The organism is Canibacter zhoujuaniae, from assembly GCF_011752005.1.
Classification (GTDB): domain Bacteria; phylum Actinomycetota; class Actinomycetes; order Actinomycetales; family Microbacteriaceae; genus Canibacter; species Canibacter zhoujuaniae.
This window is the reverse complement of record NZ_JAAIJZ010000002.1, coordinates 57,317-169,711: the sequence shown is the minus strand read 5'-3', so window position 1 is coordinate 169,711 and position 112,395 is coordinate 57,317. Positions and strand designations below refer to the sequence as shown.

Annotated in this window: 120 protein-coding genes, 3 tRNA genes and 1 pseudogene (2 of these 124 only partly in view); 30 read left to right on the top strand and 94 right to left on the bottom strand. The window is 56.1% G+C overall.

Annotated features, from left to right (window positions below; all coding sequences use genetic code 11):
• Window positions 1–1,670: the 3' portion of an acyltransferase family protein gene (locus tag HCR00_RS04765; protein WP_167143206.1), read on the top strand. Its footprint begins 238 nt before the window's first position; 1,670 of the gene's 1,908 nt are visible here — the last part of the coding sequence; its start codon lies beyond the left edge, outside the window; it ends in the stop codon at window positions 1,668–1,670.
• A 107-nt stretch (window positions 1,671–1,777) separates the two neighbouring features.
• Here the strand turns inward: HCR00_RS04765 and rplQ are convergent, their stop codons facing one another.
• The 32 genes from rplQ to HCR00_RS04605 form a co-directional block, all read right to left on the bottom strand.
• Window positions 1,778–2,266: a 50S ribosomal protein L17 gene (gene rplQ, locus HCR00_RS04760; protein ID WP_167143203.1), complete on the bottom strand. Its 489-nt coding sequence runs from the start codon at window positions 2,264–2,266 to the stop codon at window positions 1,778–1,780.
• A gap of 40 nt (window positions 2,267–2,306) precedes the next feature.
• Entirely contained in the window at window positions 2,307–3,290 is a 984-nt protein-coding gene (locus HCR00_RS04755; protein ID WP_166985870.1) for a DNA-directed RNA polymerase subunit alpha, read from the bottom strand.
• A gap of 108 nt (window positions 3,291–3,398) precedes the next feature.
• Entirely contained in the window at window positions 3,399–3,797 is a 399-nt protein-coding gene (gene rpsK, locus HCR00_RS04750; protein WP_166985872.1) for a 30S ribosomal protein S11, read from the bottom strand.
• 35 nt (window positions 3,798–3,832) lie between these two features.
• Window positions 3,833–4,201, bottom strand: coding sequence for a 30S ribosomal protein S13 (gene rpsM, locus HCR00_RS04745; protein WP_166985874.1), 369 nt, complete (start codon window positions 4,199–4,201; stop codon window positions 3,833–3,835).
• A 156-nt stretch (window positions 4,202–4,357) separates the two neighbouring features.
• A complete protein-coding gene (rpmJ, locus tag HCR00_RS04740) occupies window positions 4,358–4,471 on the bottom strand; it encodes a 50S ribosomal protein L36 (RefSeq protein ID WP_108715249.1) in 114 nt (37 codons plus the stop codon).
• 65 nt (window positions 4,472–4,536) lie between these two features.
• Complete coding sequence (gene infA / locus HCR00_RS04735) at window positions 4,537–4,758, bottom strand: translation initiation factor IF-1 (protein ID WP_166985876.1); 222 nt, start codon at window positions 4,756–4,758, stop codon at window positions 4,537–4,539.
• Window positions 4,759–4,948: 190 nt separating this feature from the next.
• Window positions 4,949–5,764 (bottom strand): PP2C family protein-serine/threonine phosphatase, encoded by an 816-nt coding sequence (locus tag HCR00_RS04730; RefSeq protein ID WP_167143201.1) that lies wholly within the window; start codon window positions 5,762–5,764, stop codon window positions 4,949–4,951.
• 7 nt (window positions 5,765–5,771) lie between these two features.
• On the bottom strand, window positions 5,772–6,611 hold the full coding sequence (gene map / locus HCR00_RS04725; RefSeq protein ID WP_166985881.1) for a type I methionyl aminopeptidase: 840 nt from the start codon (window positions 6,609–6,611) through the stop codon (window positions 5,772–5,774).
• Window positions 6,612–6,619: 8 nt separating this feature from the next.
• The gene (locus HCR00_RS04720) at window positions 6,620–7,207 is read right to left on the bottom strand and encodes an adenylate kinase (RefSeq protein WP_167143198.1); all 588 of its coding nucleotides are present in this window, start codon (window positions 7,205–7,207) and stop codon (window positions 6,620–6,622) included.
• A gap of 3 nt (window positions 7,208–7,210) precedes the next feature.
• Window positions 7,211–8,530, bottom strand: coding sequence for a preprotein translocase subunit SecY (gene secY, locus HCR00_RS04715; protein WP_167143195.1), 1,320 nt, complete (start codon window positions 8,528–8,530; stop codon window positions 7,211–7,213).
• 136 nt (window positions 8,531–8,666) lie between these two features.
• Window positions 8,667–9,122 (bottom strand): 50S ribosomal protein L15, encoded by a 456-nt coding sequence (rplO, locus tag HCR00_RS04710; RefSeq protein WP_166985887.1) that lies wholly within the window; start codon window positions 9,120–9,122, stop codon window positions 8,667–8,669.
• Window positions 9,122–9,310 carry a 50S ribosomal protein L30 gene (rpmD, locus tag HCR00_RS04705; RefSeq protein WP_166985889.1) on the bottom strand — a complete coding sequence of 63 codons (189 nt, stop codon included), beginning with the start codon at window positions 9,308–9,310 and terminating at the stop codon, window positions 9,122–9,124. The genes rplO and rpmD overlap by 1 nt, the downstream gene beginning before the upstream one ends.
• A gap of 2 nt (window positions 9,311–9,312) precedes the next feature.
• Window positions 9,313–10,014, bottom strand: coding sequence for a 30S ribosomal protein S5 (gene rpsE, locus HCR00_RS04700; protein WP_166985891.1), 702 nt, complete (start codon window positions 10,012–10,014; stop codon window positions 9,313–9,315).
• On the bottom strand, window positions 10,011–10,385 hold the full coding sequence (gene rplR / locus HCR00_RS04695; RefSeq protein WP_166985893.1) for a 50S ribosomal protein L18: 375 nt from the start codon (window positions 10,383–10,385) through the stop codon (window positions 10,011–10,013). The genes rpsE and rplR overlap by 4 nt, the downstream gene beginning before the upstream one ends.
• A gap of 3 nt (window positions 10,386–10,388) precedes the next feature.
• Window positions 10,389–10,925, bottom strand: coding sequence for a 50S ribosomal protein L6 (gene rplF, locus HCR00_RS04690; RefSeq protein ID WP_166985895.1), 537 nt, complete (start codon window positions 10,923–10,925; stop codon window positions 10,389–10,391).
• Between the two features lie 6 nt (window positions 10,926–10,931).
• Entirely contained in the window at window positions 10,932–11,330 is a 399-nt protein-coding gene (gene rpsH / locus HCR00_RS04685; RefSeq protein WP_166985897.1) for a 30S ribosomal protein S8, read from the bottom strand.
• Window positions 11,331–11,501: 171 nt separating this feature from the next.
• Window positions 11,502–12,062: a 50S ribosomal protein L5 gene (gene rplE / locus HCR00_RS04680; protein ID WP_166985899.1), complete on the bottom strand. Its 561-nt coding sequence runs from the start codon at window positions 12,060–12,062 to the stop codon at window positions 11,502–11,504.
• On the bottom strand, window positions 12,052–12,426 hold the full coding sequence (rplX, locus tag HCR00_RS04675; protein ID WP_166985901.1) for a 50S ribosomal protein L24: 375 nt from the start codon (window positions 12,424–12,426) through the stop codon (window positions 12,052–12,054). Before rplX ends, rplE begins: the two co-directional genes overlap by 11 nt.
• A gap of 3 nt (window positions 12,427–12,429) precedes the next feature.
• On the bottom strand, window positions 12,430–12,798 hold the full coding sequence (gene rplN, locus HCR00_RS04670) for a 50S ribosomal protein L14 (protein ID WP_166985903.1): 369 nt from the start codon (window positions 12,796–12,798) through the stop codon (window positions 12,430–12,432).
• A 35-nt stretch (window positions 12,799–12,833) separates the two neighbouring features.
• Window positions 12,834–13,109, bottom strand: coding sequence for a 30S ribosomal protein S17 (gene rpsQ / locus HCR00_RS04665; protein ID WP_166985905.1), 276 nt, complete (start codon window positions 13,107–13,109; stop codon window positions 12,834–12,836).
• A 2-nt stretch (window positions 13,110–13,111) separates the two neighbouring features.
• On the bottom strand, window positions 13,112–13,417 hold the full coding sequence (gene rpmC / locus HCR00_RS04660) for a 50S ribosomal protein L29 (protein WP_166985908.1): 306 nt from the start codon (window positions 13,415–13,417) through the stop codon (window positions 13,112–13,114).
• Window positions 13,417–13,836 carry a 50S ribosomal protein L16 gene (gene rplP / locus HCR00_RS04655; RefSeq protein ID WP_166985910.1) on the bottom strand — a complete coding sequence of 140 codons (420 nt, stop codon included), beginning with the start codon at window positions 13,834–13,836 and terminating at the stop codon, window positions 13,417–13,419. Before rplP ends, rpmC begins: the two co-directional genes overlap by 1 nt.
• 2 nt (window positions 13,837–13,838) lie before the next feature.
• On the bottom strand, window positions 13,839–14,606 hold the full coding sequence (gene rpsC / locus HCR00_RS04650; RefSeq protein WP_166985913.1) for a 30S ribosomal protein S3: 768 nt from the start codon (window positions 14,604–14,606) through the stop codon (window positions 13,839–13,841).
• Window positions 14,607–14,981 (bottom strand): 50S ribosomal protein L22, encoded by a 375-nt coding sequence (gene rplV, locus HCR00_RS04645; RefSeq protein ID WP_166985915.1) that lies wholly within the window; start codon window positions 14,979–14,981, stop codon window positions 14,607–14,609.
• 26 nt (window positions 14,982–15,007) lie between these two features.
• Window positions 15,008–15,289: a 30S ribosomal protein S19 gene (rpsS, locus tag HCR00_RS04640; protein ID WP_166985918.1), complete on the bottom strand. Its 282-nt coding sequence runs from the start codon at window positions 15,287–15,289 to the stop codon at window positions 15,008–15,010.
• Window positions 15,290–15,310: 21 nt separating this feature from the next.
• The gene (rplB, locus tag HCR00_RS04635; protein ID WP_166985920.1) at window positions 15,311–16,147 is read right to left on the bottom strand and encodes a 50S ribosomal protein L2; all 837 of its coding nucleotides are present in this window, start codon (window positions 16,145–16,147) and stop codon (window positions 15,311–15,313) included.
• A gap of 25 nt (window positions 16,148–16,172) precedes the next feature.
• The gene (rplW, locus tag HCR00_RS04630; protein WP_166985923.1) at window positions 16,173–16,472 is read right to left on the bottom strand and encodes a 50S ribosomal protein L23; all 300 of its coding nucleotides are present in this window, start codon (window positions 16,470–16,472) and stop codon (window positions 16,173–16,175) included.
• A 3-nt stretch (window positions 16,473–16,475) separates the two neighbouring features.
• Entirely contained in the window at window positions 16,476–17,117 is a 642-nt protein-coding gene (gene rplD, locus HCR00_RS04625; protein ID WP_166985925.1) for a 50S ribosomal protein L4, read from the bottom strand.
• A 3-nt stretch (window positions 17,118–17,120) separates the two neighbouring features.
• Window positions 17,121–17,777 carry a 50S ribosomal protein L3 gene (rplC, locus tag HCR00_RS04620; protein WP_166985928.1) on the bottom strand — a complete coding sequence of 219 codons (657 nt, stop codon included), beginning with the start codon at window positions 17,775–17,777 and terminating at the stop codon, window positions 17,121–17,123.
• A gap of 8 nt (window positions 17,778–17,785) precedes the next feature.
• The gene (gene rpsJ, locus HCR00_RS04615) at window positions 17,786–18,094 is read right to left on the bottom strand and encodes a 30S ribosomal protein S10 (RefSeq protein ID WP_166985930.1); all 309 of its coding nucleotides are present in this window, start codon (window positions 18,092–18,094) and stop codon (window positions 17,786–17,788) included.
• Between the two features lie 262 nt (window positions 18,095–18,356).
• Window positions 18,357–19,400, bottom strand: a complete 1,044-nt coding sequence (locus HCR00_RS04610) for an MraY family glycosyltransferase (RefSeq protein ID WP_243854551.1) — start codon at window positions 19,398–19,400, stop codon at window positions 18,357–18,359.
• 23 nt (window positions 19,401–19,423) lie between these two features.
• Window positions 19,424–21,277, bottom strand: coding sequence for a polysaccharide biosynthesis protein (locus HCR00_RS04605; RefSeq protein ID WP_243854550.1), 1,854 nt, complete (start codon window positions 21,275–21,277; stop codon window positions 19,424–19,426).
• Window positions 21,278–21,417: 140 nt separating this feature from the next.
• On the opposite strand from HCR00_RS04605, the gene HCR00_RS04600 reads away from it, so the two are divergent.
• Complete coding sequence (locus HCR00_RS04600; protein ID WP_208317299.1) at window positions 21,418–21,669, top strand: antitoxin; 252 nt, start codon at window positions 21,418–21,420, stop codon at window positions 21,667–21,669.
• Between the two features lie 175 nt (window positions 21,670–21,844).
• Here HCR00_RS04600 and tuf read toward each other — a convergent pair whose 3' ends face one another.
• The 8 genes from tuf to radA form a co-directional block, all read right to left on the bottom strand.
• Window positions 21,845–23,038: an elongation factor Tu gene (gene tuf / locus HCR00_RS04595; protein WP_166985935.1), complete on the bottom strand. Its 1,194-nt coding sequence runs from the start codon at window positions 23,036–23,038 to the stop codon at window positions 21,845–21,847.
• A 168-nt stretch (window positions 23,039–23,206) separates the two neighbouring features.
• Complete coding sequence (fusA, locus tag HCR00_RS04590; protein WP_166985938.1) at window positions 23,207–25,321, bottom strand: elongation factor G; 2,115 nt, start codon at window positions 25,319–25,321, stop codon at window positions 23,207–23,209.
• Between the two features lie 93 nt (window positions 25,322–25,414).
• Entirely contained in the window at window positions 25,415–25,885 is a 471-nt protein-coding gene (gene rpsG / locus HCR00_RS04585) for a 30S ribosomal protein S7 (protein WP_166985941.1), read from the bottom strand.
• Complete coding sequence (rpsL, locus tag HCR00_RS04580; RefSeq protein WP_166985944.1) at window positions 25,885–26,259, bottom strand: 30S ribosomal protein S12; 375 nt, start codon at window positions 26,257–26,259, stop codon at window positions 25,885–25,887. Before rpsL ends, rpsG begins: the two co-directional genes overlap by 1 nt.
• Window positions 26,260–26,600: 341 nt before the next feature.
• Window positions 26,601–28,607 (bottom strand): HtaA domain-containing protein, encoded by a 2,007-nt coding sequence (locus HCR00_RS04575; RefSeq protein ID WP_167143189.1) that lies wholly within the window; start codon window positions 28,605–28,607, stop codon window positions 26,601–26,603.
• A gap of 145 nt (window positions 28,608–28,752) precedes the next feature.
• Window positions 28,753–29,853, bottom strand: coding sequence for a lytic transglycosylase domain-containing protein (locus HCR00_RS04570; RefSeq protein WP_167143186.1), 1,101 nt, complete (start codon window positions 29,851–29,853; stop codon window positions 28,753–28,755).
• Window positions 29,854–29,874: 21 nt separating this feature from the next.
• Window positions 29,875–31,359, bottom strand: coding sequence for a malate dehydrogenase (quinone) (mqo, locus tag HCR00_RS04565; RefSeq protein ID WP_208317298.1), 1,485 nt, complete (start codon window positions 31,357–31,359; stop codon window positions 29,875–29,877).
• Between the two features lie 52 nt (window positions 31,360–31,411).
• A complete protein-coding gene (gene radA, locus HCR00_RS04560) occupies window positions 31,412–32,731 on the bottom strand; it encodes a DNA repair protein RadA (RefSeq protein WP_167143181.1) in 1,320 nt (439 codons plus the stop codon).
• Between the two features lie 88 nt (window positions 32,732–32,819).
• On the opposite strand from radA, the gene HCR00_RS04555 reads away from it, so the two are divergent.
• Window positions 32,820–32,910: transfer RNA gene (locus tag HCR00_RS04555), tRNA-Ser, on the top strand.
• Window positions 32,911–32,938: 28 nt separating this feature from the next.
• Here the strand turns inward: HCR00_RS04555 and nagA are convergent.
• The 8 genes from nagA to HCR00_RS04515 all read right to left on the bottom strand — a co-directional run bounded on the left by nagA (window position 32,939) and on the right by HCR00_RS04515 (window position 40,407).
• On the bottom strand, window positions 32,939–34,192 hold the full coding sequence (gene nagA, locus HCR00_RS04550; RefSeq protein ID WP_243854549.1) for an N-acetylglucosamine-6-phosphate deacetylase: 1,254 nt from the start codon (window positions 34,190–34,192) through the stop codon (window positions 32,939–32,941).
• A 9-nt stretch (window positions 34,193–34,201) separates the two neighbouring features.
• Window positions 34,202–35,308 (bottom strand): ABC transporter ATP-binding protein, encoded by a 1,107-nt coding sequence (locus tag HCR00_RS04545; RefSeq protein ID WP_166985965.1) that lies wholly within the window; start codon window positions 35,306–35,308, stop codon window positions 34,202–34,204.
• Between the two features lie 101 nt (window positions 35,309–35,409).
• Complete coding sequence (locus tag HCR00_RS04540; protein ID WP_166985968.1) at window positions 35,410–36,189, bottom strand: DeoR/GlpR family DNA-binding transcription regulator; 780 nt, start codon at window positions 36,187–36,189, stop codon at window positions 35,410–35,412.
• Window positions 36,189–37,022, bottom strand: coding sequence for a class II fructose-bisphosphate aldolase (locus tag HCR00_RS04535; protein ID WP_167143178.1), 834 nt, complete (start codon window positions 37,020–37,022; stop codon window positions 36,189–36,191). Before HCR00_RS04535 ends, HCR00_RS04540 begins: the two co-directional genes overlap by 1 nt.
• A 2-nt stretch (window positions 37,023–37,024) precedes the next feature.
• Window positions 37,025–37,945, bottom strand: coding sequence for a 1-phosphofructokinase family hexose kinase (locus tag HCR00_RS04530; RefSeq protein ID WP_167143175.1), 921 nt, complete (start codon window positions 37,943–37,945; stop codon window positions 37,025–37,027).
• Window positions 37,942–38,856 carry an ROK family protein gene (locus HCR00_RS04525; protein WP_167143172.1) on the bottom strand — a complete coding sequence of 305 codons (915 nt, stop codon included), beginning with the start codon at window positions 38,854–38,856 and terminating at the stop codon, window positions 37,942–37,944. Before HCR00_RS04525 ends, HCR00_RS04530 begins: the two co-directional genes overlap by 4 nt.
• Window positions 38,857–38,865: 9 nt before the next feature.
• Window positions 38,866–39,768: an SIS domain-containing protein gene (locus tag HCR00_RS04520; RefSeq protein WP_166985980.1), complete on the bottom strand. Its 903-nt coding sequence runs from the start codon at window positions 39,766–39,768 to the stop codon at window positions 38,866–38,868.
• A gap of 60 nt (window positions 39,769–39,828) precedes the next feature.
• The gene (locus tag HCR00_RS04515; RefSeq protein ID WP_167143169.1) at window positions 39,829–40,407 is read right to left on the bottom strand and encodes a phosphorylase family protein; all 579 of its coding nucleotides are present in this window, start codon (window positions 40,405–40,407) and stop codon (window positions 39,829–39,831) included.
• Window positions 40,408–40,548: 141 nt separating this feature from the next.
• Here HCR00_RS04515 and HCR00_RS04510 point away from each other — a divergent pair, with 141 nt between their 5' ends.
• Complete coding sequence (locus HCR00_RS04510; protein ID WP_167143166.1) at window positions 40,549–41,049, top strand: S-ribosylhomocysteine lyase; 501 nt, start codon at window positions 40,549–40,551, stop codon at window positions 41,047–41,049.
• Between the two features lie 7 nt (window positions 41,050–41,056).
• Here HCR00_RS04510 and HCR00_RS04505 read toward each other — a convergent pair whose 3' ends face one another.
• From HCR00_RS04505 to HCR00_RS04470, 8 genes are all read right to left on the bottom strand, one after another.
• Window positions 41,057–42,049: a malate dehydrogenase gene (locus tag HCR00_RS04505; RefSeq protein WP_167143163.1), complete on the bottom strand. Its 993-nt coding sequence runs from the start codon at window positions 42,047–42,049 to the stop codon at window positions 41,057–41,059.
• Between the two features lie 96 nt (window positions 42,050–42,145).
• Window positions 42,146–43,306, bottom strand: a complete 1,161-nt coding sequence (locus HCR00_RS04500) for an acyl-CoA dehydrogenase family protein (RefSeq protein WP_167143160.1) — start codon at window positions 43,304–43,306, stop codon at window positions 42,146–42,148.
• Window positions 43,307–43,343: 37 nt separating this feature from the next.
• Window positions 43,344–44,540: a CaiB/BaiF CoA transferase family protein gene (locus HCR00_RS04495; protein ID WP_166985994.1), complete on the bottom strand. Its 1,197-nt coding sequence runs from the start codon at window positions 44,538–44,540 to the stop codon at window positions 43,344–43,346.
• 68 nt (window positions 44,541–44,608) lie between these two features.
• On the bottom strand, window positions 44,609–45,166 hold the full coding sequence (locus HCR00_RS04490; RefSeq protein WP_166985997.1) for a hypothetical protein: 558 nt from the start codon (window positions 45,164–45,166) through the stop codon (window positions 44,609–44,611).
• A gap of 53 nt (window positions 45,167–45,219) precedes the next feature.
• Complete coding sequence (locus HCR00_RS04485) at window positions 45,220–45,741, bottom strand: amino-acid N-acetyltransferase (protein WP_166986000.1); 522 nt, start codon at window positions 45,739–45,741, stop codon at window positions 45,220–45,222.
• Window positions 45,741–46,928: a UDP-N-acetylmuramate dehydrogenase gene (locus tag HCR00_RS04480; protein ID WP_167143452.1), complete on the bottom strand. Its 1,188-nt coding sequence runs from the start codon at window positions 46,926–46,928 to the stop codon at window positions 45,741–45,743. Before HCR00_RS04480 ends, HCR00_RS04485 begins: the two co-directional genes overlap by 1 nt.
• Before the next feature lie 129 nt (window positions 46,929–47,057).
• Window positions 47,058–47,516 (bottom strand): MaoC/PaaZ C-terminal domain-containing protein, encoded by a 459-nt coding sequence (locus HCR00_RS04475; RefSeq protein WP_167143157.1) that lies wholly within the window; start codon window positions 47,514–47,516, stop codon window positions 47,058–47,060.
• A gap of 2 nt (window positions 47,517–47,518) precedes the next feature.
• Window positions 47,519–47,962, bottom strand: a complete 444-nt coding sequence (locus tag HCR00_RS04470) for an FAS1-like dehydratase domain-containing protein (protein WP_166986006.1) — start codon at window positions 47,960–47,962, stop codon at window positions 47,519–47,521.
• A 151-nt stretch (window positions 47,963–48,113) separates the two neighbouring features.
• Here HCR00_RS04470 and HCR00_RS04465 point away from each other — a divergent pair, with 151 nt between their 5' ends.
• Window positions 48,114–49,880, top strand: coding sequence for an acetyl/propionyl/methylcrotonyl-CoA carboxylase subunit alpha (locus tag HCR00_RS04465; RefSeq protein WP_166986008.1), 1,767 nt, complete (start codon window positions 48,114–48,116; stop codon window positions 49,878–49,880).
• A 77-nt stretch (window positions 49,881–49,957) separates the two neighbouring features.
• Here HCR00_RS04465 and groL read toward each other — a convergent pair whose 3' ends face one another.
• The 3 genes from groL to HCR00_RS04450 all read right to left on the bottom strand — a co-directional run bounded on the left by groL (window position 49,958) and on the right by HCR00_RS04450 (window position 53,513).
• Complete coding sequence (gene groL, locus HCR00_RS04460; RefSeq protein ID WP_166986011.1) at window positions 49,958–51,577, bottom strand: chaperonin GroEL; 1,620 nt, start codon at window positions 51,575–51,577, stop codon at window positions 49,958–49,960.
• 229 nt (window positions 51,578–51,806) lie between these two features.
• Window positions 51,807–52,385: a LytR C-terminal domain-containing protein gene (locus HCR00_RS04455; RefSeq protein WP_167143154.1), complete on the bottom strand. Its 579-nt coding sequence runs from the start codon at window positions 52,383–52,385 to the stop codon at window positions 51,807–51,809.
• A gap of 9 nt (window positions 52,386–52,394) precedes the next feature.
• Window positions 52,395–53,513 (bottom strand): heme/hemin ABC transporter substrate-binding protein, encoded by a 1,119-nt coding sequence (locus tag HCR00_RS04450; protein WP_166986017.1) that lies wholly within the window; start codon window positions 53,511–53,513, stop codon window positions 52,395–52,397.
• 90 nt (window positions 53,514–53,603) lie between these two features.
• Between HCR00_RS04450 and HCR00_RS04445 the strand changes: the two genes are divergently transcribed.
• Window positions 53,604–54,674 carry a FecCD family ABC transporter permease gene (locus HCR00_RS04445; protein WP_167143151.1) on the top strand — a complete coding sequence of 357 codons (1,071 nt, stop codon included), beginning with the start codon at window positions 53,604–53,606 and terminating at the stop codon, window positions 54,672–54,674.
• 2 nt (window positions 54,675–54,676) lie between these two features.
• Window positions 54,677–55,516 (top strand): heme ABC transporter ATP-binding protein, encoded by an 840-nt coding sequence (locus tag HCR00_RS04440; protein ID WP_167143148.1) that lies wholly within the window; start codon window positions 54,677–54,679, stop codon window positions 55,514–55,516.
• Between the two features lie 7 nt (window positions 55,517–55,523).
• Here the strand turns inward: HCR00_RS04440 and HCR00_RS04435 are convergent, their stop codons facing one another.
• Complete coding sequence (locus HCR00_RS04435; protein WP_167143145.1) at window positions 55,524–56,378, bottom strand: HtaA domain-containing protein; 855 nt, start codon at window positions 56,376–56,378, stop codon at window positions 55,524–55,526.
• Between the two features lie 13 nt (window positions 56,379–56,391).
• A complete protein-coding gene (locus HCR00_RS04430) occupies window positions 56,392–58,395 on the bottom strand; it encodes an HtaA domain-containing protein (protein WP_167143142.1) in 2,004 nt (667 codons plus the stop codon).
• 200 nt (window positions 58,396–58,595) lie between these two features.
• Here HCR00_RS04430 and msrB point away from each other — a divergent pair.
• Window positions 58,596–58,994: pseudogene (gene msrB / locus HCR00_RS04425) on the top strand (peptide-methionine (R)-S-oxide reductase MsrB); the annotation flags it as partial.
• A gap of 124 nt (window positions 58,995–59,118) precedes the next feature.
• Here msrB and resB read toward each other — a convergent pair.
• Genes resB through HCR00_RS04400 form a run of 5 tightly spaced genes read right to left on the bottom strand, consistent with a single transcriptional unit; the run spans window position 59,119 to window position 63,433 of the window.
• On the bottom strand, window positions 59,119–60,777 hold the full coding sequence (gene resB / locus HCR00_RS04420) for a cytochrome c biogenesis protein ResB (RefSeq protein ID WP_166986033.1): 1,659 nt from the start codon (window positions 60,775–60,777) through the stop codon (window positions 59,119–59,121).
• Between the two features lie 18 nt (window positions 60,778–60,795).
• Window positions 60,796–61,572, bottom strand: coding sequence for a cytochrome c biogenesis CcdA family protein (locus HCR00_RS04415; protein WP_167143139.1), 777 nt, complete (start codon window positions 61,570–61,572; stop codon window positions 60,796–60,798).
• Between the two features lie 3 nt (window positions 61,573–61,575).
• Window positions 61,576–62,205, bottom strand: a complete 630-nt coding sequence (locus tag HCR00_RS04410; RefSeq protein WP_167143136.1) for a TlpA family protein disulfide reductase — start codon at window positions 62,203–62,205, stop codon at window positions 61,576–61,578.
• The gene (locus tag HCR00_RS04405; protein ID WP_166986042.1) at window positions 62,206–62,862 is read right to left on the bottom strand and encodes a histidine phosphatase family protein; all 657 of its coding nucleotides are present in this window, start codon (window positions 62,860–62,862) and stop codon (window positions 62,206–62,208) included.
• 49 nt (window positions 62,863–62,911) lie between these two features.
• On the bottom strand, window positions 62,912–63,433 hold the full coding sequence (locus HCR00_RS04400) for a GNAT family N-acetyltransferase (protein ID WP_167143133.1): 522 nt from the start codon (window positions 63,431–63,433) through the stop codon (window positions 62,912–62,914).
• 58 nt (window positions 63,434–63,491) lie between these two features.
• Here HCR00_RS04400 and aspS point away from each other — a divergent pair, with 58 nt between their 5' ends.
• On the top strand, window positions 63,492–64,844 hold the full coding sequence (aspS, locus tag HCR00_RS04395) for an aspartate--tRNA(Asn) ligase (protein ID WP_167143130.1): 1,353 nt from the start codon (window positions 63,492–63,494) through the stop codon (window positions 64,842–64,844).
• A gap of 58 nt (window positions 64,845–64,902) precedes the next feature.
• On the opposite strand, the gene HCR00_RS04390 is transcribed toward aspS, so the two are convergent.
• Complete coding sequence (locus tag HCR00_RS04390; protein ID WP_167143126.1) at window positions 64,903–66,267, bottom strand: purine-cytosine permease family protein; 1,365 nt, start codon at window positions 66,265–66,267, stop codon at window positions 64,903–64,905.
• A gap of 142 nt (window positions 66,268–66,409) precedes the next feature.
• On the opposite strand from HCR00_RS04390, the gene HCR00_RS04385 reads away from it, so the two are divergent.
• Together HCR00_RS04385 and speB are read left to right on the top strand one after the other, a co-directional pair.
• Entirely contained in the window at window positions 66,410–67,003 is a 594-nt protein-coding gene (locus tag HCR00_RS04385; RefSeq protein ID WP_166986054.1) for a helix-turn-helix domain-containing protein, read from the top strand.
• A gap of 119 nt (window positions 67,004–67,122) precedes the next feature.
• Complete coding sequence (speB, locus tag HCR00_RS04380) at window positions 67,123–68,118, top strand: agmatinase (RefSeq protein ID WP_166986057.1); 996 nt, start codon at window positions 67,123–67,125, stop codon at window positions 68,116–68,118.
• A 36-nt stretch (window positions 68,119–68,154) separates the two neighbouring features.
• Here the strand turns inward: speB and HCR00_RS04375 are convergent, their stop codons facing one another.
• The 3 genes from HCR00_RS04375 to HCR00_RS04365 all read right to left on the bottom strand — a co-directional run bounded on the left by HCR00_RS04375 (window position 68,155) and on the right by HCR00_RS04365 (window position 69,338).
• Window positions 68,155–68,469, bottom strand: a complete 315-nt coding sequence (locus HCR00_RS04375) for a glutaredoxin family protein (protein ID WP_167143124.1) — start codon at window positions 68,467–68,469, stop codon at window positions 68,155–68,157.
• 157 nt (window positions 68,470–68,626) lie between these two features.
• Window positions 68,627–68,725 (bottom strand): 30S ribosomal protein bS22, encoded by a 99-nt coding sequence (locus HCR00_RS04370; RefSeq protein ID WP_005504750.1) that lies wholly within the window; start codon window positions 68,723–68,725, stop codon window positions 68,627–68,629.
• Between the two features lie 121 nt (window positions 68,726–68,846).
• Entirely contained in the window at window positions 68,847–69,338 is a 492-nt protein-coding gene (locus HCR00_RS04365; RefSeq protein WP_166986063.1) for an ArsR/SmtB family transcription factor, read from the bottom strand.
• A 119-nt stretch (window positions 69,339–69,457) separates the two neighbouring features.
• On the opposite strand from HCR00_RS04365, the gene HCR00_RS04360 reads away from it, so the two are divergent.
• Together HCR00_RS04360 and HCR00_RS04355 are read left to right on the top strand one after the other, a co-directional pair.
• Entirely contained in the window at window positions 69,458–70,888 is a 1,431-nt protein-coding gene (locus HCR00_RS04360) for a TrkH family potassium uptake protein (RefSeq protein ID WP_167143121.1), read from the top strand.
• 10 nt (window positions 70,889–70,898) lie between these two features.
• Window positions 70,899–71,555, top strand: a complete 657-nt coding sequence (locus tag HCR00_RS04355; RefSeq protein WP_243854562.1) for a potassium channel family protein — start codon at window positions 70,899–70,901, stop codon at window positions 71,553–71,555.
• Window positions 71,556–71,561: 6 nt separating this feature from the next.
• Here the strand turns inward: HCR00_RS04355 and proC are convergent, their stop codons facing one another.
• A complete protein-coding gene (gene proC, locus HCR00_RS04350) occupies window positions 71,562–72,425 on the bottom strand; it encodes a pyrroline-5-carboxylate reductase (protein WP_167143118.1) in 864 nt (287 codons plus the stop codon).
• A 64-nt stretch (window positions 72,426–72,489) separates the two neighbouring features.
• Between proC and HCR00_RS04345 the strand changes: the two genes are divergently transcribed.
• On the top strand, window positions 72,490–72,795 hold the full coding sequence (locus HCR00_RS04345; RefSeq protein WP_167143115.1) for a hypothetical protein: 306 nt from the start codon (window positions 72,490–72,492) through the stop codon (window positions 72,793–72,795).
• Here HCR00_RS04345 and HCR00_RS04340 read toward each other — a convergent pair.
• Window positions 72,782–73,255 (bottom strand): nucleoside deaminase, encoded by a 474-nt coding sequence (locus tag HCR00_RS04340; protein ID WP_167143446.1) that lies wholly within the window; start codon window positions 73,253–73,255, stop codon window positions 72,782–72,784. The two genes, HCR00_RS04345 and HCR00_RS04340, sit on opposite strands and share 14 nt — an antisense overlap.
• Window positions 73,256–73,337: 82 nt before the next feature.
• Here HCR00_RS04340 and upp point away from each other — a divergent pair, with 82 nt between their 5' ends.
• Window positions 73,338–73,973, top strand: coding sequence for a uracil phosphoribosyltransferase (upp, locus tag HCR00_RS04335; protein ID WP_166986074.1), 636 nt, complete (start codon window positions 73,338–73,340; stop codon window positions 73,971–73,973).
• Between the two features lie 279 nt (window positions 73,974–74,252).
• Window positions 74,253–74,918: a winged helix-turn-helix domain-containing protein gene (locus HCR00_RS04330; protein ID WP_167143112.1), complete on the top strand. Its 666-nt coding sequence runs from the start codon at window positions 74,253–74,255 to the stop codon at window positions 74,916–74,918.
• 27 nt (window positions 74,919–74,945) lie between these two features.
• Here HCR00_RS04330 and HCR00_RS04325 read toward each other — a convergent pair whose 3' ends face one another.
• Window positions 74,946–75,293, bottom strand: coding sequence for a TIGR02611 family protein (locus HCR00_RS04325; RefSeq protein WP_167143109.1), 348 nt, complete (start codon window positions 75,291–75,293; stop codon window positions 74,946–74,948).
• Between the two features lie 25 nt (window positions 75,294–75,318).
• On the opposite strand from HCR00_RS04325, the gene HCR00_RS04320 reads away from it, so the two are divergent.
• From HCR00_RS04320 to HCR00_RS04310, 3 genes are read left to right on the top strand one after another with little or no spacing between them, the layout of a single operon-like run.
• On the top strand, window positions 75,319–76,737 hold the full coding sequence (locus HCR00_RS04320) for an aldehyde dehydrogenase family protein (RefSeq protein WP_167143107.1): 1,419 nt from the start codon (window positions 75,319–75,321) through the stop codon (window positions 76,735–76,737).
• Entirely contained in the window at window positions 76,734–78,050 is a 1,317-nt protein-coding gene (locus tag HCR00_RS04315; protein ID WP_243854548.1) for an alanine racemase, read from the top strand. The genes HCR00_RS04320 and HCR00_RS04315 overlap by 4 nt, the downstream gene beginning before the upstream one ends.
• Complete coding sequence (locus HCR00_RS04310) at window positions 78,047–79,357, top strand: D-arabinono-1,4-lactone oxidase (RefSeq protein ID WP_167143104.1); 1,311 nt, start codon at window positions 78,047–78,049, stop codon at window positions 79,355–79,357. The genes HCR00_RS04315 and HCR00_RS04310 overlap by 4 nt, the downstream gene beginning before the upstream one ends.
• Window positions 79,358–79,418: 61 nt before the next feature.
• Here the strand turns inward: HCR00_RS04310 and HCR00_RS04305 are convergent, their stop codons facing one another.
• The 6 genes from HCR00_RS04305 to HCR00_RS04280 are packed head-to-tail and all read right to left on the bottom strand — an operon-like array spanning window position 79,419 to window position 85,713.
• Window positions 79,419–79,889 carry a DUF3817 domain-containing protein gene (locus HCR00_RS04305; protein ID WP_167143101.1) on the bottom strand — a complete coding sequence of 157 codons (471 nt, stop codon included), beginning with the start codon at window positions 79,887–79,889 and terminating at the stop codon, window positions 79,419–79,421.
• Window positions 79,890–79,925: 36 nt separating this feature from the next.
• Window positions 79,926–80,759 carry an HAD family hydrolase gene (locus tag HCR00_RS04300; protein ID WP_167143098.1) on the bottom strand — a complete coding sequence of 278 codons (834 nt, stop codon included), beginning with the start codon at window positions 80,757–80,759 and terminating at the stop codon, window positions 79,926–79,928.
• Window positions 80,756–82,015 carry a serine--tRNA ligase gene (gene serS / locus HCR00_RS04295; protein WP_167143095.1) on the bottom strand — a complete coding sequence of 420 codons (1,260 nt, stop codon included), beginning with the start codon at window positions 82,013–82,015 and terminating at the stop codon, window positions 80,756–80,758. The genes HCR00_RS04300 and serS overlap by 4 nt, the downstream gene beginning before the upstream one ends.
• Window positions 82,016–82,053: 38 nt before the next feature.
• Window positions 82,054–83,052, bottom strand: a complete 999-nt coding sequence (locus HCR00_RS04290; RefSeq protein WP_167143092.1) for a diacylglycerol/lipid kinase family protein — start codon at window positions 83,050–83,052, stop codon at window positions 82,054–82,056.
• 2 nt (window positions 83,053–83,054) lie between these two features.
• Window positions 83,055–84,017, bottom strand: a complete 963-nt coding sequence (gene pheA, locus HCR00_RS04285; RefSeq protein ID WP_167143089.1) for a prephenate dehydratase — start codon at window positions 84,015–84,017, stop codon at window positions 83,055–83,057.
• Between the two features lie 31 nt (window positions 84,018–84,048).
• Window positions 84,049–85,713, bottom strand: a complete 1,665-nt coding sequence (locus HCR00_RS04280; protein WP_167143086.1) for a phosphoglucomutase — start codon at window positions 85,711–85,713, stop codon at window positions 84,049–84,051.
• Between the two features lie 66 nt (window positions 85,714–85,779).
• Between HCR00_RS04280 and HCR00_RS04275 the strand changes: the two genes are divergently transcribed.
• Both HCR00_RS04275 and HCR00_RS04270 read left to right on the top strand, forming a co-directional pair.
• Window positions 85,780–86,604, top strand: coding sequence for an HAD-IIA family hydrolase (locus HCR00_RS04275; RefSeq protein ID WP_166986108.1), 825 nt, complete (start codon window positions 85,780–85,782; stop codon window positions 86,602–86,604).
• A gap of 55 nt (window positions 86,605–86,659) precedes the next feature.
• Window positions 86,660–87,625 carry a dihydrodipicolinate synthase family protein gene (locus HCR00_RS04270; RefSeq protein ID WP_167143084.1) on the top strand — a complete coding sequence of 322 codons (966 nt, stop codon included), beginning with the start codon at window positions 86,660–86,662 and terminating at the stop codon, window positions 87,623–87,625.
• Here the strand turns inward: HCR00_RS04270 and HCR00_RS04265 are convergent.
• From HCR00_RS04265 to HCR00_RS04255, 3 genes are all read right to left on the bottom strand, one after another.
• On the bottom strand, window positions 87,611–91,012 hold the full coding sequence (locus HCR00_RS04265; protein WP_167143081.1) for a pyruvate carboxylase: 3,402 nt from the start codon (window positions 91,010–91,012) through the stop codon (window positions 87,611–87,613). The two genes, HCR00_RS04270 and HCR00_RS04265, sit on opposite strands and share 15 nt — an antisense overlap.
• 102 nt (window positions 91,013–91,114) lie before the next feature.
• Window positions 91,115–91,206 (bottom strand) — tRNA-Ser (locus tag HCR00_RS04260).
• A 70-nt stretch (window positions 91,207–91,276) separates the two neighbouring features.
• Window positions 91,277–92,584: an LCP family protein gene (locus tag HCR00_RS04255; protein ID WP_243854547.1), complete on the bottom strand. Its 1,308-nt coding sequence runs from the start codon at window positions 92,582–92,584 to the stop codon at window positions 91,277–91,279.
• 104 nt (window positions 92,585–92,688) lie between these two features.
• Between HCR00_RS04255 and mvk the strand changes: the two genes are divergently transcribed.
• The 6 genes from mvk to HCR00_RS04225 are packed head-to-tail and all read left to right on the top strand — an operon-like array spanning window position 92,689 to window position 99,147.
• Window positions 92,689–93,660 carry a mevalonate kinase gene (gene mvk / locus HCR00_RS04250; RefSeq protein ID WP_166986117.1) on the top strand — a complete coding sequence of 324 codons (972 nt, stop codon included), beginning with the start codon at window positions 92,689–92,691 and terminating at the stop codon, window positions 93,658–93,660.
• A 14-nt stretch (window positions 93,661–93,674) separates the two neighbouring features.
• Window positions 93,675–94,631, top strand: a complete 957-nt coding sequence (mvaD, locus tag HCR00_RS04245; RefSeq protein ID WP_166986120.1) for a diphosphomevalonate decarboxylase — start codon at window positions 93,675–93,677, stop codon at window positions 94,629–94,631.
• Window positions 94,628–95,776, top strand: coding sequence for a phosphomevalonate kinase (locus HCR00_RS04240; RefSeq protein ID WP_166986123.1), 1,149 nt, complete (start codon window positions 94,628–94,630; stop codon window positions 95,774–95,776). Before mvaD ends, HCR00_RS04240 begins: the two co-directional genes overlap by 4 nt.
• Window positions 95,766–96,860, top strand: coding sequence for a type 2 isopentenyl-diphosphate Delta-isomerase (fni, locus tag HCR00_RS04235; protein ID WP_166986126.1), 1,095 nt, complete (start codon window positions 95,766–95,768; stop codon window positions 96,858–96,860). The genes HCR00_RS04240 and fni overlap by 11 nt, the downstream gene beginning before the upstream one ends.
• On the top strand, window positions 96,857–97,948 hold the full coding sequence (locus HCR00_RS04230) for a hydroxymethylglutaryl-CoA reductase (protein WP_166986129.1): 1,092 nt from the start codon (window positions 96,857–96,859) through the stop codon (window positions 97,946–97,948). The genes fni and HCR00_RS04230 overlap by 4 nt, the downstream gene beginning before the upstream one ends.
• A gap of 2 nt (window positions 97,949–97,950) precedes the next feature.
• Window positions 97,951–99,147 (top strand): hydroxymethylglutaryl-CoA synthase, encoded by a 1,197-nt coding sequence (locus tag HCR00_RS04225; protein WP_167143079.1) that lies wholly within the window; start codon window positions 97,951–97,953, stop codon window positions 99,145–99,147.
• Between the two features lie 208 nt (window positions 99,148–99,355).
• On the opposite strand, the gene HCR00_RS04220 is transcribed toward HCR00_RS04225, so the two are convergent.
• The 7 genes from HCR00_RS04220 to ubiE form a co-directional block, all read right to left on the bottom strand.
• Window positions 99,356–99,441: transfer RNA gene (locus tag HCR00_RS04220), tRNA-Ser, on the bottom strand.
• A 76-nt stretch (window positions 99,442–99,517) separates the two neighbouring features.
• Window positions 99,518–100,378 (bottom strand): tRNA pseudouridine(38-40) synthase TruA, encoded by an 861-nt coding sequence (truA, locus tag HCR00_RS04215; protein ID WP_167143075.1) that lies wholly within the window; start codon window positions 100,376–100,378, stop codon window positions 99,518–99,520.
• Window positions 100,379–100,383: 5 nt separating this feature from the next.
• Entirely contained in the window at window positions 100,384–101,250 is an 867-nt protein-coding gene (locus tag HCR00_RS04210; RefSeq protein WP_167143072.1) for a sulfite exporter TauE/SafE family protein, read from the bottom strand.
• A gap of 47 nt (window positions 101,251–101,297) precedes the next feature.
• Window positions 101,298–101,852 (bottom strand): orotate phosphoribosyltransferase, encoded by a 555-nt coding sequence (gene pyrE / locus HCR00_RS04205; RefSeq protein WP_167143069.1) that lies wholly within the window; start codon window positions 101,850–101,852, stop codon window positions 101,298–101,300.
• 9 nt (window positions 101,853–101,861) lie between these two features.
• On the bottom strand, window positions 101,862–103,256 hold the full coding sequence (locus HCR00_RS04200; RefSeq protein WP_243854546.1) for an FAD-dependent oxidoreductase: 1,395 nt from the start codon (window positions 103,254–103,256) through the stop codon (window positions 101,862–101,864).
• Between the two features lie 5 nt (window positions 103,257–103,261).
• Window positions 103,262–104,332: a polyprenyl synthetase family protein gene (locus tag HCR00_RS04195; protein WP_167143067.1), complete on the bottom strand. Its 1,071-nt coding sequence runs from the start codon at window positions 104,330–104,332 to the stop codon at window positions 103,262–103,264.
• Entirely contained in the window at window positions 104,332–105,051 is a 720-nt protein-coding gene (ubiE, locus tag HCR00_RS04190; protein ID WP_166986163.1) for a bifunctional demethylmenaquinone methyltransferase/2-methoxy-6-polyprenyl-1,4-benzoquinol methylase UbiE, read from the bottom strand. The genes HCR00_RS04195 and ubiE overlap by 1 nt, the downstream gene beginning before the upstream one ends.
• A 58-nt stretch (window positions 105,052–105,109) precedes the next feature.
• On the opposite strand from ubiE, the gene HCR00_RS04185 reads away from it, so the two are divergent.
• Complete coding sequence (locus HCR00_RS04185) at window positions 105,110–106,357, top strand: isochorismate synthase (protein ID WP_243854545.1); 1,248 nt, start codon at window positions 105,110–105,112, stop codon at window positions 106,355–106,357.
• Here HCR00_RS04185 and menD read toward each other — a convergent pair.
• Window positions 106,350–108,137, bottom strand: coding sequence for a 2-succinyl-5-enolpyruvyl-6-hydroxy-3-cyclohexene-1-carboxylic-acid synthase (gene menD, locus HCR00_RS04180; RefSeq protein ID WP_166986166.1), 1,788 nt, complete (start codon window positions 108,135–108,137; stop codon window positions 106,350–106,352). The genes HCR00_RS04185 and menD overlap by 8 nt on opposite strands.
• Window positions 108,137–108,547, bottom strand: a complete 411-nt coding sequence (locus HCR00_RS04175; protein ID WP_166986169.1) for a PLD nuclease N-terminal domain-containing protein — start codon at window positions 108,545–108,547, stop codon at window positions 108,137–108,139. Before HCR00_RS04175 ends, menD begins: the two co-directional genes overlap by 1 nt.
• 64 nt (window positions 108,548–108,611) lie before the next feature.
• Here HCR00_RS04175 and HCR00_RS04170 point away from each other — a divergent pair, with 64 nt between their 5' ends.
• Entirely contained in the window at window positions 108,612–108,914 is a 303-nt protein-coding gene (locus HCR00_RS04170; protein WP_166986172.1) for a DUF4229 domain-containing protein, read from the top strand.
• Here HCR00_RS04170 and HCR00_RS04165 read toward each other — a convergent pair.
• The 3 genes from HCR00_RS04165 to HCR00_RS04155 are packed head-to-tail and all read right to left on the bottom strand — an operon-like array spanning window position 108,888 to window position 111,967.
• The gene (locus tag HCR00_RS04165; RefSeq protein ID WP_166986175.1) at window positions 108,888–109,853 is read right to left on the bottom strand and encodes a 1,4-dihydroxy-2-naphthoate polyprenyltransferase; all 966 of its coding nucleotides are present in this window, start codon (window positions 109,851–109,853) and stop codon (window positions 108,888–108,890) included. The two genes, HCR00_RS04170 and HCR00_RS04165, sit on opposite strands and share 27 nt — an antisense overlap.
• 21 nt (window positions 109,854–109,874) lie before the next feature.
• Window positions 109,875–111,047: an AMP-binding protein gene (locus tag HCR00_RS04160; RefSeq protein ID WP_166986178.1), complete on the bottom strand. Its 1,173-nt coding sequence runs from the start codon at window positions 111,045–111,047 to the stop codon at window positions 109,875–109,877.
• Window positions 111,048–111,055: 8 nt separating this feature from the next.
• Complete coding sequence (locus tag HCR00_RS04155) at window positions 111,056–111,967, bottom strand: 1,4-dihydroxy-2-naphthoyl-CoA synthase (RefSeq protein WP_166986181.1); 912 nt, start codon at window positions 111,965–111,967, stop codon at window positions 111,056–111,058.
• Between the two features lie 58 nt (window positions 111,968–112,025).
• Here HCR00_RS04155 and HCR00_RS04150 point away from each other — a divergent pair, with 58 nt between their 5' ends.
• Window positions 112,026–112,395, top strand: partial view of an o-succinylbenzoate synthase gene (locus HCR00_RS04150; protein ID WP_166986184.1) — the start only. 698 nt of this gene lie beyond the right edge of the window; 370 of the gene's 1,068 nt are visible here — the first part of the coding sequence; its start codon is at window positions 112,026–112,028; its stop codon lies off the right edge, out of view.

Below are 112,395 nucleotides of genomic sequence, written 5' to 3'. Positions count from 1 at the left end.
GCGCGCGGCGACTTTTGCCCGCCCTATTCCTAACACTGCTTGTTTGCTCCGCAGTAGCAAGCATCTTCGGCGGCGATCTGCTCTACGCTTTGGGTGGGCAGCTTTTTTCTACAGTCTTTTTTGTTAGCAATTGGTTTTTTGTTGCCAGCGGTGCCGATTATTTCACGAAAGACACGCCTGAGCTCTTTCGCAATACTTGGTCTCTGGGTGTTGAAGAACAGTTCTATTTACTGCTTCCGCTCGTGCTGCTCTTTCTGCTCAGGCGGCCAAGTCGCCGCAAGCTGATTGCTGTGCTCGGCTCCTTAGGTCTGCTTTCGGCTACCGCTATGCACCTACTGTCTTTGGGCGGATCGGCGGCGAGCCGCATCTATTTCGGCAGCGACACCCACAGCTTCGGTCTTATCTTTGGTGCGGTGCTCGCAATCATCCTGCACACAGCGCCCCACCCCTACCGTAAGCCTGGGTTTCTGAAACAAACCCTGTATCTGGCCGGAACAGTCATCGGCATAGGCGGGCTGCTTACTCTTGCTTTCACCCTGCACGAAGATTCATCATTCATATTTCAAGGTGGAATTCTAAGCGCCACACTCTTAAGTCTGCTGACAGTCGCTGTCATTACGCGGGATGGGAGCCTCCCAGGCAGGCTCTTCGACAACCCGGTTATGCGCTATATCGGGATGCGCTCATACGGCATCTATCTCTGGCACTGGCCGATCCTTGTTATTACTGATGCAGCCTTTGGCCCAGGCGAGGGCACTCTGCGGCAGCTGACCGTCGCTGTCATAGTGGCTGCGAGCACTTTTGCGATTGCACACCTCTCTTTCCGCTTCGTTGAGCAGCCTATTCGTCGCCACGGCATTCGTGGCGTGGTAAAACTTGCGATCAGTCCACGCGCGCACAATTCAAGAGCCAGACTAATTCTGGCCTGTCTTGTAGCGGTGACTCTCGTTTGCGTCCCCGCGACCGGCTGGGCACTAGCAAATCAGCCGGCTAAAACTTCCACGCAGATTGCGATAGAGCGGGGCGAAAAGGCGGCGGCTGAGGCAAAACGAAAGGCTCAGGAGGCCGCTCAGCAGGCTGCCAAACAAGAGGCAGCTAAAGCGCAGGCAGCCGCCCAGGCGGCCGCTGATTTTGATCCAACTGCTCCGGTGCTCCCAAGCGGCACACAAATTAGCGCAATCGGCGACTCAGTGATGCTCGCTGCAGCGGGAGAGCTATACGATGAGTTCCCAGGGATCGAGCTTGACGCCGCTGTTTCTCGTTCCATGACTGCGGGCTTAGAGCTTGCAAAAGAGCAGTCTGCGGCAGGCACCCTCCGCGAAACAGTCGTGTTCGGGCTCGGCACTAACGGCGCCATTACGGATGCAGATCTCGCATATATTTGTGAGCTGGCTAAAACACATCGGATCGTGCTGATCAACGCGCACGCTGAGCGCGATTGGATTCCGGGAGTAAACGAGGCTCTAGCAAGAGTGAGCACTGAAAATAGAGGGATTGCACTAGCTGACTGGACGGGTAGCGTCTCACCGCACCCTGAACTCTTAGCGGGCGACGGGATCCATCCGCACCCTGCCGGTGGCACAGTTTATGCGGAATCAATCCGTGCGGCTTTAGGCAAGCTAGTAACAGATCCTGCGGAGATGCGCCGGGTTGCAATTCCCCGTTTTTAAGTCGCGCGGTTAAAGCTTCTTTCCGCGTTCGTAAGTTGGTTTTGCTATACAAAAAAGAACCCGCCACACGATCGTGACGGGTTCTTCTTAGAAAGATAGAGCGCAGATTACTCTGATTTCTCCTCTTCAGTTGCTTCTTCAGCAGGAGCCTCAACGGTCTCTTCTGCGGCAGCTTCCTCAGCGACCTCTTCTGCAACAGGCTCCTCAGCTGGCTTTGCAGCGCGCTGTTTCTTTACTACTGGCTCAAGCACAAGCTCGATAACCGCCATTGGCGCGTTGTCACCCTTGCGGAATCCAGTCTTAACAACGCGAGTGTAGCCACCATCACGCTCAGCAAGCTGTGGTGCGATCTCGGTGAAGAGCTCGTGCACAACAGACTTGTCAAGAATCTGACGCATAACACGACGACGTGCGTGCAGGTCACCACGCTTCGCGAAAGTCACCAGACGCTCTGCCACCGGCTGCAGACGCTTTGCTTTGGTTTCAGTGGTTTGGATGCGCTTGTGCTCGAAAAGCTGCGCAGCCAATTGATTGAGGATCATGCGCTCGTGGGTTGGACCGCCACCGAGGCGTGCACCCTTAGTTGGCTTAGGCATAATTCATTACTCCTAGGAATGAGTCGTTAAACGAGCTCTATTAGTTGTCTTCTTCGTAGCTGTACAAATTCGAACCGTCAAAACCAGGCACGGCATCCTTGAGTGAGAGACCCATTTCAGTGAGTTTCTCGCGGATCTCCACAACTGACTTCTGACCAAAGTTGCGAATGTTCATTAGCTGGGCTTCTGAGAGCGCTACGAGCTCACTCACGGTGTTGATGCCCTCACGCTTAAGGCAGTTGTAGCTGCGCACTGAAAGCTCGAGATTCTCAATTGGAATTGCAAGCTCACTGTCTGTTGCAACTTCTACAACCGGCTGACCGATTTCAACACCCTCAGCAGCGGTGTTCAGCTCACGCGCAAGACCGAAGAGCTCAACAAGCGTTGAACCGGCAGATGCCACTGCGTCACGTGGGCTAATAGCTGGCTTGGTCTCAACATCGACAACGAGGCGGTCGAAGTCGGTGCGCTCACCGGCACGTGTAGCTTCCACACGGTAGCTAACCTTTAGCACTGGTGAGTAGATTGAGTCGACAGGGATCCGGCCGACCTCTGCATCATCATTGCGGTTCTGGCTGTTTGAAACGTAGCCACGACCGCGCTCAATCGTCAGATCGAGCTCGAACTGAGCATCTTCACCCAGGGTTGCAATAACCAAGTCTGGGTTGTGAATTTCAACACCGGCAGGAGCTGAAATATCAGCCGCGGTAACAACGCCCTCACCCGACTTGCGCAGGTAGGCGCTTACCGGCTCATCATGCTCGCTTGAAACAACAAGTCCCTTGATGTTGAGGATGATTTCGGTTACATCCTCAGTCACGTGCGGGATGGTGGTGAACTCATGTGCAACACCCTCAAAACGAACGCTGGTTACAGCAGCGCCCGGGATCGATGACAGCAGGGTGCGGCGCAGTGAATTACCGAGGGTGTAACCGAAGCCGGGCTCGAGCGGTTCGATAACAAAACGTGAGCGGAATTCTGATACTGATTCTTCTGTAAGAGTTGGTCGCTGTGCGATGAGCACTATAAAATCCTTTCGCTGATGAGTCCGCTATATGACTCAAATGCGGGCTAAAAGGTTGATAATTTTGGTGATTTATAACGGTTAACCGCTAGAAATCGGGTGCTCACCTTATACGCGACGGCGCTTCGGTGGACGGCAGCCGTTGTGTGTCTGCGGGGTAACGTCGGTGATAGAACCAACCTCAAGACCCGCAGCCTGCAGTGAACGGATAGCGGTCTCGCGGCCTGAGCCTGGACCCTTTACGAAAATATCTACCTTCTTCATTCCGTGCTCCTGCGCCTTCTTTGCAGCAGACTCAGCAGCCAACTGCGCAGCGAATGGAGTAGATTTACGTGAACCTTTAAAGCCCACACCACCTGAAGACTGCCAGCTGATAACAGCGCCAGTGGTGTCGGTGATAGAAACGATGGTGTTGTTGAAGGTTGACTTGATGTGAGCCTGACCCACTACAACGTTCTTTTTGTCTTTGCGGCGAGGCTTACGCGCCGCGGCTTTTGGTGCAGCCATTGAAAGTTTCTCCTGAAAGCTTAAAAACGGGTGGGTTACTTCTTCTTACCAGCAACGGTCTTCTTTGGACCCTTGCGAGTGCGAGCGTTAGTCTTGGTGCGCTGACCGTGCACTGGTAGCCCTCTGCGGTGACGCAGACCCTGGTAGCTTCCAATTTCAACCTTGCGACGGATGTCTGCTGCAACCTCACGGCGCAAGTCACCCTCCACCTTGAAGTTACCTTCAATGTAGTCGCGCAGCGCAACGAGCTGATCGTCGGTCAGATCTTTCACGCGGGTGTTACCGTCGATGCCGGTTTCTGCAAGGGTCTTCAGCGCGCGAGTGCGCCCGACGCCGTAAATGTAAGTAAGAGCAACTTCAACGCGTTTTTCACGTGGAATGTCAACTCCGGCGAGACGTGCCATGGTGGCTTCTCCTTGTTGTTATGTCAGAGGTGTGGAGCGCACCGGGTGCCTGAGCCCCTGTCTCAAGGTGTCACCCACGGTTTTTATCCGTGGGGTCTTCGATGCACTTGGTAATTATTTAGTTTTGATTTTCGCGAGCCGTCACGCTGCAGGGAATTAGCCCTGACGCTGTTTGTGACGTGGGTTCTCGCAGATAACCATGACGCGTCCGTGACGGCGGATCACCTTGCACTTATCGCAGATCCGCTTAACACTTGGCTTTACTTTCATGATGTTTCCTTAGATTCGCTGTCTTCGTACCCGCGGGGTGCCGCAGGCCGTTACTTCGTGAAGACTTACTTGTAGCGATAGCTAATGCGGCCGCGGGTGAGGTCGTACGGGGTGAGCTCTACGATCACGCGATCTTCGGGAAGAATACGGATGTAGTGCTTGCGCATCTTTCCGGCAATGTGGGCGGTCACAATGTGCCCGTTATCAAGCTCAACGCGGAAATTTGCATTACGCAGGGCCTCGAGTACGCGACCCTCCATCTCAATTACGCCTTCTTTTGCGGCCATATACTCACAATCGTTTAAAGTAATTAATCACTCTGCGAATGCTTCGTGTAGACACAAAGCACCAAAGATCAATTGAACCACGCAAAAGGAAATTTGTCTAATTGAAGCGCATTTTCCTCGGCGTTTCTAAATTTTTCTGCCGCAGCCTAGAGCACAGGTAACATAGCTCGCGCGCAGCGATCCGCAAAAATTATGGAGTTACATCTTTGGCGAGGTGTTCTCTGCGGCGACGCTCAAAATCGAGCGGCAGCGCTGCCTGCAGCTGCGCCAGCTCCCCTTCTGAAAACTCACCCTCAGTGGCAACTTCGAGCACAATAACACTGACGTTATCAGGCGCCTCACCCTCAAGCACTGTCTCCATCAGCAGGTCAGCGGCAAGCTCAACCGATCCCCTGCGCAACCACTCCAGCAGAGTGCTTTCATCTAATTGCCCGGACAGCCCGTCAGTGCAGATCAGCAGCCGGTCACCGAGTTCCATCTCAAGCCGCCAGAGATCCGCCTGCGAGGCGTCTGAGCCCAGCGCGCGGGTGATTATATTTGCTTTAGGCAGCCGCGGATCCGAAATATCGTAACCTGCCTGCAGCATTTCATTCAGAAGTGAATGATCGTTGGTGATCAGCGACAGCTTATTGTCTCGCAGCAGGTAGACCCTGGAGTCTCCAATGTTCGCAACCAACCACTCATAACCGCTCTCCCCAGCAATTACCGCAACCCCGGAGAGTGTGCAGCCGGCGATCCCCTCCACCGAGGCTGAGATTTTAGCAACCCGCTGGCGCGCGTAGGCCAGCGCCTGTTCAAACACCCTCTGAGTAAGAGCCGGAAACCCTGCAACTGTTTCGCGAAACGAGGCAACAGCAGTTTGTGCTGCGAGCGCACCCGCTTGATGCCCACCCATACCGTCAGCAACCAGAAAAACAGGCGCTGCAGTAAGCACCGCATCCTCGTTTATGGCGCGGTAGTTTCCCACATGGCTGCGCTCTGCAACAGCAATGTTTGGAGTTTTCATAGCTTACTTACGGAATGGGAACCGGGGTGACACCAAATGGCGCAAGCCCCTCTTTGCCACCGTCGAGTGCGGTGAGCACCCAAATTCCCTCTTTGTGCACTGCGACAGAGTGCTCCCACTGGCAAGAATCTTTGCCGTCGGCCATGCGCACAGTCCAGCCGTCATTCTTATCGGTGACGGTTTCAGGCCTACCGGCAGCGATGATTGGCTCAATTGCGACACACAGACCGGGTTTTACCTCTGCGGTGCGACCGTTCACCCAGTATGTGTAGACCGGCGGCGCCTCGTGCATCGAGCGACCAATGCCGTGGCCAATGTACTCTTCAACGATTGAATAATCGGTGTTTTCAGAAATATAATCTTCCACCGCTCCGCCGACTGAGTTTAGCTCTTTAGCGGTTGCGAGGGCGGCTATCGCTCGCCACATAGCTTCTTTGGTGTGATCGCTCAATGCCTGACGGCGGGCAACAGTTTCTGGATTATCAGGATCTGGAACAACCACGGTGAGTGCGCTGTCACCGTGCCATCCGTTAAAAACAGCACCGCAATCGATCGACACAATATCGCCCGGCTGGATCACGTAATCATCCGGCACAGCGTGCACAACCCGGTCGTTTACGTTTGCGCAGATCGTGTGCTTGTAGCCCGGCTCCAGCATGAAATTTGGCTCTGCTCCAAGCTCGCGGATCTTCGCCTCTGCTGCGCGATCAACATCCAGCAGGGTTGCGCCAGCCACACAGGCCTCTTTCGCTGCTTGCAGCGCCAAGGCCGTAATGCGGTTGGGCTCCTGCATCAGTCGCAGCTGAGCGGGAGATTTATAAATAGATTTGCGGAGTGAGCGAACCATAATGAAACTTAGCGACCCAATTTTTCTTTCAGAGCAGCAGCGATACGCTCTGCTACTTCGTCTATCGTCCCAAGCCCGTCTACTGTAACCAAAATGCCGCGCTCTTTAAAGAGTTCAATAAGCGGCGCGGTCTCGGCAGCATACACATTTTGACGGTGGCGAATAACCTCTTCGGTATCGTCTGCACGACCCTGCTCAACTGCTCGTTTCAGGAGGCGCTGCACAACCTCTTCGGTGTCAGCCTCAAGCAGCACTACAGCGTCAAGCTGCCCGCCGGCCGGCTCAAGTGTTTTATCCAGCGCGTGCACCTGATCTACTGTGCGAGGGTAGCCGTCGAGCAGAAATCCCTGCTGCGCATCATCAAGCGCGATACGGTCGGCAACAATCGCGTTTGTGATCTCATCTGGAACCAGCTCGCCACGCTCAATGATCGCAGCAACCTCTTTGCCAAGCGGAGTTTGGTTTTTTATATTCGCGCGAAAAATATCACCGGTTGAAATGGCGGGAACACCGTAACGTTCCGCAATTTTTCCCGCCTGCGTACCTTTGCCGGCACCCGGTGGCCCAACGATTAAAAGATGAGTTGCTTGAGTCATAAGTTACTTTAAAAGCCCTTCGTAGTGGCGCTGCTGCAACTGCGCATCGATCTGTTTCACCGTTTCAAGGCCGACACCCACGATAATCAAAATCGAAGCACCGCCGAACGGGAAGTTCTGGTTGGCGTTGAAGAAGCTCAACGCGAACAGCGGCAGCAGCGCAATAATACCGAGGTACAGTGCGCCAGCGCTGGTAATCCGGTTGATCACGTATGCTAGATATTCTGCTGTCGGACGACCCGCGCGAATGCCTGGAATAAAGCCGCCGTAGCGCTTCATGTTGTCAGCAACCTCTTCAGGGTTGAAGGTGATGCTGATGTAGAAGAAGGCGAAAGCGATTACCAAGACAAAGAACAGCGCCATGTAGAGCGGCTGATCACCGTAAACAAGGTTGTTTTGAATCCATACAACCCACGCAGCTGGCTCCTGCCCCGGTGCGGGCTGGTTGAACTGGGTGATCAACATAGGCATAAAGAGAATTGATGACGCGAAAATTACTGGAATCACGCCGGCCATATTCACTTTGATCGGAATGTATGTAGAGGTGCCACCGTAAGTGCGGCGGCCCACAACGCGTTTCGCGTACTGCACCGGAATGCGACGCTGCGACTGTTCAACGAACACAACCGCAATCATCACAAGGAGGCCGAGCACCATCACAACCGCAAAAACTTCCCAACCGCGTGCCTGCTGGATCGCCCACAACGCACCCGGGAAACCCGCCGCAATCGAAGTGAAAATGAGCAGGGACATGCCGTTACCGATGCCGCGCTCGGTGATCATCTCACCGAACCACATCACCAGTCCGGTGCCGGCTGTCATGGTGAGGATCTGAATAATCATCGCCCACCACTCAGGTGAGATCAGATTTTCACACGCCGCAGAGCCCACAGCTCCAAAAAGCAAGCCCGAGCGTGCAGTCACCAACAGTGTTGTTGCCTGGAGAATGCCGAGGCCGATCGTTAGATAGCGGGTGTACTGGGTGAGTTTAGACTGACCAGCCTGCCCCTCTTTGTGCAGCGCTTCAAAGTGCGGGATCACCACGCGCAACAGCTGCGTAATAATCGAGGCCGTAATGTATGGCATGATACCCAGCGCAAAAATCGAGAGCTGCAGCAGAGCACCCCCCGAAAAGAGGTTAATCATCTGATACAAACCAGAAGCGTCTTGCGTTGAGACAAGACAGGCTTTCAGATTTGAATAGTTCACAAAGGGAGCTGGGACAAATGAACCTAAACGGAACAAAGCCATAATTGCCAGGGTAAACAGAATCTTACGACGCAGGTCCTGTGCCTTAAAGACTCGAGCAATTGCGCTGAACAATATGTGTCCTTACGGTTTTTGGGCGCACTGATGCGCGCATAACATAACTCATCTAGCTTACACGCTAGGGCGGAAAACCTAAAGCGGGCCGAACTAGGTTGCTAGCTCGACCCGCTTTCAGTTAGTGCTTAGTTAACTATTTAACTTCGCCACCTGCTGCGGTGATCTTCTCTGCAGCAGACGCTGAAACCTTGTCAACATCCACCACGAGCTTGACCTTAAGGTCACCATCACCGAGCACCTTAACTGGCTGGTTCTTACGCACAGCACCCTTTGCCACGAGGTCAGCAACAGTAACGTCGCCACCATTCGGGTAAAGAGCTTCGAGCGCAGATACGTTAACTACCTGATACTCAGTGCGGAATGGGTTCTTAAAACCGCGCAGCTTCGGGGTGCGCATGTGCAGTGGCATCTGACCACCCTCGAAACCGGCCTTCACCTGGTAACGAGCTTTGGTGCCCTTGGTACCACGGCCTGCGGTTTTACCCTTAGAGGCCTCACCACGGCCAACGCGGGTTTTTGCCTTTTTAGCACCCGGTGCTGGACGGAGATGGTGTGCCTTGAGAATCTGCTGTTCCTGGGTCTCGCTCATTATGCGTCGACCTCCTCTACCTCAACAAGGTGACGAACAGCGAGAATGTAGCCACGGGTCTGTTTGTTGTCTTCACGAACAACAGACTGACCGATTTTACGCAGCCCGAGTGAGCGCAGAGTATCGCGCATGTTCTGCTTCTCGCTGATCTTTGACTTTACCTGCGTAATCTTTAGAGCTTTAGCCATTGTTACGCACCTGCCTTCTTTGCAGCAGCCGCAGCAGCAGCCGCCTCTGCCTCTGCACGTACGATACGAGCTGGCGCAACGCGGTCGAAGTCAAGGCCACGACGCGCAGCAACCGCGCGTGGCTCTTCGAGCTGACGCAGCGCCGCAACAGTAGCGTGCACGATGTTCAGGGTGTTTGATGAGCCGAGAGACTTGCTCAGCACATCGTGGATGCCCGCACACTCAAGTACGGCACGCACTGGACCACCGGCGATAACACCGGTACCCGCAGCAGCAGGGCGCAGCAGAACTACGCCAGCAGCAGCTTCACCCTGGACTGGGTGGGGGATCGATGAGCCCACACGTGGGACGCGGAAGAAGTTCTTCTTAGCTTCTTCTACACCCTTTGAGATTGCGAGCGGAACTTCCTTCGCCTTGCCGTAGCCAACACCTACGGTACCGTTACCGTCGCCAACTACAACAAGCGCGGTGAAGCTGAAACGGCGACCACCCTTAACCACCTTTGAAACGCGGTTGATGGTTACAACACGCTCAAGGAATGGGTTTTCTGCGCGGTCGCGGCCGCCACGCTGGTTATCGCGGTCACCGCGGCCACGGCCACGGCCACGACCTTCGCGTGACTCGTTACGGGTCTCCTGCTGGGAACCAGCCTCAGCGTTCTTGACCTCTTCAGACACTGTCTGCTCCTTCGTTTCGTTGCTCACAGGCTCAGCCCTGCCTCACGAGCGCCTTCTGCAATAGCAGCAACACGACCTACGTACTTGCTGCCACCGCGGTCGAAAACAACCGCGTCAATGCCTGCGCTCTTTGCGCGTTCAGCTACGAGCTCGCCAACTTTGCGAGCCTGGGCGGTTTTGTCACCCTCGAATGAGCGCAACTCCGCTTCCATGGTTGATGCGTATGCAAGGGTGTGACCCTTCGCATCATCAATAACCTGGACGAAAACGTGACGATTTGAACGGGTCACTGACAGGCGTGGACGCTCTGCAGTGCCGACAATCTTCTTACGCAGACGAGTGTGACGGCGGACACGTGCCGCTGAGCGACCCGCAGCGCGTTTAACTGATGCAGCCATGGGTTACTTACCAGCCTTTCCTGCCTTGCGACGCACAACCTCGCCCGCATAACGAATACCCTTGCCCTTGTATGGCTCTGGTTTCTTCAGCTTGCGAATGTTTGCCGCTACCTCGCCAACAGCCTGCTTATCAATGCCGCTGACGTGAATCTTATTGTTGCCCTCAACCTGGAGAGTTACGCCCTCTGGTGCGTTGAACTCAACAGGGTGTGAGAAGCCAAGCGCAAGCTCAAGGTTGTTACCCTTCTGCTGCACACGGTAACCGGTGCCGACTACCTCAAGAGACTTTGAGTATCCTTCGGTTACACCGATAATGTTGTTCGCGATCAAAGAACGGGTGAGACCGTGCAGCGCACGGCTTTCGCGCTCATCGTTCGGGCGGGTTACGAGAACCTGTCCGTCTTCGAGAGCTACAGAAATTGGCTCTGCAACTTCCAGCGTAAGCTCACCCTTCGGGCCTTTAACCGCAACCTGCTGACCGTCGATGGTGACTGTTACGCCACCAGGAACGGTGATAGGAAGCTTTCCAATACGTGACATGACGAACTACCACACATAGGCGAGAACTTCTCCGCCTACGCCCTTCTGCTCAGCCTCACGGTCGGTCAACAGACCTGAGGAAGTGGACAGGATAGCTACACCGAGGCCACCAAGAACCCTTGGCAACTCGGTTGAGCGCGCGTATACGCGAAGGCCTGGCTTAGAAACGCGCTTGATGCCCTCGATTGAACGCTCACGGTTTGGACCGTATTTCAAGGTCATTGTGATGGTGGTTCCGACGCGTGCGTCTGCAACCTTCCAATCAGCAATGTAACCTTCACGCTTCAGGATCTCTGCAATGCCCTCTTTAAGCTTAGAGCCTGGCAGAGACACTTCGTCATGATGCGCCGCGTTGGCGTTACGCAGTCTGGTCAGCATATCTGCGACCGGATCTGTCATTGTCATTTGTGTCTTCTTTCTCGCCTGGTTTCGCCTGGCCTTACAGGGCCGACGACCTGGGTGGTTGCACCGGGCTGGGAACGTTTAAGAGTTAACCCCGTAAACGCGCTGACGCTGGCGTCGGCAGAGAACTAATTTAGAATCTCTGCCGACCCCAGCCCAATGTTGATTATTAAATTATGCGTCAGCCTTGAATGGGAAGCCGAACTGGCGGAGCAGCTCGCGACCCTCTTCATCGGTCTTTGCGGTGGTCACGACTGTGATGTCGAAACCGCGCGTACGATCAATCTTATCCTGATCAATCTCATGGAACACAACCTGCTCGGTCAGACCGAAGGTGTAGTTACCGTTTCCGTCGAACTGCTTCGGGCTTAGGCCACGGAAGTCGCGGATACGTGGCAGAGCCAAGTTGATCAAACGATCAAGGAACTCCCACGCCCGATCCCCGCGCAGGGTTACGTGTGCGCCGATTGGCTGCCCAGCACGCAGTTTAAACTGCGCAATAGACTTACGCGCTTTTGTAACCATTGGCTTCTGGCCGGTGATTGCGGTGAGATCAGCGATCGCACCCTCAATAACCTTACCGTCGCGAGCTGCTTCACCGACGCCGGTGTTTACAACAACCTTAACCAGGCCAGGAACCTGCATTGGGTTCTCGTAACCGAACTTTTCGGTCAGCGCAGCTACAATCTCTGCACGATACTTCTCTTTTAGACGCGGCTGGATTTTAGTGCTCATTAGGGATGTCCTTTCCAGACGCCTTTGCGTAACGAACACGCACGGTCTTTTTCACGCCGTTCTTCTCGATCTCTTCCTCGCGGAAACCAACACGGGTTGGCTTCTTGGTCTCAGGATCAACAATCGCAACGTTTGAGACGTGAATAGGAGCCTCGTGGTGCTCCACACCGCCCTCTTTGCTGCCGCGCTCTGACTGACCAACACGTACGTGCTTGGTCACGATGTTAACACCTTCAACGATAACGCGATCGCTGTCAGTGAGCACCTCAAGAACACGACCCTGCTTGCCGCGGTCGCCACCGTTTTCTTTGGTAGCGCCGCTGATAACCTCTACGAGGTCACCCTTGCGAATCTTGTTAGCCATAGACTAAATCACCTCCGGTGCCAGCGACACGATCTTCATGAACTTCTTGTCGCGAAGCTCACGCGCTACAGGGCCGAAGATACGGGTGCCGCGTGGCTCCCCGTCGTTCTTCAGGATCACTGCAGCGTTCTCGTCGAAGCTGATGTATGAACCGTCTGCGCGGCGCGTTGCCTTCTTAGCACGCACCACAACAGCCTTTACAACCTCACCCTTTTTGACATTGCCACCTGGGATTGCATCCTTTACGGTTGCAACGATGGTGTCGCCAAGGCCTGCGTAACGGCGGCTAGATCCTCCGAGTACGCGAATGGTGAGCAACTCTTTGGCGCCGGTGTTGTCGGCAACCCTAAGTCGGGATTCCTGTTGAATCACTTTGCTACTCCTTTATTGAGCAAACCTTAAAAGGTTTACTTCGCCTTCTCGAGAATCTCAACCAAACGCCAGTTCTTTGTAGCGCTCAGCGGGCGGGTTTCTGCGATGAGAACGTAGTCGCCAATACCAGCGGTGTTCTCTGCATCATGCGCCTTGTACTTCTTGGTGGTACGCATAACCTTGCCGTAGAGCGGGTGCTTTTTGCGATCCTCAACCTCTACAACGATGGTTTTTTCCATCTTGTCGCTAACCACGTAACCGCGAAGTGACTTACGGTACGGGCGCTGTTCCTGTGCGACAACCTCAGCCATGCTTAGGCCTCCTTCGTCTCAGCGGCGGCGTCCGCCTGCTTAGTCTTTTTAGCGGTTTTCTTAGCAGCCTTTGTTTCGGCTGCTGGGGTTTCGCGGATTCCGAGCTTACGCTCATTCAACACGGTGTAAATACGCGCAATGTCGCGCTTTACGTGGCGTACACGGCCGTTGTGCTCAAGCTGGCCAGTCGCAGACTGGAAACGCAGATTAAAGAGCTCAGCCTTAGCCTTCTTTAGTTCTTCGATGAGGCGCTCGTTATCGAACTTATCGAGCTCGCTGATTGCGAGATCCTTGCTTCCGATTGCCATTACGCGTCACCCTCCTCACGCTTGATAATGCGAGCCTTCAGAGGAAGCTTGTGAATAGCGCGGGTCAGTGCCTCACGCGCAAGCTCCTCATCAACACCGGCTACCTCGAAGAGGACACGGCCTGGCTTAACGTTGGCTACCCACCACTCTGGTGAACCCTTACCGGAACCCATACGAGTTTCGGCAGGCTTCTTGGTGAGTGGAAGGTCTGGATAAATGTTGATCCATACCTTACCGCCACGCTTAATGTGACGGGTCATGGCGATACGAGCAGACTCGATCTGGCGGTTGGTCACGTAGGCCGGTGTCAGTGCCTGGATGCCCAGTTCACCGAAATTAACCGTTGTGCCACCCTTCGCAGCACCCGAACGCTTCGGGTGGTGCTGCTTGCGGTACTTTACTCGACGGGGAATCAGCATGCTTAGTTCTCCGCTCCTGCTGCGGCAGGCGCAGCTTCCTTCGCAGCCTCACGACGTGGGCCACGACGGCGGTCACCACCACGGCCACCGCGAGCAGGCTTCTTAGCAGCCTCTTCGCGTGCGAGCTCCTTGTTGGTGATATCGCCCTTGTAGATCCAAACCTTCACGCCAATGCGACCGAAGGTAGTTTTTGCTTCATAGAAACCGTAGTCAATGTTCGCGCGCAGGGTGTGCAGTGGCACACGGCCTTCACGGTAGAACTCTGAACGGCTCATTTCAGCGCCGCCAAGACGGCCTGAAACCTGGATACGAATACCCTTAGCGCCAGCACGCAAAGCTCCCTGCAGACCCTTGCGCATTGCACGACGGAAAGCCACACGTGCAGCAAGCTGCTCGGCAATCCCCTGAGCTACCAGCTGCGCATCAGCCTCTGGGTTCTTTACCTCAAGGATGTTCAGCTGAATCTGCTTGCCGGTGAGCTTCTCAAGCTGACCGCGCACACGCTCAGCCTCAGCACCGCCGCGGCCAATAACAATGCCCGGACGTGCAGAGAAAATATCTACACGCACACGGTCGCGAGTGCGCTCGATCTGGATGCGGCTGACACCAGCACGATCAAGGGTCTCACCCAAGAACTTGCGGATTTTTGCATCCTCAGCGAGATAGTCGGCGTAGCGCTGACCTGGCTTAGTTGAGTCTGAGAACCAGCGTGACACATGGTCAGTGGTTACGCCCAGACGGAAGCCATATGGATGAATTTTCTGGCCCATTTACTTGGCTCCCTTCTTTACAGCCTCAGGAGTAGCAACTACTACTGTGATGTGGCTGGTGCGTTTGTTGATACGGAACGCACGGCCCTGTGCACGTGGGCGGAAACGCTTGAGGGTTGCACCCTCATCCACGAAAGCACGAGCGACAACAAGCTCATCCTCGTTGAGAGGAAGATTTTCGTTGTCAGCCTTTACACGAGCATTAGCAATCGCTGAGGCAACGAGTTTGTACACCGGCTCAGAAGCTGCCTGCGGGGCGAACTTCAAGATGGCAAGAGCTTCCTGAGCGTTCTTGCCACGCACGAGGTTCACGACGCGACGGGCCTTCTGAGGTGTTACGCGGATATGACGCACGCGTGCGATCGACTCCACCATTCTTTTCCTCCTTTACGTCACCGCGCTTAGCGGCGACGACCCTTCTTGTCGTCTTTCACGTGACCGCGGAAGGTGCGAGTCGGTGCAAACTCACCGAGCTTGTGACCAACCATGGTTTCGGTAACAAACACAGGAATGTGCTTGCGCCCGTCGTGAACAGCGATCGTGTGACCGAGCATTGCCGGGATGATCATTGAACGACGTGACCAGGTCTTAATTACTTTGTTTGTGCCAGCTTCGTTCTGAGCAATCACCTTGTCGAGCAGGTGGTTGTCAACGAAAGGGCCTTTCTTTAGACTACGAGGCATCTTTGTTCTCCTACCTACTACCTATCGCTTCTTGCCCGTTGGACGGCGGCGGACGATGTACTTATCGCTTTCCTTATTCGGGCGACGAGTGCGTCCTTCCTTCTGACCCCATGGGCTGACTGGGTGACGACCACCTGAAGTGCGGCCTTCACCACCACCGTGTGGGTGATCAACAGGGTTCATTACAACACCGCGGACGGTTGGGCGGATGCCCTTCCAACGCATACGGCCAGCTTTACCCCAGTTGATGTTTGACTGCTCTGCGTTGCCAACCTCACCTACGGTTGCACGGCAGCGCGCATCAACGTTGCGGATTTCCCCTGATGGCAGACGAAGCTGCGCATAAGGGCCGTCCTTAGCAACGAGGCGCACAGATGAGCCTGCTGAACGAGCCAGCTTTGCACCGCCACCCGGACGCAGCTCAATCGCGTGCACAACGGTACCGGTTGGGATGTTACGCAGTGGCAGGTTGTTACCCGGCTTGATGTCTGCGTTTGGCCCGGCCTCTACAATATCGCCCTGCTTCAGCTTGTTAGGAGCAATGATGTAGCGCTTGGTGCCGTCAACGTAGTGCAGGAGTGCAATACGCGCGGTACGGTTTGGGTCGTACTCAATATGCGCAACTTTAGCGTTGATACCGTCTTTGTCGTGACGACGGAAGTCAATCACACGGTACTGGCGCTTGTGGCCGCCACCGATGTGACGGGTTGTGATGCGACCCTGATTGTTGCGGCCACCGGTCTTTGGCAGCGGACGCAAGAGTGACTTTTCTGGGGTTGAGCGGGTGATCTCAGCGAAATCGGCAACGCTCGAACCGCGACGACCTGGGGTCGTGGGCTTGTACTTACGAATAGCCATTATCTATTTCCTTTTCGCTTCCGACCTATACCGCAGCCGAGAAGATGTCGATTGAACCACTCTTCAGCGTGACGATAGCGCGCTTAGTGTTCTTGCGCTTGCCAAGGCCGAAACGAGTGCGGCGGGTCTTGCCCTGACGGTTCAGAGTGTTGACGCTTGCAACCTTGACATTAAAAATGTGCTCAATAGCAAGCTTGATTTCGGTCTTATTTGAGCCTGGCTGCACCTCGAAGGTGTAAGCACCGTTGGCATCGATAAGGCCGTAGCTCTTCTCTGACACGATTGGGCGAATGATCACGTCATGCGGATTCTTGTTAAGGCTCATTGTTTATGCCTCCTTTTCGGTACGCGCAGCAACAAAGCCGTCAAACGCAGCCTTGGTGAACACGAGATCGTCGCTAACAACGATGTCGTACGCGTTTACCTGATCTGCCACGATTACGTGTACATTCGGCAGGTTACGCACTGACAGGATGGTTGTGTCTTCGTCGCGGTCAGCCACAACTAGCACGCGGCGACCAACGGTAATAGCGTCAAGCACCTGGCGTGCAGCCTTGGTGCTCGGCTTATCAGCAACACCAAAACTTTCAACCACGTGCAAACGACCACCGCGCGCACGATCTGATAGCAGCCCCTTAACAGCGGCAGCAATCATTTTCTTTGGGGTGCGCTGTGCATAGTCGCGAGGCACAGGACCGTGAACGGTACCACCACCGCGATGCTCTGGCTGACGGATAGAGCCCTGACGCGCACGGCCGGTGCCCTTCTGCTTAAACGGCTTAATGCCTGAACCAGAAACTTCTCCGCGGTTCTTAGCTTTGTGTGTGCCCTGGCGCGCAGCTGCGAGCTGAGCGGTCACTACCTGGTGAATCAGCGGAACGTTGGTCTCAACGTTGAACAGACCCTCTGGCAGCTCAACCGAGCCCGCCTTCTTGCCTGCTGCGTCGATTACGTCAAGCTTGGTTGCCATGTGCTAGGCCCCCTTAACTGCGTTGCGAACGAATACAAGACGGCCCTTAGCGCCAGGAACAGCGCCCTTCACCAGAATCAGACCCTTTTCTGCGTCTACTGCATGAACGGTGAGGTTCTGCACGGTAACGCGCTCCCCACCCATGCGACCAGCCATACGCTGACCCTTGAATACGCGACCTGGGAATGATGCACCGCCGATAGAACCTGGCTTGCGGTGATTACGGTGTTGACCGTGTGATGCGCCCACACCCTTGAAGTTGTGGCGCTTCATGGTGCCTGCGAAGCCCTTACCCTTTGAGGTGCCGACAACGTCGATCTTCTCACCGGCTTCGAAGGTTTCACCAGCGGTCAGTTCCTGACCGAGTGAGTAGTCAGCTGCGTTCTCGGTGCGCACCTCGGTGAGGTGACGACGTGGAGTAACACCAGCCTTCTCAAAGTGACCAGCCAGTGGCTTAGTCACCTTGCGTGGGTCGATTGCACCAGCAGCGATCTGTACCGCTGCGTAGCCATCAACCTCTGGGGTGCGAATCTGGGTAACAACGTTAGGTGCTACCTCAATTACGGTTACCGGCACAACTGCGCCGTTCTCATCCCATACCTGAGTCATGCCAAGCTTCGTGCCCAGCAGACCCTTAACAGTCTTATTTGCTGCAGACATGATTCCTCTTAAAGCTTGATCTCGATGTTGACGTCAGCCGGCAGGTCGATACGCATTAGCGACTCAACTGCCTTCGGGGTTGGATCGACAATGTCGATGAGGCGCTTGTGGGTGCGCTTCTCGAAGTGCTCGCGGCTGTCCTTGTACTTGTGTGGTGAACGGATCACTGCGATCACGTTCTTCTCAGTTGGGAGTGGCACTGGGCCAATCACTGTTGCACCAGCGCGGGTGACTGTATCAACAATCTTGCGCGCCGAGCTGTCGATGATCTCGTGATCATACGACTTCAGTCGAATGCGGATTTTTTGTCCCGCCATATGACTTTCTCCTTGCTATCGCGTCTTACTCACACTTTTGGCATGAGCATTGGACGTCTTCCTTAACAACACTCTCCTGTTTTCCTTGCGGATCGCAGGATCACCGTTGTCTTCTGTCAACGCCGCCCTGAGCGGCACCAGCTAAGGAACTAACCTGCTGGCATCGTTCGCTGCGAGTGGCCTAGTTTCTTAATGACTATGCACTATCTCTGCAGTGATTCAAGCAGACGGCACAATGCCGCCGCAGAAATGCTGAACTTATCTATCTTTGCACAGATTTTGTAACCGATGCAACCCGGGCGTGTCGCGGCAAATTGACGTAGCACACAACTATTAAGAAGCCCAGAATAAGGAGACAAACAAAGGCGACGGAGCCGGTAAACCACATTGTCAAAATACCTAAGATGCTCGCTGCTGCAGTGCACCCGGCGACGATCAGAGAGGCTTTGAGGTGGCTCATGCCCGACTGCTGCAGACGCTGATAGACGTGCTCTTTATGCGCCTCCCCCAGCTTCTCGCCACGCCGGTAGCGTCGAATGAGCGTCCACCCAACGTCACCAAAGTACACAACGGTGGGTCCGATAGCTGCCAGCAGCGGCACACCGGACAGGAGCGAGAGCCAGCTGATGGTTATGATGCCAGCGCCAAGCAGATAGCTGCCTACATCTCCCAAAAAGCCGTAGCCTTTCAAGTTCCACGGCAGAAAGCCCGCAAAGCTCGCCGCCAGAATGAGACCAGCAGCCATCAACCACAGAGTTGAGCTAATCGCGCCGATAATAAAAAATGCGGCGCCTGCAATAAGACCGTGCAGCGAAGAAATGCCGTTCAAACCGTCCATAAAGTTCGCAACGTTAATGAACGAGGAAACGAACAGTATCCCGAAAACGAACAACAAAAGGCGAGCGATTACGGGCAGATCCGCAAGAAAAAAAGCTGGCACTGCAACTGCGACTGCAATTAACAGTTGCGCGACTGACCGCGCACCAATTGACAGGCCACGCAAATCTTCAAGCAAGCCGAGTGCCGGGCTGAGCAGCAGCATGGCCAGGGCCGGCAATAGCACCAAGCCCGGCACACTGAGCCACGCAGCCACCTGCGCCGACGTGAAGAAGCCGAGCAGCCATGCGGCGGCGGCACCCGCAAGAGATGCAACCCACACCCCCAGCCCCAGGCCGCGCAAAACCGTGCCAGAGTGGGAGGATCGCGCATTAGCTACGTCGAGCACTCCCCATTTGCGCAGCAGGGGGCGCAGCGGAATCTGCACAAGCAGACTAATCACTAGCGTCAGCGCTGTAATCAGAAGCAAATTGGGAAGTGCACTTAGAAACATTAGGAGTCAATCACCGGGATAGAGGTTGTTATCGGAGTAATTCTCGCGTCCCCTGCACCGAGCGAGACATCGCTCTCCCGCTCAGAGAGGCGCGCAAACCAACCGTCGCGTGACAGTCTGTCGCGTGACAGTGTGTCAACTCGAGCGTGTGAAATCTTCGGGTGGAAGGGTCGATCGTCTTGCTCGTTCGACCCGATTAAATCCTCGTGCAGTTTTTCACCCGGGCGCAAACCGGTGTAGATAATCTTTATATCCTGACCCGATTCTGCGATCATGCGGCGGGCAATGTCGATGATTTTCACCGGCTCACCCATGTCCAGAATTAACACTTCACCCGGCCTGCCGTGCGCACCGGCCTGCATAACAAGTTGGCAAGCTTCGGGAATGGTCATAAAAAACCGCGTCACCTCTGGGTGTGTGATGGTGATAGGGCCGCCCGCTTTAATGAGTTTGCGGAACGTTGGCAGCATCGAGCCACGTGAGCCGATGACATTACCGAATCGCACCGAGAGATAGCGGTGACCGGTTTCCTCAGCCATCCAAGCGGTCAGTTTTTCAGCAACTCGTTTTGAGTGGCCGAGCACGCTTGTCGGGTTTGCTGCTTTATCGGTTGAAATATTAATAAAAGTTTCAACATCCACCTTTTGTGCTGCGGTAAGCACATTCAGGGTGCCAATAACGTTCGTCTTCCAAGCTTCGTCTGGATACTGTTCAAGCATCGGCAGGTGCTTGAGCGCTGCCGCGTGGAAAACCACCTGCGGTCTGCGATCCTCAAAAATGCGTATTAGCGTTTCCTCATCGCGAATGTCTGCGAGCACAACCTCACGCGTGCTTAACAAGCCGTTTCCTCGAATCGATATCTGCGTTTGCTGCAGCGCGGTCTCATCTCGGTCAAGCAGAATTAGCTCTTTGGGCCCGAACTCGGTTAGCTGACGGCAGAGCTCGGATCCAATAGAGCCACCGGCGCCGGTCACCAAGACTCGCTTTCCATCAATATATGTGGCTATCGAATCCTGGTTCAAGCGCACCGGATAACGACCGATCAGATCTTCAATTGAGATTTCACGAATATCTGACAGTGCATGCTTACCTGAGAAGATTTGCTCAAGCGGTGGCATTACCGACACTTTCATGCCGATTGCTGCAGCTTTATCATTGACCCGTCGCAGTAAAGCCGAGTCAGCGTCACCGATACAAACAATCAGATGGGTCGCACCGGTGCGTTCAGAAACCTGCTCCAAATCTTTCAGGCCACCCAGCACGCGCACACCGCGCACCTCGCGGTTGCGCTGGCTCGGTGAGTCATCGAGAAAACCGACGGGCAAATATGCAGCAACCGGATCGGTGAGCAAGCGTCGCACAGTTGTCGATCCCGCATATCCCGCACCATAGATGAGCGTGCGCGGAGCCTCTTTGCCGGGCCGCAGTTGGTGTTCTTCACGCAACCGTAGAATGTAGCGACCCAGCCCCATAGCAACGAAAGCGAGGGGCGCCGCAATAAACATTGTGGAGCGCGGGATCGCCTGCCCCTTTGTGACGTATATCGTAAATAGCAGTGTTGGGAGCACAGCGAGTGTAACGCAGATCACAAGAGCTTTTGCCTCATCAAAACTGCCAACAGCAAAACGCTTGCGATACAGCCAAGTGACCCAGCCGGCAATAAACTGCAGCCCGATCGTGGCGGCAATCAGGACGAAAGCCCAATTGAACTGAATTAGATTGAGATTAAAGTCGAAACGCAGCGCAAGAGCTGCGAGGATTGCAAGTGTCCAGGCGATGACGTCGACAGCAATCAACATCCAAGAGCTGGTTTTCTTGGCGGGCACGCGCTGCTCTTTCACTGCACCTGTCACAGACACACCCTCCTGCACTATAACTATCGCTACAAGATGCTACCGCGATTTTTAAGTTTTTAGTAGTTTACACATCTTCATAGTTCATAATTTCAGTAACCGGCCTCTTTCCCCACGGTCGGAATTGCGAAAGGAAAATTATGGGTCTCGAAGATTTGAAGAATAAGGCAGCGAACCTTATTAACGAGAACAAAGAGAAAATTGATGCGGCTCTAAACAGCGAGCAGGCTGAGGCGGCGACCGACAAAGTTTTGGACGGTGCCGCAAATATCGCCAACAAGGTTACCGGTGGCAAGTTTGCCGATAAGATCGCTGAGGCACGCGATGCCGCTGATGAGAAGCTCGGTCGCAACGACAGCGACAGCAGTGGCAACAACGACAACGCTAGCTAAGACTAAACTAGCTGCGTAATAAATATGGCCGGTAACCGCAAACTGGGGTTACCGGCCATATTTGGTTCTTTGCGCAAATTTCTACGGCTTACCAAACTGGTCAAAATATTAGACCCCCGAGGAATTCCCCGGGGGTCTAAATTATTGCTTAGCTATTGCTACCTGAATGAGGTAATTACTTGATTACCTTGGTAACGGTGCCAGCACCAACGGTGCGGCCACCCTCACGGATAGCGAAGCCGAGGCCCTCTTCCATAGCGATTGGCTGGATCAGCTCAACGGTCATGTCGGTGGTGTCACCAGGCATAACCATTTCGGTGCCCTCTGGGAGGCTGATAACGCCAGTCACGTCAGTGGTACGGAAGTAGAACTGTGGACGGTAGTTGGTGAAGAATGGGTTGTGGCGGCCGCCCTCTTCCTTCTTGAGGATGTAAGCGGTGCCCTCGAAGTTGGTGTGTGGGGTGATTGAGCCTGGAGCTACAACAACCTGACCGCGCTCTACGTCTTCACGCTTGGTACCGCGAAGCAGCAGACCACAGTTCTCACCAGCCCATGCCTCGTCGAGCTGCTTGTGGAACATCTCGATACCGGTCACGGTGGTCTTCTGGGTGTCGCGCAGACCAACGATCTCAACCTCAGAGTTGATCGCGAGGGTACCACGCTCAGCACGGCCGGTCACAACGGTGCCACGACCGGTGATGGTGAACACATCCTCAATAGGCATGAGGAATGGCTTGTCCTTGTCGCGGACTGGGTCTGGGATTGACTCGTCAACTGCGGTCATGAGGTCGAGAATAGACTGGGTCCACTTCTCGTCACCCTCGAGAGCCTGGAAGCCAGAAACGCGTACAACTGGAGCGTTGTCACCGTCGTAGCCGTTCTTTGAAAGCTCTTCACGAACCTCCATCTCAACCAGCTCAAGCATCTCTTCGTCGTCAACCATGTCGCACTTGTTGAGCGCAACGAGGAGGTAAGGAACACCAACCTGCTTAGCGAGGAGGATGTGCTCCTTTGACTGAGCCATAAGACCGTCAGTTGCAGCTACAACGAGGATCGCGCCGTCCATCTGGGCAGCACCGGTGATCATGTTCTTGATGTAGTCAGCGTGGCCTGGAGCGTCAACGTGTGCGTAGTGACGCTTTTCGGTCTCGTACTCAACGTGTGAGATGTTGATGGTAATACCGCGCTGGCGCTCTTCTGGAGCTGAGTCAATGGTGTTGAAGTCACGCTGCACGTTGGTGTCTGATGGGAACTTGTCAGCAAGAACCTTTGAGATAGCAGCGGTCAGAGTGGTCTTACCGTGGTCAACGTGACCAATGGTACCGATGTTTACGTGCGGCTTAGTGCGCTCGAACTTGGCCTTTGCCATTAAATGTCCTCCTCAGGACGTCTTGTGTAGATGATCTATCGTGGGTTTACGACAGACCAGATTACAACTTTGTTTGCCTAACTATATTACTAACTCATTCTGCGTTTGGCCTAATGAGTTTGCCAGCTGGCGGCGGGTGTGTCGCCGCCAGCTGGTTTCGGGCACTATTTATGCGCCCTGAGATTTCTGGATGATCTCGTCAGCTACTGCCTTCGGAACCTCAGCGTATGAGTCGAATACCATTGAGAACACTGCACGACCGGAGGTCTTTGAACGCAGGTCACCAATGTAGCCAAACATTTCTGAAAGCGGCACCAGTGCACGCACCACCTTCACACCTGAGGCGTCTTCCATTGACTGCACCTGACCACGACGTGAGTTCAGGTCACCAATAACATCGCCCATGTATTCTTCAGGGGTGCGCACCTCAACAGCCATAACTGGCTCAAGGAGCACTGGGTTTGCCAGACGCGCAGCCTCTTTGAACGCCATTGAGCCGGCGATCTTGAAGGCCATTTCAGATGAGTCAACATCGTGGTACTGGCCGTCAAGCAGAGTAGCCTTCACGCCAACAACCGGGAAGCCTGCGAGGATACCGTACTGCATTGAGTCCTGAATACCAGCATCAACTGATGGGATGTACTCGCGTGGCACGCGACCACCGGTCACCTTATCTTCGAAGCTGTAGATGTTGTCACCCTCAACCTCGAGTGGCTCGAGAGCGATCTGCACCTTCGCGAACTGACCGGAACCACCGGTCTGCTTCTTGTGGGTGTATTCGTGCTTCTCAACCGCCTTGCGAATGGTCTCACGGTAGGCAACCTGCGGCTTACCGACGTTTGCCTCAACCTTGAATTCGCGCTTCATGCGGTCAACGATAATGTCGAGGTGCAGCTCACCCATACCCGCGATCACGGTCTGGCCGGTCTCGGCGTTCAGGCTGACGCGGAAGGTTGGATCCTCTTCCGCAAGCTTCTGAATAGCGGTTGACATCTTCTCCTGGTCGCCCTTGGTCTTTGGCTCCACAGCAACCTCAATAACTGGCTCTGGGAAGGTCATTGACTCAAGCACTACAGGGTTGCTTGGATCGCAAAGGGTGTCACCGGTGGTGGTGTCTTTCAGACCGATAACAGCGTAGATGTTACCCGCACGCAACTCGTCAACAGGGTTTTCCTTGTTCGCGTGCATCTGGAACACCTTACCGATGCGTTCCTTCTTGCTCTTGGTTGAGTTCACAACCTGTGCGCCGGAAGGTGCAACACCTGAGTAAACGCGCACATAGGTCAGGCGGCCAAAGAATGGGTGCACAGCAACCTTGAATGCCAGCGCAGAGAATGGCTCGTCAGCGGTTGGCTTCCGCTCGATGGTCTTCTCTTCGTCACGCACGTCGTGTGCCTGGATCGCACCAATGTCGAGTGGGTTAGGTAGGAAGTCAACAACTGCGTCGAGCATTGGCTGCACACCGCGGTTCTTGAAAGCAGAGCCGCAGTAAACAGGGAAGATTTCGTTCTTCACAACGAGCTTACGGATCGCACCCTTGAGCTCTTCGATGGTGAGTTCTTCACCCTCGAAGTACTTCTCGAGCAGCGCATCGTCGCTCTCTGCAACAGTCTCAACAAGCTGTGCGCGGTACTCTTCAGCTTTTGCCTTTAGATCTTCAGGAATCTCCTGGATCTCATACTCAGCACCGAGCGCAACGTCACCCTTTGCGTCACCCGGCCATACAAACGCCTGCATTGAGAGCAGGTCGACAACACCAACGAAGTCTGACTCGGCTCCGATTGGCAGCTGCATAACCAGTGGCTTTGCACCGAGGCGGCTCACGATTGTGTCTACGGTGAAGTAGAAATCAGCGCCCATCTTGTCCATCTTGTTGACGAAGCAGATGCGTGGAACTTCGTACTTATCGGCCTGGCGCCAAACAGTCTCAGACTGTGGCTCAACGCCTTCCTTACCGTCGAACACAGCAACCGCACCATCGAGAACGCGCAGTGAACGCTCTACCTCAACGGTAAAGTCAACGTGACCTGGGGTGTCAATGATATTGATCTGGTTGTTGTTCCAGAAACAGGTAACCGCAGCACTGGTAATGGTGATACCGCGCTCTTTCTCCTGCTCCATCCAGTCGGTGGTTGAAGCACCGTCGTGGGTTTCACCGAGCTTGTGGTTAACGCCGGTGTAGAAGAGGATACGTTCGGTTGTGGTGGTCTTGCCAGCATCAATGTGCGCCATGATGCCGATATTGCGGACCTTATTCAGGTCGGTGAGCACGTCTTGTGCCACGAGATCTCCTCAGATGTGAAGTTAAAAGTTTGGGGGCGGATCAGATGAGAGGTGTGGGCGCCGATTGTACCTGCGCCCACACCGAGTCTCTTCCTACCAGCGGTAGTGAGCGAACGCGCGGTTCGACTCAGCCATCTTGTGAGTGTCTTCACGACGCTTCACAGCGGCACCAAGACCGTTTGCGGCGTCGAGGATTTCGTTTGTCAAACGCTCAGTCATGGTGTGCTCGCGACGAGCCTTTGCATAACTCGTCAGCCAGCGCAGTGCCAGGGTGTTTGCGCGGTGAGGCTTGACCTCAACAGGCACCTGATAGGTGCTACCGCCAACACGGCGTGAACGAACCTCGAGAGTTGGGCGGATGTTATCCAGAGCCTTCTTCAGGACGGTAACTGCGTCCTGGTTGGTCTTTTCTGCGACAGACTCAAGCGCACCGTATACGATACGCTCTGCGAGTCCCTTTTTACCGTCGAGCAGAATCTTGTTAACCAGCTGGCTAACTACTGGTGAACCGTAAACCGGATCGGCTACTACCGGACGCTTTGGAGCAGGGCCTTTACGTGGCATTACTTCTTCTCCTTCTTTGCGCCGTAGTGGCTGCGGGCCTGCTGACGACCCTTAACTGCCTGGGTGTCAAGGGCGCCGCGCACGATACGGTAACGAACACCTGGAAGATCCTTCACACGGCCGCCGCGCACGAGCACCATTGAGTGCTCCTGCAGGTTGTGGCCTTCGCCCGGAATGTAGGCGGTGACCTCAGTGCCGTTTGAAAGCTTTACACGAGCTACTTTACGCATAGCTGAGTTTGGCTTCTTTGGTGTGGTGGTGTAAACACGGGTGCATACGCCACGCTGCTGAGGGTTCGCTTTCAGCGCAGGAGCCTTGGTCTTAGCGACCTTCGGCTTGCGACCTTTGCGAACCAGCTGCTGAATAGTAGGCAACTTGTTCTCCTAATTAGTGCTGCACGGTGACAGCGATGCTGTAAATGGTTTCAGCGGTGTTATGTCTTGCATAACGACCTGCCGCACCCACGGGGTGCTGGTGCAGGTATGCCGTGGGGGTGTGTGGCTTTTGCCGCAGTGACCCTGATGACCCTTTTTATAGGCGCTGCAAGCAACGCATATAAGGTGGGGCACACCAATAAACAATATTACGCGGAAACTTATATATTTAGCAAACGTGCGACACTTCTTGTGGGGCGCAGCTCGTGTCTGCGATCCGCCGGTAAAAAGAAAACAGCCCCGCGGTAAAACCCGCAGGGCTGTTTACCCTTTAGTGCGTGTTAGGCGTTGCGTCGCGACCGTAGCGCTGCAGCACCGGTAAGCACAGCTGCAAGACCGATTCCTGCAAGCAACAACGGAGCTTCAGCACCGGTTTTTGCAAGCACCTTCTTAGCCTGTACTGCTGCGCCAGAGTTGGCGTTAACTGCAGCTAGCACATCAGCGCTTGTTGACGGTGTGATTGGAACAAAAACTGTGAAGGGCAGGTCTACCGCTGTGTCCCCCTGCAGCACACGAACATTGTGGGCACCCGCTGTCGCATTTGCAGGAACCGCTGCGGTGAATGAGAAGGCACCAGCAGCATCCGTGATCACTGTGCCGAGCTGCACAGGATCTGAGTGGAACTCAAAAGCTACCTCTGCGTTAGGCGCAAAGTTGCTGCCGGTAACGATGAAGCTCTCACCAGCCTTGCCAGCCTGCTTGTTCAGCGCTGCGGCAGGTGCCACCGGTGCTGGATCAGTCTCCCCAGCAGGGTCGGTCTCCGGCGCAGGAACAGTACCTTCAGCAGGATCAGTGCCTTGCGCAGGATCAGTATCTCCAGCAGGATCCGCACCTTGCGCAGGATCAGTCTCTGTTGCAGGGTCAGTCTCCGGCGCTGGAGCAGGCTCCGGCGCGGCCTTTGCGGTCACGTTGACAGTAGCGGTTGCTGACTTTGCTGCGCTAGCCTGTGCCGCAGTCAGTGTCTGGGCACCTGCAGCAGCATCTTCAGGCAGAGCCACGTTGAAGGTTGTGTTTCCGGTAGCGTCTGCGACTGCGGTGCCGAGGGTCTTATCGCCGAGCTTCAGCACAGCCTCTTCACCCGCTTTAAAGAACTGACCCTTTACCACTACGCTGTCGCCAGCTTTAGCAGCGGCAGGTTCAACAGCGAGGGTTGGGGCAGCAAAACTTACAGGGGTGAAGGTTTCAAATGCAGGGTAGCTAGCCCCGCCGCCAGGGTAGGTTACGATGCCCCAGTGCTTACCCTCAGCAAGGGCACCCTCTTTGAGAGTAAGGGTTGCTGAAAAAGTGCCGTCTGGGTTGAGGGTGTGAGCGCCGCTTGCCACACCACCAACCATCGGGTGCGATTCTTCAGGCAGCAGCCACTTCAGGGCGTTGCGATCGTTCACGCGTGCGCTAGCTGGAGCACCTTCTGACGGCTTCCAGGTGTCTGCATACTGGCCAAAAGCAAGGTAAGCGCCAGTGAACTTACCCGCGAGCGGCGGGCGGCCGCCGGTAGTTGCAGGGTCGTTTGGCAGGAAGCCGGTGCCGGTAATAGTAACCTCAGCACCGTTTGGGTTGAGGTTTGTAAGATCCGCCGGTGAAACGCTCACGGTTGGAGCAGGGAGCTCCGCTGCTGGGCATGTGACAGCCGCAACGGTTTTACCGGCGCTGAAATTAAGGTCGGCAGCTGGTTGCCCACTGTAGCCAGCAAGGGCGTCTGGGCCAGCTTCCTGAGTGAAGATGCCCTTAACATTCTTAAAGTTGGTGAAGTTATCAGTGTTTTCGGCGGTAACCCCGGTCAGGTTTACAAACGCACGGCGCACTACGGTGAACGCTGAGGTGCCGGTTTCACTGGTTTCAAGGGTCAAAACGCCAGTGCCGTCGCCGTTAACGGTGATCTGAGGGTTCTGGATCACAACATCTGCCGCGCCGTGGTGCCCGGTGTAGCGTGCGCCACCGGTGAACGCGATAATTCCTTTACCGGTGTTCGCATCAAAGGTTGAGGCAGCCTTGTCTTGCTTGTAGGTGATAACACCATCAGCAGCCCTAGTAGCACCACCGTGCGGGGTCACAACCCACCCAGCGAATGGCATGGCAAGGTATCGGTTCCAACTGTCACGGAATGCCCACTGCAGATCACCGACAGTGTTTACCTCCTCAACAGGGGTGCAAGCCTCCGCTGCTTGCGCAGGGCTTGGGGCGGCAATCGCAGGGGCGACTGCAAGACCACCGAAGGCGAGGGTTGCAGCAGCAGCGTATGCTAAGCCCCCAAGAAAGCCGCCGTTACGGCGCTTATCGCTTGAGTTCATGTTTCATCCTTCAAGGTTTACGGGGCAACGCCCCTCGACTGCACTGGTCTACGTGCAATGTTCATCATACCTTTTTCATCTGATGATTTAAAGCTGAACTGTCACAATGTTAAAAACGCGTTAACATTGCGGCTCAGGGCTAGCGCTAATATCCGCTCAACTCCAGGTAACGGGTAGCTTCAGCAACAACCGCATTGTTGTATTGCACATTCGGGTTGTATGCACGAATTGCAGCAATATACCCCGCCTCAGTAGAGAGATCGCCGCCCTCGGTGCACAGCAGTGTTGCCGCGCTTAAGGCAGCGTCATGCACGTTATCTATGTCGGCTTTACCGTCACCGTTTGCATCACGCTTGTAGTGCTCCCAAGTGCTCGGGATAAACTGCATCGGCCCGACAGCGTGATCCCATACGGTGTCATTGTCATAGAGGCCGTGATCAGTGTCCGGAGTTGCGAGATAGTGCTTTCCGTCTAGCGGTTGCCCGATAATACGCGGTCTAACACGCCCATCCTCGTCTAAGCTTGCGCCGTTTATTGTGCCGTGATTTGATTCAACAGATCCGATAGCGGCGATAGTGTTCCAGCCGATATTGCAGCTCGGAAACTCCTGTTTGACAGTCAATTCTGCCGCGGCATAAGCGGCAAGAGCCTGCCGTGGGATGCCAACTTTTTCTGCGGTAGCGGTCAGCCATGTCTCATCTGCGACAAGCGCCGTAAACGGCTCGACATCGCTAACAGAGGCGGCATCCTGCGCATCCTTGTCTGCATCAGCGGTCAAAGGCACCGCGTTTTCGCTCAGCTCCGCGGAGTCTTCACCCTCTGCGGCTTCGTCTGCAACTGCAGCAGCACCAGAGTCTGCTTCTTCACTACCGTCTTCGTTTAAGAGACCGACTACAGCGATGCCGTTTGCGATCAGCAGGGTAAAGGCAATAACCAGCACAACCGCCGTAAAAATACGACGCATACCCGCGGTTGCAAAATCTCTTGGCGGGCGCGCATAGTAATTCAGCGTCTCAATTGGTGCGGTCTGCTCAGTAAAGAGTTTTTCGCCACCGGTGAGCTCAGCAAAAACATCTTCGGTCGCCCGAGTGTCTTCAGCTGCACGCTCTTGACGGCGCTGCTCGTTATGTGCGGTGTCTGACTCTTCCCAATCTTTGCGACTCAACCGCAGATCACGAAAACGATTCTCGAGCCACGACTGCTTACCTCGATCAGGCGCGCCTGATTCTGAGTCTAATTCAGACATTATTTGGGGGAACTTCCTAGATTAAACTTCGAGCTTCAGAGTTTTCGCGGTGCTGTCGAGAGTGGCCTGCGCAAGATCCGCATCTGAATTAATGTTTTTACCGTATGACGGCACAGATTCAGCGATCTTAGCAGCCCACTTTCCGTGAAACTCCTCAGGGAAGCAGCGCTCAAGCAAATTCAGCATCGCATACACGGCTGTTGAAGCGCCCGGTGAAGCTCCCAGCAGACCAGCGATCGAGCCCTCAGCGTTAGCTACTATCTCTGTGCCGAACTGCAGAACACCACCCTTTTCAGGATCCTTCTTCATAATTTGGACACGCTGACCGGCGGTAACCATTTCCCAATCATCAGCGTCGGCGGCGGGGAAATACTCGCGCAGTGTTTCAATTTGCGCTTGCTTGGTGGCGCTGAGCTCTTTTAACAAATACTTTTCAAGCGACCACTGCGTGAGACCAACTTTCATCATTGGCCCGAGGTTGTGCGGGCGGATAGATTGGAATAGCGCACCGTAACCTCCGTGTTTTAGGAAGTTGGTGCTAAAGCCGGCATAGGGGCCAAACAAAAGCTCTTCTTTACCGTCAATGATACGGGTGTCAAGGTGTGGCACAGACATTGGAGGCGCACCAACTTTTGCCTTACCGTAGACCTTCGCATGATGCTGCTTGATCACTTCTTGGTTTTTGCACCGCAAGAACTTACCACTGATCGGGAAACCACCGTAGCCCTTGATCTCAGGGATTTTTGCTGACTGCAACAGCAGCAGCGCACTGCCGCCAGCGCCGACAAAAACGAATTTAGCGTTTACGGTTTTTGACTGTGAACGCTGCTGATCTGTAATCTGCAACTTCCACGTGCCGTCGTCGTTCTGCGAAATCTTAGTTACAACGTTATTGGTAAAAACAGCCGCATTTTCTTTTTCAAGATTGCCAACGAGCTGCCTGGTCACTTCACCGAAGTTAACGTCGGTTCCAGTGCGTGAGCGAGTGGCCGCAACTTTTTGTGACTTATCGCGACGGTCAATGAGCAGCGGTGCCCATTCTGCAATAACTGCCGGGTCTTCGGTGTACTCCATATCGGAGAAGAGCGGCTCATTTTTCAGTGTTTCATAGCGGCGACGCAGATAGTCGACGTCTTTTTCACCTTCTACAAAGGTGAGGTGCGGAACGGCTGTAATAAACTCTTCCGGCGCGCTCAGCACGCCCCGCTCAACCAGCTGAGACCACCACTCGCGCGACATCACAAACTGCTGATTAATGTCGATCGCTTTCGCCGATGACAGTGAGCCGTCAGCACCTTCGGGCATGTAATTAAGCTCGCAGAGGGCCGCGTGACCTGTGCCGGCATTGTTCCACGCATTTGAGCTTTCTGTTGCAACCTCTGATTGTGATTCAAAGAGGGCAATAGACCAAGATGGCTCAAGATCGTTAATAAAGGTGCCCAATGTGGCGCTCATAATGCCGCCACCAACAAGTGCTACGTCAAGTATCTCTTTAGTCACGGTCATAATTCTACTCTGCTCATAAAACCTAAATTAACCCACACAGCTACAACGATATCTAAGCGTTAAATGCTATTTCGCTAGCCCGCTTAAGCGACTTCACAGAATCATTTAAATATCGCTCATAACCCAAGCGTTTGGCTTCCTTCTGGCGTTGCGCACCCGCGACGACGGATCGCACCTCACCCGCGAGCGTGAGCTCACCGGCCACCGCTAAAGCTCTTGGCAGGGGTTTATTTTTTGCGGCACTAATAATCGCTAGCGCAATAGCGAGATCTGCGCCCGGCTCAACCAAACGCACACCACCGACGGTGGAGACGTACACATCTGCGTCGTGCAAACGCACACCCGCTCGTCTTTCGAGGACCGCAAGGATCATCGCCACCCGTGCCGCATCAACACCGCTTGTAACACGCCGTGGGTTCGGGGTTGAAGTTGGAGCAACCAAGGCCTGCACTTCAACCGGGAGCACTCTGCGCCCCTCTACCGCCATCACAACACAGGTGCCGCTCACCGGCTCATCCCCTGAGCTTAAGAACAGTCTTGAGGGGTCTGCGACTTCGGCGATGCCCTCTTGCACCATTTCGAAGCACCCAACCTCGTCGGTCGGCCCGAAACGGTTTTTCAGTGTGCGCAAAAAACGCAATGCGCTCTGCCGGTCACCCTCAAAATGACACACAACATCTACCAGATGCTCAAGGGTGCGCGGCCCTGCAACGTTGCCCTCCTTGGTGACATGCCCAACGAGCATGAGCGGCATGTTGCGGGATTTTGCCGCGCGCACAAGGGTTGACGCAACCTCACGCACCTGCGCCGGGCCACCAACTATGCCGTCAATTTCTGGTGCTGCGATAGTCTGCACTGAATCAACAATCAGAAAATCTGGGTCAACCGCTTCAATATGCCCAAGCACCGCACCCAGGTCAGTGTCGGAGGCCAGGTACAGTGTTTCTTCCACAGCCCCTGTGCGCTCAGCCCGCATTTTAATCTGCCCTGTTGATTCTTCACCGGACACATAAAGCACCCGCGCCCCCTGCGCCGCAACTTTTGCCGCTGCCTGTAGCAGCAGGGTCGATTTGCCAACACCCGGCTCACCAGAGAAGAGGATCGCAACACCCGGCACACACCCGCCGCCGAGCACGCGGTCGAGCTCTGCGATACCCGTCGGTAAATATGCGGTTAGAGCCGCCTTTAGCTCAGTCACTGGCAGTGCCGGAGTCGTCGGGGTCGTCGCCCCGCCTGAGCGCAAACCCGCTGATTTCACAACAGCAACCTGCTCAAGAGTGCTCCACTGGCCGCACCCACCGCAGCGACCCACCCATTTCAAGGATCGCCACCCACACTCTGCACAGCGATAGTCACCAGTATTTTTCACCATACGACAACCCTACGTGGTGGGACTATGATTTTATATCGCTGTTAACTCGTTTCAGTCTGATATTTGATCCTGCTAGAATCAAAGTTCTGGTGACGTGTCCGAGCGGCCGAAGGTGCGACTCTCGAAAAGTCGTGTGCGGTAACCCCGCACCGTGGGTTCAAATCCCACCGTCACCGCCATTTACTGTGACCGGTTAAGGCAGCGGCGTTAGCTCGTCAGTTGGGTGCCTGAGACCCACGTCTCAAGCACCTCTAAGCTGTCATTCAAAACGACAAAATCTGCCACGTAGCCGGACTGTAAAGAGCCGTGCGTTGCCGCCGCGCCAATTGCACGCGCTGGGATCGCAGTTGCCGCAGCTATCGCTTCAGCAAGCGGCCAACCCGAGGCAACAGCAACCTGCACCGCACGCTCCATCGTCAGTGTTGAGCCGGCGATTGATCCGAGCGTGCCATCTTCACGCACCAGACGCGGCAGACCGTCAACAACCGCAACCGCCAGCTCGCCGATTTGTGCAGGGCCGTCCGGCATGCCAGCAGCTGACATCGCATCAGTAATCAACGCCACCCTGCCGGCAGCCTGTTCGTGCAGCAGCTGTATCATCCTGGGGTGCACGTGATGCCCGTCTGCAATCACTTCGAGCACCACCTCGTGAGCATCAAAGGCAGCCGCGACAGGGCCCGGAGCACGGTGCTGCAGCCCGTTCATCCCGTTAAAGGCGTGGGTTAGAATGCTAGCTCCGGCAGCAAAAGCACCCGCAGCAGTGGCAAAATCGCAGTCAGTATGGCCGACCGCAACACGAACACCCGCTTCTTGCAACACTGCAATAGCCTGCTCACTGTGCGCTAGCTCAGGCGCTAATGTCACCTGCCGCAGCCAACCACCAGCTGCTTTCAGCAAGCGCTCCACATGCTCAGGATTCGGCGCTATCAAAAGGTTCGGATCGTGCGCGCCGCACTTTTGCACAGCTAAGAAGGGCCCCTCAAGATGGATTCCCAAAAAATGCGGATCGGTTTCACAAAGCTCTGCAGCAGCCATACAGCGCGCCTCAAGGGAGGCAACATCGGCGGTCACCAAAGACAAAATCTGCCTGGTTGTGCCGTGCTGCTGGTGCACTCGCTTAGCCGCAGCCACAGCCGCAAAACCGTCAGCTTCGCTGATCTGATCAAAAGCATACCCGCCAGCGCCGTGGCAGTGAATATCAATATACCCGGGCGCAATGATGCGATCCGAATAGTCGAGCACAGGCAGGTCTGCCGCGGCCCCACCGTCGGGCAGCTCAGCCGGTAGCGGGCCCGATCCGCAAGCAAGCACCCGCCCGTCTGCAACAGCAAACCAGCCATCTGTGAGCGGAGCAACACCAGCCACACCGTAGAGAGACTGCGCTCGCACTATGAACTTTGAGTATCCACTCTTATGCGCCACTGTTACACGATCCTGTTCCTGCCACGACAGCCTCTCCACGGTTGCACCTTAGACGATACGTGTTTCAGTTTCCTTATCAAAAAGATGCACGTGCGCAGGGTTGGGAAGCACGTAGACAACATCGCCGGTCTTTGGGTGGGTGCGACCGTCAACACGGGCCACCACTTGCTTATGCTTGTCAGAGGCACCGATGCCGTCAGCGTATGCATCAGATTCAGCTTCGATTGAGCCGTAAAGATAACCGTCAGCGCCGAGCTCTTCAACGAGATTTACGCGCACACGCAAACCCGGTTTTTCGGTGCTCACAATGAGATCCTCCGGGCGCACACCAACAAATACGCTGTCACGGTTGCCAATTTGCTCAGCCGCGACCGGGTGCACATGATCGCCGAAAGCAACTCCCCCGTTTGTGAACGGCAGATCAAGCAGGTTCATCGCTGGGCTGCCGATGAAACCAGCAACAAACATGTTTACTGGGTTTTCGTAGAGATCACGCGGTGTGCCCACCTGCTGCAGCACGCCATCTTTCAAAACCGCAATACGGTCACCCATCGTCAAGGCCTCAGTTTGATCGTGCGTGACATACACAGTGGTCACGCCGAGACGCCGCTGGAGCGACGCAATCTGTGTGCGGGTCTGCACACGCAGCTTCGCATCCAGGTTTGAAAGCGGTTCGTCCATCAGGAACACCTGTGGCTCACGCACGATTGCGCGCCCCATCGCGACACGCTGACGCTGACCGCCAGAGAGCGCCTTTGGTTTGCGGTCAAGATACGGAGTGAGATCGAGCAGCTCAGCCGCCTCCCGCACACGGCGATCACGCTCTTCTTTTGAAACTCCAGCAATCTTCAGCGCGAAAGCCATATTTTCAGCCACGCTCATGTGCGGATAGAGCGCATAGTTCTGAAACACCATCGCAATATCACGGTCTTTTGGTGAGAGCTCGGTGACATCTTTATCACCTATCAGAATGCGACCCTGTGACACCTCTTCCAGACCGGCGAGCATGCGCAGCGTGGTTGACTTACCGCAGCCCGATGGCCCAACCAAAACCAGGAATTCACCATCTGCGATCTCTAAATTAAAGTTATCTACCGCAGGATGCTCGCCACCGGGGTAAATCCGTGTAGCGCCATCGAAGGTTACTGTTGCCATTTTTACTCCTAAAACACCGGCAGGTACGTGCCGGACGATCCGTTGTGTTTCGTGATTACCATATTCAATTGGAAGTTTAGAGGTTGCTTAACTATATCCAACTATGCGACCTGCACGATAAAATCCTCCACGCCAAGATCCTGCAGGATCTTGGCATCGCCGTTGCCATCTGTCACAACACCGGTGAACTGCTTCAGCTCCCCGATTACAGCAAATGAGCGCTGCCCGAGTTTAGAACTGTCACAAACGACCCAACTCTCGCTAGCGCGCTCCGCCATTAACCGGTTAATCGGCGCCTCGGGTGCCGCGCTCACCGTTGCACCAAGCAGAGGATCCAGACCGTTCACTCCAATAAACGCCTGATCAAGCGTGATCTGCCGCAAAATTAATTCTGAAAACGGGCCAGACAGCTCATAGGATCCCTGCCGCACCATCCCGCCAGACACCACAACCCGAATATAGGGTCTAATGACAAGCGCCTGCGCAATATTTATTGCGTTTGTAACAACTGTCAAACCTGCGTCGGTGAACCGTTCATCTGCTCCCAACAAGCGCGCCATCGCACTGGTTGTGCGCCCACCGGAAAGCCCAATACTGGTGCCGGGCTGCACTAGTTTTACCGCCGCTGCGGCAACAGCTTCGATATTTGCGGCCTGGCCGCCTTCCGGAGTGCGGCTCGAGAGTCGGTAGTCTACCGCCCCTAATTTTGTTGCCCCGCCGTGCGTGCGGGCAAGCAACCGGCGCTCCTGCAGTGAGTCAAGATCACGCCGCACGGTGGCGGGTGACACACCCAGCGCCGCAACAATTTCTTCAACTGTGACGTTGCCGTGCTGCGAGAGTAATTTTAGGATCCCATTTAGGCGATCTTCACGGCTAGTCATCAGCCCGCAATTATCTGCGCCAGACGCGCCGCCTCTGCTGTTAACGCTTTGCGGCCTGCATCGATATATTTCCTTGAATCAACCACCGTCGGGTTATCCTGCAGAAACTCACGCACACCGGCGGTAAAGAGTTTTACCAGCTGCGTTGAAACATTGATTTTCGTCATCCCTGACCTAACACCCGCAGCAATTTCGCTGTCCGGCAGACCGCTGGAGCCGTGCAAAACAAGCGGTACGGGCACCGCCTGCCGCAGCCTCACGATTAACTCATGGTCGAGAGCCGCAGTGCGATCAACCATTGCGTGTGAGCTTCCCACGGCAACAGCGAGCGCGTCAACGCCTGTTGCGGTAGCAAATTCACGTGCTTCTTGCGGATCAGTGCGCACACCCGGAGCATGAGCACCGTCTTTTCCGCCAATCTCACCGAGTTCTGCCTCAACCGCCACGCCACGCTCGTGCGCATATGCCACAACCGCTTGGGTTTGGGCGACATTTTCAGCGTAAGGGAGGTGAGCGCCGTCATACATCACCGATCCGAACCCAAGATCGATCGCCGCCTTGCACAGTTCAGTGTTTGTTGCGTGATCCAAATGCACCGCCAAATTGCCGGATGAGCGTCTAGCGATCTCTAAAGTTGCGAGCGCGATAGGCGAAAACTCGCCGTGGTATTTTGCGCAGTTTTCACTTATCTGCAGGATCAGAGGAATTCCGGTATCTGCAGCCACTGTGGCAAGCGCTTCAGCTGTTTCAATGTGAATCACATTAAAAGCTGGCAGTCCCTTATTAGCGGCGGTTGCTTCTGCGAGCAGATCAAAGGTAGAGCGCAGAGTCATATTTAATGGCTTTCTAGCTGATTGAGAATAATTTTTTCGGTCAGTTGTGCATCGTGAACAATTTCACCGGCGACTTCAGCCAGCACAGCTCCCGCCGACCAGGCAACTGCGTCTTTGAGCATTGCAACGGCGTCCGGTGAGTCGGATTCAGCAAAGTGTTTGGCGATTGCGGCAACCGCAGCATCCCCTGCCCCGGTTGTGTTTCCAACCAGTGGTTCTGGCAGGCGGCCAGCCAGCGGCGAGTGGCCCGCGGTGAAGAGCACCATTCCTTTTTCGCCGAGTGATGCAACCACGCATTTCGCGCCGAGGTTGAGCAGATGCTCTGCTGCTTCGCGCGGATCCGCAATATTTGTTGCATTAAGCAGCTCACTGAGATTTGGTTTGACAACATCGGCTCCGGCCGCGCAGGCTGCCAGCAGTGCCTCCCCCGCAGCATCTACGATGGTGCGCACACCAACTGCTTTGCAGGCGCTGATGAGTTTTGGAATGAAATCACCCGGGGTGCCCTGCGGCAGGGATCCGCTGCACACAAGCACTCGAGCGCCGGGCAGGGCTCCGGTTATAACAGATTCGAGCGCACCCCATTCTGAACTAGAGAGCGCAGGGCCTTCCTCATTAATGTTTGTTGTATCGTCATCGGTCACAATTGCGATTGTGCGACGGGTTTCTGCAGCAATCGGAACAACGTCGGTGTCGATACCTGCGGCAGAGAGTAGGTCGTAGATCGCTAGGCCACGCCGGCCACCAAGGGGAGCTATCGCCCGCACCGGCTGCCCCTCACCGTGCAGAATACGGGCAACGTTTAGACCCTTACCGCCGGCGCGTTCTAAAGCTGGGGCTGCGCGATGACTTTCGCCAAACTGTAGTGCATCGAGGCGGTAGGTGAGATCGAGCGCCGGATTTGGTGTCAGTGTGATAATCATTGTTTTGTAATCTCTCTGGCTCGCAACAGTGAGCCGATAATTCCAGCTTTTGCACCTAGGCTAGCGAGAATTATCTCAGGAAGCTTGGTAACGGTGGTGCGCTGTCGCACTTTTTCCTGCAGCGGAACTATGAGATTGTCACCGGCCTGCGCTAAGCCGCCACCGATAACCACCCGTTCAACTCCAAGCAGCCCTGCTGTGATTTGGATCCCCTGGGAGAGTGCGTCTAACGCGCTCTCCCAAACCTCAGCGGCTTGCGGATCCCCCTGTTGCATGCGCTCTAACACCTCACGGGCACCGGGCACTGTGTTACCCGAGAGCTCGCTGTAGCGGCGGGCAATTGCGGCTGCGCTTGCAATTGTTTCTAGACAGCCCAGAGCGCCGCACCCGCAGGCGGGGCCGTCAGCTATTTGCACATGCCCCAACTCGCCCGCCCAACCGCGGCTGGTGACCGGCTCTCCTGCGATTATGAGCGCAGCGGCAATACCTGTGCCAACGGTTATCACCGCGCTGCTGTCAACTCCTTTGGCAGCGCCGAAAACGTGCTCGGCATAACCGGCGGTAGCGACGTCGTGCCCGAAAAACACAGGCAGCTGCAGGCGTGTCTGAAGCAGCTGGCGAAAGGGCACATCACGGTAGCCGAGGTTAACCGAACTGTGAGCGATACCGCTTGCAGAGTCTACGATGCCCGGCACAACCATTGAAAATCCGCGTGCCTCAGGCACCTGCTGCAGGGTTTCGGCGGCAAGTTCAATGATCGCCTCAGCACCGCCTGCAACAGGTGTTGGGACGGTTTGCAGCTCGTGCAGACTGCCCTCAGCATCGACCCAGCCACGCTTCACATCGGTGCCACCCACATCAAATGCGAGCACAACCGGGCCTTGGCCGAAGAGCCTCTCACGAGCTGCCACCGCTACCACCTATGGTTCGAGAATGATTGAACGGGTCAGACCGCGCGGTTTATCAGCGTCAAGCCCGCGGTGGCGAGCACGTTCAACTGCAACCATGTGTGTAGCTACAAGACTCGCCATCGGGTCAAGCTCTGGGCGCTCAATGAATTTTGCATCAAGCGCCTCAACCTGTGCGCGCAGACCCTCCGGCGCAACACCGAGCATCCAGGTGGCGCGGTTCTTGTTTGCGATTGAGATTGGGCCGTGGCGGTAATCCATTGCTGAATAAGACTCGCACCACGATTGCGACGCTTCACGGTTCTTTAGCGCGGCTTCGTGCGCGAGACCGATAGTCCAGTCGCGGCCGAGGAACGCGATTTGCTCTGCTGTCACTAAGTCTTGATCTACTTCTTCGCTCAGCACCTGCGCACAGTCAGCGATCGCTTTATCAAGGTTTTCACCGGTGTGTGCACGCAGCAGCGCGAGCGCTGTGGTGGCAAATCTGGTCTGCACAACCGACTGCTCATCCGCGAACGGCAGCGGAATCAGCTCATCAACTATGTCAACAATAGGGGTGTTTGGATCCCCCACAATTGCGGTAACCGGAATTCGCCCGCGCACACGCTCGATGGCTTCTAGCACCTCTGTTGTGGTTCCCGAGCGTGTGATAGCGAGCACACGGTCGTAAGGACGATCAAGCTTTGCTTCGGTTGCGAGGAAGCTGTCGGTCTCACCGAAACCAGCGGCCTCACGAATCTTCGCATAGCTTTCGCCAATAAAGCTTGGTGTGCCGCACGCAATAATTGCGAGACGTTCGCCCTTTTTCGGGAGGTTGACCTTGCTAACAAGATCAACAGCGGTTTGCCAGTTGTCTGGCTGGGTACGCAGTTCTGCGTCCATCCATGCGCCGAGCGCCTTTGCTTGTTCATTCATAGTAAAAATGATAGTTCATGATTACTTGAAACTCCAAATAATCATTAACGATCATTTTGGCTATTTTTCTGAGGCAGCAGCGCTGAGCTTCTCATCGTAAAATTTGCGCAGCTGCTGACTCTTTAAGAAAACCACTTCATCCCACTCAGCAACTGCAGCCTCGTCAGCAAAGTCGCTGGGCACCTTATACACCTCAAGAGGCACCCCAAACCTGTCGGCGATGCGGGCATAGGCGTAAATCTCCATGTCGCACAGCGAAGCACCGAGCGAGACTATTTCGCGGCGCTTCTCGTCAGTGCTGACAAACTCATCACCGGTCGCGATAGCCGCTGTCGCCTCCCATTTCGGGCTGTTGGTAATTGCAACCTCCGGGCTCGGCAGTGGAAAGTCGTGCTGCACAGCCCGCGTTATCTGCACCACCGTGTCGAGGTCGTGCTCACGCCCTACAATGCCGGCGGTGCCAAGCACAATAACTCGCTGATATGGGTTACCGCTAACTGCCGCCTGATGCAGCGCAAATGCCAGCTCTACAGCAGCGTTTACCTTTCCCACACCCGTTACTAGGTGTGGCAGATCTGTAAACGCAGACGCCTCATCTTGGTGCGCGAAAACGAGCAGCGTAGAAAGTGCGGAAGCCAAAATAAATCCAATCTAGTTATGCGCCGACAGCATATTTCAGCGACCATTCCAGCCTAGCTTGGCATGCTATGAGTTTCTACCGGCCTGCAATTTGCCGTAATCTCTCCGCAGATACGCACCAATAGCGCATACAATATTCGCATGTCTGAAAACAAGGAACTGCAACTTGCACAGGTAGAGAGCTTCGAGTTGGATCACACCGCTGTTAAAGCTCCGTATATTCGCTTGATCGGCGTAGAGCACGGCCCGAAAGGTGATGCAATCAGCAACTTCGATGTGCGCCTAGTGCAACCAAATGAGCAGGAAATTCCAACCGCAGGTTTGCACACAATCGAGCACACAATCGCAGGTCTGCTGCGCACACGTCTTGCCGGCGTAATAGACATCTCTCCGTTTGGGTGCCGCACCGGTTTCCACCTCATGGTTTGGGGAGAGCCAACAGTGCGCGAAGTTGCTGAGGCAATTCGCTACTCACTAGCAACTATTGCAGAGCGGATCGAATGGGCAGATGTGCCAGGAACAACAGCTGAGTCGTGCGGCAACTACCGGGATCATTCTCTCCACTCAGCAAAAGAGTGGGCAGCACAGATTGTGGCGCAGGGGTTCAGCCTTAACGCTTTCGACCGCAGCGAAGTTGTCTAGGTCTCAACTAGTCGATAAGACCCAGTTCGCGCACAGCTTGACGCTCTGCGTCAAGCTCTCTGGCTGAGGCCGCTATCAAGTTGAGTGTTTCCTCTGACACGTCAAGATCCTTAACGATCTGCCACTCACCATTAGCGGTAGTGACCGGGAAGGAGCTCACGAGCCCTTCTGGCACACCGTAAGAGCCGTCAGAGACAACGCTCATAGAAACCCAATCGTCAGCAGCCGTGCCCAGCACCCAGTCACGCACATGTGCGATGGTTGCATTTGCAGCTGAGGCGGCAGATGAGGCTCCACGCGCCGCAATTATGGCGGCACCGCGCTTGGCCACAGTCGGGCGAAACTCGTCTGCCACCCAGTTCGCATCTACCTGCTCGAGCGCTGCACGATCGTTCACAAGTGTGTGCGCCAAATCCGGCACCTGGGTGTCTGAATGGTTGCCCCAGATTGTCATGCGCTTAACCGCCCCAGGTGAAACTTTGAGTTTCGCGGCAAGCTGCGCAATAGCACGGTCGTGATCGAGACGGGTCAGCGCTGTGACGTTCTTTGGGTCAAGACCCGCCCCGGTCGCAAGCACTGTCAGCGCATTTGTGTTTGCCGGGTTACCCGTTACTGTCACCTTCACATCTTTTGCGGCTGCTGCCGCCAGCGCCCGCCCCTGGCTCGCAAAAATCTTTGCGTTCGCAGCCAACAGATCAGCTCGCGTCTCACCCGGCCCGCGCGGCTTAGCCCCAACCAGCAGGGCATGGTTCACTCCGTCAAACGCTGCTTCGGCATCTGCGCTCCACCGCACATCAGCTAACAGCGGAAAGGCGCAATCAGCAAGCTCCATTGCCACGCCCGCAACTTTTTCGACAGCCGCAGGCACCTCCAGCACCGAAATCTCTACCGGCTGGTCGGGGCCAAACATTTCACCTGCTGCGATCCGAAAAAGCAGCGCGTAACCAATTTGACCCGCACCGCCGGTAACCGCAACCTTGATTGGAGTTTTTGCAACCATTTTGACTCTTTCTAGTTTTTAGATTCGCAAAATTGGCGGAGCTGTTCAGCACAGATCCGCGCTCGAGAGCCCCACCAATTTTGCGCTGTGCCAGGATTAAAACGCTGCGAGGCCGGTGAGCGCACGACCCAAAATGAGCTGATGCACCTCATCGGTGCCTTCGTAGGTGCGCACCGACTCGAGGTTTGCCATATGGCGCATAACCGGAAAATCGCTGGTGATACCGTCACCGCCGAGCAGTGCGCGACAGGTTGAAGCGATCTTGATCGCCTCACGCACGTTATTAAGCTTGCCCACTGAAATCTGGTTGTGGTGCAGCTTGCCCGCATCCTTCAAACTGCCGAGGTAGTGCGCAAGCAAAAGACCCTTCTCATACTCAACAAAACAATCAGCGAGCTTGCCCTGCACAAGCTGCTTCGCGCCAATTGGCTCCCCAAAGGTCTCACGTGTTTGAACGCGCTCAACCACAACCTCAAGGCAGTTGCGGGCAGCACCCATAACACCCCAAGCGATGCCGTAACGGGCCTCATTCAGACACTTAAACGGCGCCGACAGACCCTGCCCATTAGGCATCACAGCGTCAGCTGGTAGACGCAGATCGGTGAGGGTAATTTCAGTCTGTAGTGAAGCGCGCATCGAAAGTTTATTTTCGATTGCCTGCGCCGCATATCCCGGAGTGTCGGTCGGCACAACAAAACCGCGCACAACACCTTCTTCATCTTTCGCCCAGATGACGGCAACATCAGCGATTGTGCCCAGCCCGATCCAGCGCTTCTTACCGTTGAGCACCCACTCGTCACCGTCCCTGCGAGCGGTTGTAATCATAGTGTTCGGATCGCTGCCCCCCTGTGGTTCGGTGAGCCCGAAGCAGCCAACAGTCTGCCCCTTACCCATCTTTGGCAGCCAAGTCTGTTTCTGCTCTTCTGATCCGAACTTGTAGATTGCGCCCATTGCGAGAGAGCCCTGCACACTAAGCATGGTGCGGAAGCCGGAGTCAACAGCCTCAAACTCCATCGCCACCAGGCCGTAAGCAACTGACGAAGCACCGGCCAGACCGTAGCCGTTCATATACATTCCGAAGAAGCCCTGCTCGCCCACCTCCGAGACAAGCTCAACCGGGAGGCGGCGATCCTCAAAATCGCGATCGATAATCGGAGCGATCTTGGTCTGCGCAAATTCGCGTGCTTTTAACTGCCACTCGCGCTCTTCTGCCGTGACAAGATTTGAGACGTCGAATAGATCGTCAATGGTGCTCATTAGTGCCTCCTATTTTGGTGCAGGTGTGTGCTTGGTTCTACTCAACGTCGAGCCAGGTGCAACCTTGGTGTTCAGCTAGTTTTGGTGGAGCCAGATGGTAGCTGGCAGGTGTTTTAGAAAGGTGGATCGGGTTGGCAACCGTTGGCACCTCAACTGCGGTGCCGTCTGGTGCGATTCCTGTCAAAGACGCAATTGGATTCAGGCCGAGCGCTGTGGCGTAATCAAACGCCTGCCCAACAGTGTTGACGCGACCTGCTGGCACCTGCTGTTTTTCAAGCTCACTCACCCAATGCTCTGCGGTGTTCGCCAGCAGAGCGCCCTCAAGTAAGAGGCGCAGCTCTGCGCGGTGCGCAACGCGAGAAGCATTGGTCTTAAACCTCTCGTCAGATGCGAGCTCCGGTTTGCCAAGCACCTCAACAAGTCGGTTAAATTGCGCGTCTGTGCCCACTGCGAGCGCGATGGTCTGGTCTGCTGCCGCAAACGTTTCGTAGGGGGCGATTGACGGGTGAGCATTACCCATGCGTCGCGGCGAAGTGCCTGTTTCAAGGGTTGAGGATGCCTGGTTGCTCAGCGCTGACAGCAGGGAGGTGAGCAGTGACAGTTTCACGTGCTGCCCCTGACCGTAAACCTCGCTGCCAGCAGTGTCACGCGCCCGGAGGGCGGCTTGTATGCCGATAACTGCATTTAAACCGGTGATGATGTCAACCATCGCGACACCAACCTTATTTGGTTCACTCTCTGGGCTGCCGGTGATGCTCATCAGGCCACCAACGGCCTGCACGAGCAGATCGTAACCGGGCAGGCCCGCGCCTTTGCCGTCGCCAAAGCCGGAAATTGATGCATACACAAGCCGTGGATTTTTTGCGGCGAGCGTCTTGTAGTCAAGGCCAAATTTTGCCATTGTGCCGGGCTTAAAGTTTTCAATAACAACGTCTGCGGTTTCTGCAAGTTCGCGCGCAATTTTTAGGTCTGCAGCATTGCTCAGGTCGAGCGCGATCGAACGCTTACCACGGTTGGCGCTCACAAAGTAGGTTGCCTGCCCAGCTTTGTTAACCGGCGGCGTCCACTGTCTGGTGCCGTCACCTGCGGGGCTTTCAATTTTTATAACGTCCGCGCCCAGATCCGCAAGCATCATAGTTGCATAGGGGCCTGCGAGCACCCGTGAGAAATCTGCAACGCGCACACCAGCGAGCGCACCTTTGCCGTGTGAACTTGGCTTAGATTGGCTGTTCATTCAGATCCTCTCAGGCTCACCCCTATCCTACTCTGGGTTAACTAAAGAGGCTAATTTACGGGTAACGGTTAATACAGCAGAAACTGTACTGAGCTTTTCCCGGGCAGCTCCCCCAAGCCCACCCGCAAATGGTAGGCCGCTCCACCGGCAATCGCATCCGGCCGATCATCGTTACAGGTGTCTTCGGTCGAGCGCTGGCGCTGCCACTCAAGTGGCGCGCTTTCAACCTTCTGCCCTGGTTTTAAAAGCACGAGTCGATGATCCGCCTCAGTTTGGCAGTGTGTCGAAAGCCACACCATTTCTGCGCCTGACGAGATCTCAAATATCATCTGACTGGTGCCAACGTCGTAGTAGCATGTCGCTTTTCCGGTGTTTTCTAGCGTCAGCGACAGCTTCGGCAGCTCGCCCGGGCCGTAACTATTTTTATCGGTCACAGGTAGCAGCTCGAGATCGCCTGCTCCGCACTCGGTTGCTTCCGCGTTGGCAGCGGAATTGCGCGGCGCAGATGTGTCAACCAAGCCGTCTAACAGCGTTACTTCATTGCGTGCTGTCGGCCCGAGTGAAAAACGGCCGGTGATTAGGAAAACAGCAAGCGCCGCAAGCGAAACAACAATAGCGGCCACCATTAATCGCCGTCTTCGAAAGGTTTTGCGAGTGGGTTTACTGTCTATGATGTCGGTCACTGCGCCACCGTCTTCACCATGCGTGTGTTGCCGAGTGTGTTGGGGCGCACCCGCGCAAGATCCAAGAATTCGGCGACGCCCTCATCTCGCGAGCTTAAAAGCACCTCATAGGCTTCAGCAACAAACTCTCCCGGTTCTGCGGGCAGCACTTGAAAACCGTGCCGGGCAAAAAACTCCACCTCAAATGTTAGACACACAAGCTGTTTGAGACCCAGCTCGATAGCATCAGCTTCGATCCGCTCAACCAAAGCGTGCCCAACACCTTTGCCCAACGCCTCTGGCACAACTGCAAGCGTGCGCACCTCACCAAGGTGCTCCCACATGACGTGCAGCGCACCGAAACCTAGCAGCTCTCCGCTGGCATCTTCTGCAACATAGAACTGCTGAATTGTCTCATATACGGTCACCGGATCCTTACCCAACAGAATCCTGTTTTCAACCAGCGGCTGCATTACCTCGAGAATTCTCGGCACATCTCCTGTGCGAGCCTTGCGCACACTAACGTCTTTGAGCGTCATCAGATTTCGATCCCGTAAATATTTGGTTCAGGGGCAAGCACGACACCAAATTCGGCCTGCACCATGCTCACAACATAGCGGGCAAGCTCACCGATTTCAGCGGCGGTCGCACCGCCACGGTTTGTAATTGCGAGGGTGTGCTTATCAGATATTGCAGCTTTTGAGCCGGGCAGGCGGAAACCCTTTTTAATGCCAGCATTCTCGATTAACCAAGCGGCCGACAGCTTCACCCGTCGCTCACCCGATTCGTAGTCTGGCAGCGGTGGCAACTGGCCGTCGCGGATTGCATCAAAGGTGGTGACAGTATCGCTGGCTTCCTCAGCATCAACCGGGAATCGCGGCGCGTGCGATGGCAGGGTGCGCGCAAACTGCTCGCTCACGATCGGGTTCATAAAGAACGATCCTGCCGATACACTGTTCGGATCTTGCGGATCAAGCACCATGCCTTTTTCAGCCCGCACACGCAGCACAGTGTCACGCACCTCTCGCAGCGGCACCTGGGCACCGAGCTTCACACCGAGTGCCTTTGCAAGCTGCGGGAAGATAATTGGTGCGCTCAGCGGCTGCCCTTCCGCGGTGGTGTTCTCCCGGCTCGCATCGAGCACCAGATCAATCGACAGCACAACTGCTTCGTATCCCTGTTTCAGAATAGAATCACGGTATGCAAGCCGCAGCTCCGCTGCCGGTAAACGACGCACAGCTGCGAGATCACGCTCATAAAGTTCAACAGAGTGCAGTGTGTTTGCTAGCTCGCCGCCGTATGCGCCAATATTTTGCACGGGAGCGGCGCCGGCAAGACCCGGGATCCCAGAGAGCATTTCAATACCCGCATAGCCCTGCGCAACAGACCAGGCTACAAGCTCATCCCAATCCTGACCGGCCTGCACACGCACTCTGACTTTGTTTTCTGGCAGATTGTCGTCTGCCACAACTGCAATACCGGTGTTACGCACCAACAGCACCGAGCCTGGATAGCCCGAGTCCGCAACAATAGTGTTCGAACCGCCACCCAAGAGCAGCCACGGATCTTCCGACTCCCAGAGCCCAGCCGCGTGCGCAGCCAGTTCGAAAGCGGTGCGCGCCACCAGAAGCTGCGCAAATTTACCGCCGACCTGCATTGTTGTGAGGCTTGCAAAGTCGGTCGGCGTCTGCCCGTCGGGGGTATCTTGTGCCGCGGGCTGCGGCATGCTGACATGCTCTCGCTCGTCAGCAGTAGCCGCAGGCTCTGGCGCTGCTGACGGAAGGTCATCGGAGTAGCGCTCAGGCTCACCCCGGCTCGCAACTATTGCAGCAATTTCTTCTGTTGGATCAGGCATTTAATTGGCGACCTGACGCGGCGAATCTGTCTCAAAGAATTGCACCAGCACGAGAGCCTTCACAAGCACTGTTTTACCCTCGAAATAGGTGTCAATTTTAAACTGTGCTGTGCGTGCATCAGGATCGAGTGCGTTCACAGCTATCTTCACCTCAACGGTTGCGCCAGATTCAGCGTCAACCCACACAGGGCGTGTGAATCGTGCTTGGGCGTCAAGAATTACGCCGGCGTCACCCAGCCACTCAGCGACCGGCGTGGTGGCAACACCCATCGTGAGCATACCGTGGGCGAGCACACCCTGAAGCCCAACCTCTTGTGCAACATCATCGCGATAGTGGATCGGGTTAAAGTCACCTGAAGCTCCTGCATAGCGCACCAGAGAGTCGCGTGTCAGATGGTAGCTTCGTTCCGCGATAACAGAGCCAACTGTAAGCTCTGCAAACTTTGGTGAGTCGGTCATAATTATTCAGCTCCCCTCACTACGAGAGTAGAAATCGCAGTCACGACATGGTCACCATTGGCATCGGCGATCTCACTGGTTGCGGTGATCATAGAGTTACCGCCGAGTGATTTCACATCAGTTATCGTCATCTGCGCAGTTAGCTCATCACCCGCAACGATCGGACGGGTGTAGGTAAAACGCTGGTCACCGTGCACAACATGTGAAAAATCAACGCCAGCTTCTTCGTCTGCGAGCAGCTGTTGCAGAGTGAAGTCTTGAATCACCACCGCAAAAGTTGGTGGCGCCACCACATCTTGAAAACCGGCTGCCTGTGCTGTCGCGACATCAAAGTGCACGCGCGCCTCGGATTTTACAGCTCGCGCAAACTCGCGCACTTTTTCGCGCCCAACAAGATACGGAGCCGTTGCTGGATACCTGCGCCCCACAACTTCTGCATTAATCATGCTGTCAATCCTACTCTTGGGGGCGGTTTAGCAGCAGAATAACGCGCAGCAATACCGCAGCTACCGCTGACAGAAACACAAACTATTTTGTAGGTTTTCGCCAGGGAAACCACGCTATTGATTGGAGTAATCAGAGTATAAACTGTAAGGCATGTCTCGAATTCACAAAGTGTTAGTAGCCAACCGCGGTGAAATCGCAGTCCGTATTATTCGCGCCGCACACGATAGCGGCATTTCCTCTGTCGCGGTTTATGCCGATCAGGATCGCGATGCGCTGCACGCGAAGCTGGCAGATGAGGCTTACGCGCTAAACGGGACGACAAGCGCTGAGACCTACCTAGTGGTTGAGAAGATTCTTGATGTTGCTCGCCGCTCTGGCGCGGATGCGGTGCACCCGGGCTACGGATTCTTAGCGGAAAACGCTGACTTTGCGCAGGCCGTCATTGATGCCGGCCTAACCTGGATAGGCCCTGCACCGGAGGCAATCAATATGCTCGGCGACAAAGTGTCGGCCAGACACGTTGCCGAAAAGGTGGGTGCCCCGCTAGCTGCTGGCACCAGCGATCCGGTCGCAAATGCGGAGGAAGTGCTCGCTTTTGCTGATGAGGTTGGGCTTCCCATTGCGATTAAAGCCGCCTACGGTGGCGGTGGGCGCGGCCTGAAGGTCGCCTATAAACGGGAAGAGGTTGCTGAACTGTTTGAGTCGGCAACCCGCGAAGCCGTAGCCGCATTCGGACGCGGCGAGTGCTTTGTTGAAAAATACCTTGAGAAGCCCCGCCACGTCGAGACGCAGTGCCTGGCCGACCAGCACGGCAATGTGGTTGTAATCTCAACTCGCGACTGCTCACTGCAGCGCCGCCACCAAAAGTTGGTTGAAGAAGCTCCCGCTCCTTTCCTCACTGATGAGCAAATTAAGCGCCTGTATGACTCTTCAAAAGCCATCCTGCGTGAGGTTGGCTATGTGGGTGCCGGCACATGTGAATTCTTGGTTGCGAAAGACGGCACTGTGTCTTTCCTCGAGGTGAACACCCGACTGCAGGTGGAGCACCCCGTCTCTGAAGAGGTCACAGGCATCGATTTGGTGCGTGAACAGTTCCGCATCGCCGAGGGCGGGGTTATCGACTACAGCGATCCGAAAACGAGTGGTCACTCCTTTGAGTTCCGTCTGAACGGCGAAGATGCCGGGCGAGGCTTCCTGCCCACACCGGGTGTTATCACGCACTTCACTCCTGCATCAGGCCCGGGCGTGCGTGTAGATACGGGTGTGACCGCCGGCGATGAAATTAGCGGCGCCTTTGACTCCATGCTCGGCAAACTAATCGTGACCGGCGCAACTCGAGCAGAAGCTCTTGAGCGCGCCCGCCGGGCCCTTGCAGAATTTGAAGTGGCGGGTCTCCCAACAGTGCTGCCTTTCCATCGCAGGGTTGTGAACGAGCCGGCATTCACCGCTGAAAACGGTGAGTTCGGTGTTTACACTCTATGGATCGAGAATGAATTCAATAACGACATCGATCCTTGGGAGGGTGAGTCGCAGCCGAATATGATTGCGCAGAAACGGCAAAACGTGGTTGTTGAGGTTGACGGGCGACGCGTTGAAGTGATGATGCCGACGACGCTGCTGCCGCTTGCCGACCAGTTGGTCACCCGCGGCCCCGCCCCAAAGCGAAAATCTTCGGGCGCGGTTGGGGGTGCTTCAAGCGACGCCGTTACCGCACCGATGCAGGCAACCATTGTGAAGGTTCCTGTCGAAGATGGGCAGCGTGTTACCAAGGGTGAGCTTGTCGCTGTGCTTGAGGCGATGAAAATGGAGCAGTCTATTTTTGCGCCGCACGACGGCGTTGTGCACTCGGTTGATGCACCGATCGGGCAAACTGTGCCCAACGGTCATGTGCTGCTTGTAGTTGAGCCAGCCGAATAGCCACTCGGTTAAAGCTTCTAAATAATATTTGGGGCGGCAACCAGTTTGGTTGCCGCCCCAAAATTTGCTTTAAGAGACTAGAAGTCCATACCCGCAGCTGGGTCAGCCGCAGCAGGAGCTGCTGGCTCTGGTTTCTCAGCCACAACAGCCTCGGTTGTCAGGAACAGACCTGCAATAGATGCAGCGTTCTGCAGTGCTGAACGGGTCACCTTAGCTGGGTCGAGGATGCCCTGCTCAACCAGGTTGCCGTACTCACCTGTTGCAGCGTTCAGACCGAAACCTGATTCGAGCTGTGACACGCGATCAACAACAACGCCCGGCTCAAGACCCGCGTTGGTTGCAATCTGACGCAGTGGCGCCTCGATAGCAGCCTTCACGATACGCACTCCAACGCCCTCGTCACCATCAAGCTTGAGTGAGTCGAACACAGCGGTGCCAGCCTGGATTAGAGCAACGCCACCACCGGGGAGCACACCCTCTTCAACAGCTGCCTTAGCGTTGCGGATGGCGTCTTCAATGCGGTGCTTGCGCTCCTTCAGCTCAACCTCGGTCGCTGCACCAGCCTTAATAACGGCCACACCACCAGCAAGCTTGGCAAGACGCTCCTGCAGCTTCTCACGATCGTAGTCGCTGTCGGTGTTCTCAAGCTCACGGCGGATCTGCGCAACACGACCGGCGATAGCATCTTCTTCGCCGCCACCCTGCACGATGGTGGTCTCATCCTTGGTGATAATCACCTTGCGTGCGGTGCCGAGCATATCGATGGTTGCGCTCTCAAGCTTCAGGCCAACCTCTTCAGAAATTACCTGGCCGCCGGTGAGGATCGCAATATCCTGCAGCATTGCCTTACGGCGATCGCCAAACCCTGGTGCCTTCACTGCGACAGACTTGAAAACGCCGCGAATCTTGTTCAGTACGAGAGTTGCGAGAGCCTCTCCCTCAACGTCTTCAGCGATGATCACAAGCTGCTTACCAGACTGCATAACCTGCTCAAGAACAGGCACCAGATCCTTAATGTTTGACACCTTGCTGTTCACGATGAGGATGTATGGATCCTCGAAAACAACTTCCTGACGATCTGCATCGGTGACGAAGTATGCAGAGAGGAAGCCCTTGTCAAAGCGCATACCTTCGGTCAGCTCCAGCTCGGTGCCGAAGGTGTTTGACTCTTCAACGGTGACAACGCCCTCTTTACCGACCTTGTCAATCGCCTGCGCAATGAGCTCACCGATCTCAGGATCCGCCGCTGAAATAGATGCGGTAGCTGCGATCTGCTCTGTGGTCTCAACCTCGGTTGCGTTCTCAAGCAGCTTCGCGTTAACAGCGTTAACAGCCTTCTCAATACCGCGCTTGATAGCGATTGGATCGCTACCGGCAGCGACATTTCGTAGGCCCTCACGCACAAGCGCCTGCGCAAGAACGGTAGCTGTTGTGGTGCCGTCACCGGCAACGTCATCGGTCTTCTTCGCTACCTCTTTAACGAGCTCAGCGCCGATCTTCTCATACGGATCGTCAAGCTCAATCTCCTTAGCGATTGAAACACCGTCGTTAGTGATGATTGGTGCGCCCCACTTTTTCTCAAGCACAACGTTGCGACCGCGTGGGCCGAGGGTCACTTTAACCGCGTCAGCGAGGGTGTTCAGCCCACGCTCAAGACCGCGGCGTGCTTCTTCGTCAAAAGCAATAATTTTTGCCAATTCTTTGCCCCTTCTCGGCAGGTTTGTTTTGGTTACAGCACCAACAAAACCAGTTACGAGGAGCGCAGAAATTAGCACTCCTCGCCATTGAGTGCTAACTCAATTTTGGCACTCGCACCCTGAGAGTGCAAACGGCATTCTCGGTTTCTCAGCGAATTCCTATAGTTAAACGCTGTCGGCAGACAAGCCTGTCTAGCTCACAGAGTCTCAACACTAAAAAGTCAGCAAGTTAGCGACCGGGGCCCTGATAATCACTCCCTAAGAGCACAACCAGGTCAGCTGGCTGCTCCGCATAGGTCTCGCTCTTATAGTGGCTAACTCCGCCAAGCTCACGCGCCAGCGCGATAGCGGCACCCTCATAGGCGTCATCGGCATAGAACACAGCGGAGATCTTGACATCACTGTCGGCAGCAATATCTGTGAACTGAACCTGCCCTAAATCACGGTTAGAAATCTCACCCGCCACACTGTCAGCGAGCTCAGAGACCGTAGTTCCGTTCACAACAATGACACGAGCTTCCGGGTCGAGCTCAGCCACAACTTTTTCGTTTTTAGTAGCTGCTGTAACGCGGTCAGCAACAGCAGCGCCCCCGCTCCACTGCGTGATCCATAAGATGCCTAAAGCAGAAACAATTATGGTGAGCACTAAAACCGTGAGCACCCATTTTCCAAAGAATGCGGGGCGTGGCACAGCGCGATGCGCACCGATCTTGGCGTCACGACCGCCGCCGATCGGAATATCATCAAAGCGATCCTGTGGAAACTTCAGTTTCTGCGCTCCACGGGTCTCACTCTTTTGCTCTGTCACGCTGCAATTCTATCCCTTCAGGCTGTCGGGTGCGTAGAATGCTCGCGCCAAACCATCGAGCGTATCAGCGGCCCGGGTCACACCTGAGAAAATTCTGGTGTCAGGCGCATCTACAATGCGACGCCGCTCACCCGCATCGGTTAGAGCAACCGCCTGATGCGTCTCGAGCATACCGTCAACTCCCCCAACGCTTTCAAGCCCCTTAGTCATCACAAGAATTAGATTTGGGTCTGCCGCAACGAGCGCCTCGTCGTTCATTGGCTTATGGCCCTCCCAGCCAATTTCCTCAGCAACATCAACCGCTCCAAGCGCATCCAGGATGGTATCAATTCCGGTGCCCTTCCCAAACAGGAAGAAAACGCCAGGCCCGCGCATGTAAAGGAAAGCTACCCGCGGCAGTTTCTCAGGGTCTGCGGGCACAAGCGCCTTTATCTCAGCAATTTTTGCCTCGATTTTTGCCTCATAGAACTCTCGCAACTCAGCACCCATCGCGCTCACGCCGAGCACATCTGCAACCTGCTGCCCCTGCTCAAACGATTCTTCATAAGTGCTCGCAGAGCGCACAAAAGCGACTGCAACCCCCGCATCACGAAGCTGTTCGATGACGTCAATAGGGCCGACTGTGCCGTCAGAAATCACCAGGTCAGGGTTCAGCTCAAGAATAGATTCAGCGTCCACATTGTGCCCGCCCTGTGTCACAACAGGAATATCCAGACCGGGCAGATCCGTTGAAATATCGGCTCCAACGATTTTGTCGCCAAAGCCGTATGCGTAGATAAAGTCTGACAGCGCCCCGGTTAGTGACAGCGAAACTATCCGCTCAGTAGATTTTACAGTCACTTCGCTCTCACCCGACGGAGGTCGTGAGGTCACCGTCACGGGGAGCTTTTGCTCAACTTTGCTGTCGAGCGGCTGCAGATCATTCTCCGGCAGCAAAACGGTAGACGGGCCTTCGTATGTTGCAGGATTATCTACCGGTGTCAGCTCACTCAAAGGCGCTAATTTTGGCGCTGAGTTTGCGTCAGCCGTATCAGATGCGGATCCGCTAGCGCATCCGGATAAACCAAGAGTTACGGCAGCCATTAACGCCGTTATTTTCGCTGCCAAAGACACTTTTTTACGCCCCATTTTGGCGACCCCTTCACAGGTTCCAGAAAATTATTATCTGCGGTTAGTAAGACTACCCTAAGATTGAACTGAATAACAGAGTAAATTTTTATGCCAAAACCATCAATCGCACCAAACCCAGCAGCCCGATCTGCGCGCGCCGCAGTGCTCAATTTTGGGCTCCTCATTTTATTGCTTGCAACCGTTGTTGTCTCGATGATGCTCGGTCAAGTGAGCGCCTCACCCGCTGAGGTCATGGGCGCAATCCTTAATAAAGTTGGCATCGACTGGCTGCCGCTGCCCGAGCATCCAAAAGCATTAGACACGCTCTGGTCGATTCGCTTTCCGCGCATTGCGGTTGCCGCGCTCGTCGGCGCAGCGCTGGCGCTTGCAGGTCTTCTAATGCAGGCAATTTTTGGCAACCCACTGGCAGAGCCGGGCGTTGTTGGGGTGAGCTCCGGAGCCGCACTCGGCGCCGGCATCGCCATTGTTTTTGGCATCACCTTTTGGGGCGGCTGGACAACCGCTTTAATGGCTTTTGCCGGCGGCCTAATAGCGACACTAACCGTCTATTTCCTCAGCCGCGGCGGCGGTAAAACTGAGGTTGTTACGCTCGTGCTCACCGGTATCGCAGTGAACGCTATCTGCGGCGCAGGTATCGCCCTCATGATGTTTATTGGAGACACAAGCAGCCGCGAACAAATAGTCTTTTGGCAGCTGGGCTCAATGGCCGGCAGCGGTTGGGCTGAGGTTTGGGTGATCCTTCCAGTTCTTATGGTTGGCGCTCTTTGCAGCCTGCTGGTTGCACGCAAACTCGACCTGCTATCGCTCGGTGAGCGAAACGCCAGACACCTCGGTGTGAACGTCGAGCTGCTGCGTCTGAGTGTCATCATTGTGGTCGCGCTAGTTGTTGGCGTGTCGGTCGCCTTCACAGGGATTATCGCGTTCGTCGGTCTTGTGATCCCTCACATTATGCGCGGCATTTTGGGCCCTGCGCACGGCCCGCTGCTGCTCTCCAGTATGCTCGGCGGCGCACTGCTTTTAACGCTTGCTGATGTTGCTGCGCGCACCCTGGTTCCGATGGCGGATCTCCCAATTGGCATGATCACCTCTCTTATCGGCGGCCCGTTCTTCTTCTGGCTGCTGCGTCGCACACGTCAATCTGCAGGAGGGTGGGGTTAAATATGGCTGCAACCATTCCAATTCCATTACCGGGCGGCACCGCAATCTGCGCCGCACGCAATCTGCGCGTGACACGAAGCGACTGCAACCTTCTCGAAGACATAAATCTCGAGGCGCACGCCGGCGAGGTGCTAACACTGCTCGGCCCCAACGGCGCTGGAAAATCAACTCTGCTAGCCGCACTATCTGGTGAGCTGACGCCCTCAGCCGGTGAGGTTGACTTCTGCGGCTACCCGATAGCTGATTGGTCTTTGAAGGATCTCGCCAGGCGGCGCTCTGTGCTGCTGCAGGAGCACAAGCTGATGTTCCCGTTCAGCGCGGGTGAGGTTGTAGAAATGGGGCGCGCACCCTGGCAGCGCACACCGCTCGATCACGATGATGAAGCAGCAATCGCGGAGGCGATGGAGGTTGCAGAGGTCACGCATCTTGCGGATCGTCGCGTTCCAAGCCTGTCTGGCGGTGAGCGGGCCCGCGTTAGTTTCGCGCGTGTGCTTGCCACTCGTGCGCAGGTAGTTATGCTCGATGAGCCCACGGCGGCGCTCGATCTGAAGCATCAGGAAGCTGTGCTGCAAACCGCCCGCGCTTTAGCAGCGCAGGGTAGCGCTGTGATTACGGTGCTGCACGATCTGAATTTGGCGGCTGCTTATTCAGACCGGATTGCGCTCTTAAAGAAGGGTCGCCTACAAGCTATCGGCACCCCGCGCACAGTGCTAACCTCACAGACGGTCTCAGAGGTTTATGACACTCCTGTTGAGGTTATCGCGCACCCACGCACGGGCGAGCCGCTAGTGCTGCCACTGCGGTCTCTCGCGCCCGTGTGTGAGTTTCACGAAGTAGTGTAGCTTGTAGCTACTGCTCAGTGCGTTTCTTCCCGCCGCGCAGGAGGGCGATACCGGCGCCGACCACAGCCACGCCAGCGACCGCACTAATTGCGATTGGCACCCAGTTGGTTCCACTGTTTGCCGGTTTCTGTTCATCAACAACCGGAGCAGCCTGCGACTCTTCCATTGCAGTCTTGCTGTCAGCGCTGTCACTCTCTTCAGCGGCTTCACCGCCACTCAAAGCGTTTTTCACACAGGTTGAATTACCCGCTGTCAGCGTTATCGGATCGAGCTCTTCACCCGCGACATAGTATCCGCCGAAAGCTTCTGCGCCCGCCTCGGTGAGGGTTGCCGGCGCGCCATTAATTGACCAGGTTTCGCTGTTCAGTTCGAGCGCTTTGCTGGTATCGATGTGCGCCATCTCAACCTGTTTTGCGTTCACCTTCTCTTTGCCGGAGGTGTCGTTTGAGTAGACGTCAAGCAGCAGAGTTGCGCTCTCGGCGCCATCAAGGCGCACAGTCGGGTTTGAGATTATGAGGTTGAGCACACCGTTGTGCCCCGTAAACTGCACTTTACCGGGCATTGAAACGCCCACAGTCAGATCACTGGGGTTACCCTCACCTGATCCGCCCCCGAAAATAAAATCTGGGGTTTCATAGGCCGCGCCCTCAGAAACCTCCCAAGCGCCGTTAGCGATTGAGCCTGAGATATACGAGCGGAAGCTCGTCTTTACACCCCAGGTCAGCGTGCCATCGGTCACCTGGCAGTGCTCAGCCTCGTCATGAGCCGCAGCGATGGTTGCCGGAACCAGCACCAGCGATGATGCAACAGCTCCTGCGGCAACGACGGTTGCAAACGTACGTTTAATTGATGTTTTCTGCATTATTTAAAGTTTCCTAAGCCTGTTGATTGCGAGCACGAACTAGGAGTAAGAGCATGATGGCTGCAAGAACTGTGAGCGCAGCAGCAACCCACCACCAGATATCAGCGCCGGCGTTTGCAATAACTCCCGCCTGCACAGCCTGTGGTTTATCTTCTGCAGCTGACTCAGACGCAGCGGATAGCTTCTCAGTTTTTGCAACTTTAAGCTTTTGCTTATCTTTTGCTTTCGCCGCTGCCTGCTTCGCCGCAAGTTCGGTGCCGGAATTGTTTGCCTGCTGGTTACCTGCGGCAACAACCACAGCGCCTGATGCTGCGGCGGCACCAGCGCTAGCGCCAGAACCGCAGACGCTGCCTGAGCTGCCCGCGATGAACGAAACAGCCGGATCCCAACCAATCTGACCGCGGTTAAAGCCGCTGCCTAGGAATGCGTTAGCACCAGCACCGGGGATAAAGCTTGCGCCGTTAAAAACTGATGCGCCACGCTCTGTGACTGTGCGGCCCTTGAGCGCCAGAGAGCCCCAGTGCACTCCGTTTGCATACAGTTCGGCACGGTTTGCGCTCACAACACGCACATAAGGGTTGGCGAAGGTCTGGTTCAGCAACCCGTGGTGGGCGTAGTAGTTGATGCTGCCGGAGTAGTAGATAGTGCCAGTCCCGTTTTTCGCATTCCACTCACTGCCGACCTGCGGGAACACAAACCCGCCCGGGCCGCCGCCAACTCCGTTAGCGGTAACGGTGCCGTTGGTCTTCACAAGCGTTGCACGCCCTGCCACATAGCCCTCGCCAACGTAGCGGCCGAAGGAGGTTGAAACTCCCCAGGTGAAGCATCCAACTTCCGCCCCGAGCACAGCTGGTGCGTCATTTTTCACAGCCGGCTGTGGCGCAGGCTGCGGTGCCGGTTGCGGGGCGGGAGCCGGAGCTAGCACCGGCGGATTCGGGGCCTCGGCCTCACTAGAGTCCTCAGTTTTTAGATTGGCACCAACAGTGAAGGTGATGTCTTCCAGCTGTTTGCCGTCTTCATAAAACTCTTCAAAGTATGCGAGGTTTGCGCCCTTCGCAATGTAGGTCTTGGCGCCCTCCCAAGTAATAGCGCCGTCATCTGCAACGGACTTCTTAGCCTTGGAAAGATCAATCTCGGTTAGCGCAAAACGCTCGCCGTTGTGCTGCACGTAAAGCCGACCCTTATTGGCATCGATCACTTCGATTTCAGGGTTTGCGAGCACACGCTGCAAAGCACCATTGTGTCCGTAAAAAACGATCACGCCGCTGTAGCGCACAGACCCGGTCTGTTTCTCAGCGTCCCATGCTGCATCGCTCAGCTGCGGGTATTCAAAAAGGCCGTCTTTATTAACCACCGCTGGTTCGGTTGGGGTGATCGTGCCGTGTGCAATTGGGCCAACCACGTACCTACGGAATGATTCGAGCAGACCCCACACGAGCTTCCCCTCAGCCCGGGTAGTCTCGCTCGGTGCGGCCGGATCAGCCGGGGCTGCTGGGGTGGCAGGCTGTTCAGCCTCACCAGTCTCGCTAGTCTCGTCAGGCTCTGCAGGCGGGAAGACAGCATTCCAATGTTCTGGGGTTACAGTGAGTGGCACGGTCGCATATTTGGTGTCAGCGTTGTATTTAGTGCCCGACTGCCAAAACACAAGCTCGTACTGTTTGGTGCGATCAAGCTTTTCTGCAACCGCTAAACCGGTCGCCGTTAGCGCACCATCTTCGGCGCTCAGCTCCGCAGTATAGGGCAGCGTGCTTATGCCATCTTCACTGTCGAGCGCTGCGTAATCTTCGGCCGGCACCAGCGCCACAGCAGCGCTGGCAACCTCAGGCGCCAGCCCTTGCAGAACAGCCTTAATCTGCAAGCCTTCTTCGCTCGCATTCAGCACTTCGCCAGCGGCTTCAGCTTCTGCTGCATGCGCAGCAGTTGCCAGCAGGCTCGAAGAGGTAAATACAAAACCTAGCGCAATCACTAAAGCAACAAGTGCCGCGAGTGCGCGTCGCAAAGAGTACGAAGCAGTCATAGCGCCTTCCATCAGATCTACTTAGGTTAAACTTACCACCCGCAGAGGAATAAGTCACCTAAAATTCAAAAGTTCATCTGTTGAACTTATTTTTATAGTTCTGATCAGGGATTTAGAAAATTTATTACAGATAATTTTTATGTCCAGCCAGCTCCCTTTATGCTTGTTAGCACAGTATTAACAACAACCTGAGGAGTCTCGTGAGCATCGATCCGAACGCCGCAAACCGTACCGACGCTGAATGGCGTGAGATTCTCAGCCCGGAAGAGTATCGCGTTCTGCGACAGGCCGGCACTGAGAGACCGGGCACCGGCGAGCTCCTGCACGAAAACCGCGACGGCCTCTACCGCTGCGCCGCCTGTAAAGCAGAGCTGTTTCTTGCAGGCACCAAATTTGATTCCGGCTGCGGGTGGCCGAGTTTCTATGAGGTTGTGCGCCCAGATGCCGTAAAACTCCTCGAAGACAACAGCCTGGCACGCACTCGGGTTGAGGTGCGTTGCGCGAACTGCGACTCACACCTCGGCCACGTTTTCCCTGACGGCTTTGGCACTCCAACCGGCGATCGCTACTGCATGAACTCAGTTGCTCTAAACTTTGAGGCTGGCGCCAGCGCCGAGGGGCCGGTTGAACAGACTGGCGAGTCTGTGTTTTCCGCTCACAACCGTGACTGCACCTGCGAAAATCACGCACCGGGCGCCGAAAAAGCTTACTAAATTTTCAGCGCTAGAGTTTCGCAAGATGCTGGCTGCGAATGTGCGCCACAGCGGCTTCGAGGCTCGGATCATCACCGCGCGCTAATCCCGCATACTGCAGAGTAAAACCATTATCGGTGAGCTGCGCTTTTACCCACATTCGACGACGCGGCACAAACAGTGACGCCAACAGGCCGACAATTGAAGCTAGGGCAGAAACCAGCACACCACGCGCTGAGGGATCCTGCTTTAGCTCCACAGCCGCATAACGCGGCACTGCCTCAAGCGTGATTGTGCCCATCCCCTCTGGCAGATCGACAGTTTCTCCCACCGCTAGCGCGAGTGACTGTTTCTCAACCTGACGCCCGGTTAGCTGCTGCAGTTTATCGGTGTTCAAGCTATATACCGATTGCGGAATACCGCTGTTGATGCCCAAATCACCAACAAAAACATCAAGCGTTAAAAGCGGCTTATTCAAGTCTGGATAGGAAGATGCAAACGCCCCAGACTCAAGCTCAGCCACGGTTGGATAAAAGAAACCGCGCAGCCCGACCTGCGTTGCCTCGCCGTTGTGTTGCAGTCCGTATGGGATTTTGATCACGCCGACAGAGGTCAGGTTGAGATCCTGCGGAATAAACAGCGTGCTTTCACTGAACACCACTTCGCCCGTGCTGTTGCGCACGGTCAACTTTGGGGCATACCCATTTTGCACAAGAAAAATAGGGGCACCGGTTGACCGCATCGGATGGTTAACTCGAATACTGTCTGCATACTCGGTGCCATCGGCGCGCGTCACACTGACGGTCGCACGAAAATCTTTCGCGATCCCCACACCCGATGCAAAGCCGTCTTCCGGCTCCACATAATCAACCGACAGATCATCAAGTTTCACACGAAACGGCTCTAAGTGTGCCGGATCAAAAAAGCGCCCTGCTGTAAAAGAGTCATAGTCGATTAGTGAGTTCACCAGCGACTCACCCTCAACAACGGCTTTTTGCGCATTGAAGCTAAAACCCGCACCAATTGCAACGGAAACCAAAACTCCCACCAGCCCCACGTGAAACACCAGGTTACCGGTTTCACGCAGATAACCACGCTCAGCTGACACGCTGAACTCTTTCGCTCCCGCACGCGACACAGTCTCCTGCACACTCGTGCGATACCGCATACCAGACAGCAGCTCTGCCGCCTTTGCGATAACACGCTGCGCGGTCTCCTCGCGCTCGGTCACGCTGGCTTCGGGGTTTTGCACCTGAAATTCTGTGTATCCGACCATGCGGCGCAGCTGCGCAGGGGTCTTTGCGGGATCGGCCCGCAGCGCTTTGATGTGGTGTGTGATGCGCGGAATAATACAACCGATTAGTGAGATAAACAGCAGCAGATAGATGGCGGTGAACCACACCGAAGAGTAAACATCAAATGCCTGGATCGGAAACGCATCAAGCACTTTAAACAGTTCAGGGTTGTCAACTTTGAACTGCTCGACACCGTTTGGGTCGGCGCCGCGCTGCGGCACTAAAGACCCCGGCACCGCCGCAACAGCAAGCATCAAAAGCAGCAGCAGCGCAACACGCATTGAGCTCAGTTGACGCCAGAACCAACGCACCCAAGACAGAATTCCCTGCCCCTGTTTTTCGATCTCAGGCCTAACCCGGCCGGAGCCATCATCGTAGTCATCTGGTCGCAGCATCTGTCACCCTTCGCGCACCTACAGCGGCAGCACAAACCCGCCGATCCAAGCCTGCAAAACATACATCATGCGGGTCCACAGACCGGTCAACATCAGAATTCCAATCAAAATCAAAATCACGCCGCCGGCAATATTCACAGCCCGCATATTCTTGCGGATCCAGCCGATTGCGCGGGCCATCCAACCAAAGCCTGCGGCAACCAGGAGGAACGGAATGCCAAGCCCAAGGCAGTAAGCGATGCCGAGAATTGCGCCGCGGCCGGCGGTGCCCTGCGTCAGGCTGAGCGACATGATAACTCCGAGAGTTGGCCCCATGCACGGTGTCCACCCAATCGCAAACACCGCGCCCAATAGCGGCGCACCGGCAAGCCCAACAGCAGGTTTAGAGTTGGTTTTGTGGGTGCGCTGCAGCGGTTTAAAAACACCGATAAACGCCAAACCAAGCACAATCACAAGCGCACCGAAAATCTGCGTGATCAGCATCTCCCACCGCAATAACCAGGCTCCGACAACACCCGAGAGCGTTATCAGCGCAATAAACACGGCCGAGAATCCGAGCACAAACAGTGCAGCACCAGCTAACATTCGCCGCTGCCCCCCAAGGGCGCGCAGGCGTTTACGGCCGGCACCGGTCGTTGCTGCTGCTGCCAGCTCGGCAGATCCGCCAACATAAGCAAGATACCCCGGCACGAGAGGCAGCACGCACGGAGAAAAGAACGATAGTGCGCCAGCGAGCACCGCAACCAGTGCAGCAGCGAGCACCGAACCTTCATAAATGAGCGATTCCACAGGCACTCACTAACTGCCGGCAGTCTCAGCTGCTGTTTCTTTGATCATTGTCGACAGCTGTGATGCTCCCGCGATCTGCCCTAAAATACGGTGGGCAACGCGCCCCTCCCGATCAAGCACGAGCGTTGTAGGAACAGCGTTCAAGGGAATGGCACCCGCAAATGCGCTCTGCACAGCACGGCCATCTGCAACATCCATAATGGAGGCATAAGGCACATCAAACTCGGCGGCAAACTGTTTTGCTTGTGCGGCCTGATCACGTGTGTTTACACCCAAGAATCGCACTCCCTCACCATGCCACTGGGCATAGGCCTCATTCAGGTCAGCCGCTTCAGCGCGACACGGAGCACAGCCGGCGTACCAAAAATTTACGACGGTAATGTTTCCAAGAAACTCAGCGTTTGTTATCGTGTTGCCATTTTCGTCGGTGCCGGAGAATTCAACCGGCGCGCTGCGCTCGCTTGCAGGGATCGAAATACTCGAGCCGTCACCGGCCACAAAACCTGTGTCGGCGGCAGCAACCAACGCTTCGTTCGAGCTGGAACAAGCAGCAAGACCGAGGGGTAGCAGCAGCACTGCCCCGATACCGACAAGCTGCTGTAAGCGCCACTTTTTAGCGACCGCACGCCCTCTGCTCATTTATACCGCCCCCACATCGTTAGCTTGATTGATCAGTTCCGCAGCCGGGCTCACATAAGCAATTTCACGCCACACATCATCAATCTTTTCGAAGGTTGTGATGCTCGAAAGATCGCACCGTCTGCTTGCCGGGTTATGCATTAAAGGTTTGCCATTGATACGCCTGTGCGCAGCCCAAATTACCGCCTGGTGACTGACCATCACAATATCGCCTGCGACGTCAGAAGCCTGCGCCAGCGTCCAGGCATCATCCATTGCGGCGAGCACGCGGCGCGCAATTCGGGCGTAAGGCTCGCCCCAGCTCGGCAGCACCGGATTCCACAGCTTCGGAAGGTGCCGCAACTGCTTGAACGCAGAGTCTGGGCCGTGATTCTTCAGACCCTCGAATTTATTCGTCGGTTCAATAATGCGTTGCTCAGTCTTAATTTCGCGCTCGAACACCTCGGCTATCGGTCTTGCAGACTGCTGTGCCCGAAGCAGCGGCGACGCATAAAGGTGGCCGACTGCAACACCTGAATCAAGCAGTGCCTGCGTCGCCAGTTCTGCCATCTTGCGGCCGTTCTCGCTGAGCGCATAACCCGGCAGACGACCATAGAGAATGCCCTCTGGATTATCTACCTCGCCGTGCCGAATGAGATGAATTTTGTGCGAACTCACTCTATGAGTTTACGGCGGCTAGCTGAGAGTGTGTAAGAAAAGCGAACTGCTACTCCCACTCGTGAGTGAATACGAGCAGAGTTGGCACCTCGGGGTTGTCGGCTGGCGGCTCGATTGTGGCAATTTCCCGCCATCCGAGCTTGCGGTAGAGCGCCTGCGGGCCGGGCCACTCTTTAAGTGTTTCTAGCAGGAGGCCTTTAAACCCGGTTTGCCGCGCCACAGTTTCAGCGTGCGCCATCATGCGAGCGGCCACGCCCTCGCCCTGCGCGCTCGGGTCAACCGCAAGCAACCGTAAGTCCATCAAGTGGTCGGGAGTCTGCACGTCTTCATCAACAACAGAACGCTCTCCGAAAATGCGGCCTGACAGTGTTGCAATGATTTCTCCTGTGGGCCGTTGCGCCACCCAGATATGCTGCGGATATGCCGCACGCGCCACCGCGGTGCGCTCTTTATCCCAAGACACATCAAGGTCTCCGTAGGCCTGCGTGTAGGCGTTTTCAACCAATTCATCTACGCGTGAATAATCTTCCGGAGTAGCCTCACGAAAAATGAGCTGCGACGTCGCGTTCATGCAAAAAGATTACTACACTGCGCCGCCGAGCCCGCGGCCAGCCCGCTAAAATGAAACAATGATCAAACGAGAGCTTATTGCGTCACTTGCAAACCGTGAAGAGGGTCCGGTCACTGTTGCAGGCTGGGTTGAGAAAGTGCGCGACCAGCGCTATGTCCAGTTTGTTGTGTTGCGTGACGAATCGGGCGCTGCTGTGCAGCTGGTAAACGGCGGTGTTGTGCGCGAGCTTGATCCGAATTCTGAGGATCCGAAAGACGCCGACCGGCACGTGCGCACAACCGCCATTAGCGAGGTCGCAACCGGCAGCTTTGTCATCGTCAGCGGTGAGCTGCAGAAAAATGAACGCGTAAAGCTCGGCGGCATTGAGGTGCAGATAGATAAATTTGAAGTTGTCACCGCAGCCGACCCTGAAACTCCGGTCGCTCCCGACTCCGGTATCGATGTGCGCTTAGACTGGCGTTTCCTCGATCTACGCCGCCCAGAGCAGGCTCTGATCTTTAAGATTCAAACCACCTTCTTACAGGCGCTGCGCAACGTGTGGGTTGAAAAGGGCTTTATCGAGGTGCAGACTCCAAAACTTATGGCGAGCGCATCTGAGTCACGCGCTGAGCTTTTCCAGCTAGAGTACTTTGACACCACAGCGTATCTAGCGCAGAGCCCGCAGTTCTTTAAGCAGATGGCGCAGGCGGCCGGCTTTGGCGGCATCTTTGAGGTGGGCCCTGCATTCCGCGCCGATCCGTCCTTTACGTCACGCCACGCAACAGAGTTCACCTCTGTTGACTGTGAGTTCAGCTGGATTGAGTCGCACGAAGACGTGATGCAGCTTCATGAAGAGCTGATCGTCGCCGGTTTCACCGCGGTGAAGGAGAAACACGGCGCTGAAATAGAAAGGCTCTTTGGTCAAACGCTCGAAGTTCCAACGGTGCCCTTCCCACGAATTCCGCTAGCCGAGGCAAAAGAAATTGTGAAAGAGCGCGGCTACGAGGTGCCGCGCAATGATGCTGACATGGATCCAGAGGGTGAGCGTCAGATTCACGCCTATGTGAAAGAAAAATACGGACACGATTTTGTGTTCCTGACCGACTACGCAACTTCGATCCGCCCGTTCTACCACATGCGGCACGCCGACGATGCCTCCCTCACCAACAGTTACGACCTCATCTATCGTGGCGTCGAAATTTCAACCGGCGCGCAGCGTGAGCATCGCATTACTGTGCTCGAGCAGCAGACCGTAGAAAAGGGCCTCGACCCGAAAGAGATGAGCTTCTATCTCGATTTCTTCCGGCACGGTGTTCCGCCACACGGCGGCTTCGGTATGGGCTTGGCACGAGTGCTCATGCTGATGCTGGAACAGAGCTCGATCCGGGAAACCACATATCTCTTCCGCGGTCCAACTCGTCTACAGCCTTAGCTGTTAACTTAGGGCCGGCAGCTGACAAGCTGCCGGCCCTTGTCTTTAGCGCAATTTGCTATTGCGCAGCATTCACAACAGAGATCGATTCAGTGAGATGGATCGAGCGAGTATCTGCCGGCTCCTCGATCCGCATTAATTTTGTGAAAAGCAGGTAACTCGCAGCGGAGAGCACGATCGTGGGTAGGCTTGCGCCGATCGGGAGCGGCCACACAAATGTGAAGAGCAGGTACACTCCGCACCCGATAATCCAGGTGGCCACCGCGCCAATGTTGACGCCGCCGGTGAACCAGTAACGACCGCCCTGGGTGCGCAAAATATCGTGTGCGTATGTGCGTCGGCGTGCAACATAGTAGTCGATAATCATAATTGCGAACACCGGGATAAAAAAGGCACCGATGAGCACCAGGAAGTTGGTGAACTGGTCGAGCATCGCAAGCCACGTTGCTCCCGCAACCGAAATAGCGCCCAGAACAAGCGCGGTTGGCAGAAACGGCAGCGGATTTGTGCGCGGCACAATGGTTTGCGCCGAGGTTGCCATGCCGTAGACGACCATAGTGTTGGTTGCTGTCACAGATAAAAATATTGCAATCGCTAACGGCCACCCAAAGCTCTCAATGATCACTGTCGGGTCAAACGACGCTACCTCGCCTCCCCGCAGCAGCACGAAAGCGATGGCGGTCGCACCAAGGGTCATCGCTGTGATGGTGGAGGTGCTGTAGCCAAGCGCGGTTCCGATAGCGCCACCGCGCTGCGTGCGTGCTGTGCGTGTTAGATCCGCGCTCAAAACAGTCCAGGAGATCGCTGTTGCAAACACAATATCGAAAACGCTCATGCCCGTGTATTCGAGCGACTTATCTGCCGGAATCGCAAAGTACTCGGCCGGGCTGTAGGTTGTGAAGGCAACAGCAAAAATGTAGATCACAATTCCGAGGATCACAAGCCCCAGATAGGGCTCAATTTTTGCTATGCCGTCGTGCCCGAAAATTGCCAGAACGACGACGATCACCTGGCAGAGCGCGGAAAACAGGATCGGATTTGAGTATCCGGTTTTCTGCTCAATAATGTAGTTGATCGAGATGCCGGCAAGCATCGCCTGCACCCATGACCACCCCATCAGGATGATGATGTTCGCGGTGGTCGGCAGTGTGGCGCCGCGAATCCCAAAAGAGCCGCGGGCTAATGCCATAGTTGAGAGACCTGTGCGGGTTCCCATCACCGCAATCATGGTGAGGATCAGTGCGCCGAGCAGAGTTCCAACCACAATCGCCGCAATGGCGGTGCCGTAGGTAACGCCCGGCACAAACAGCGTGCCCGTTAACAAAGTTGTCACAACCAGGTTGGCTGCCAGCCATATGAGGGCTATTCCGACGCCGGAAACGCTGCCCTTAATAGGAATCACAGAGGTATTCATATCACTCATTACTCGTAAACCCCGCTCTGTTCTCGTCCGTCCTATTGCGCTTCTCTAGATGGGGCGCGCTGATCCCCTAATATATAATTAGTAAACAAATGTTGCATATAATACAACTAACCCATTTTAGCAGCAAGCCCAGGAGCCTGACATGCGACCGGTAAATCCCAGCACGAATAACACGCCACTAAAAATCGGCGACAAGATCCGCGCGATCCGCAAAGCACAAGGGTTAACGATCGGCGAACTCGCAGATTTAGTGCAGGTTACCAAAGGCTATCTGTCGCGCCTCGAGCGGGATCAGACCAGCCCCTCCGTCACAACCCTGATGAGCATCTGCCAGACTCTTGCTATCCCCATAGGGTCACTGTTCGAGGCCCCTGCGGTTGATCTGGTGCCCCTCAGCAGCGCTCCCCTCATCAACTTGGGCGGCACTGCAGCGGTTGAAAAAATGATCACACCGCGCGGGTTGAGCGGCGCACAGCTTATTCACTCAGAGATGGCACCCGGCTCGCACGGCGGACATGAGCTCTACACCATCAACTGCAAGTCCGAGATTTTGCACGTTATTCGCGGCGAGGTGCTGGTGCGCTTTACAGACCACACAACCAGCCTGAAACAGGGAGACACACTCACCTTTGCTGGCAGTGAGCCGCACACCTGGGAAAGCCCGGCAGGCGCAACAGCAGTTTGGTGCTTAATCCCAGCACCCTGGGCGAGTAACCCCGGCCACCCCAGCGCATAACCCACTAGGCACTGCCGTTTGGGACGCACGACAATCAGACGCCTCAGAAAAAATTTATTAAATATGCAACAATAGTTGCATATTAGCCACCTTATAGATTCACTAAAAGAGACGAACTAATGACCAACCCAAGCTTTCACCCCGCATACGTCGAATTTGAGAGCGGCAAAATCGGCCCCGCCGATGCGGCAACCTCTCCACGCTACGCCGGAATTGCAACATTTGCCCGGCTGCCACGCATTGAGGAGGTGGGCGCAGCTGACATTGCGGTAGTTGGCGTTCCCTTTGACTCTGGCGTAAGTTTCCGCCCCGGCGCACGCTTCGGTCCGTCATCAGTGCGTGAGATCTCCCGGCTTTTAAGGCCCTACAACCCGGCGGGCGATATCGCACCATTTGCAACCTGCCAAGTTGTTGACGCGGGCGATATTCCAACAAACGCCTTCAACATTTCTGAGGCTGTGGCGCAGATCGAAGCTGCCGCTGATGAACTGCGCGCCGGCGGCACCCGCCTAGTAACAATCGGTGGGGATCACACCCTGGCGCTCCCAATGCTGCGGTCGGTTGCAAAACAGCACGGCCCAGTTGCCGTAGTGCATTTTGACGCACACCTTGACACCTGGGATACCTACTACGGCGCACCCATCACGCACGGCACCCCCTTCAGACGCGCCTCTGAAGAGGGGCTCATCGATATGGAGGCGAGCCTGCACGTCGGGATCCGCGGGCCACTCTACGGCAAAGAGGATCTCCGCGATGACGAGCGCCTGGGTTTCGCAATTATCTCATCGGTTGAGATTGAAACAGAGGGCGTTGAGGCGGCTATCGCAAGAATGCGTAAGCGCCTTGGCGACCGCCCGATTTACCTCTCGGTGGATATCGATGTGCTCGATCCCGCCCACGCGCCGGGCACAGGAACCCCTGAGGCTGGGGGCTTAACAAGCAGGGAGCTGCTGCGCATGCTCCGCTCTTTTGCTGATCTAAATGTGGTCGGCGCAGATGTTGTTGAGGTGGCGCCAGCCTACGATCATGCACAGATGACGGCAGTGGCCGCTTCCCACGTGGCATACGAGTTCATCAGCGTGATGGCGGCAAACCTGCAAAACGGTAAGGCTTAAAGCAGCCTCTAACAGAGTGGTGGTGTTTCGGGAGTTTTAAGACCCGAAGCGCCACCATCTGCGTTTACTGCGGGCTATCCGGTCACGTTCATAAAGCACTGCGTACGCTAGCTTGTCTTCGTAGACGATGTGCGACGCATAGACATTGCCGTTGACCAACACCACCGGGATATCTTCCCCGTATTTTTCGGCAAAATCTTGATCGTCGTCTATCGAAACTTCTCTATATTCGATAGCGATGTCACTGTCTTTTGCTGCGACTATCACTGTCTCAATCACCGCCTTGGCATCTGTGCACAGGTGGCAGTCATTTCGCCCCACCAAGGTCAGTGGTACCGCAGTTTCAGACACGCAGGCTCCCAAAAATCAAAGTCAATATCTAAGCATCTATTTCTTACAAAGCACAGCCTACGCGCCTCAAATGTGAGAACGCTTAATCACCTCAGCGCAAAGCAAACGCCGGTTCCCTAAAAATTAGGAAACCGGCGTCAAGGCTAAAGCCTGAAGCTTACTTCTTGTTGCGACGCTGGTGGCGAGTCTTGCGAAGCAGCTTGCGGTGCTTCTTCTTAGACATACGCTTGCGGCGCTTCTTAATTACTGAACCCATAATTCACCTCATGTCTTAAGGGCTCTCGCCTGTTTGCGAGACCACAACACTCCAATAATACAGTAAAGTCTGACCAGCACCAAGGGAGTGCTAGCTAATTCAGTTGCGAAATATCACGCAACTACTGACCAAAGCGGAAACGTGCAACCAATTCCTTAACCTGGTTTGTCGCCGTCGCGGCCGCGCGACCAATGCTCTCTGCGGCGTTTTTTGCGCCAGAGGGCAGCACTGGCTCTTCTCCACCAGCGGTTGATCCCGGCAGAGATTTGAGACCCAGCTCTTCCGCTGAAAGCACCTGACCCGTTTCTGAAACATACTCAACCGAGATCTCTGACGACACCCCGGCGGTCAAAAAGCGCAGCACAAAATCTTCAACCTCGTTCAAAGGCTCAGACTGCAGTTTGTAAAAACGACTCTGCCCCTCTTCACGAACCTCGACCATGTCGGCTTCGCGCAGCACCTTTAAGTGCTTCGAAACGGTTGGCTGACTGATATCTAGTTCGTCGACAATGTCTGAGACCCGCATCTCTTCCTCGCCCGCGGGGCGGTCGAGCAGCAGCGTCAAAATATCGCGACGGGTAGCATCTGCGATTACAGAAAAAATGTCAGCCATACTACTAGCGTACCTGCCTAGGCCGGTCTGCGCACTCAGGCGTATGATTAAGGACGTCTAACTATAGAACCGACGTTAAAACCAAGCACACAACTTTCACAGCAGGTAGAAGGCAGAAAATGGTCCTAGACGCCCCCGCGACTAGCGAGCGCAGCCAGGCGCGCACACTGCGGCAGGCGTTTTCCTCGATCCCTGCCCGGTTTGCAATCGGAGTTTTTACGCTCCTGATTGCGATCTGGACACTCCTTTTAACTCTGCCCATCGCTTCTAAATCCGGCACCATCACCCCGCTCCCCGATGCACTCTTCACAGCGGTCAGCGCAATTTGTGTGACAGGCCTCACCGTGGTTGAACACAGCTCACACTGGTCGCTTTTTGGCGATGCTGTAATCCTCCTAGGCGCACAGATAGGCGGCATTGGGGTGCTTTCCCTCGCGAGCATTCTCGGCCTCACAGTCACTCGCCGACTCGGCCTGAAACAGCGGCTGCTCGCCCAGTCTGAAGCAAACTCGAGCAGGCAGATCGGCGCCCGCGGGCAGAGTGCCGCTTCCAGCCTTGGTGATATGCGAGGCCTGCTCGCCAGCGTCGCCTTAAGCACGCTCATTATTGAGGGTGCGCTGATGCTCCTGATGTATCCCCAGATGCTGCTTGCCGGATACGACCCCCTGCGGTCACTCTGGTATTCGGGCTATATGGCAATCACAACGTTCACCAATACCGGTTTTGTGCCAATGGCGGACGGGCTCGACCGTTTCACTGGAAACTACGGCTTTCTGGGAATTATGTCGCTCGGAGTTTTTCTTGGCGCGATAGGCTTCCCGGTAATTTTCTCCCTCTACCGCTATATTGTCGACCGCGGGTGGAGCACACACAAGCGTTTCAACCTGCATGTGAAACTAACGCTTGTAACCACAATCATCCTCACCCTAGCTGGCTGGCTGGTGATTGGCGCACTTGAGTGGCAGAACCCCCGCACTCTAGGCGCAGGTGGGGTCGGTGAAGCGCTAATGCACTCTTTCTATACGTCTGTCATGACCCGCTCAGGTGGCTTTTCACTGATCGATCCCTCTCTCATGAACGGATCAACGCACATTGTGCTGGACATGCTGATGTTTGTTGGCGGCGGCTCAGCCTCAACAGCGGGGGGCATTAAAGTCACCACGGTTGCGGTGCTGTTTTTGGCCGCCATGAGCGAGGCCCGCGGCTACCAAGACATTCAAGCGTTTGGCCGCCGCATTCCAACCGAGGTTTTGCGGCTAGCGGTGTCGGTTGTAATTTGGGGTGCGACCATAGTTGTCACTGCAACAATTGCGATCACCCAAATCAGCAGCGAAGATCTCGACCGTGTGCTGTTTGAGGTGATTTCTGGTTTCGCCACCTGCGGGCTGACAACCGGACTGTCTGCTGAACTTCCCACAAGTGCAAAAATAATTCTTGCCGCCACAATCTGGGCTGGCCGTGTTGGCACCGTGACTCTCGCAAGCGCGGTGGCCGCTTCAAGTCGTTCCCGTCTCTATCGCTTAGCTGAAGAAAGGCCGATCGTTGGTTAATTTTTCTAGTGTGCCCCACGACGCACCGGTGCTGATTGTCGGTCTCGGCCGTTTCGGCGCCGCTTGCGCAGGTCAACTCGATCGCTTAGACCGCGAGGTGCTTGCGGTCGAAACAGATCCGACACTGGTGCAAAAGTGGGCGGATCGAATCACCCACGTTGTGCAGGCAGATGCGCGCAGCATTGAGGCACTGCAGCAGGTTGGGGCGGCAGAATTTCAGGTTGCTGTGGTTGCGGTTGGCTCCTCTGTCGAGGCTAGTGTGCTGGTCGCCGCTAATCTTGTTGATCTCGGAATTCCACAGATTTGGGCAAAGGCTATCTCGGCCTCACACGGCAAAATTTTGGAGCGGATCGGCGTGCACCACGTCATTTACCCAGAGCGTGAAGCCGGTGAGCGTGTGGCGCACTTGGTGGGTGGGCGCATGCTCGATTTCATTGAGTTTGATGGCGATTTTGTGCTGGCGAAGATGAATCCACCCCTGGTGGTGCAGGATCAAACGCTGGACTCGTCTGGCGTGCGCACCAGATACAAGGTGACAGTTGTCGGGGTTAAGTCGCCGGGCGGCAAGTTCACCTACGCAACCCCACAGACCGTGCTGCTGAACGATGATCTCATCATTGTTTCTGGCACTACGAGCGATGTTGAGCGTTTTGCCGCTCTCACATAACAATAGTTAGCCAGCGGCGAGCTCTGCTGCACGTTTTACTGCGGCAGCGAGCGCTTCATCCATCAATTCCGGCATTCCACCGTCTGCAAAGCCGCGGTTAAAACGTTTCAACGCCTGTTCTGTCGTGCCATTGGGGCTGGTTACCGCAACCCGCAATTCAGCAGCTGATTTATCGCTGCCAGCCAACAACGCAGCAGCCCCTGTGACCGTATTCTGAGCTAGCAGTTTCGCTTCTTCCGGGCTGAAGCCGAGCCTTTCAGCTGCGGCGATGAACTGCTCTGTAAACCAGAAAAGATAGGCCGGGCCAGAACCCGACACCGCACTTAAAGCGTCTATCCGATCCTCATCTACAACCAGCACCTCACCAACCGCCTGGAACAAAGAAACAGCTTTAGATACTGCCTCCTGCGGGGCGTCAGCTGCGGCGGCGAGACCGGTCACCCCCCTACCGATGTGCGCTGGTGTATTCGGCATCGCACGGATGACAGTAACCCTCGCAGGAGCATCGGCAGCAGCGAGCGCGGCCTGCATAGTCTCGATTGTGATCCCGGCTGCAACGCTGATTATCGTCGCGTCCCCTGCCAGGGCGGGCGCGATTTCAGTTATAGTCTCGGTGATCGCCCACGGTTTAACCCCAAGCACAACCGTTGTTGCATCTCGCACTGCTTTCAGGTTCGCTGCCGAGTCGGTTTCGGTTGCGGTCATGCTGAGACCGGGGGTGTTAGCCCACTTCTGCGCGCTCTCTGCGGATCGGGTTGTGGCGCGAATACTGCCTGCGGCAGCATCAGGCTGCGCGGATTTTTTTTCGAGATACCCCTTAAGAATGGCGCCACCCATTGACCCGACACCTATAAATGCAGTTATTGACATACAGTTCATTCTAGGTTGGATATGCCAGAGTTGTTACAGATCAGCTAAATCGGAAGGCGTGGCGATGAGTGAAGAAAATCCGTTAGTAAATCAGATTGAAGCCGCACTGTTAGAGATCGACGGTGTCGACCGTGTGATTCGCGTCACGGTTATCGATGTTGATCAAGAAACCCAGGTTGTCGGGGCAAAAATTTCACTGCCGGCAGACACGACTATGCGACAGGTGTCTATTGCGGTTGCTCTTTCAGAGCGCAAAATTGAGCGTCTAATTCCGGCTGCGAAACACATTTTTGTGACCCCGGATGTTTACTTTGACGACTCCGGCACAGCGCCGAGCACATCAAACATCGTGACTCTCAGCTACGATTAGGGTTTTTGTTTAGCGGCACAGAATTCTCACGGCGAGCGCTGAAGAAATTCTGTAGCAGTGTGGCACACTCGCTTTCGCGCACGCCGGCAATAACCTCCGGCACCGGGTGCGGCAGGCGTCCGTCTCGCAGCAGGTCGTAAACTGAGCCGGCGGCACCGGCTTTGTCATCCCAAGCGCCGAAAATAACGCGACCCACTCTGGCGGCCAGAATCGCTCCGGCGCACATAACGCACGGTTCTAGTGTGACAACCAGGGTGCAATCGGCGAGCACACGATCACCCCGCTGCCGCACCGCCTCATTGATCGCTAAAACTTCGGCGTGCCCGGTGATGTTGTTTGCTGCTTCACGGTTATTGCAGGTGAGCGCTAGCAGCGATCCGTCCGCATCATAAAGCGCTGCCCCAACAGGCACATCGCCCGTCTCTAGCGCCCTCTCAGCAGCCTGCAGCGCCTCCCCCATTTGCGCACACTCGCGCGCTGCAACGGGGATACCGGGCTGATTTTTCATACTTCTACCATAATCGCGCAGATAGACTTAAAGCATGCAGATTTTTGTCGCCGATCACCCCCTGATCACCCACAAACTGAGCGTCTTGCGCAATAAGCACACTCCGCAGCCAACTTTTAAGCAACTGATTGAAGAAATCATGACGCTTTTGGCGTATGAAGCAACTCGTGATGTGCGCGTGACAGAAATCACAATTGAAACCCCGGTAGCAACAACGACGGGCGTTGAGCTGACCCGCCCGACCCCGCTTGTTGTGCCGATCCTGCGAGCGGGGCTTGGAATGCTTGAGGGAATGATCCGTTTGGTGCCGACCGCTGAAGTTGGCTTCCTCGGCATGGTGCGCGATGAAGAGACTCTTGAACCGACAACCTACGCTGAGCGTCTCCCGAAAGATTTAAGCGGCAGGCAGTGTTTTGTGCTCGATCCGATGCTAGCAACCGGTGGCTCTCTCGCCGCAGCGGTTGAATTCCTTTTTGAACGGGGTGCAGACGATGTTACTGCAATCTGTGTGCTCGGCACCCCGCAGGGTGTTGAAACTCTTGAACGGGTTGTCGGCGATCGACGGGTGCGACTGGTGCTCGGCGCGCTCGATGAGGGTCTAAACGAGCAGGCGTTTATTGTGCCCGGGCTCGGCGACGCGGGTGACCGCCTCTATGGCACGCCACACTAAAGTTGCACTTTTGGCCGACATAGTGTAATTATTATTTTTATGACTAACACACACGGCTTCCAGTTCATCAGCGAGGTGATTTCTGGAGACATGGGCATGATGATGTGCCGCCGTAGTGTGTGCGCATTCGAATTTAGCGCCTAATAAATGATTCGAGCTCGGCACTAAAAGCCACAGACAGCAAGCGCTGTATCTCTCCCGCTGCACAGCAGCACACTACTTAACAGCACCGTTGGCGTTTCACCTTCAGCCGCGGTAGCAGTCGAAAGAAAAGCTCAAATGTCAAACCTCGCAACTCTAACCAAACCCGCCTCTGTAAAGCCTGCAATTCACTCAACACCTGACGGCGCCGAAGTGCGCGGCTTCGCACTCTACATCGGTGCCACTGAAGCACAGCTCGCAGCGCAAGACACCACCCTCGCAACCATCGTCACCGAGCTGAAAGCTCGTCTCGCAGAGCTAGCCCCCGGCGTAGAAAGCTACGCAACGCTAGCTATCGCACCGAAAAACCTGGGTGGCCGAGATGTTGACGTTGTGCGCTACGCGCTTGGCGAGCCGGGGGCGCGCAAGCGCCAAGAAAAAGCAAGCAACACCAGCGCAGACCGGGCACACAGCGGTGTCACTGTAGATATTCAACGCCAGCGGGTGCTCCTCGATAATCTTGAAACACCGTTCACCTATCGTGAGTTCCAGCTGCTGCAGTTTTTCGTGCTGCGCGAAGGTCAGACCATCTGCCGTGAAGATATTCTTGACCGACTCTGGCGTCACGCACCGGCTGAAGAAAAACCAAACGAGCGCACCATCGATGTGCATATTCGCCGCCTGCGCATCAAGCTCGGCCAGTACGGTAACATCATTCGCACCGTGCGCGGCACCGGGTACCGCTTCGACCGCCACGCTGATGTGCGCGTTATCACCGCTCCCGGCGCAAGCCCAGATCTCTAAACTGCAAGGGGCAGGCACAAAACGATCTCAGCTGTCGCGGCGCTGTTTCCACCACGCTTGGAGACGATGCGCCGCGGCATAAACACGGATCCGCGTCCATGTTAGTAGTCTGCGCGCCCAAGCGAACTCTGAACCGAGAATCGCCAGCCCCAAGAAAATTGTCAGCCACCCCGGCCCCGGTAGCACCAGCATCAGAATGCCGGCGATAATCACGATTACGCCGACAATAATCACAAGAATCCGCCACGTCCAGAACAGCAGCGGATGCTGTGCCATAAATGTGCGCCATTTTGCGGTGCGCACCGCCCAGCGGCGGCGGATCTGAGCAAGTCGGCGCTCATCTTCCGCAGCGTGGTGCGAGCTGGGTTCTGCCATAAGAAAAGTCTATTAGTATCGTGTTATGAGCATCGCAGCGACCTTTCAGGAACTCCGCACAGCTTTCGACTCTGGCGTTACTCGCCCTTTAAAGTGGCGGCTTAAACAGATCACACAGATCGAAAAAATGGTGAAAAAACACCGCCATGAGTGGGAGGCAGCGCTTCACGCTGACCTGGGCAAAGCTGGTGTTGATGCGCATCTGACTGAGATCTCGCAGGTGTTGGGCGAGATCAGCCACACTCGTAAACACCTTGCAAGCTGGATGCGTGACACCAAAGCCAAGACCCCGCTTACTCTCGCACCGGGTCGCAGTTGGGTGCGGCACGATCCGCTCGGTGTTGTGCTAATTATTTCACCCTGGAACTATCCACTACAGCTGCAGCTTTCACCGCTTGTGGGCGCTTTCGCCGGTGGCAACACGGTGGTGCTGAAACCGAGTGAGGTAGCCTCGCACACAGAAAAACTCGTCGCCAAACTTGTGCCGCAGTATTTTGACCGCAGTGTTGTGCAGGTAATTACCGGCGGGCCGGAGGTGGTCTCGCAGGCTATCGCCCAGAAACCAAATCACGTGTTCTTCACCGGCTCCACCCCAGTCGGGAAAATTATCGCAGAACAGTGTGGAAAGCATCTCATTCCAACAACTCTGGAGCTCGGCGGCAAATCGCCAACCTATGTGCATAAGGATGCAAATCTAAAGACTGCAGCACGTCGCATCGTCTGGGGAAAATTCACCAATGCCGGTCAAACCTGTGTCGCACCGGATCACATCTATGTGCACAGGAAAGTTGCGAAAGAATTCACAAAACTGCTGGTCAAAGAAATAAAAAAGCAGTACGGTAAAGCGCCGCACAAGAGTGCACACTACGGCCGCATTATCACTGAAAAACACGCACAGCGGCTCAACGATCTGATTGTAGACGGCTTAGCTTTCGGATCAGCGGCAGGCGGCGCAAAGAAAAATTCCCGTCCGCAACTGCTGTGCGGGGGCAACACTGATGTCGCTAATCGCTATATCGATCCAACCGTCATAACCGGTGTCACCGAAGACAACCCGTTAATGGCCGAAGAAATTTTCGGGCCGATTTTACCGGTTATTACAGTGCGCAACTTTGCTGAGGCGGCGGCAAAGATTAATCTGCGCCCGCAACCTCTCGCCTTCTATGTGTTCGCTAAGAGTCGTAAGCTGCTCAGTGAAGCAGTCGATACCGTCAGCTCCGGTGGTGTCGCTATCAATGCTCCGCTTGTGCATCTTGCAACACCGTATCTGCCGTTTGGCGGGGTTGGCGAGAGCGGGCTCGGCAACTATCACGGAAAGTGGTCGTTTGAAACTTTCACCCACGAACGTGCAGTATTAAAGAAAAACAACTGCCCCGATACTATTAAACTGATTGCCGCACCGGTCGGTCGGGTCTCAGAGAGCATTATTCGAAGGTTCATGTGAGCACTACGGAAACACTGTTGTTACCAGATTTAGAGCACGCCGCATCGTTGTGCGCGCTGCCTCAGCATGAGAGATTTGCGCGCTACAACCAGGCTCTTAAAGCAGCAGTCGCACAGGGCAAAACATACCCTGTCGCGCTGCTTGATCTTGCCGCTGTGCGCTGCAACGCAGCCGACCTTGTGCGCCGTGCTGAGGGCGTGCCGATCCGTATCGCCTCAAAGTCACTCAGGGTGCCAAGCATCATCAGCGCAATTTTGGCGCTCGATGGTTTTTCTGGGGTGCTCGCGTACAGTCTCGGTGAGGCGATTGAGCTTGTGCGCAGCGGGGTGACAGATGATGCTGTTGTCGGCTATCCGGTGTTAGACAGCGCACAACTAACGGTGCTGCACTCAGATCCCGAGCTGTTGCAGAAGATCACGCTGATGGTCGACCGCCCAGAGCAGCTCACCCCGATTCTCGCTGCGCGCACGATGGCAGCAAGCGGGATTGGGAGCGACGCAGCTAATGAGCTGCCGGCAACCCGAATCTGTCTAGATGTTGACTGCTCTCTACGGTTTAGCCGGCTGGTGCATATCGGGGCTCGCCGATCCGCCATTAGAACTGTGCGGGATGCAGTCGCCGCAGCAACTCATATTGCTGGAGTTCCCGGCCTTAAACTCGTTGGAATTATGGGATATGAAGCGCAGATTGCGGGGGTTACCGACAGCAGCCTGGTCGTGCGCCAAATGAAGCGCGTATCGGTGCGCGAACTGTCTAAACGCCGCACAGAGATTGTGCGCGCGGTGCGCAAGGCGCTAGCAGCTCAGGGTGCTCCCGACTTAGAATTCGTAAATGGCGGCGGCACGGGCAGTTTTGAAACCACGCGAGCTGAGACCGAGGTCACAGAGCTTGCCGCCGGCAGCGGTCTCTTCGGGCCGCATCTATTTGACGGCTACGATGCTTTTAAGCCACAGCCGGCCGCGTTTTTCGCCACGCAGGTAACCCGCAAACCAACCCCTAATATAGTCACCGTGCACGGTGGCGGGTGGGTTGCCTCAGGCGCCGCAGGCGCGGACAGGCTCCCGAAACCTGTGTGGCCGCGCGGGCTAGCTGTGACAGACCTAGAGGGCGCCGGTGAGGTGCAAACCCCGTTGCGCGTTCGCGCACGCGCTGGTGCGACCGGCACACCTGAAATTGGCAGTCCGGTTTGGTGGCGGCACACAAAGGCCGGTGAGCTCGCCGAACACGTTAATGAGTTTTGGGCGCTCGGCACCGATCTTGAAAATCTGCATCGACTACTCACATATCGCGGCGAAGGGGCGGCATTCTTATGAATTCGAAAGCAGTCTGGTCAAACTGGTCTGGTGCACATCAGGTCACTCCAAAGCAGGTATTGCACCCCGCTTCAACGGCTGACATCTCAGCAGCCATTGAAACGGCTATCTCTCAGGGGCGAAAACTGCGCCCCATCGGCAGCGGGCACTCATTCACAGGGTGTGCGGTCGCCGCAGATACGCAGCTCGACCTCAGCAGGCACCAGGGAGTGGTCGCCGTTAATGCCGAGAAAAAACAGGTCACTTTACGTGGTGGCACCAAGCTGTGGCAGATTCCGCCGCTGCTAGCGCCGCTGGGTCTCGCGATGCAAAACCTGGGTGATATTAACCGCCAGAGCATCACCGGAGCTATTTCCACAAGCACGCACGGCACAGGGCTCAGCTTTGGGGGGCTCGGCAGTCAGGTGGCCGGCGTCAAGTTAATTGACGGCACAGGCGCTGAGATCACTATCGACGACTCAGACCCAGAGGAATTAGATAAGTATCGTGTCACACTCGGCACGTACGGTGTTATCTCTGAGGTGACACTGCAGCTCGTAGACGACTACGACTTAAAGGTTGTCGAGCGCCCAGAGAGTCTCGATCTCGTGCTCGGCAGCTGGGAGCATCTCAACCGCAACAACGATCATTTTGAATTTTTTTGGTTTGCTGAAGCCGATCGCGTTGTCACCAAAACCTCAACTCGGGTGCAGCCTAATGAGCTGCCGCGCACCCCTGACAGGCGCGTCGCCGATTTTATTAACGAAGAGCTGATTGGGAACGCCGCTTTCGCCGGTCTCGTTGGGGTCGGTCGCCTAATTCCCGGTTTCACCGGCAGATTAAACAGTTTTGCAACCGCCGCTTGGGGCTCTAGCGAGCGGGTACGCAACTGGAGCGCTGGTTTTGCCAGCCCTCGCCGTGTGAAGTTTAATGAGATGGAATATGCTGTGCCGTTTGCAGCTGTGCCTGAGATTTTGCGTGAACTGCGCTCGCAGTTTAAGCGTCGCGGTTTGGTTTCAACCTTCCCGCTTGAGGTGCGCGCAGCTGCTGTCGACACCGGCTGGTTGGCAACTAGTTACGGTCGCGAAACCGGTTATATTGCTGTGCATAAACCGGCTCACGAAGACTATCGTGAATACTTTGCCGTGTGTGAGAGTGTTTTCAAAGCACACAGCGGCCGCCCACACTGGGGCAAAATGCACTCGCTCACAGACACGGATCTCGCCGAGCGCTACGACCGCTGGGATGCGATTCTAGAATTGCGCAACAGGCACGATCCGCACCGTATCTTTACAAACAAATATCTCACCCAGGTGTTTGGCTATTAGACGGCTGCCACCCACAAATAGCAGCTGCTATGCAGCCAGTTCTAACTGGATGCGGCAGCTGCTAGCTCTGTGGGATCGGCGGCCCGGCAAACAGCAGCACGAGGAATAGCACGGTCACGAGCACTGCCAGCAGGAGCACCGCAACAAGAGGGTTGCGCAGCACCCAGGCTTGGGTTTTTTCAACAAAATTCTGCGGCTTATCACCGTCGGGTGCGAGTCGCCAGCCGCCTGCGAGCAGCCCTTTTCTATCGATTGCAATGTCAAACGGCACGGTCGCAAACGGAATTATCGAAAGTAGGAGGCCTGTGACACCAACCGCTGTTGGCCACTTCTGGTTTACCCAAACAAAAACGGTAACGGTGCAGTAGCTCAAAAACACGAAACCATGGATCCCCCCGGCGATGCGCACTAGATCGAGATCAGCAACTGCACGAACGATAAGCGCTGCGATCAACCCCGCCCAAGTGATAGCTTCTGCGGTTGCAAAAATTTTAAACAGTGTTTTCGGGCTGGGGCTTGAGCTTTTGCGCATAGCCTCATTATTGCAGGTGAGGCTGAGACCCGTTCTCTAGGCGGCTGCTGCGAGCACCCGAGCAGCTGGGTCCCAGCGCTTTAAGGCTTGCAAAAGACCACCTTCTGTGATGCTGCCGGTCACAAAGTTTGCCGCTTCAAATGCGTCAGCAAAACCCTGCCCCATCGCAACACCGCAACCCTCTGCGGCCGCCCAGGCAATCATTTCGATATCGTTTTCACCATCGCCCGCGGCAAAAACATTAGCGCGCGGCACACCGAGGCTAGCTCGCAGCGGCTCTAACGCAACCGCCTTGTTAATGCCGTCGGCAACAATATCAAGCCACGCTGAGTCGCCAACCGTATAGGTGACACTGTGCAAACCGAGGCGGTCGATGGCGCTAATAAACTCTTTGCTTGCGTGACCGCTGCTCACCCCAACGATGCGTACGGCATCGAAAGTCACGAGAATTTCAAACTCAACATGATAGTGTCGCAGCGGTAATATAGTGGTCTCGAACTTACCGTCTGAATAGAAGTGCCCGTCGGGAGACTCCACCGCGAGTGAGGCCGCAGGCAGCTCCTGTTTTATTTTGCGCAACAACGGCTCGGGGTCAAAAGTGTGCACTTTAGCAATCCCGTAGTGGCCGCCAGGTCGTGTCGCACGGTAGAGCACAGCACCGTTTGAACAGGCAAGCCATTCTGGGCGGACCCCAAGCTTTTCAACAACAGTGAGCGTCGCATCAAAGCTGCGCCCTGTTGCGATCACCAGCTCAAAGTCAGGGTGTGCATGAAGTTTCTGCAAGGCGAGCACCAAATCATCGTCGATGCTCTCGTCGTGGTGCAAAACCGTGCCGTCAAGGTCTAATGCAATAAGGTATTTTGAGTTCATGGTCGCAGCTCAGTCATGCCTCCCATAAATGGTTGCAACGCTGCAGGGATTGCAACGGATCCGTCCGCGCGCTGATGAGTTTCAAGCAGCGCTACGATCCAGCGGGTTGTGGCGAGCGTGCCGTTCAGTGTTGCAACAGGCTGTGTTTTACCGTTTTCGCCACGATAACGGGTGCCCAGACGCCGCGCCTGATAACCAGTGCAGTTCGAGGTGCTCGTCAGCTCACGGTAGGCTCCCTGCGTTGGCACCCAGGCCTCAATATCAAATTTACGTGCGGCACTCGAACCGAGATCACCGGCGGCCACATCAATAACTCGGTAGCTAAGACCCAGCGCCTGCAGCATTTCTTCCTGCCAAGCGACAAGCCGGTCGTGTTCGGCCTCTGCATCTTCTGGTTTTGTGTACACAAACATCTCAAGCTTGTTGAACTGGTGCACGCGAATAATGCCGCGTGTATCTTTCCCGTGTGAGCCGGCCTCAGAACGATAGCAGGTTGACCAGCCGGCATAGCGCAGCGGGCCGTTTTCAAGATCCAGAATCTCATCGGCGTGGTATCCCGCGAGCGCTACCTCGCTGGTGCCCGTCAGATAAAGATCCTGATTTTCTAGGTGATACACCTCATCAGCGTGTTCGCCCAGAAAACCGGTGCCCTGCATAATTTCAGGCTTTACGAGAGTTGGTGTGATGAGTGGCACAAAACCGTTTGCGAGCGCCTTCGAGAGTGCCAGGTTCATGAGCGCCAGCTCAAGCTGCGCCCCAACTCCACGCAGAAAATAAAACCTGGCCCCCGACACCTTCGCCCCGCGTTCCATATCTATAGCGCCGAGCATTTCGCCAAGTTCGAGGTGATCGCGTGGTTCAAAGTCAAACTCTGCCGGCTTTCCGTGAGTGCGCAGTGTCACGAAGTTTTCTTCGCCGCCGGCGGGCACTCCTGCAATGACGGTGTTTTCGATGCGCAGCGCAGCCTCACGCGCCGCCGCCTCAAGCTCACTCGCCTTAGCAGCTGCTGCCTTCACCCGGCCAGCAAGCTCTTTAACTTCGGCGATAAGCGCCGGCTTCTCTTCTTTTGTGGCTTTTTTAACCTGGTCGTTGAAACGATTCTGTTCAGCGCGCAGAGTCTCAAACTCAGACTGTGCCGCACGCCACTTGCTGTCTGCAGCGATAGCTTCTTCCAAAATTGCGGGATCGTTGCCGCGTTTTGCCTGCGACTCGGCAATAATTTCAGGTTGGTTGCGAAGCAGAATAGTATCAATCACTATTCCAGTCTATCCGCCTAATTTGCGGATCAGCCAGGCTAATCGAGCGGGGTGGTGAAAATATCTACCGGTTGCTCCCAGGTGCCAAGCACTCTAATTTTTAACGCAGCGGGAGAGACAGTAAACCGCACCTGACTGGCCTCGCCAAAATCATCTCCATCAAGCTGCACAGCCTCTCCCTCAGGAATTTCAAGCTCGAGCTGGCGCACCTGCTTGTATGTGACTGTGCGGTTGTTGCTAACCCACGGCAGCGCCACCCGCTGGCCAAGCTTATTTTCAACCGCCACGCGGCGCGCGATACGTGCAATAGAAAAAACTCCCCAGCGTTTTTCTGGTTGCATTGCAACCACATCAAGCAGCCCGTCGTCGATTGTTGCATCGGGGATCAGCAGGATTCCACCCTGTAGCACACCACAGTTACCGATCATGATTGTGTACGCATCTAGCGCAGTCGGTCGAGAAGCAAGCTGCTCAGCATCACGCGTCACTGCTCTCGCGCGAAACGGTTTCAGATTGCGGATCGAGCGCATCCCTGAGTCAACGTATGCGAGCCACCCAAAGTTCTTTTTCAATGCCGGATCGGTGCCGGCGATCATCCGGGCATCAAGCCCGATACCGGCAAGCACCAGGAATGGCTCTCTAACGGAGCTTCCATCAGTGCGCACAATCTCGGCGTATCCGATATCGATGTGTCGCTCTCTGCCGTGCAGGGCGGCAGCTGCAATGCTGTCAAACCGTGTCAACGGCACACCGATATTACGCGCGAGGATATTGCCTGTGCCCTGCGGGCAAATAGCTAGCGCCACATCAGTGCCGGCAAGCACCCCTGCAACAACGCGGATCGTGCCGTCACCGCCGGATGCGAGCACCACATCGGCACCCTCACTAACCGCCTGCTCCGTAGCACCAACACCCGCATCAGACGCTGCTGTTGGATACCAGTTGATAACGTCTTCTTCATCTTTTGCCCGCTCGAGAGCGGCCGACAAAATCTCGGTATCGGTTTTACCAGGATGATAGACAACCGCGAGACGCAAACTTAGTCACCCGCTTCGCTAACACCGGAAACAACATCGTTCAGCCACTGTTTCGCGGCTTTAAAGGCGGCGTCACTGTGGTGTACGTCGGTGCTTGGGGCAATTTTGTCGGCGCGCGCATACGACCCTAAAAAGCGGACGTTTGGTGAGTGCAGTTTCAGCCCCAATACCGCATATCGCACACGCTCTTCCCGAATGTGCCCCTCCGCATCAATATAAAAACGGTAGCTGCCCATCACACTGCCGGTCGGGCGGCTCGCAATCTGGGTGAGGTTCACACCGTGCGCAGCGAACTGCTCTAGCAGTGTCAACAGGGCACCCGCCCGGTCGTCAGGCAGGTCAACAATTAATGAGGTTTTATCGTGACCGCTGGGCTCCCCCGCCGGCTGCCGCGGCCCAACCAAAACAAATCGCGTTGTTGCGCTTAAATCTCCGGCAAGGTCTGTCGCGTGCACGGTGAGGTTGTAGTGCTCAGTGATCGTTGGCGGCGCAATTGCAGCATTCGCAACTGCGTTTGCGCCGAAAAGATCGACAGCTGCCTGCGCGTTCGAGGTTGCTGGAATGTGTCGATGCTTGGGCAGATTCTTTTCAAGCCATGCACGACACTGCGCGTAGGCGACCGGATGCGCTGCGATTGTCGTGATCTCGTCGCGCGACACGTTGCGCCGTGACACCAAAACAAAATTTACCGGCACAAGATATTCGCCCAAGATTTGCAGATTATCTGTTTTTGCGAGAGCGTCTTGCGTCGCAGTAACCCCGCCGTCGAGGGAGTTTTCAATGGCGATCATGGCGGCGTTGCTGATGCCGTCTACCACGTCAGCCAACGCTTGACTAACGTTTAAAACCGGCTTCCAGATCTGACCCTCAGCTTCTGCCACCTGTTTTAAAGCTTGCTCGGTGAACGTGCCCGCCGGCCCTAAATAGGAGTAAACGCGAGCGGTGTCTGCCGAAATGGAAGTCATAAATACTACTCTACTGACCGGGTCTGAGACTTTAACTCAGGGCGCTAGCTAGCAGCTCTTGCGCTTCTTTCTGCACGCGCTTCAGGTGCTCAGCGCCAGCGAAAGACTCAGCGTAAATTTTCATCACTGCTTCGGTGCCAGAGGGGCGGATCGCGGCCCAGGCATCGGCGGTTTTAATCACAAGGCCGCCAATTGGCGCACCATTACCTGGCGCATGCGTCAAAATCTCTGTAATGCTCTCTCCCGCAAGCGTTGCTGTCTTAATATCCGCAGCGCTTAAGGCGAGCAGTTTCGATTTTTGCTCTGCCGTAGCCGGTGCATCAATGCGTCCGTAAGCGGGTGATCCAAACCGCTCTGTGAGCTCTTGATAATGCTGCGCGGGTGTTTTACCTGTGACTGCGGTGATCTCCGCGGCCAGCAGACAGAGCACAATACCGTCTTTATCTGTGCTCCACGGTGCGCCCTCAAAAGTGAGCATGCTAGCTCCCGCGCTTTCCTCACCACAGAAAACGGTTGTGCCCGCACTCAAGCCCGGCACAAACCATTTGAAACCGACCGGCACCTCTTCCAGGGTTGCGCCGTGCGCGGCGACAACGCGGTCGATCATGCCGGAGGAGACAACAGTTTTGCCAACGGTCAAAGGAGCCCCTGTCGCACTATGCCACCCCTTCCGGTGGGTCAGCAGGTAGTCAATCGCGACCGCTAAGAAGTGATTTGGATTAAGCAATTCAGTGCCGACAATAATTCCGTGCCGGTCTGCGTCCGCATCGTTAGCGAGTGTCAGCGTGTAGTCTGCGTGAGAGGCAGAATCAACAACCGCTTTCACCGCGTTTAGGCTTGACGGATCCATCCGAATTTTGCCGTCCCAGTCCAGCGTCATAAAACTCCACTGCTGATCGATCCCCGGGCCGATCTCGGTCAGGTTCAGCTCATAAGTTTCAGCAATTGCCTGCCAGTATCCGGTTGCGGCCCCGCCCAGTGGGTGCGCCGCAAAACGCAATCCGGAGCTGCGGATCGCTGTCATATCAATTACGTGCTTGAGATCTGCGATGTATTCGGCAGCATAATCGTGCTGGGTGACGGTTCCCGTCTTTTCAGCAAACGGCACAATCTCACGGAGCGAAGCGTGATCCACAACACCGGCTGCAAGCAATTGATTTGCGCGCTGCTCAATCCATTTTGTGGCGGTTGTGTCGGCGGGGCCGCCGTGCGGCGGATTGTACTTAATGCCGCCGTCTGCTGGTGGGTTGTGGCTCGGGGTGATTAAAACACCGTCGGCCAGCCCAAGACCCGTAAGACGCGCAACCTCGTTGTATTTCAAAACAGCGTGAGAGAGCGCCGGGGTTGGGGTGAAACTACCGCCAGCGCTGATCCGCAAATTAACACCCGCTGTGATGAGTGTCTGCCCGGCAGAGGCAAACGCCGGGCCAGATAGAAAGTGGGTATCGATCCCGATAAAAAGCGGACCTGTGATGCCCTGCGCCGCACGATACTCCGCGATCGCCTGTGAGATAGCAACAATATGCGCTTCATTAAACGAGCGTGACAGTGAGCTGCCGCGATGCCCTGATGTGCCGAAACTCACCCGCTGCGCCGGCAGTGTCGGATCCGGTCGCAGCTTGAAATACGCAGACTCTAACTCGTCCAGATCAACCAGATCAGCTTCCGTAGCGTAATTACCTGCCCGTTCACTCATGCTTATATTCTTGCATCGCTGCCGCAGCCTGTACGTAATAGAAGATGCAGGGTACGCTTAAAAGTGATGAACACTAAAACTAACAAACTAGACGAGGCAGCCGCTCTAGCGAGTCAGGGGCGTGCAAGTGTCGAGTGTTGGCTCACCGATATGGATGGTGTTCTGGTGCACGAAAATCAGGCCATTCCAGGCGCGGCTGAGCTGCTAAAACACTGGCAGGAGACGCAACAGGAATATCTTGTGCTCACCAATAATTCAATTTTTACCGCCCGCGATTTAAGCGCGCGACTTGCCGCCAGCGGTATTAACGTGCCAGAAGAACGCATCTGGACCAGTGCCCTTGCGACCGCCGCTTTTTTGAAGCAGCAGGCTCCGGGAGGGTCTGCGTTCGTTATCGGTGAGGCTGGGCTGCTCACCGCACTGCACGAGGCCGGGTTTATTATGACCGAGACAAACCCCGACTTTGTTATCGTCGGTGAGACCCGCAACTACAGTTTTGAGGCTCTCACCAAAGCGATCCGCCATATTGAGAAGGGTGCCCGTTTTATCTCAACCAATCCTGATGCGACAGGGCCGAGCGCAGAAGGGCCGCTGCCGGCAACCGGTGCGGTAAACGCGCTGATCACCAAAGCGACCGGGCAGCAGCCGTATGTTGTGGGCAAGCCAAACCCGATGATGTTCCGCTCTGCGCTCAACCAGATCGGCGCCCACTCTGAAGTGACCGCGATGATTGGTGACCGGATGGACACCGATATTGTTGCCGGCATGGAGGCTGGCCTGCACACAATTCTTGTGCGCACAGGCATCAGCGATGATAACGAGATTGCACGGTATCCGTTTAGACCGAACGAGATCATCGACTCGGTTGCTGATCTTCTACCTAAAAACTAAAAATCACGAAGATCGATCAGAAAATTTCCGTAGCCACTATTGCGAAGGCAGCAGCATGACTCAGGAACAGCTATTTTCCGGGCTTAGCGCTTTTCCACTGACACCGTTCGTCGATGACACGCTCGATGAGCAGGCATATGCCGGATTAATCAAGCATCTACGCGATGCACGATATGTTGATGCTGGCGGCACCGAACATCGCGTCGCGTCGATCGGCGCTCTCGGATCCACCGGCTCTTACACCTATCTCAGCCCTGCCGAATACCGGCAGGCCGCTGAAATAGCGGTTGCTAACGCCGGTGAGGTGCCGGTTTTTCTCGGGGTGAGCGCGCTGCGCACCACGCACATGCTCGATCGCCTGCGCACCGCCCACGAGGTTGGCGCGAGCGCCGTGCTGCTGTCTCCTCTGCACTATCAGCCGCTGCGCGATCACGAAGTTTTCGACTACTATCGCACAGCCGCCGAAAACAGTGATCTTCCGATCATCATCTATGACAACCCCGGCACCACCAACTTTAATTTCAGCTTGGAGCTTTACACCCGGCTCACCGCGCTGCCGCAGATAAAGGCGGTAAAAATTCCGGGGTTGCGCGCTGACACAACTGGGTGCGGATCGGCGGCTGACGCCGATCATCTAAACACCATCCGCGAAGCTGTCGGCAGTGACACCGCAATCGGCATTTCTGGTGATTATCACGCGACGGCTGCTTTGCGACACGGATCCAAGCTCTTCTTCTCAGTTTTTGGTGGCACTCTGCCAACTCTCGCGCTCGAGCTTGTTGCTGCCGCGGCTGACGCGGATCCGCAAGCATCGATAGCGGTTGAGGAAAAACTGCAGCAACTCTGGGATCTCTATCGCAAATTTGGTGGCAGTCTGCGAGTTATGGACGCCGCAGCCGGCGCGCTCGGTCTCGTTCAGAGCAGTGCCGCCGCAAGCTCATTCCCGTTACCGGTGCAGGGGCTTGATGCTGCGGCTCGCGCCGAGATTGCCGCTGTGATCACTCACCTACTCAATAACTAGAATCAGATCACCCGCTGCAACACCGCGCGTGCCGTCAAACGCTAGCCGGGCAACAGTGCCAGCAAGCGGCGCAGTAATTGCCGCCTCCATTTTCATGGCCTCAATTGTGGCCACAGTATCCCCCGCAGAGACAGCATCACCCACCGAGAGCTTTTGAGTTACTGTGCCTGAGAACGGCGCGGCCACCTGCCCCGGCACCGTGCGATCCGCTTTTTCAACGCTGTCGACGGCAACCGCAACACTCTCATCCTGCACAAAAACCGGCCGCAGCTGCCCGTTAACTCGCACCATAACGGTGCGCACGCCCTTTTCATCAGCCTCGCCAATCGCTTCAAGCCCGACATACAGGCGCACACCGCGCGCGAGATCAACGATATGCTCTTTAGCGGCGTCGAGTCCGTAGAGGTAGTCGCCAGTCTCTAGCACTGACAGATCACCGAACTGTTCACGCACTGCCTCATATTCCCTGGTGGGCGCAGCAAACAGCAAACGGTTCAGGGTTGCGCGCCGCACCTCGCTCGCGCCATCGGCAAGGGCGGCGGCATCCTCTGCGCTAAGCGGTGTCGCTGACAGATCTATTTTGCGCCCGCGCAGCACCTTTGTTCTGAACGGCTCAGGCCAGCCGCCCGGAATATCGCCAAGCTCCCCCGCTAAAAATCCGACAACAGAATCCGGCACATCAAACTTCTCAGGTGCCGCCTCAAACTCCGCAGGATCCGCATCTACTGCGGCAAGGTGTAACGCCAGATCACCGACGACCTTCGATGACGGAGTGACCTTCGGGATCCGACCCAAAATGCGATCGGCGGCGGCATACATATCCTCGATCTTCTCGAAGTTGTCGCTCAGCCCCAGCGCAATTGCTTGCTGGCGCAAGTTTGACAGTTGCCCGCCGGGGATTTCATGCGTGTAAACGCGGCCGGTGGGAGACTTAAGCCCCGATTCAAAGGGCGCATAAAGATGCCGCACCGCATCCCAATAAGGTTCTAATGAGTTCACCGCTGTGAGCGAGATGCCGGTATCTCGCTCAGTGTGCTGCAGCGCCGCAACTAGGGCAGACAGCGATGGCTGGCTGGTTGTGCCACTCATTGGAGCAGAGGCCACATCTACCGCGTCAACCCCCGCGTCAGCGGCAGCAAGCAGGGTTGCAAGCTGCCCACCCGGGGTGTCGTGTGTGTGCAGGTGGATCGGCAGGTCAAAACGCTCACGCAGCGCAGACACTAGTCGGGCAGCAGCCGCCGGGCGCAGCAGACCCGCCATATCTTTAATCGCCAAAATATGCGCACCCGCTGCCACAATCTGGTCGGCAAGCTGCAGGTAGTAATCCAGTGTGTATTTGCTTTCTTGGGGATCTAGCAGATTGCCTGTGTAGGCCATCGCCACTTCTGCTACAGCTGTGCCGGTCTCGCGCACCGCATCGATAGCGACCCGCATTTGCTGCACATCATTTAGGGCGTCAAAGATGCGGAAAATATCAACACCGGTTGCTGCGGCTTCCCGCACGAAAGCCCCAGCAACTTCTTTCGGATAGGGGGTGTATCCAACAGTGTTTTGACCGCGCAAAAGCATTTGAATCGGCACATTTGGGAGGGCCGCACGCAGCGCCGCAAGTCGCTCCCACGGATCCTCACCTAAAAACCGCAGTGCCACATCATAGGTGGCACCACCCCACGCTTCAACAGAAAGCAGTTCTGGTGTGAGGTGCGCAACGTGTGGGGCAACCGCTATCAGGTCGCGTGAGCGCACACGGGTTGCTAGCAGTGACTGGTGGGCGTCTCTAAAAGTGGTTTCGGTGACCGCGAGTGCGGTCTGCTCACGCAGCGCTTTTGCAAAACCTGCCGGGCCCAGTTGCAGCAGTCGGTCGCGCTGCCCCTGAGGTATAGCTGCCGCAAGGTCGATCTCGGGTAGTTTTGTTGCTGGTGCTACTGTGATTGGGCACTCGCCGTGCGGCTGGTTGACCGTCACGTTTGCCAAATACTGCAGCACTCTGGTGGCTCTATCTTTCGGTTTATTCAGGGTGAGCAGCTCCGGGCGTTCAGCAATGAAGGCTGTTGAGATGTCACCCGCTGTAAAGTCAGCATCGTCAAGCACCGCCTGCAGGAATGGGATGTTTGTCGCAACCCCACGAATCCGAAATTCTGCGAGCGCCCGTCGCGCTCGCACAACAGCTTCTGTGAAATTACGGGCACGACAGGTTAGCTTTGCAAGCATTGAATCAAAGTGCGGGCTGATATAGGCTCCGGGGTTTATGGTGCCGCCGTCAAGCCGCACCCCGCCGCCGCCGGGCGATCTATACGCGGTGATCCGACCGAGATCCGGCCGGAAGTCATTGGCGGGGTCTTCTGTTGTGATGCGGCACTGCAAAGCGGCGCCGTGCAGTTTTATGTTTTCCTGCGTCAGCCCGAGCTCGACAAGGGTTGCGCCCGCTGCGATCCTAATCTGTGCCTGCACGAGATCAACATCGGTGACCTCTTCTGTGACGGTGTGCTCGACCTGGATGCGCGGGTTCATTTCGATAAAAACGTGTTGGCCGGCACGGTCTCCCTCAGTGTCGAGGAGGAATTCAACAGTGCCAGCGTTTTCGTATCCAATCGATTTTGTAAACGCGATTGCATCGCGGGTGAGCGCCTCGCGGATTGCCGGGTCGAGGTTTGGTGCCGGCGCAATCTCAACAACTTTCTGGTGCCGGCGCTGCACTGAACAGTCGCGTTCGTATAGATGCACGGCCGCACCGGTGCGATCGGCAAGCACCTGCACCTCAATATGGCGCGGGCGCAGCACGGCTTGTTCGATGAACATTGTTGCATCGCCAAAAGCGCTTTCTGCTTCGCGCATGGCAGACTCTAGTGCTTCACGTAATTCATCAGCATTTTCAACGCGACGCATGCCACGCCCGCCACCGCCGGCGACCGCTTTGGCAAAAACCGGAAACCCGATTTCTTTAGCGCCCGCTATCAAAGCTTCGATGTCTTGTGATGGCGGGGTTGATTGCAAAACCGGCACCTGTGCGGCAATTGCGTGTTCTTTTGCCGACACCTTATTGCCTGCCATTTCTAGTGCCTGCTGACCGGGGCCGATAAAGGTGATGCCGTTTTTAGCTGCGGCTGCTGCAAGTTCAGGGTTTTCAGACAAAAACCCATAGCCCGGATAGATAGCGTCAGCACCGGATTCGATGGCTACTCGAATAATTTCTGCAACATCTAAATATGCGCGCACGGGGTGGCCTTCAGTGCCAATCTGATAGGCCTCATCGGCTTTTAAGCGGTGCAGGGAGTTGCGATCTTCGTAGGGATAGACTGCGACGGTGAGCGCACCGAGTTCGTTGGCGGCGCGAAAAGCACGAATTGCAATTTCACCGCGGTTGGCAACAAGAATTTTTTTGAACATCTTTGTCCCCGATCGTAATCGTCCGATATGTAAATTATGTCGCAAATCGGGGCTGCTAGAAGTTCAGCAGGTAGCTAGGATCGCATACTGCTTAAAAGAAATTGGCGGAGACGGGGGGATTTGAACCCCCGGTCCGGTTTAACCCAGACCCTTCATTAGCAGTGAAGTCCGTTCGGCCGCTCCGGCACGTCTCCTTGCGCCAATAAAAATTGACGCGAGTTTAACTATAGCGCAGGCTCTCCCACGCTGCAAAGCCCGGCGGCGCTAATAATTCACTCGGCCAGCAGCGCAGGTGGGTTTAGCGGCGTTGAGGCCGGTGACATTGCTCGGGTTTGCCTGCTGCTGGTTGAGATTATCTGCTTCATCGCCCCCAAATTCTTCGGTTGCGCCTTCAGCTGCTTCAGGCTGCGCTGCCGCATCGGGTGCTGCCTCGCCTGCTGCAGATCCGCCCTCATTATCTGCCGCCTGCTCGCCTTCCACCTCGGCAACATCGACAGCGGCAACACCCTGATCGGTGATGGTGAAATCTTCGTCGTTCAGAATACGCTGCATCAAAAGCTCACCGTTGTAAGTATCAGGGGTAAGCCTGCCCTCTTGGTAGGGGTGTGGCAGTGCCGGATACTGCACAAAATTGACGTTTCCTAGATCGACCTCAGAGAGCGTTTTTGCAAGACCCCGTAGAAAATCAACTGAAGCAATGTTGCGCGACAGGGTCATATTTTCAACCGCTGCTTTCGCCAGTTGGTAAACCTTCACAGGGTCTGTCAGGGTTGAGGCGCTCTGCAACTGGCGCGCCATTGCAGACAAGAACACCTGCTGATTTGAGATGCGCCCAAGGTCGCTGCCGTCACCAACGCCGTGGCGCGTGCGCAAGAACTGCAGGGCTTCATAACCCTTCAAGGTGACTTCACCAGCCGGCAGATCAAGGTCAGCGTTTGGATCTTGGATCGGCTGCGCCAAACATACGGTGACACCGCCCAAAGCGTTGGACATGTTGATAACACCGTCAAAACCGATCATTCCGGCATAGGAAATATCGGCTCCGGTCAGTGCCTCGACTGTCTCCACAACGCACGGCAACCCATACTGCAGCACAGAGTTCAACTGCTGTTCACTCGAAGCCGGGTAGTAGTTCTCTTCACCGGCAGGCCCCGGGCAAGACGGAATTGGCAGCATCAAATCGCGTGGGAAACTCACTACCGTGGCACGTTTATGGTCTTCTGAGATGCGCACCAGCATCGTGACATCGTTAAGCTCACCGGTTTCACCGTCATCGATGCTCTGCCCGACACGCGAATCAGAACCCACCACCAAAATATTGATGGCACCGTCGAGTGCGTGTTGGCTTAGTTTTGCCCCGGTCACATCTTCATCTGCGAGATCAACGGTTTGCACGCGATTGCGTAAATCCCAGATCGCATAAGCTGCGACCGTGCCCGCGCTGAGCACAGCGACAACCACCATTGTGAGCACAGTGCGAAACAGATTGCGCACAGTGCTGGAGCGCGGCAAACGCCCGTGTCGCACTGTTGTTGTGCGGCCAGCATGTTGTTTCTTGCTGTGCTTTGCCAAAGCTACTCCTCAAATGCAACCAGCGCCCGCGCCGGAACGTTCGTAGTTTAATAAGCATATTTCACTACACTTAAAAGCTACCCAACCAAAATAGAGGGGCGCAAATGACACAGCAGATGCAGCCTGTAACGGCAGCTGGCACCGCACACGGTAAGTCGATTCTGATCGGCGAACACTCTGTTGTTTATGGTGCTCCGGCGATCGCTTTCCCGCTGCACGCACTCAAGGTCACCGCCACACTCACAACACTCGATAATGGTGCGGATCAGGCGCAGATCTCTTCTGCTGTTTACTCAGGCTCCGCCCAGTCAGCCCCGGCCAGGCTGCGGCCGCCGCTCACAGCTCTGCGCGAAGCGGCGCGCCACTTCGGCTTTGATCCGCAAACAGTCCACCTAACAATTGACAGCCCGATCCCGGTTGAGCGCGGGCTGGGTTCGAGCGCTGCCGTGTCTACCGCGATAGTGCGCGCAGCTGCCGGTCTTGCGGGATACGATCTGCAGGAGTCTGAACGCTACCATCTCGTGCAGCACGCAGAACGTGTCGCCCACGGCACCTCCAGCGGGCTTGACGCGCACGCTGTTGCAAGCAGTGTGCCGCTGCTGTTTCGAGATGGCATTTGCAGGCCGTTACGATCAGCAAAAGCGCTCACCGTTGTGATAGCAGACACCGGAAACCCGGGGAAAACCTCAATCGCGGTTGGTGGTGTGCGGGCACTACGCGAGAACAACTCACAGCTGATCGACGATCTGGTCTATCAGCTCACAGACCTGACGGTTGCCGCTGAAACCGCGCTCGCAAACGGTGAAGACACCGCCCTCGGAAAGATTTTAAGCGCCGCACATGAAGTGTTAAATGAGATGGGCGTTAGCTCCCCCGATCTCAACAATCTGGTGCGCGCAGCTGCTGTCGCAGGCGCCCTAGGCGCTAAAATGACAGGAGGCGGATTGGGCGGTTGCATTATTGCGCTCGCCCCATCAGCTGCAGACGCTCCGGCAATCGCCGCACAGCTCACTGCCGCCGGTGCCGCCAACACCTGGGTTTCAACACTGGACGCAGGTGATCAAATAACCGACTAGAACAGGCAGAGCGTATGGGCACCGCTACCGCAATAGCGCATCCGAATATTGCCCTAATTAAATACTGGGGCAAGCGTGATGAGACGCTGATGCTACCCGCTGCCGGCTCACTGTCGATGACGCTTGATTCTGTTGCCACCCGCACAACTGTGTCAGTGGGCGGCGACAGTGACGTTTTTCAGTTGAATGGAGAGCTCAGCACCGGCCGCGCAGCCGACAAAGTTTTTAAGTTTCTTGACCTGGTGCGCCAGCTAGCGGGCAGCGATGATCGTGCAACAGTCCTATCGCACAATGACGCCCCCACTGCGGCAGGGCTTGCTTCGTCAGCCTCTGGTTTCGCAGCGCTCGCAACCGCTGCCGCCGCAGCATACGGGTTAAACCTCTCAACCGCCGAACTGAGTCGTCTCGCACGGCGCGGTTCGGGCTCTGCCGCCCGGTCGCTAATAGATCGCTTTGCAGTGTGGCATGCTGGCGATGACGATCAGACTTCTTTTGCAGAAGAGATCGATGCGCCGGATATGCGCATGATTATCTGCGAAATCAATGCGGGGCCGAAGGCGGTTTCCAGTCGCGACGGAATGCGACACACCCGCGACACTTCACCGTTTTACCCGGCTTGGGCACCTGCAACAGAGAAGGCGCTCGCAGAGATGCTGGCAGCGTGTGCCGCGCAGGACTTTACAAAAATCGGCGAGCTGACCGAAGCGCACGCAATGCAGATGCACGCGCTCGCGCTCTCAGCAGTGCCACCGTTGCGCTATTTAGCGCCCACCTCATTTGCGGCTTTTGATCGCATCGCTGAGCTGCGCGCCACCGGCATTGAAACCTACGGCACAGCCGACGCCGGCCCAAACGTTGTTGCAATCGCGAGGCCTAAAGATGCTGCGGCGGTTGCTGCAGCGCTTAGCGAGTTTGGCGCAACCCATATTGCCGCCCCTGGGCCTGGTGCATATTTGGAGGGTGCTGCGTGATCAGTGCACGCGCAGCTGGCAAGCTTTTCATTGCGGGCGAGTATGCGATTGTAACTCCCGGCAACGCAGCCCTCATCGCTGCTGTTGACCGCTATCTCACTGTCACGGTAACAGAACACAATCACGCGCCTAGCGATGCCGTGTCTGACAGAGAAAACCCGCACACAGCAGCAGTTCCGGTTATCGGTGCCAGCGTTATCGACGCAGCCTACGGCGACCGGGCAGAGCTCACCATCGCCCCCGACGGCACCGCCACGATTGGTGACTATCCGGCAGACGCCTTAAGCGCTGCGATTACCGTTGTAGAACAGTTGCGGGTGCTGCAGGGGCTGCCTCCGATTAACTATGAGTTACGGGTTGAAAACGATCTCACCGCCGCAGACGGTTTAAAATTTGGGCTCGGCTCTTCAGGCGCTGTTATTGTGGCCACTGTCGCGGCCCTAGGAGAATTGCATCAGCTTGCGCTGACACCGGCTGAACGTTTCCAGCTCGCGCTGATCGCCTCAGCAAGTCTGTCTGTGCGCGGGTCCGGTGGCGATATCGCAGCAAGCACTTTTGGCGGTGTAATCCGCTATATCAGCCCCGATCGCACTCAGATCGCAGCCGATTATCGAAAGGGCGGGCTTGATGGAGCACTCAACTCGCCCGGCTGGCACGGGTGTCTGATTGAGCCGGTAGAGCTGCACAGCGATCTGCACTTTCTTGTCGGGTGGACAGGCAGCCCCGCCAAAACAGAACAGCTTGTTGCTAAATCAAAGGCGGCACCTGTCGATCCGCAAGCTGAAGCATTGTTTCTTGCGAAGAGTGCACGAGCGGTACAGGAAATCGCAGCGGTGTTAAGCGCCGATACTCTCGATCGAGAGCAGCTGCAGCAAACCGTCGCAGCTGCACGATCCGCCCTTAAAGAATATGGGGAGGCAACCGGGATCGCAATTGAAACTGAGCTGTTGAGTGCGCTTTGTGAACTCGCTTTAAGCGCTGGCGCAGCCGCTAAAAGCAGCGGTGCCGGCGGTGGTGACTGCGGAATTGCTTTTGCAAACGACCTGGCAACCAGGCAGGCAGTGATTCAAGCGTGGGAGGGCGCAGGGATCACTGTGCTCGACACTTGTGTCACTCGAGGCGAAGGAGTGTGCGTTGAATTCTAACCCGCAGCATACAGCTGCCAGTCGCAAAGAGGATCACATAAATTTGGCGCTCGCACAGCAAAATTCTGCCGTGCGACACAGTGATTTTGACGATCTTGAGTTTATCCATCATGCGCTGAGCGGCCGCAATATCGAAAGTGTTGATCTAAAAACTGAGGTTGCCGGTAAAACTTGGCAGCACCCGCTTTACATTAACGCAATGACGGGTGGCACTGACTCCGCGCTGCGCATCAACACCGCTCTCGCTGAGGCTGCCGCCGCAACCGGCACTGCTATCGCAACAGGCTCTGTCGGTATCGCGCTTGACCAGCCTGAGACCGCCGCAACTTTTAAAGTGCTTCGTGAGCGCAATCCGCACGGTTTCGTGTTTAGCAACATCGGGGCGGGCCGCTCAGTTGATGATGCGCGCCGCGCTGTTGATCTGTTGGAAGCTGACGCGCTGCAGATTCACGTTAATGCTGTGCAAGAGACAGTGATGCCGGAGGGTGAGCGACGTTTTGAAACCTGGTTGCCGCTGATAGCCGAGATTGTGCAGGCGGTGCCGGTGCCGGTGGTTGTGAAAGAGGTCGGTTTCGGGTTGAGCCGGCGCACTCTCAAACAGCTGGGTGAGATCGGTGTGCAGATAGCTGACGTCAGCGGCACCGGTGGCACCAATTTTGCGCTGATAGAAGCGGCACGCCGCCCAGAGGGATACGATGATCTGCTCAGCTACGGTCAGTCGGCGATTGTGAGCCTCCTTGACGCGCCACAGTTCGACACACTCCTGGCAAGTGGCGGCGTGCGCACGGCCATGGACGCCGTAAAGCTGCTTGCGCTTGGCGCACGCAGTGTGGGCATAGCGGGCGCGATCCTGAAAGAAGCGGTCGACGGTGACAGCGAGCGTGTTGTGAGCGCACTAAACTGGTGGATAACGCGCATTCGTGAGATTAGCGCGTTGCTTGGTGCAGCAACCTGCGCTGAGCTGCAACACACCGACGTGCTTATTCGCGGGCGAGTAAAAGAATACTGCCAGCTGCGAGGAGTCGACCCTGCCGGGTTTGCAAGTCGCAGCAGCGAACGAGCAAACAGCGAAAGGCTCCGATGAGTTCAGCTGACCAGCTTTACACTCCGATCCCCACCGCATGGGTAGGCCCGCTGCGCATCAGCGGCAATACCCTGAATGAAGAGGTTGCGGTGCCGCTGGCCACCTATGAAACTCCGCTCTGGCCTTCTGTCGGCCGTGGCGCAAGCATCTCCCGCATGGTTGATGAGGGCATCGTCGTCACCCTAACGGGTGAACGCATGACCCGCTCGACTCTCTTCCAGGCGCCAAACGCGCAGGTCGCCCTCGACGCAGCTAGGGTTTTAGAGGCGCGCTTTGATGAGCTTGCGGCTGTAGTGTCAAGGCAGAGCCGGTTTGCAAAACTTATTGAAGTGCACCCCGAGATTGTCGGCAATATGCTCTTTACACGCTTCGCCTTCACCACCGGGGATGCCAGCGGACACAATATGGTGACCGCCGCTGCCGAAAGCCTGATGGCTGAAATTCTAAGCTGGGATCTCGGGCTCAGCTACGGATCAATCTCCGGAAACTACTGCTCAGATAAGAAAGCTACCGCTGTAAACGGTATTCTCGGACGCGGCAAATCCTGTGTGGCTGAAATCACGCTGCCGCGCGAGATTGTTGTTAACCGTCTGCGGTCAACACCAGAAAAGATTGTTGAGCTGGTTGTGCAAAAGAACCTGGTTGGCTCAACAATTGCTGGCGCACTACGTTCGGCAAACGCCCACTACGCAAACATGCTGCTCGCCGTATATCTTGCAACCGGCCAGGATGCGGCGAATATTGTTGAAGGATCACAGGGCATTACCTACGCTGAGGTGCGCGGCGACGACCTGTATTTCAGTTGCACACTCCCCCACCTGATTGTGGGCACTGTCGGCAACGGAAAGCATCTGCCACACGTGGGTGAGGCGCTAGAGCGTATGGGCTGCGCAGGGCAGGACGAGCCGGGCGCAGACGCACGCCGTCTCGCCGCGATCACGGCAGCGACAGTGCTCTGCGGTGAGCTCTCGCTCATTGCTGCGCAAACAAACCCCGGTGAACTGATGGCAACGCACGTCGCAATTGAACGCCGCGGCAACACGCGAGTGAAGTATGAAGAGGCCGCAGCTGCGGCAGAGGAGGCTTAGTCATGAAGCTCGGAATCGTTGATATGGAGATGGCAACCGCACACCACTCCGTGTCTTTGAGCGCACTGGCTCACGCTACCAATGTTGATCCGAACAAATATCGTTTCGGTTTGCGACAGGAAAACTTCAGCATGCCCGCCCTCGATGAGGATGCGGTTACGCTCGGCGCCACTGCGGCGAGTCGGGTTTTGGCGAGGACTGGGAAAACCGCGATCCGCACCCTGATTTTTGCGACTGAGAGCAGTGTCGATCAGTCTAAATCGGCTGGTGTTTTTGCGGCAGACCTGCTTGATTTAAGCGTAAATACGCGCATTGTTGAAACTAAGCAGGCGTGTTATGCGGGCACGGCAGCTCTGCAGATGGCGCTCGGTATCGTGGCGCGCAACCCGCAAGAGCAGGTGTTGGTTATCGCCAGTGATATTGCGCGCTATGCGGTTAACACTGCGGGTGAGCCGACGCAGGGTGCCGGCGCTGTTGCAATGGTTGTTGGCGCCGATCCACAATTGCTTGAGATTGAACCGCAGACGGGTGTGTGGTCGGCGCATATTGATGATTTTTGGCGCCCAAACGATCTGAGCACACCGCTGGTAGACGGTGCGCGGTCGCTTGATGCATACTTGGGTGCTTTTACCGGGGCGTGGGAAGATTATCTTGCGCACGGCGGCGCTGGGCTCGATGAAATCGATTATTTTGTGCACCATCAGCCGTTTACCAAGATGGCAGTGAAGGGGCATCGTCGCCTCGTCGAGCACACCGGCAAACTGATTGATGAGCAAACGGTTGAGCCGGGGCTGCGCTACACCACACAGTTTGGCAACAGCTACACGGCAAGCCTGTATCTTGGCCTGCTGTCGCTGCTGCACAGCGATGCTGATCTTGACGGTAAGCGGATCGGCCTCTACAGTTACGGCTCTGGCGCGACCGGCGAGTTTTTCACGGGGGTTGTGCAGCCCGGCTATCGCCGCGTGATCGACAGCCACTACGCTGATGCTGCGATTAATGAGCGCGAAGAGCTCTCTTTCGAGGAGTATCGTGCCCTGCATGCGGCGCACGAACGCGGCAGCAAGCACGACTATCAAAACCCGCGCGTCACCCGCGCGCCCTTCCGTTTTGTCGGCGTGCGCGACGGCGCCCGCAGCTATCAGCGCAACACGCTGCCAACCGATTCTGGGGTTATCAGCACTATTAACCAGAGTTAGTTCACTAGCCCTGCTAAACCTCTGCCGCGGTTCTATGCTCTGCAGAAACAGCTAGATCAGCGCGGCTTTTCGTCACCCCTTAGGGTTGATCGTCGAACTGGGTTTGGGGCCTTGCGGAACCCTCTAAATAATGCTGCTCAACAAGCGAAACACCACACAGTAAATAGCAGAAAGTCCTGGAAAGATTCACTTTTCCAGGACTTTCTAGTGGCGGAAGGTAAGGGATTCGAACCCTTGAGGCTTTCACCTGCTAGTTTTCAAGACTAGTTCCTTCGGCCGCTCGGACAACCTTCCGCAGATTAGCCTAGCAATCTCACCCCGGCATCGCAACTTTTAAGCTGCGGCACGCAAGCAAATTAACCCTCTGCCACTAGCTGAGCGATTGACGGCGGGCTCTTGTTTGCAACGCGCGCGCCGCAAGCTCGCCAGGGGCCGGATAAGCGATTTCTTCGAGCGAGAGACCGTGCGCGGGCATCACAACAAATTTTGCGGATCGCGTGCGCGCCGCCTCAAGCTCAGCCAGCTCCCGAAAACTGATGCGGCCGGTACCAACAGCAACCGCGGCGCCAACCAGCGCACGCACCATCGAATGACAGAATGCGTCAGCCTGCACACGCGCCGCAAAGGTGCCAGGCGCCACCTGACGCCACTCAAAGTGTGAGAGATGCCGCACAGAAGTTGCGCCCTCGCGCGCCTTACAAAAAGTGGCAAAATCGCGCAAGCCTACAAGCGACTGTGAGGCCGCCTGCATGGCATCAAAGTCGACTGTTTTCTTTAGCTCCACGGTGTGGTTGCGTGTGAGCAGATCGAGCGCGCCAGGGTTGCAGATGCGATATTCATAGCGGCGATACAAAGCTCCGAAACGTGCGTCAAACTCGTCCGGTACCTGAGTTACCGCTCGCACCACAGCGTCACTGACCCCCTGCCGCACAAGCACCCCGTTAATGCGGCGAGGGCGGTCAAGCAGCTGCGTCGCCTCTGCCTCACTCACGTCGAGGTGCGCAACCTGCCCGCGTGCGTGCACTCCCGCATCTGTGCGCCCACCGACTGTCAGACGCACCCACTCCGGGTCGGCTGCGGTGACGGTGGTTTCAGCTTCAGCAGGCTTGCGCCGCAGCACTGTGGTTAGTGCCTGTTCGAGCGCACCCTGCACCGTCCGCAGCCCGGGCTGTGTCGCCCAACCGTGAAAATCGGTGCCGTCATAAGCAATGTCAAGACGCAGTCGCGGCATCCGGGTTACGCTTCCACACTTTCGCCGCGATCCGCAAGCTTTTTCGCTTTCACATCTTTTCTGATGCGCAAGCAATACTGCACAGCGATCAGCGCCAGGAAAACTGAAAAGAGCACATTGGCGGTAAATGGATCAATTGACACTGCGATCCACGCTCCGAACGGCGCTGTTGCAGCGGCAGACACCCCGATAGCTATCGCCGGCCCAAACTGCACGTTGCCCGATTTAAACTGTTTTTGTGTTGCAGCAATAGCGCCCACGAAAGCCATCAACAGTGAAGTGCCTTTCGCGAGAATATCGCTCATTCCGAAACCGACAATCAGCAGCGGCACAACAATAACGCCGCCTCCGATGCCGAGCAGGCCGGTCGCTATGCCCGCGGTAAACCCACTCACCGCAAGCAGCACAAGCACCCACCAGTGCAGCTCAAAGTGACTGCTGCGATCCGGGATAAACACCCACAGCATAACCGCTGACACAGCAATAAACACCAAAAACACAATCTCCAAGGCTAGGAGGCTGAGTTTCTGCTGCAGTTTCACGCCGAGGCGCGCACCGAAAAAGATCCCCGCCGCAAGCGTGATCCCGCCAATCCAATGCACTGAGCCGTGATATGCGAAAGAGGTGACACCTGAGAGTGCGATCGGTGCGAGTGCCAGAGCCGACGTCGCGCTAGCCTGTCGCTGATTGAAGTGAAACAGAAAAACCAAAAGCGGCACGATCACGACACCGCCGCCGAGACCGAAAACGCCGCTGATCGCGCCGCTGATCGCGCCGACTACAAGGTACGGCCAAAGCGCTCCGAGAGAGTTAGCGCCGCCGCCGTAGCGCCCCCATTTGCCCGGCATACTATCTGCTGCAACTGTGTTCACTGGTTCTTATTCTGTTAGCGAGACTAGTGTTCTGTCACTCTAACCGACTACTGCGGGTCAAGGCCGAGGTCGTCAAGGCCGATCGCGTAGCGGTATTCATAGCCGGCTTCTTCAATGCGCGCCTTCGCCGGAGCCTGTCGATCAACTACCACAGCAACACCAGCGATCTCGGCCCCCACCTTTTCAAGCGCTGCAATCGCCTGCAACGGTGAACCACCCGTTGTTGAAGTGTCTTCAACAACAATCACTCGTTTGCCCTTAAGATCAGGCCCCTCAACCTGGCGGCCGCGGCCGTGATCCTTCGGCTGTTTGCGCACAACGAAGGAGTCATAGGTTTTACCGCGCGCAACACCCTGATGCATAATTGCTGACGCGATTGGATCGGCCCCCATTGTGAGGCCACCGACCGCGACAACACCGTCAATATCGTCAATTAGATCAAGCATAACCTGCCCGATGAGTGGCGCAGCTCGATGATCGAGGCTGAGTTTGCGCAGATCAATATAGTATGTGGCTTTTTTTCCGCTCGTCAGCGTAAAATCACCGTGAAAAACAGCCTCAGATTTAATCAGCTCAATTAGTTGCTCGCGTGCATCACTCATGCTTCTATTCTAGGAGTTAGAAACACGGATCATTTCGTCGCGGTCAACAACTTTCAGACGCTCACGCTGGTGCTTATGCGCCGCGCCGAGTTCACGCTCATATGCGTCAAGCTTCTGCCAGCCAGCAACCGTTGTGTATGCAACGCCACGCTCGTTAAGCAGGGCGGGGATCACCGCCGGGTCAGCGTCAGCGGCATCTGGCTGCCACAGCAACCCCGCCCGCCAATCGGCCACAAGCGAGTCGATCGTTTCTTTCGCATCTGACTTGGTTGCACCGATCAGCCCAACCGGCCCGCGTTTAATCCACCCGGTGGCATAAACCCCAGTGGCAACTCGGCCCTGCTCATTCGGAATCACGCCGCGCACCGCATCAAACGGCACACCGGGCAGCTCGCTGCCGTAGTATCCGATTGCGCGATACAGCGCCTGCACAGGGATCACTTCCACCTGGTCAGTATCAACAACGCCGCCGGAGCCGTCCGGTGCTGTGCGCTGTATCTTCACACCCGAAACCCGCCCGAACACGTCGGTCTCAACACCGATGGGTTTAGACCAGAAGTGAAACACAAGCTGACGGCTGGCGGGGGCCTCATCCCCCGCGGCACGGGCACGCTGCGCCGCCCGCCACTTGTCAAAAATGCGCGTCATCACCAAAACCTGTTTGTTTTGCTGTGGCAGCGCAGCAAGATAGTCGTCGGTGAGAGTGAAATCGCGCTCATCGAGCACCATATCAACGTCACGCACTTCACCCAGCTCACGCAGCTCAAGCGGCGTGAACTTCACCTGCAGCGGGCCGCGCCGCCCGAAAATATGCAACTCTTTAATAGGGTTTGCAGCCAACCCCTCATACACGTTATCCGGAATCTCGGTTGTTAAAAGATCGTCTGCGTGCTTGACCAGCATGCGCGAAATGTCGAGCGCGACGTTACCGTTGCCGATCACGGCGACCGACTCTGCCTCCAGCGGCCAGGTGCGCGGCACATCAGGGTGTCCGTCAAACCAGTTCACAAAATCGGCAGCACCAAACGCGCCCGCAGCATCAATACCGGGAATCTCTAAAGGCGCATCCGTTATTGCGCCCGTCGCAAAAATAACCGCATGATAGTGCTTTTTAAGATCGTCTAATGTGATGTCGGTGCCGAAATTAACGTTTCCGAAATAGCGGATCTGCCCCTCATCAAGCACCTCTTTCAGCGCGTTGATGATGCCCTTAATGCGTGGGTGGTCGGGCGCAACACCGTAACGCACCAGCCCATAAGGCGCGGGTAACCGCTCAAACAGATCAACCGCCACATCAAAATCGCGCTGCAGCTTCAGCAGAATATCGGCTGCATAGGTGCCAGCAGGGCCCGCACCAATCACCGCGACGCGCAGCGTCGGAAGTTTCACACCGGTGTCTGTCACTGCCCTTAGCCCTCCCGGTTGACGATGGTTTGCGCCAGTTCGGTCAGCCCTGACTTCACAACCCCGTCGGGCAAAATATCCAGTGCGCTAATAGCCTGCGCCGCAATCTCCCGGGCTCGCTCTGCAGTTGCCTGCGTCACCGAGTGGGCATGCAGTTCTTCTACCACTGCGTCCATAACACCAGGGTCGGCACCCTCTGCAACAGCCTGCACGCCCGCATCGATACGCTGCAACAGGTCTGCTGCCTGCGCATCACTGCGCGCTTTGTCACGCAGCAGCAGGAGCGGCAGTGTCACAACTCCGGCGCGCAGGTCGGTGCCTGCCCGCTTGCCTGTATCCTGTTTTGCGGGCGAGAGATCGATAACATCGTCGATTAATTGGAACGCCAAACCGATCGCCTCACCGTATTCGGTGAGCGGGTCTAAATACTCGCGCGGCGCACCGGACACCAGGGCACCCATGCGTGCCGCACAAGCGATTAGTGCGCCGGTCTTATCGGCGAGCACCTGGAGGTAAAACTCAAGCTCGTTGTCACCCTCAGCTGGCCCCACTGTCTCATGCAGCTGGCCGAGGCAGAGACGCTCAAAGGTTGCAGCCTGAAGTTTAATTGCTTCCTCACCAAGATCGGTAACCAGGCTTGAAGCGCGCGCAAAGAGCAGATCACCGGCGAGAATCGCAACCGAGTTTGACCAGTTCAGATGCGCAGTTTTCACGCCTCGACGCAGCACCGCCGCATCCATCACGTCATCGTGATACAGGCTCGCTAAATGCGTTAGCTCAATGGCTTGCGCCACCTGCCGCACCCGGTCATCAGGCCCGTTTCCAAGCTCGCTCACAAGCACAGTTAAAAGCGGGCGGATCCTTTTGCCGCCGGCCTCGGCAAGATAGCGAGCAGCGGCATCTGCCACAGGAGATGAGAAGCGAGTTTGCTCTAACAAACCCTCTTCAATTTTGGCTAGTTCGCCCTCTAACTGCTTAATCTTGCGCTTGTGTTGCACATTGCGAAAGAGCCTGCCGGGCAGTGCTTGGGTTGCAGTTTCAACCGTAATTGCGCCGCTGTCTGATTTGCCAAGCATTATTCCTCGCCCTCCTCAAGCGGCACAAAACCGCGGTGCAGTGCAGCAATTCCGTAAGACAGGTTGCGGTATTTCACATTTTCAAGACCCGCCGCAGTGAGCAACTTTGCCAGCTCTTTTTGGTTTGGCCATGCCGCAATTGACTCATTCAGGTAGTCGTAAGCGGCGCGATCCTTCGTCACCGCACCCGCAATTACCGGGAGCACTTTTGCGGCATAGAAGCTGTAGGGTTTGCGCAGCGGTGCTACCGGAGTTGAGAACTCGCAGACAACAACACGACCACCGGGTTTTACAACACGACGCATCTCGGCAAGCGCCCGCGGCACATCGCTCACATTGCGCAACCCGAATGAAATAGTTGCCGCATCAAAGCTGTCGTCTGCAAACGGCAGCTGTGTGGCATCAGCGAATTCAAAGCTTACGAGCGGGTTGTTAGCGTGTTTTGCGCGACCGACAGCGAGCATGCCCTCTGAGAAGTCAGCTGCCACCACATGCGCACCGTGTTTTGCGAGCGCGACGCTGGAGGTTCCGGTGCCGGCGGCAAGATCGAGAATGCGCTCACCCTCTGCCGGCGCTACAGCTTTCACCAGAGCTAGCCGCCACAGGCGATCAATACCGAAAGTTAGCAGGTCGTTCGTTAGATCATAGCGGCTGGCGATCTTGTCAAACATTCCTGAAACGTCGGCGGCTTTTTTGGTTTCAATATCCGGTCTGCTCACTCCTCTATCGTAGCGGCGCAGACAGAGCAAATCCTAGGAAGCACAGTAAAATGAGCGGGTGAGCATCCCGATGCTAAAAGTTGTGAGCGAGTTTTGCGCCGATCCTGGCGAGCTGCTCGATTTTGCGCACCGCCAGAAGCCGCTCGTTTGGTTGCGCGGCAACCGGCAAGCGGTTGGAATTGGGGAGGCTTTAAGGCTCACCGCGAGCGGCCCGGCACGTTTCACTGTGTTGCGTGAGAAGTGGCAGGAAATCGCTGCCGCGGCAGCGGTGACAGACGAGGTGCATCTGCCGGGCAGTGGGTTAGTGGCTTTCGGGGCGTTTGCGTTTGCCGATGACAGCGCGGCGCAGTCGAGCCTTGTCGTGCCTGAAATCACGCTGCATCAGCATGATAATCAGTGGTTTGTGACACGCGTTACTGTTGCAAGCGCGCACTGTGCCACCGCACTGCCTGATTTTTCTGCTCGACCAACAACCCCCGCTGGTGAGTGGGATCCTGTCGCACTCAATCCACACCCTGATCTGGCTGCGCGCACCAGCTATCTCAAAAAAGCTCACCAGGTTTTAGAGACGCTCGCTGCAGGAGGCGCAGAGAAGGTTGTGCTCGCGCGCCAAATTAGTGCGCCGATCCACCCCAATGCTGATTTGCGAGTGCCGCTCCGGCGTTTAGCGCAGCGATTTCCCGACTGCTGGACCTTCGCGTTTGACGGGTTTTTGGGCGCCACCCCTGAAACACTCGCGCGCGTGGTGCGGGGTCGCATGTCTGCTTTGGTGCTGGCCGGCACCACACCGCGCGCCGCAGATAGCGCAGCAGACGCGCTCAGACGTCACCATCTTTTGGCCTCAGACTCACTCGCGCGCGAACATGAGTATGCCGCAGCGAGTGTTGTCGAGGCGGTTTCTGATCTTGTGACTAAGCTCCAGGTGACTGCGCCACAGGTTGTGCAGCTGCCGAATGTTTGGCATTTGGCAACAGCAATCTCAGCTCACACAACCGCCGATGTTTCTGCTCTCGATCTGACAGCGGCGATGCATCCGACCGCTGCGGTGGCGGGCACGCCAACATCGGCCGCGAAAAATGTGATCGCTGCGGTTGAAGGTTTTGATCGCAGATTCTATGCCGGCGCGATCGGCTGGCTGGATGCGAGCGGTGACGGTGAATGGGCCTTAGCCTTACGCTGCGCTGAAGTGCGCGATGGGGTTGTGACCGCTACCGCCGGCGGTGGGTTTGTCGCAGGTTCCGATCCGGTAAGAGAGCTCGACGAGACCGTCGCAAAATTTGCGCCGATCGTTGATGCTTTTAAATAGTTACTTCAATAATTTCTGGGTCTTGCACCTGCCGGGTCAGCACAGTATCGAGTTCGGAGCGCGTAGCTACCTTTTCGTACTTCCAGCCGTAAGCGGTAGCGAGCGACTCGATCACAACATTATGCGGGGTGCGCATAACACGGTCGTATGCCTGGGCAGATGCTGTTTTCTTCACCTCAAGCTGCTCGAAGATAGTGCCCCCGCAGTCGTTTAAAACGAATATTTGCAGCGCTGGTTGCGCCTCTCCCGGGGTTAGCGCGAGAGACCCGGCATCGTGCAACAGCGCCAAATCGCCGATTAAAAGCCGGGTTACTCCGGCAGACGCTGCGATTTCACCGTTTACTCGCGCTGCGACTCCAAACTGGGATGCGGTAGCAATGCCAAGCGCGGTCGCAACAGTGCCATCAATACCCGCAACGCCCCTGTTTGCGTGCACGGGCACGGGGCGTCCCGGCACCTGCCGGTCAGCAACACGCACGAGACGAGACGCCGCAAAAACCAGCCGATCGTGCGGCCAGCAGGCCTGCCAAACTCGCTCGACCAGCATTTCGCGGGTGACCGGTTCGCGCATTGCGGCAAGCTCCTGCCTGGCATACTGATTGCGTTCTTTGTAACCGGTTTCACGTGCGAGAGCTGTATCCGGCGCGTGCGCCGTAGTGCGGGATGTGAGCAGCTCACGGTCAGCGCGCACCCATGCTCGAAGCCACGCTCGGCCGCGGTCGCGGTTAAACCCATCTGGCAGCAAAATATCGGGAACAACCCGCACCCTGTTTTTAAGCTCCGCATCAGACACACCGGCCGGTAAATAAACAGGCAGACCGACACCTGCCGAGCTCGTTGCCACAGCATCCACTACCACCACTCGCACTGCCGGCTCGCTAAGCAGCGCCAGCACTTCCCGAGTGAGAGTCGGGTAACCGAATACCACCGCCTGGGCAATCGCGCCACGAGTTTCGGCATCAGCGAGCAGAGTTTGATAACAGTTGATCACATTCCTACCGAAACGTGCACCGGAAACAACCTCTGCCAATAACGGCAGCCCCGCACGGTGTGCAAAATCTTCGGCGGATCGGCCAGCGCCGGCACCTGCAATCACGACGGTGGGGAGGGAGTCATCTAACACAGCGGGAGAAGTCTCGACCAAGCCAAGCTCATACGCTTTTACCTGGGAGTTGGCGCCGCCCTCGTATGCTTGCTCCGGTGGCGACACAGATTCGGGAACGTCACCAGACCCGGAGAGCGGCTCGTTGAGCCGCAGATTTAGATGCACGGGCCCCGTTTTGCTCGCGGTGTGTAAGCGCCCAGCGAGTGAGTCAAAATAGGAGAGCTCAGGCACTGCCGCCGCCGCAATCTCAAGGTCTATTCCAAAACGGGCATATGCTCGGAAAATAGCCGCCTGTGACGCTGTTTGGTTGGCGCGAATACCGTGTAACTCAAGCGGCCGGTCTGCGCTTATCACAAGCAACGGAATACGTGCGTTTGCGGCCTCCATAACCGCAGGCATCAGGTTTGCAACTGCTGTGCCGCTGGTCGTCACAACCGCTGCAGCCCGCCCTGTTTCACGCGCTAGGCCGAGCGCGAAGAACCCCGCACTGCGCTCGTCCGTGCGCACATGCAGGAAGATACGCCCCGATTTTTCCAGCTCTGCAGCGGCAAGCGCCAAAGCCTGTGAGCGAGACCCGGGGGCGATAACAACGTCACTTAGACCGTATGCGAGAAGCGACTTCAAAAGCCGCTCAGCCGCAGCAGCAGCACCCGACAGCGGTAACGGCACTGTCATTAATTGTTTTCTTCCGGCTTGTCTCCGTCAGAATCATCCGTGGGTTTCGGGTCTTCACCCGGAAAGGTCTCATTATCGAGTTCACGCAACCGCTCTTCAAGCTCACGCAACCGCGCCTCGCTCGACTCATTGAGACGGGATAGCGCATCAGCCGCAGCAGCAGCGCCAGATGCCGCAGCGCCTGCGACCGTGCCACGAGAGCCGGCCGATCCGCCCACCTGACTGTCGCGCACCTTCCCGATGGTGAGCCAGAGAATACCACCGATAACAGGCAAGAACACCACTAACACAACCCACACAGGTTTAGAAACGCCACGCGTGCGCTGCGGCTCAGTCATTGCAGCATCAACCACCGCAAAAATCTGAAACGCCGCCGCAAGCACAACCGTGATTATCAAAGCTCTTGCCATAGCGTAATTTTATCGCACGGCACCTGTCAGCTAGCCGTCGGAGTGCATCGCTAAACTCGAAGATATGAGCGCAAAGAAAGCTTGGATTCTATACACCGTGTTGCGGCTGCTGTTTTTTGCGGTGCCGTTCACGCTAATTATGCTGTGGCTGCCAAATGTCTACGCAAACGGCCTCACCATTGGAGTGTTTTTTGCCGTTATCTGCGCAGCTATGATTTCTTTAGCGCTCTCGCTGCTGTTTTTGGGCAAACTGCGTGAACGTGCCGCGCAGGGGGTTGCCGAGTGGCGCACCTCAAGTCACACGCACGACAGCGATGTGGAAGACGCCGCCATCGACGAGCTAGAGCCCGAAACCCCACGCAATTAGAATCGCATAGGCGAGCGCTGCGATGCTTGTCAGCTGCAGCGCGAGAATCAGCTCACGCGCAGTTTTCGCGGTGAGCACAATCAAACACGTTGGCAGCACAATTAAGAGCACTAAGAAAGAAACCGAGATCCGCGGGAAAAACGGAGTGTGCACAGCAGAGACCAGAAACGGTGCGAGCGCGAAAAGCACAAACAGGATGCGGGCAGCGCGATCCCCAATAACTACCGCAAGTGTGCGCTTTCCCGCCTGTCGGTCGGTTGGAATATCGCGGATATTGTTGGCGATTAACACAGCGACAGCAAAGCACCCGATGGCGCCAGCCACCCACCAGATCTGCTGATTGGCGATATCAGACTGCAGATAGTAGGTGCCGGCGGTTGCAACAAGACCGAAGAAGATGAACACCATCACCTCGCCCAAGGCCATGTAACCGTAAGGGCGTTTGCCGCCCGTGTAAAACCAGGCTGCGATGATCGCGAGAACACCTATTACGAGAAACCACCAGCGCCCGGAGAGCACAACCGCAACAAGGCCTGCAAGCGCCGCGAGCGCAAAACATCCGAGCGCGACAGCAAGCACTTTTTTCGGGTTCACCAGCCCAGATGCGGTGAGTCGTGCGGGGCCGACGCGAAATTCATCAGTGCCGCGCACCCCGTCACTGTAGTCGTTCGCGTAGTTCACGCCGATCTGCAGCAGCACCGCAACGGCGAGCGCCAGAAGGGTTAGCGGCCAGGAAAATTCTTGCACCATCGATGCAATGCCGGCTCCGGCGATAACCGGCGCAAATGCGAGCGGCAGTGTGCGAAGCCTCGCTCCGTGCACCCAGTCGCCTATGGTTACGCTACTGTGGCCTGTGGTTTTCAGGTGTGCTGCGGTGGCGGCGCGTTTTGCGGGGTTACCTGAGACGCCCGGCCGATGCTGGTTTTTCTGCTTATTCACAAATCCACCTATTCTTTTTAGCTAACCGCTAATCCTGGCTGCCGCGAGCGCGGTTAGAGCCTGATAGTCAGGCTTGCCTCCGGCTAGTGTCGGCATGGTTTCAAGGCTTATAAATCTAGCCGGGGTTGCGGCTCTGCCGAGCTCTCTAACAAGCTCTGCGGTAACTTCTGATTCTTCTAATTTGCTGTTTTCAGTGTCATCGTTATTGCGGTGCACGACAACGAGCCGCTCACCCCAGTAGGCGTCAGGCACAGCAACCGCTGCCACGCTGCCATCCCCGTATAGTTTGGTTAGCACTGTTTCGACGCTGTCCAGTGAAACGTTAACGCCGCCGGAAATAAAGACACGATCCGCCCGCCCTGTGATCTGCAGCATGCCGCCGAGCAGCTCACCGGTATCACCCGTGCGATACCAGCGCACGCCTGTTTTTTCATCGGTAATAAACCGATCCTGCACAGAAATTCTGCCGTCTTCAGTGAGATAACCGAGCGCGAGATTAGCGCCGGCCAACTGCACCTCCCCATTGCGAATACGCACGCGCGAGTTGCCGATCTCAACCCCGTCGTAAACGCAACCGCCTGCTGTTTCAGTGGATCCGTATGTGCGCACAATGTTTACACCCAGATCGTAGGCGCGCTGTCGCAGTTGTAGCGAGGTCGGGCCGCCACCGACAAGAATCGCTGCGAATTCCTGCAGGGTTTGTAGTGCTGTCGCGTCGGTTTCGGCTAGGTCTAATAACCTGGCTAACTGCACCGGCACCACCGACATATAGCGCCGTGGGTGGGTCAGCTGTGCCGCCCGGGTAATAATCTCATTGGCGTCAGCGTTTAGGGCAAAGACAGGCTCAGTGCCGCTGATGTGGCTGCGCACCAACTGCCCAAGACCGCTCACCAGGTTGAGCGGCAGGGTGACAAGCCACTGCCCGTCGCCGCCAAGCTCTGCGAGGCTTGCGCGTGCGTTTTCAAGCAGAGCTGCAGCGCTTAAAGCAACTGTTTTTGGCTCGCCGGTCGATCCGGAGGTGCGAATCAACACAGCCGCTTCAGCTCGCACCTCATCGCTTATAACTGCTGCCTGCGAGAGCGGCTCTGTGCCCTGCGCGAGCGGCATGAGCAGTGTCTTACCCGCTAGCGCATCTGACAGAGCGGCGCACAACCAAGCGATATCCGAAGTTGGCACCTGCACGAATTGTTTCATGTCGCGCCCTAAAAGTGATAGGGGAAGGCCGACCAGTCGGGCGAGCGTTTCTCGAGGAAGCTGTCACGCCCCTCAACTGCCTCATCGGTGCCGTATGCCAGCCGGGTTGCCTCACCGGCGAACAGCTGCTGCCCGACAATGCCGTCGTCGACCGCGTTAAACGCGTATTTCAGCATGCGGATCGCGGTTGGCGACTTCCCGAGTATGGTGCGCGCCCATTTAATGCCCTCTTTTTCAAGCTCTTCGTGCGGCACGACACGGTTAACAACACCCATTTCATATGCGCGTTGCGCATCATATTCTTCGGCGAGGAAGAAGACTTCGCGCGCAAACTTCTGCCCGATTTGACGCGCAAAATATGCTGAACCGTAACCGGCATCAAAGGAGCCCACGTCTGCGTCGGTCTGCTTAAACTTCCCGTGCTCACGGCTTGCGATAGTGAGGTCGCACACCACGTTCAGCGAGTGCCCGCCGCCTGCCGCCCAGCCGGGCACCAACGCGATAACAACCTTCGGCATAAAGCGAATTAGCCGCTGCACTTCGAGGATGTGCAGCCGCCCTGCGCGGGCGGTGTCTATCCCCGCGGCGTTCTCGGTCGCCGCATATTTGTAGCCGTCTTTGCCGCGAATGCGCTGATCGCCGCCGGAGCAGAAAGCCCACCCGCCATCACGGGGGCTCGGGCCGTTACCGGTGAGCAGCACAACCCCGATTTTGGGGTTAACACGCGCTTTTTCAAGAGCGTCATACAGCTCATCAACTGTCTGTGGTCGGAAGGCATTGCGCACCTCTGGGCGGTTAAAGGCGATCCGTGAAATACGGCCATCACCACTCACGTGCGCTGTAATATCACTGTAGTTTTCAGCACCCGGCGCAAGCACCCACTCACTCGGGTCAAACAGTTCAGAAACCTTCTCACTCATGCTCACAAGTTTAGCCGCAGCCGCTTCGCACATTGGGTGGCGCGGTTAGACTTGCGGTATGGCTTTAGCCCCCTCTCCGACAGAGCATCTTCCTGACCCGCTGCCCTCGCTCGACGAGCTGCGCGAACGCGCCCGTGTCGTCTCTATTCCGCTTCGCGTCAAGTTTCGCGGGGTGCTGCAGCGTGAGGTGATGCTGTTTGCAGGGCCAAACGGGTGGGCCGAATGGGCTCCGTTTTTAGAATACGGCCCCGCTGAGTCTGCTCGTTGGTTGTGCGCCGCGCTGGCACAGGGTTGGGGGTCGCACCCTCCCCTGCTGCGGGATCGGATCGCGGTTAACGTCACAGTTCCTGCGGTCCCCGCACAGCGTGTGCCGGAAGTGCTCGCACGCTACGGCGATCTCGCTGCGCTGCAAAAGATAAAGGCTGTCA

Bases quoted from the DNA above. Each gene is read 5' to 3' on its own strand.
- HCR00_RS04330 (WP_167143112.1), top strand. From the start codon at position 74,253: ATGTCAAACCTCGCAACTCTAACCAAACCCGCCTCTGTAAAGCCTGCA.
- rplD (WP_166985925.1), bottom strand. From the start codon at position 17,117: ATGGCAACCAAGCTTGACGTAATCGACGCAGCAGGCAAGAAGGCGGGC.
- HCR00_RS04530 (WP_167143175.1), bottom strand. From the start codon at position 37,945: ATGATTATCACACTGACACCAAATCCGGCGCTCGATCTCACCTACCGC.
- truA (WP_167143075.1), bottom strand. From the start codon at position 100,378: ATGCCGCGACTGCGTCTTGACATTGCTTATGACGGCACCGATTTTCAC.
- mqo (WP_208317298.1), bottom strand. From the start codon at position 31,359: ATGACCGTGACTAAAGAGATACTTGACGTAGCACTTGTTGGTGGCGGC.
- rpsG (WP_166985941.1), bottom strand. From the start codon at position 25,885: ATGCCACGTAAAGGCCCTGCTCCAAAGCGTCCGGTAGTAGCCGATCCG.
- upp (WP_166986074.1), top strand. From the start codon at position 73,338: ATGCAGATTTTTGTCGCCGATCACCCCCTGATCACCCACAAACTGAGC.
- HCR00_RS04540 (WP_166985968.1), bottom strand. From the start codon at position 36,189: ATGACTAGCCGTGAAGATCGCCTAAATGGGATCCTAAAATTACTCTCG.
- HCR00_RS04505 (WP_167143163.1), bottom strand. From the start codon at position 42,049: ATGGTTGCAAAAACTCCAATCAAGGTTGCGGTTACCGGCGGTGCGGGT.
- mvk (WP_166986117.1), top strand. From the start codon at position 92,689: ATGACACAGCAGATGCAGCCTGTAACGGCAGCTGGCACCGCACACGGT.
- rplR (WP_166985893.1), bottom strand. From the start codon at position 10,385: ATGGCTGCATCAGTTAAACGCGCTGCGGGTCGCTCAGCGGCACGTGTC.
- HCR00_RS04170 (WP_166986172.1), top strand. From the start codon at position 108,612: ATGAGCGCAAAGAAAGCTTGGATTCTATACACCGTGTTGCGGCTGCTG.
- map (WP_166985881.1), bottom strand. From the start codon at position 6,611: ATGGTTCGCTCACTCCGCAAATCTATTTATAAATCTCCCGCTCAGCTG.
- rplX (WP_166985901.1), bottom strand. From the start codon at position 12,426: ATGGCTAACAAGATTCGCAAGGGTGACCTCGTAGAGGTTATCAGCGGC.
- HCR00_RS04450 (WP_166986017.1), bottom strand. From the start codon at position 53,513: ATGGGGCGTAAAAAAGTGTCTTTGGCAGCGAAAATAACGGCGTTAATG.
- rplE (WP_166985899.1), bottom strand. From the start codon at position 12,062: ATGAGCACTAAAATCCAGCCGCGTCTAAAAGAGAAGTATCGTGCAGAG.
- HCR00_RS04535 (WP_167143178.1), bottom strand. From the start codon at position 37,022: ATGACTCTGCGCTCTACCTTTGATCTGCTCGCAGAAGCAACCGCCGCT.
- HCR00_RS04275 (WP_166986108.1), top strand. From the start codon at position 85,780: ATGAACACTAAAACTAACAAACTAGACGAGGCAGCCGCTCTAGCGAGT.
- HCR00_RS04575 (WP_167143189.1), bottom strand. From the start codon at position 28,607: ATGAACTCAAGCGATAAGCGCCGTAACGGCGGCTTTCTTGGGGGCTTA.
- resB (WP_166986033.1), bottom strand. From the start codon at position 60,777: ATGCTGCGACCAGATGACTACGATGATGGCTCCGGCCGGGTTAGGCCT.
- rpsM (WP_166985874.1), bottom strand. From the start codon at position 4,201: ATGGCACGTCTCGCCGGAGTTGACATTCCACGTGAAAAACGCGTTGAA.
- HCR00_RS04500 (WP_167143160.1), bottom strand. From the start codon at position 43,306: ATGAGCACCATTGACGATCTATTCGACGTCTCAAATCTTGTCACGGCA.
- rpsQ (WP_166985905.1), bottom strand. From the start codon at position 13,109: ATGGCTGAGGTTGTCGCACAGGAACAGCGCCCGTACCGTAAGTCACTT.
- HCR00_RS04265 (WP_167143081.1), bottom strand. From the start codon at position 91,012: ATGTTCAAAAAAATTCTTGTTGCCAACCGCGGTGAAATTGCAATTCGT.
- infA (WP_166985876.1), bottom strand. From the start codon at position 4,758: ATGGCCGCAAAAGAAGGCGTAATTGAGATGGAGGGTCGCGTACTCGAG.
- HCR00_RS04340 (WP_167143446.1), bottom strand. From the start codon at position 73,255: ATGGGGGAGGCGCTGCAGGCTGCTGAGAGGGCGCTAGAGACGGGCGAT.
- HCR00_RS04720 (WP_167143198.1), bottom strand. From the start codon at position 7,207: ATGACTCAAGCAACTCATCTTTTAATCGTTGGGCCACCGGGTGCCGGC.
- HCR00_RS04345 (WP_167143115.1), top strand. From the start codon at position 72,490: ATGAGTGAAGAAAATCCGTTAGTAAATCAGATTGAAGCCGCACTGTTA.
- HCR00_RS04520 (WP_166985980.1), bottom strand. From the start codon at position 39,768: ATGAATGAACAAGCAAAGGCGCTCGGCGCATGGATGGACGCAGAACTG.
- HCR00_RS04495 (WP_166985994.1), bottom strand. From the start codon at position 44,540: ATGAACAGCCAATCTAAGCCAAGTTCACACGGCAAAGGTGCGCTCGCT.
- rplV (WP_166985915.1), bottom strand. From the start codon at position 14,981: ATGGTGGAGTCGATCGCACGCGTGCGTCATATCCGCGTAACACCTCAG.
- rpsK (WP_166985872.1), bottom strand. From the start codon at position 3,797: ATGGCTGCACCAAAAGCCGCGGCGCGTAAGCCTCGCCGCAAAGACAAA.
- rpsH (WP_166985897.1), bottom strand. From the start codon at position 11,330: ATGACAATGACAGATCCGGTCGCAGATATGCTGACCAGACTGCGTAAC.
- HCR00_RS04490 (WP_166985997.1), bottom strand. From the start codon at position 45,166: ATGGTGGCCGCTATTGTTGTTTCGCTTGCGGCGCTTGCTGTTTTCCTA.
- rplQ (WP_167143203.1), bottom strand. From the start codon at position 2,266: ATGCCTAAGCCAACTAAGGGTGCACGCCTCGGTGGCGGTCCAACCCAC.
- rplW (WP_166985923.1), bottom strand. From the start codon at position 16,472: ATGAGCCTTAACAAGAATCCGCATGACGTGATCATTCGCCCAATCGTG.
- rpsJ (WP_166985930.1), bottom strand. From the start codon at position 18,094: ATGGCGGGACAAAAAATCCGCATTCGACTGAAGTCGTATGATCACGAG.
- HCR00_RS04160 (WP_166986178.1), bottom strand. From the start codon at position 111,047: ATGAAACAATTCGTGCAGGTGCCAACTTCGGATATCGCTTGGTTGTGC.
- HCR00_RS04225 (WP_167143079.1), top strand. From the start codon at position 97,951: ATGAAGCTCGGAATCGTTGATATGGAGATGGCAACCGCACACCACTCC.
- menD (WP_166986166.1), bottom strand. From the start codon at position 108,137: ATGACAGTGCCGTTACCGCTGTCGGGTGCTGCTGCTGCGGCTGAGCGG.
- HCR00_RS04510 (WP_167143166.1), top strand. From the start codon at position 40,549: ATGTCTGAAAACAAGGAACTGCAACTTGCACAGGTAGAGAGCTTCGAG.
- HCR00_RS04445 (WP_167143151.1), top strand. From the start codon at position 53,604: ATGCCAAAACCATCAATCGCACCAAACCCAGCAGCCCGATCTGCGCGC.
- HCR00_RS04360 (WP_167143121.1), top strand. From the start codon at position 69,458: ATGGTCCTAGACGCCCCCGCGACTAGCGAGCGCAGCCAGGCGCGCACA.
- HCR00_RS04430 (WP_167143142.1), bottom strand. From the start codon at position 58,395: ATGACTGCTTCGTACTCTTTGCGACGCGCACTCGCGGCACTTGTTGCT.
- HCR00_RS04470 (WP_166986006.1), bottom strand. From the start codon at position 47,962: ATGATTAATGCAGAAGTTGTGGGGCGCAGGTATCCAGCAACGGCTCCG.
- HCR00_RS04310 (WP_167143104.1), top strand. From the start codon at position 78,047: ATGAATTCGAAAGCAGTCTGGTCAAACTGGTCTGGTGCACATCAGGTC.
- HCR00_RS04300 (WP_167143098.1), bottom strand. From the start codon at position 80,759: ATGAACTCAAAATACCTTATTGCATTAGACCTTGACGGCACGGTTTTG.
- HCR00_RS04400 (WP_167143133.1), bottom strand. From the start codon at position 63,433: ATGAACGCGACGTCGCAGCTCATTTTTCGTGAGGCTACTCCGGAAGAT.
- HCR00_RS04410 (WP_167143136.1), bottom strand. From the start codon at position 62,205: ATGAGCAGAGGGCGTGCGGTCGCTAAAAAGTGGCGCTTACAGCAGCTT.
- mvaD (WP_166986120.1), top strand. From the start codon at position 93,675: ATGGGCACCGCTACCGCAATAGCGCATCCGAATATTGCCCTAATTAAA.
- HCR00_RS04175 (WP_166986169.1), bottom strand. From the start codon at position 108,547: ATGGCAAGAGCTTTGATAATCACGGTTGTGCTTGCGGCGGCGTTTCAG.
- rplO (WP_166985887.1), bottom strand. From the start codon at position 9,122: ATGAGCGAGACCCAGGAACAGCAGATTCTCAAGGCACACCATCTCCGT.
- HCR00_RS04730 (WP_167143201.1), bottom strand. From the start codon at position 5,764: ATGAAAACTCCAAACATTGCTGTTGCAGAGCGCAGCCATGTGGGAAAC.
- HCR00_RS04600 (WP_208317299.1), top strand. From the start codon at position 21,418: ATGGGTCTCGAAGATTTGAAGAATAAGGCAGCGAACCTTATTAACGAG.
- speB (WP_166986057.1), top strand. From the start codon at position 67,123: ATGACCAACCCAAGCTTTCACCCCGCATACGTCGAATTTGAGAGCGGC.
- HCR00_RS04385 (WP_166986054.1), top strand. From the start codon at position 66,410: ATGCGACCGGTAAATCCCAGCACGAATAACACGCCACTAAAAATCGGC.
- HCR00_RS04195 (WP_167143067.1), bottom strand. From the start codon at position 104,332: ATGCTTGGCAAATCAGACAGCGGCGCAATTACGGTTGAAACTGCAACC.
- HCR00_RS04570 (WP_167143186.1), bottom strand. From the start codon at position 29,853: ATGTCTGAATTAGACTCAGAATCAGGCGCGCCTGATCGAGGTAAGCAG.
- proC (WP_167143118.1), bottom strand. From the start codon at position 72,425: ATGTCAATAACTGCATTTATAGGTGTCGGGTCAATGGGTGGCGCCATT.
- HCR00_RS04440 (WP_167143148.1), top strand. From the start codon at position 54,677: ATGGCTGCAACCATTCCAATTCCATTACCGGGCGGCACCGCAATCTGC.
- HCR00_RS04390 (WP_167143126.1), bottom strand. From the start codon at position 66,267: ATGAGTGATATGAATACCTCTGTGATTCCTATTAAGGGCAGCGTTTCC.
- HCR00_RS04475 (WP_167143157.1), bottom strand. From the start codon at position 47,516: ATGACCGACTCACCAAAGTTTGCAGAGCTTACAGTTGGCTCTGTTATC.
- rpmD (WP_166985889.1), bottom strand. From the start codon at position 9,310: ATGGCTAAAGCTCTAAAGATTACGCAGGTAAAGTCAAAGATCAGCGAG.
- HCR00_RS04465 (WP_166986008.1), top strand. From the start codon at position 48,114: ATGTCTCGAATTCACAAAGTGTTAGTAGCCAACCGCGGTGAAATCGCA.
- HCR00_RS04370 (WP_005504750.1), bottom strand. From the start codon at position 68,725: ATGGGTTCAGTAATTAAGAAGCGCCGCAAGCGTATGTCTAAGAAGAAG.
- HCR00_RS04485 (WP_166986000.1), bottom strand. From the start codon at position 45,741: ATGACGCTCAAAGACGTTAGTGTGCGCAAGGCTCGCACAGGAGATGTG.
- rplC (WP_166985928.1), bottom strand. From the start codon at position 17,777: ATGTCTGCAGCAAATAAGACTGTTAAGGGTCTGCTGGGCACGAAGCTT.
- HCR00_RS04325 (WP_167143109.1), bottom strand. From the start codon at position 75,293: ATGGCAGAACCCAGCTCGCACCACGCTGCGGAAGATGAGCGCCGACTT.
- HCR00_RS04435 (WP_167143145.1), bottom strand. From the start codon at position 56,378: ATGCAGAAAACATCAATTAAACGTACGTTTGCAACCGTCGTTGCCGCA.
- HCR00_RS04480 (WP_167143452.1), bottom strand. From the start codon at position 46,928: ATGCCGCAGCCCGCGGCACAAGATACCCCCGACGGGCAGACGCCGACC.
- HCR00_RS04280 (WP_167143086.1), bottom strand. From the start codon at position 85,713: ATGAGTGAACGGGCAGGTAATTACGCTACGGAAGCTGATCTGGTTGAT.
- rpsS (WP_166985918.1), bottom strand. From the start codon at position 15,289: ATGCCTCGTAGTCTAAAGAAAGGCCCTTTCGTTGACAACCACCTGCTC.
- HCR00_RS04545 (WP_166985965.1), bottom strand. From the start codon at position 35,308: ATGGCAACAGTAACCTTCGATGGCGCTACACGGATTTACCCCGGTGGC.
- rplB (WP_166985920.1), bottom strand. From the start codon at position 16,147: ATGGCTATTCGTAAGTACAAGCCCACGACCCCAGGTCGTCGCGGTTCG.
- rpmC (WP_166985908.1), bottom strand. From the start codon at position 13,417: ATGGCAATCGGAAGCAAGGATCTCGCAATCAGCGAGCTCGATAAGTTC.
- rplP (WP_166985910.1), bottom strand. From the start codon at position 13,836: ATGCTGATTCCCCGTCGAGTAAAGTACCGCAAGCAGCACCACCCGAAG.
- aspS (WP_167143130.1), top strand. From the start codon at position 63,492: ATGATCAAACGAGAGCTTATTGCGTCACTTGCAAACCGTGAAGAGGGT.
- pyrE (WP_167143069.1), bottom strand. From the start codon at position 101,852: ATGAGTGATGCACGCGAGCAACTAATTGAGCTGATTAAATCTGAGGCT.
- HCR00_RS04270 (WP_167143084.1), top strand. From the start codon at position 86,660: ATGACTCAGGAACAGCTATTTTCCGGGCTTAGCGCTTTTCCACTGACA.
- HCR00_RS04365 (WP_166986063.1), bottom strand. From the start codon at position 69,338: ATGGCTGACATTTTTTCTGTAATCGCAGATGCTACCCGTCGCGATATT.
- tuf (WP_166985935.1), bottom strand. From the start codon at position 23,038: ATGGCAAAGGCCAAGTTCGAGCGCACTAAGCCGCACGTAAACATCGGT.
- rplF (WP_166985895.1), bottom strand. From the start codon at position 10,925: ATGTCACGTATTGGAAAGCTTCCTATCACCGTTCCTGGTGGCGTAACA.
- HCR00_RS04305 (WP_167143101.1), bottom strand. From the start codon at position 79,889: ATGCGCAAAAGCTCAAGCCCCAGCCCGAAAACACTGTTTAAAATTTTT.
- rpmJ (WP_108715249.1), bottom strand. From the start codon at position 4,471: ATGAAAGTAAAGCCAAGTGTTAAGCGGATCTGCGATAAGTGCAAGGTG.
- HCR00_RS04320 (WP_167143107.1), top strand. From the start codon at position 75,319: ATGAGCATCGCAGCGACCTTTCAGGAACTCCGCACAGCTTTCGACTCT.
- pheA (WP_167143089.1), bottom strand. From the start codon at position 84,017: ATGACTTCCATTTCGGCAGACACCGCTCGCGTTTACTCCTATTTAGGG.
- HCR00_RS04230 (WP_166986129.1), top strand. From the start codon at position 96,857: ATGAGTTCAGCTGACCAGCTTTACACTCCGATCCCCACCGCATGGGTA.
- HCR00_RS04155 (WP_166986181.1), bottom strand. From the start codon at position 111,967: ATGAGTGAGAAGGTTTCTGAACTGTTTGACCCGAGTGAGTGGGTGCTT.
- rpsC (WP_166985913.1), bottom strand. From the start codon at position 14,606: ATGGGCCAGAAAATTCATCCATATGGCTTCCGTCTGGGCGTAACCACT.
- radA (WP_167143181.1), bottom strand. From the start codon at position 32,731: ATGGTGAAAAATACTGGTGACTATCGCTGTGCAGAGTGTGGGTGGCGA.